The following is a 97,960-nucleotide window of genomic DNA, read 5'->3' as shown; positions in this document are numbered from 1 at the left end:
TGAATCAGTTTGCCATTATGTTCGGCGATCGATTTACCCAAGCAAGGGGATAAAAGTTGTTCAACCGCCTTGCCCACAAAAATACGGATACTCCCGCCCAGCCTCTTTTCTTGGTGATCCCGAGGAAAAAACGCTAAAACTGTATGTTGATCGGATTAATGCCGATGGCGGAGTTCTTGGGCGTAAATTGCAGCTCTTTGTCTATGACGACGGCAGTGATTCCAGCAAAGCTAATAGTTTCGTCAAGCGCCTCATTCTTCAAGATAACGTCGATTTAATTGTGGGAGGCTCCACTACGGGTTCGACCATGGCAATGCTTCCGCTGGTCGAGGCTCATAAGATCCCGTTTCTCTCTATGGGTGCGGCAAGCGTTATTGTCGAGCCGGTTCGCCCTTATACGTTCAAGCTTCCTCACTCTGATCGTATGGCAGCCCAGAAAGTGCTCGATGATATGAAGGCAAGGGGTTTTACCAAGTTCGCGTTATTGTCCGATACAGGCGGCTTCGGCAAAAGCGGGCATAACGAGACGGTTAAGTTAGCGAAGAAAATGGGCATGACCATAGTAAGCGACCAGAACTATGGTGAAAAAGACACTGACATTACTCCGCAGCTGCAAAAAATTAAATCTTCGGATGCTCAAGCGGTGTTCGTCTTTGGCACAGGTCAGGCGCCGGCCATTGCGGCAAAGAACTATCAGCAATTAGCCTTGCAGATCCCTTTGTATATGTCCCACGGCCAAGCATCCATGGATTTCGTCAAGCTTGCAGGGAAGGCTGCGGAAGGCGTCCGCATGCCGACCCCCGCTTTGTTGGTCGCAGATCAACTCCCTGATACCGATCCGCAAAAACGCATTGGTATGGACTACAAACGTGTCTACGAAGAGCACTACAAAACAGATGTGTCGACATTCGGCGGCTATGCTTATGACGGTTTGATGATGAGCATTGCAGCGATCAAGAAAGCAGGCTCGACCAACAAAGCCAAGGTTCGCTCCGCCCTGGAGAATCTGAAAAATTTCTATGGTGTAAACGGTATCTACAACATGACCCCGACCGACCATATGGGGCTGGATCAACAAGCTTTTCGTATGGCGGTTATCAAGGATGGAAAATTCGTGGAAATCAAGTAACGGGTTCGGTGTTTAGCCACCTGATCGCAGCTGGCTCGAGTGCAACGAGCCAGCCAGCGGCACCAAGGAAATAAATTGCTATTGAATCTCGACGATTACCGCCGCGCGGCTAGAAGGCAACTGCCCCGCGTTATTTTCGATTTTATTGACGGGGGCGCGGACGCGGAGGATTGTGTTCGTCGAAACATAGAGGACTTGGGCAAGGTAACGCTTTTGCCCCGTCAACTGCGTGATGTTTCTTCTGTGGATACCTCGGTGTCGTTATTCGGGCACAGTTGGAAATCCCCCGTGGCCTTGGCGCCAACGGGGTTTAACGGGTTGTTACGCCCAGGCGCCGATATAGTGCTGGCCCGCGCCGCGGATCAGATGGGCACGCCTTTTATTTTGTCGACAGCTTCCAACGTGCCTCTTGAGCAGATTGCCAGGCAGGCCAATGGTATTCGCTGGTTGCAGCTTTATATCATGGGAGGCCGGCGGATCGCCGAGCAACTAATCCGCAGAGCCCGGAATCTTGATTACTCCGCATTGGTATTGACGGTCGATGTCGCTGTCGGAGGCCATCGCGAGCGTGATGTCCGCAATGGCATGACGATGCCTTTCAAGCCTTCTTTGCGCACCATGCTGGATTTTGGTTTGCACCCTTCGTGGGCATTGCGCTTTATGGGGAAGGGGCCCCCTAAATTTGCCAATTTAGAAGACCCCGATCAAGGCTCGCACTCTGCGGAGCTGGCCGTTGCATTGGGAAATCGCCAAATGGATCGATCCATGGCTTGGGACAATCTTGCCTGGCTGCGTGAGCATTGGGATGGGCCGTTGTTGCTAAAAGGCATCCTTCATCCAGACGATGCTCGTCGTGCAGTGGGCGAAGGAGTCGATGGATTGATCGTATCCAATCATGGCGGGCGGCAATTAGATGTGGTGCCGTCTACGATCCAGGCGCTGCCTGGCGTTCTGGATGCAGTCGCCAAAGCCATTCCCGTTTTGGTGGATGGCGGCTTTCGCCGAGGAGGCGATATCGCGAAAGCGTTGGCGATGGGAGCCAAGGCCGTCTTGGTGGGACGCCCAGCTTTATGGGGACTGGCGGTGGCGGGTGAGGCGGGCGTTCGCAATGTACTCGAGACGTTCAACGAGGAACTCTCGCGAACGATGGCACTGCTTGGCGCAACACAGGTTGAGGAACTCAGTGCCAATTATTTAAATAACATTCAAAAATAAAGTTTTTAAAAGAGACCAGCGTATGTCTGATTTACTCCAATTTATTTTTTCTGGCTTAACAACGGGATCTATCTATGCACTGTCCGCGTTGGGCTTTGCCATTATTTATAACGCTAGTCGCGTAATCAATTTCGCTCAAGGCGACTTTCTGATGCTGGGGGGCATGTTCACTGTTGTGTGCACGTCGCTTGGCCTGCCACTATTTCTGGCTATTCCGCTATCGGTATTGGCGACGGTGGCGACTGGTGCCTTATTGGAGCGTCTTGCTATTGAGCCAGCTCGTAATAGCAGCGTTGTATCGCTCATCATTATTACGATTGGCGCCTCAATTTTCATTCAAGGAGTTGTTCAAGTTTTTTTCGGGAAAAATCAGCATTCCGTGCCGTCTTTTAGCGGGGATGCGGCTATTCCCATTGGCGGTGCGATGCTATTGCCTCAAAGTTTATGGGTCATCGGCGTGGCTGCGGCCATGGTGATTCTGGTGGGTTTGTTCTTTCGATTCACCCTTGTTGGCAAAGCGATGCTGGCCATGTCGACAAATCGTATGGCGGCTCAGCTTGTCGGCATCAATACCCGCTTGATGCTTTTAATCTCGTTCGGCATGGCGGCACTGCTGGGCGCTGTTGCCGGCATCGTAGCCGCGCCGATCACCACGGTAATTTATGACCTGGGCCAAATGTTGGGTCTTAAAGGCTTTGTGGCCGCTACGCTGGGCGGCATGGGAAGCGGAATCGGGGCCGTTGTAGGTGGGTTGTTGGTTGGATTGCTTGAAGCCTTTGTTGCAGGATACATATCGTCTGCATATAAGGACGCAGTTCCCTTTGTTCTCATCATTGTTATTTTGCTTGTTCGGCCAGGTGGAATTTTTGGAGCTAAATCGGTGGATCGTGTATGAAAGCCTTTACTAATCCTTCTGTATTAATTGCCATTCTGATATTGGCATTGCTGCCGGTTACGTTCTCCAACGGCTATATTGCCGATGTTGCCATTCGCATCGGCTTGGCCGGCATTGTGGCCATAGGGCTGAATTTACTTATGGGTTTTGCCGGCCAGGTTAGTATCGGCCATGCCGCATTCGTTGCGCTGGGCGCCTATGCGAGCGGAGTGGCGACAAGTCATTATGGTTGGCCGCCGCTTGTCGCGCTTGTCGCCGGTGCTGTTGGGGTTGCCGTTTTAGCGTATATCGTCGCCAAGCCGATTCTTCGTTTGCGCGACCACACTCTTACCATGGCTACTTTGGGGCTGGGCATCATTGTCAACATGGTGCTTATCAATGAGGTGGCATGGACAGGCGGCCCCGACGGCATGGCGGTTGGGCCGTTGCAAATTGGCGATTGGGTGCTGGGCGGAGAAATGGCTTGGTATAGCGTGGTTGCCTGCCTGTTAATCATTGCCATCGTTATTTCCTTGAACCTGTTCTCGTCGCCGGCTGGTCGCGCTTTGCGTGCCCTGCATGGCTCGGAGGTCGCTGCGGCGGTTATGGGGGTGAACGTAGCTTCTTTCAAAGTTCGAGTGTTTGTATTGTCTGCTGTTTTTGCCAGCATCGCTGGAAGTCTTACTGCTCATTACAACAGTTTTATTACTCCAGGTCTGGCTGGCTTCATGCCTTCAATTGAGCTTGCAACCATGGTTGTCATCGGCGGGATGGCGTCGACATTTGGGGTTGTGCTTGGCGCGTGCCTGGTTGTGGGTTTGCCGCAAGTATTCGGGGGGTTTGAAGGGTATGAAATGCTGTTTTTTGGTTTAGCCCTGATGTTGACAGTGATTTTCCTGCCTAAAGGGATAGTTCCCACGCTAGCACAGCATTTTGAAAAGAGGAAAAACTAGGGATGTTGGAGATCAAGAATCTATCCAGATCGTTTGGTGGCGTGAAGGCTGTCGACGATGTGACGTTCGATATAGCGTCTGGAACAATCCATTCCGTTATCGGTCCGAATGGCGCAGGGAAAACAACGTTGTTCAATCTAATTACTGGCGTTTACATTCCCTCTTCTGGACGAATTTTATTCAATGGACGAGACGTCACGGGAATGAGGCCGGATCAACTGGCTGGTCTTGGCATGTGTCGTACATTCCAGAATTTGCAGATCTGCATGAATATGTCGGCTTGTGAAAATGTGATGCTGGGTGCGCACCTTAGGTTGAATCACGGTATTTTGGCTGGAATGGCTAATTTGCGGACTTTGGCCAGAAGTGATGCGAAGTGTCGCGAAGAGGCCTATGGCTTTATGGAGTTTGCCGGCGTTGGGCAATATAAGGATGCTCATGCAACGCAAATGTCTTTTGGCGCACTGAAACGGCTCGAAATAGCACGAGCCTTGGCTTTAAAGCCCAAAATATTGCTTTTGGACGAACCCGCCGCGGGGCTCAATCATACGGAAACAGGCGAAATTAGCGAATTGATAAAAAAAATCGCTGGTTCAGGTCTTACCGTGGTGTTGGTCGAACACGATATGAAAATGGTCATGAACATATCGGATCGTATAACGGTGCTTAATTATGGAACTAAGCTAGCCAGTGGCACGGTAGTTGAAGTGCGCCAGAATCCAGCCGTTATTTCCGCCTATTTGGGCACTGCGGCAGCGTGAGAAAACTATGACGAACTCATATATGAAAGATGCTGATAGCCAGCCAAAGCCTGTGCTCGATGTAAGCAATCTTACTGTTGCCTATGATCGGATCCAGGTACTGCATGGTGTGGACATTCATGTGGGAGCTGGGCAACTGGTATCACTGGTGGGGGCCAACGGGGCAGGTAAGACCACGCTGCTTAAGGCTATTTCAGGGCTGATAGCTCCTACTGGCGGAACGGTTTCATTATTTGGCGTGGCGATTACCTCAAAAATGCCTGACTGGCGGGTTGGGGAAGGGATCAGTCAAGTGCCCGAGGGCCGACAGGTTTTTGCGCCGCTTAGTGTTGAAGATAACTTACGGTTGGGCGCCTATAGAAGACGGGACGATAAGCGAGGTGCTGATCTCGAACGCATGTATGAGCTTTTTCCGATTTTAAAGGAAAAGCGCCGTTTAGCAGCGGGAACCTTGTCCGGCGGGCAACAGCAAATGCTTGCTATTGCCCGCGCTTTAATGGCCCGGCCCAAGGTGTTGCTGCTTGATGAGCCATCAATGGGTTTGGCACCGTTGCTGGTTCAAGAAATTTTTGGCGTTATTACTGCTTTGAAGAACGAGGGAATACCCATTTTGTTGGTCGAGCAAAATGCCCAGGCGGCGCTCTCGATTGCTGACTATGCGTATGTATTGGAGACCGGCAAGATAACCGTCGAAGGGTCGGGTGCTCAGCTTATATTGGACGATAAGGTCCAGCAAGCCTATTTAGGGATGTGAGTACTTTAATAACAGGCCCATTACTTTTTGCTATACAGGGATTTTCTTATGTCTGACTTGCGTATCACCACCATTCGTGCGCGTGCCGTAAACGTTCCTCTAACTTATCCGGTACGCACTGCTGTCGGGGTAGTGGACACTTCGCCATTGGTTTTATTCGATATGGAGACCAATCAGGGAGTAACCGGTAGAGCTTATGTGTTTACCTATACTCCGCTGGGCCTTAAACCCGTCCGAGAGTTGCTCAATGCTTTACAACCAGTCTTGGCTGGCCAAGAGGTGGCTCCTTATTGCCTGGAGCAGTTATTGCAAGCGCGTTTCCGCCTATTGGGTAATACTGGAGTTGCAAAAATTGCCAGTGCTGCCATTGACATGGCCGCGTGGGATGCTTTGGCACAATCGCGGGGAGCCCCTTTGGTGAATTTGCTGGGCGGTACGCGAAAACCCATTCCGGCCTACGACAGCCATAGCATGGATGGCCCAAAAATAGGCCCTCAACGCGCAGAGAAAGCAATTAAAGAAGGTTTGCGTGCGATCAAAATAAAAATTGGGCATGCCACGGTTCGTGAGGACATTGCCAGCGTTGCGTTAATCCGCAAGGTAATCGGAGACGACATCGAACTTATGGTCGACCTTAATCAAAGCTTATCGGTACCAGAGGCTATTCGACGTGGTAGGGCGCTTGAGGAGTTTAGGCTTGCCTGGCTCGAGGAGCCGACTTTACAAGAAAATTATGCGGGCTTTTCCCAGATTCGCCAAGCGTTGACTACGCCAATCCAACTTGGAGAGAACTGGTTCAGCGTTGATGAAATGCATAAAGCAATTGTGGCTGGGGCTGCCGACTTGGTTATGCCTGATGCCATGAAAATTGGGGGGGTTAGTGGATGGCTGCGGGCTAGTGCTTTGGCTGCGACATACCAAATTCCAATGTCAGCTCATATTTTTGAAGAATTCAGCGCTCATTTGATGGCGGTAACGCCCACCGCCCATTGGTTGGAAAAAATGGGTCTGGCGGATCCGATTTTGCGCGAGCCGCTGACCTATGTGGATGGTATGGCGATTATTCCCGAGCGCCCTGGAGTAGGTATTACATGGAACGAAGAGGCTGTGCAGAAATACTTGATTTGAAGGCGGGTATATTACACTGATCGGATTCCTGCCAGCTATCTGTATGTAGGCGCTTGTTTCTTGCAGTTCGTTTCATCAATTGTGTTTAACTGCAAGCGCCACGTCGGTGTACTAACCTCAATGACGGAAGTTTCTTATGCATGACCATAGCCATACTGGTGCAGAACACGGGCATGATCATGGTGGCCATCATCACCATGGCCCGAGCGGCCACAATCATGCCGCTGGTATTACCGACGAGCGGCGCGTAGTCTGAGCATTCGGCATTATTTTTGTCTTCATGCTGGTGGAGGTGGCGGCGCCTCGCCGCCGCCAGGCTATTGTCGGCACCTGGATATGTTTCCGGTGCTCGAGGCCCTGTACGTGGCCAAGCAGCGTCTGATGCGGTTCCTGCTGCTCAAGACGCTGAAGGCCAAGCGGGCCAAACAGCTGTTGCCCAAATTCCTGGCCTTGATTCGTCAGTTTGAACAAAGTCCGGCCAAGGTGCTGGCCGCGACGTTAACATCGTGGCTGGAGCCCATCGTACGTATGTGGCGCTTTACCAAATCCAATGGGATCACCGAAGGATTCCACACGAAGATGGAGATGCTCTCACGCCGAGCGTATGGGTTCAGGAATTTTGAGAATTACCGCATGCGGGTCTTGGCCCTGTGCGGTTGGAGTGGTGTGATTAACCGTGTGTAATGAGTACCCATCCCCTATTACTTGGTATTTGGTGCGTCCAGCCGGAATCGAACCGGCACGATCAATGATCGAGAGATTTTAAGCCAGAGCATGGCATCCGCACCGTGCTAACGCTGGACTTGGATGAGGCTTGCTGTAGCAGGTTTTCCGCCAGACCAATGCCTTCGATCATATCCCGGTGCGCGATGCAAACCGCCCCGGTTCCCCTCCGCCTGGCTCCTAGCCGGCCCCTGGAATCGGGGCCTTTCAGGAGCACCTCATGGCAAAGATCAAACTCACCAAGTCCGTCGTTGACACGGCGCAGGCGCAAACCTGCGACGTGGAACTCCGGGATACGCTCGTTCCGGGCTTCTTGTGCAAGATAACACCAACGGGCCGCAAGGTCTTTATGGTTCAGTACCGCACGAACTCCGGCGTGCGGCGCAAGCCCGCCCTCGGCCAGTTCGGCGAGCTGACGGTCGAACAGGCCCGATCGCTGGCACAAGACTGGCTGGCCGAAGTCCGGCGCGGCGGCGACCCCGGACTCGACAAGGCCGAGGCCCGCAAGGCGCCGACGGTCAAGGAGCTGTGCGGCCGGTTCATGGACGACCACTCCAGGCCGCACAACAAGCCCAGCACGCAGGCCGGCTACCAGTACCAGATCGACAGCTTCGTCATCCCGGCCTTCGGCAGCAAGAAGGTTCACGAGGTCACACGCCACGACATCACCGCGCTGATGAAGCGCATGGAGAAGTCTCCGACGCAGGCCAATCGCGTGCTGTCGCTTGTCCGCAAGATGTTCAACCTGGCCGAGCTGTGGGGCTACCGGCCCGACGGCTCGAATCCCTGCCGCCACGTGCCCAAGTACCCGGAGAAAGGCTCGACCCGCCTCATCACCGACGAACAGATGGTCAAGCTGTTCGCCTATCTGGACAAGGCCGAGGCCGAGGAACTGGAGCATCCGATCCACCTGCTGGCTGTCCGGCTGCAATTCGAGTTCGCGGCCCGCATGTCGGAAATCCTGCTGTTGCAGTGGGATTGGCTCGACTTGCCCAATGGCCGGGTTGTCTGGCCGGACAGCAAGACGGGCGATATGTCGAAGCCGTTGAGCGAGGAAGCCCGTCGGCTGCTGACGAACGCACCTCGCTATGGCAAATCGCCCTACATCTGTCCAGCCATCAACGATCACGACAAACCACTCGGCCCCCATTCCTACTACCAGGCATGGCGCCGCATCCTTGATCGCGCCGGCGTACCGAAGGTCGGCACCCACGGCATCCGCCACCGCTCAGCGACCGACATTGCCAACTCCGGCATCCCGGTCAAGGTCGGCATGGCGCTGACAGCGCACAAGACCGTGGCGATGTTCATGCGCTACGTCCACACCGAGGACGACCCGGTACGTAAGGCGGCCGAATTGGTGGCCAGCCGGCGCAAGTCGGTCATCGGCATGCGCCAGGAGCCGAAAGAGGTGACCACATGACCAGTGGCCAGCGGTCAGCCCTGTCGGCCCAGATTGTCGTATCGCTGTCACGACAATCTGCCCAGCGACCCTCCCCGCCCGGGCATCGCGCGGGGGTCTGGAAAAGTGTACCCGTTTCGGGTATAGTTTGGAGGTCAAGATGAAGCGCGTTCTCAAGCGAAAGGACTTTGCGCGGTGGCAGGCAAGCGAGAAGCTGCCTGATGCCGCCTTGTGCAAAGCGGTTCAGGAGATGGAAAGCGGTCTGATTGAAGCGGACTTGGGCGGCTTCCTCTATAAGAAGCGGGTTGCACGCCCCGGCAGCGGCAAGAGCGGTGGTTACCGCACGCTGCTGTCGGCCCGCATCGGTAGCCGCTACGTGTTCCTGCATGGGTTCCCCAAGAGCGACAAGGCGAACATCACGCAAGACGAGAAGAAGGCGCTGCAGTTCGCCGGTAAGGTGTTTCTGGAACTGTCCGCGGAGGCTTTGTCGAAGGCGTTGCGGTCGGGCGCGTTATTGGAGGTGCATTGTGAGCAAGATCATTGAATCCCTGCGTGGCGACTTGGCTGCGCTCCACGAAGCGGGAGCGATCAGCAAGGTGACGATGCGCGAGTTCGACGCGATCTGTCCGCCGCCGGTGCGGCAACTCAGTGCTGCCGACATCAAACGTCTGCGCGAAGCCTTGAAGTTCAGCCAGCCGGTGTTTGCTCTTCATTTGCACACGTCGGCCTCGACCGTGCGCAAGTGGGAGCAAGGCGAAACCCATCCCACCGGGCCGACCCTCAAGCTGCTCAACGTCATCGCCGACAAGGGACTACAGGCAATTCTTTAAGCGAGCAAGCTGGCCAGTAGCCCCTACTGCACCAGCCACAAACCCGGTTACGATCTTCAAAACATGCAAAACCATGGAGGTGACAGATGGCAGACAAAAGGAATGTATTCATCAGCCATGTCCATAAGGACGATCATGGGCTCCAGAAGCTCAAGGATTTGTTGGCTCCGAAAGGTCTGGAGGTCCGGGATTCCTCGATCCATACAGGAAAGTTCAACAATGCCACTGATGAGCACTACATAAAGACGCAGATCCTTGCGCCTGCCATCAATTGGGCTGGGGTGTTCATTTGCTATGTCTCTCCCCAAACCAAGAACAGCGATTGGGTGAACTGGGAAATCGAATATGCGGCCAAACAGGGCAAGCGCATTGTTGGTGTTTGGGAGCATGGTGAGAAGGAATGCGACCTACCAGATGCGCTGAAAGAACATGCGGACGCCTTGGTTGGGTGGAACGGTGATTCAATCATTGACGCGATCAACGGGAAGGACTCGTGGGAAAAGCCTGACGGCGGTGCCTGCGACCCGGTTCCACTCAAGCGGCATCCCTGCTGATGACACGTATTCACTCCTATGTAGTGCGGTACGACAGTGGTTTTGCACCCAACCCCTTCTATAGCTACTGCACGCTCGCGACTTGCAAACCCAGTATCCGCAGAAGCGCTGACATCGGCGATTGGGTGGTCGGTAGTGGAAGCAATGATCGAAGTGTCCGACGCGGTGGGCATCTCGTGTATGCGATGCGGGTCACCGAAGCAATGACATTTGACGAGTATGGCCGAGACCCGCGGTTTGAATCCAAGAAGCCGTACCGCAATGGCAGCCGGAAGCAAAGTTGCGGGGACAACATCTACTTCAGGGCTGCGGCTGGGGTTGCTTGGCAGCAGCGAGACTCATTTCACTCCCGCCCCGATGGCTCGCTCAACCCTGACCATGTGGCCCGTGATACAGGCGTCAACAGGGTTTTGATCAGCAACGATTTCGTATATTTCGGGGGTGAGGGCCCTGCGTTTCCTGATGAATTGCAAGATCAGCAAGGTCGCCCTCTATGCAAAACGGGAATAGGCCTCACAGCCTTTGACGATGCGCAATTGGTTGGAAATCTTGAGCAATGGATTCGCAACTTGGCAGTGAGCGGCTACCAAGGCGCCCCATTCGAATGGCTGACTCTTCGCAGGTGACCGATGAAAAAGGAAGGCTCCCTCTTGCTCTCGGATTACGCTGCGGGAATTGCAGCCACAGACGTACTCAATCCGAACGACTTCAATCCGGTTCTCCAAGGGCTATATGGAGAAGTTGGCGGAATAATGGCCACGGCCAAAAAGCACGTTCGAGATAAATCAGCATACCCTGGCTACAAGAGAGCGGCGGAAGAAGAATTCGGCGACACTCTTTGGTACTTGGCTGCAATCTGCAGGCGCCTGAATATCCCTCTTGAGGATATCTTCGGGGAAGCCGCCAACCACGGAAATTTTAAGAATGTTGGCGCTGCAAGTGATATCGCTGAAGGTGCATTGGCCTATATCGCAGTGCCTATTGCGGCGACTGCATCGTTAGATGCCACCCTGGCACGTTTGGGGCAGTCAGCAGCAGCCCTAATGGGAAGCACCCCTGCGCGCACTGATTTGGTCGCGTTCGCGCGGGCTTACCTGGATGCAATCCATGCGGCCGAACTAGCATTTTCGGAAGTGGCTCGCGCCAACCTTCGGAAAGCGCGCGGCGCGTTCTTGGAACCACAAGCAGATGATCTGGTTGACCTTGATTTCGACAGTAAATTTGGAATCGAGGAACAGCTACCCAGAGAATTCAGAATCCGAGTCAATCAACGAGGCAGTGGTAAGAGTTATCTCCAATGGAATGGCGTATTCATTGGAGATCCCTTAACCGACAACATTGCCGACCGCGATGGTTACCGGTTCCATGACGTCTTCCATTTTGCGAATGCGGCGATCCTGCACTGGTCACCCGTGATGCGGGCATTGATCAAACACAAACGAAAGAGCAATCCGAAATTCGATGAAGAGCAGGACAGCGGTCGAGCCATCGTCGTTGAAGAAGGGGTTTCAGCTTGGATTTTCTCAAGAGCCAAAGAATTGAATTTCTTCGAGAACCAGGAAAAGGTCTCACTCGGAATTCTCAAGACCATCGGCGAGTTCGTGAGTGGTTACGAGGTAGAGAAGTGCCCACTGAAGCTCTGGGAAAAGGCCATCTTGGAAGGGTATGCGGTCTTCCGACAGCTTAAGGAAAATCAAGGCGGCTGGATCATTGGAAACCGAGAACAACGCACCATCAAATACATGCCACTTGAGTCTGAAAAATGAACATCCACCCATTCGTTGAGGCAGTTGCTTCGCTGCAATTCGAAGACTGCTTCAATCCGTATTCGGATCGATGTGAAGTCCATGATCGGCGCGATGCGCCGCGTCGCCGTGCTGCAGCACTTTCCGCCATGTTGCGTCGTGCAACAGAGGAGCCTGTAGATGCGATCTGGATCGGGAGAGACCTCGGATATCGCGGAGGGCGCCGCACTGGGCTAGCCCTGACTGACGACGTTCACATGAGCCAGCACGCCAAGCGCTGGAATCTCGATCTGATCGCTGAGCGGCCGACGATAGGAAGTGCTGTAGCTGAACGAACCGCGGCGGTCATATGGGGCATGCTAGAACACATTGATGCTCGCATCTTCCTCTGGAATGTCTTTCCCCTTCATCCGCATGAATCTGGAGATCCATTCACCAACCGCCAGCACAACGCGCACGAAAGACGCGCCGGCGAAGAACTGCTCCAACAACTCATTGTCTTGCTGAAGCCTTCTCGCATCGTTGCCATCGGCAATGATGCCACCGCTGCGGCCCATCGCATCACGGATTCTATACCGGTAATTTGCGTGAGGCACCCTAGCTACGGAGGACAGACACAGTTCCAGACGCAAATCTCGGAACTCTATGGGCAACCAATGAGTACCGGATCGTTGTTTTGACGAGATGTTCTGACTTCTAGCGAGCGGCGATCGCTGCTTCGATCCAACTCGACAGGCTGTCGCTGATGGAGGTATAGACCGCGCTACTGGTGCCTCCCGGCGGATCGTAGACGCGGACGACGGAGGATAGCTTTCTACCGTCGTTCAAGGTAAATGAGTCGAACGGATTGGCCCCTGCCACTGATGGTTGCTGGTTGTGGTCCAAGAGCTTGTGGACACGTATCCCCAGGAGTCCCTTTCCGCTGTTCCATGACTGCTCAATCTCATATCGAATCCAGGGGCGATTTGCCGTTTCCGCACCAACCAAAACAATTGTGCATGTCCGCCCTTGCAATTGATCGTCAATCCAGCGCTTGATCGCGGTATCACCGCCTCGCTTCACTTCTTCCCATTTATTATCGCTTGCTGACGGGTTGCCCTCTACAACCCCAATATTGCGTATCTTGGATGCGCGCCAACTGTCGCGTTGATAATGAAAGCTGTAGAAAACTTTCCGTGGCATGAATAATCCTCGGTTGATTTTTTAGAGCACGGGATCGGGAAACGAACTGACTCTACTTGCCAGCCAAGGGCACCGCCAGATGCTCATGGAAGAGCTGAGCAAAGTCCACATCGACAAGCGCTTCCCCGGTGAAATAGCTATGGTCCTTGGCGAGATTCAGCGCCGCTCCGCCTGGCGAGGACACCGGGAGCACCTTGGCTGCAGGATGGAAGCGCCTGAAAAGCTCATGTTCAGCTTCTACCCCATCCATTCCACCAATAAACACAGCAGCGCTTAAGTCCTCACGCGAGAGCATCTGTTCGCGCATGACAAGCAAGCTTGCCGCCCTGTCATTAGGGACTGCATCGGTGAAGACTACATTTTGGAAATGCTTGTTCTCTTCAGGGAAGATTTCTGCAAAGAACGTGCTCTGATACAAGACAACAGACTGCGAGTAGTCGACCCCCAAGTCTTCACTTATGCTCCAAATCATCGGGGTAATCGCAGGATGCCCACCCCACACGATCTTGTGCTGGCGAATGACTGCTATGACCAGTTCTCTCACCGCACATTGGATAAGAAATGGATCGGCGGTTTCGTGGTAAGTGCCACGCCCTACAAGTGGCACGCTGGCCGAGAGGAAGATTGCACTCATGGCTACGCCTCCCAGTCCGCGAATTGCCAACCCGCCTCGCTGGCTTTAACCCACCTAGCGGAGTGAATGTGCTGTCCTAACCAGTCCAGATGGCCCAGCCACCTGGGATGCAGACCTACGTGATCGTAGACCACGGCAACGGATTGTTCCGGTGAGTTCGTAGACGCATCGTGCAGCGTAGTTGACGTGGGAACACCGACCGTTGGATAAACAACTACATTCCGCCCATCGGGCAGTTGGACATATACAGCTCTATTGGCGCCCACTCCGACGACTTGGCCGCCGATTGTTTGAATGGCATTGCGCAGATTGCTTACGAGGTTGACAGAGCGAACCGCGTGACTCTGGCTGCGAACTTCCTCCAGTTGAAGACAAATGCGATCCACCGCACCGTCTGCGATGCGTCCGGTCGTCGGATCGACTTCTTCAGGTAACAGTTCCGCCCGACTGGCCGTTGCCGTGCGCGCAGAAGGCGTTGTGTCAGGCCAACCGACCCGCAAGACGCTGATGCCTTTGGCCAAAGCGCGTCCGAACTCAGCACTCGTCCAACGGCTTTCAAAATATCCTGGCGTGTCGAGCATCAGCAGGACATCCGAGTCACAAAGCCGGTGCCATAGCATTGTCTGGAAATCTTCTGCAGGTGGAATACCATGTGTATCGAGAAATACATCAAATAGCCGAGCAGACAGCGCATCGAATAGCTGCAAGGCTGCTTCCCTAGCCTCGCCCCGACGATAGCTTACGAACACCCGGCGCTGTCGAGGAAGGAGCCCAGCACACTCCAGCAAAGCAGACGCGACACGTTGCGGCCCACCTGCGGCGTATGCTAAGCAGTTGAGCGGCTGCAGCAATGCGGGGATTTCTGCACTGACTCGATTGACGTCAGAGGCGACCGGGAGCAATGGGATGCCTCGCGCCAGCAGTCTTGCCACATTGGCAAGAGGAGGCTCATGACCTCCGAAAAATGCCGCAGCAGACGATCGCTGTTGGTCTGGATTGAATTCATCGGGACAAACCTCCCATCCAATCTCATGCCCCAACCGCAAATTGAACATGCCGACAGCCTTTCCGATGACTTCTTCAAGTTCGGAAATTTGAACTGCAGTTGGTGTTCCAAGCAGGGCAAGTTGATATAGGGCTGGCATGCCGTTCCTTGCAATGGCAGTGTTCTAACCAAGCGAGACCCAATACGGGAATCTGTTGTTTCTAAAGATACCCGATTTTGGGGCGTCCCCGAATGGGCCGCGCTGTCGTACTTCGCATCGAGCCACCGTTGGCGTCTCGCCCCTACGGGCGTCCATCGCTGACGCCTCCGGCCTGGACAGGCCTGCGCGCTCCGCTTGCCAGAGTTCATGCGTCGCATGGAGACGGTCTTGCTGTCCCTACACCGTACCACGGCGTTCTCGCCGTCAAGGGCCTCGCGCCTTCGGCGCTTGCGGCCGTGGCCGTCTTCGACCCTGTGACAGCTTGCGCTGCGCCGTGCTGGGCCCGGTTGCCCCGCGATCCTCGATCACAAGAAGCCGTTAAGCCTCCACTCCTACTATCAGGCGTGGCGGCGCATCCTTGACCGTGCCGGTGTGCCGAAGGTCGGCACCCACGGCATCCGCCACCGCTCGGCGACGGACATTGCCAATTCGGGCGTGCCGCTCAAGGTCGGCATGGCGCTGACAGCGCACAAGACCGTGGCTATGTTCATGCGCTACGTCCACACCGAGGACAATCCTGTGCGCCAGGCGGCCGAGCTGGTGGCGACCCCCGGCGCCAGACCATCACGAAGGCGCGGCAGCGCCAGCCCCAGGAGGCCACGACATGAGCGCCCGGATGCCCAAAGCAGTAAAAGGTGCCGCCCCTGCCTGCCGGCTACGCCGGCATCCACGACGGCATGACGGCCAGCTATTGAGAGATTGGCCGCCGCATCGTGGAGGCCGAGCAACAGGGCAAGCGTCGCGCGGGATATGGCGAACAGTTGATTGCCCGGCTGTCCGCCGACCTGACCGTGCGCTTCGGTCGCGGGTTCAGCCCGGACAATCTGGAGAACATGCGGCGGTTCTTCGCCGCATACCCCCGGCCTGTGATTTCCGAGGCACTGTCTCGGAAATCGGGGAACGGGCTGCCCGCCGAGAAATCCGAGACAGTGTCCTCGGAAATTCGCCCTTCTGCACTACAGATGGATCGACCGCCTAAGCAACGCCGCGCTGGCAGGACACAAGTTCGCAGCCTGCCGCGTCGCCGGTACTGAAGCCGGTGCGCTTGTACGCTCCATCGGCTTGAAGCCCGCGCGCTCGAAGAACGGCGCGGCCGTCGTGGTCAGCAACCAGGCTTCGCGCCCCCCTTCGTCGAAGGCGCGGCGCAGCAGCAGCGCGAGCATGCCGCCGCCGATGCCGCGATGGCGCGCTTGCGGCAGTACCACCAAGGAGCGCACCAGCACGTTCTGGCCCATGCGCTCGAAGCCACCAAAGCCCACGCGCTCCCCTGACACCGTGACATAGGCGAAGAATCGGCGTCCCGGCTCGGTCAAGTCATCCGTGGGAAGCCCGGCCCCCTGCAGCGCCAGGGCAAGGTCGGGATCGCCGCCGGCGATTGGCGCGTCTATGAGGAGCAGCGTGCCGTCCTCTTTGCGGATCTCGCCTGCCTGCCGCTGCGGCAACAGCTCGACCACAATGTCCGAAGGACGGCACAGCCGCACACCCAGCGCAGACACCACGATGGGCCGATTGATGAGGATCGGGTGCGCCAGCATCTGGTCGATCAACTGGTCGTCGCTCCAATGCATGGCGTCCAGGCCCAATTCCTTGTAGGGCGTGCCCTTGACGCGCAGCACATCCCGCACGCGCATGCCCATCCGCGCGATCAGTGCCTTCAGGATTTCCCGGTCAGGCGGCGCTTTCAGGTACTCGATGATCGTGGGCTCGATGCCGCTTGCACGGATCAGTGCCAGCGTGTTGCGCGACGTGCCGCAATCCGGGTTGTGATAGATCGTGACGATACTCATGCCGGATGTCTCGCTGCGTTGCGCGGGGCCTGTTCGTACCAGCCACGAGATCGGTTGACCAGGCGCACGACCAGCAGCATCACCGGCACCTCGATCAGCACGCCGACCACGGTGGCCAGCGCAGCGCCGGAGTGGAAGCCGAACAGGCTGATGGCCGCTGCCACGGCCAACTCGAAGAAGTTGCTCGCGCCGATCAGCGCCGAGGGGCCGGCAATGCTGTGCTTCTCGCCCACCTTGCGGTTGAGCCAGTAGGCCAGGCCGGAATTGAAGAACACCTGGATAAGGATCGGCACCGCCAGCATGGCGATCACCAGCGGCTGCTGCAGGATGGCTTGGCCCTGGAAGGCGAACAGCAGCACCAGCGTCAGCAGCAGCGCCGCGATCGACAGTGGACCGATGCGCGCCAGCGCGCGGTCGAACGCCGCCTGGCCCTGACGCAGCAGCGCTCGGCGCCACACCTGCGCGATGATGACCGGGATGACGATGTAGAGCACCACCGAGGTCAGCAGCGTGTCCCAGGGCACGATGATGGCCGACAACCCGAGCAGCAGCCCGACGAGGGGCGCAAAGGCGAAGACCATGATGGTGTCGTTCAGCGCCACCTGCGACAGAGTGAACATCGGATCGCCGCCGGTCAGCCGGCTCCAGACGAACACCATCGCCGTGCAAGGTGCGGCGGCCAGCAGGATCAGGCCGGCGACGTAGCTGTCGAGCTGGTCGGCCGGAAGCCAGTCGGCGAAGACCTGGCGGATGAACAGCCAGGCCAGCAGCGCCATCGAGAACGGCTTGACGGCCCAGTTGACGAACAGCGTCACGCCGATGCCGCGCCAGTGCTGGCGCACCTGGCCGAGTGCGCCGAAGTCCACCTTGAGCAACATCGGGATCACCATGATCCAGATCAGCAGGCCGACCGGCAGATTGACCTGGGCCACTTCCATGCGGCCGACGGCCTGGAACGCGCCGGGCGCGAGCTGGCCCAGGGCGATGCCCGCGACGATGCACAGCAGCACCCACACGGTCAGGTAGCGCTCGAAGACGCTCATGGCGGGCGCCGCCGGCGCGCGGCCGGCGGTATCGGCTCCTGCGGTCATCGTGCTGGCCTCACTGGCGGCCAATGTCGCGCAGCTCGCGCTGCAAGGACATGGCATCGAGACTTTTCAGGGGCAGCGACAGGAACAGCTCGATGCGCCGGCGCAGCGTGATCGCGGCGTCCGTGAACGCTTTGCGCTGCTGTTCCTCCGTGCCTTCGACGGCCGCTGGGTCGGGCACGCCCCAATGGGCCGATACCGGCTCGCCCGGCCACAGCGGGCACGCCTCACCGGCGGCGTTGTCGCAGACGGTGAAGATGAAATCGAACACCGGCGCATCCGGCGCCACGAACTCGTCCCAGCTCTTGCTGCGGTAGCCGGTCGCCGGCAGATGCAGGCGCTCCAGCGTGGCGAGCGCCAGCGGATGGACTTCGCCCTTGGGATGGCTGCCCGCCGACCAGGCGTGAAACCGGCCCTTGCCCAGCTCGTTGAGGATGCCTTCGGCGAGGATCGAACGCGCCGAATTGCCCGTGCAGATGAACAGCGCGTTGTAGGTGGCTTCAGTCGTCATGCGTGCCTCGCGTCAGCAGCAAGATGCAGCGGGCTTCGCGGCGCGGCCATCGCTTGGCGCGCAGCACGCCGCAGCGGCGCCGCTTGCGGGCTGGGATGCTTCGTTGAAGACGGGGATGTTGCCCAGCGTGTGGAAATGCTCCCAGGCCACACCTTGCGGGTCGGTGATCCAGTGCTTCTCGCTGCGCGCGTAGCAGCAGGTCGTGGTGCCTTCGTCGAGCAGTGCCATGTCGGCGGCCTGCGCGCGGGCCTTCAGGCCAGCCAGTTCCTCGGCATCGTCGGTCTGGATGCCCAGGTGGTCGATGCCCGGCTTGCCGCCGCGCGTGGAGATGGCGAAGTTGACCGGCGGGTCTTCGAGCATCCACTTCGCGTAGTCGCTCTCGGTGCGCGCGGGCTGCGCGGCGAACAGTTGGGAATAGAAGCCGATGCTGCGGTTCAGGTCATCGACGTTCAGGTGGACGTGGAAGCGTTTCATGGGAAGTCCTTTCAGCAGGTGGTGCAGATGGCGGAAGACGGGCTGACCTCGCACACGCCGCCCTGGCAGCAGTGCTCGGTCAGGTAGCCGATCAGGCCGTTCATGCGGCTGTACTCGGCGCGGTAGATCAGGTTGCGGCCCTGCTGCTCGATCGTGACGAGGCCGGCGTGCGCCAGCTCCTTCAGATGGAAGGACAGGGTGTTGCGGGCCACGTCGAGCTGGTCGGCCAGGATGCTGGGCGTCAAACCCTCGGGGCCGGCGACGACCAGGGCGCGGAACACGCGCAGACGCTGGGCATGGGCCAAGGCACTCAGGGCGGAAACAGCTTGGGTCTCGTTCATTATTCGATAATACAACATTTATTGAATCATTGTGCAAGTCATCAGTAGGCAGAACTGCATGGCGTCCCGGCGTCCCGGCGTCCCGGCGTCCCGGCGTCCCGGCGTACCGGCGTACCGGCGTACCGCCGTCGGGCTCGCGGGCTGCGCCCCGCGCTTCGTGCCGAATCGCGGCCATCCGGCTTGATCCCTGACGCCTCCGGCCCTTGAGGGCCTGCGCGCTCCGCTTGCCCCAAAAGCCGACTGTGTGCAGTGGGCGGGGTGTGGGCGGTCTTGCTGTTCCCTTCACCGTATCACGGCGTTCTCGCCGTCAAGGGCGGCGCGCGCTTGTGCGCGCTTGCGTCCTGGCGGCCGTCTGCGACCCCTGACTGCTTGCGCTGCGCCGTGCTGGCCACGGTTCCGGGCAATTCCGCCCGAGCAACCGGAGCACGATCATGTCGCAACTGTCCTTTTCCTCGTTCGATGCCTCGCTGATGGTGCGTGACGCACAGGGCCGCTACCTGCTGGCGACGGCAGACCAGATTTTGGAGGCCGCGCGCCACGCCATCGAGCAGAAGATGCAGCGTGGTGCCTCGTTCAGTTCGCCGGCGGCAGTCAAGGAGTACCTGCGCGCCAAGCTGGCTGGCTTCGAGCACGAAGTGTTCGCGGTGCTGTTCCTCGATACGCAGCATCGCCTGATCGAGTACGCGGAGATGTTCCGCGGCACCATCGACAGCGCATCGGTGTATCCGCGCGAGCTGGTCAAGGAGGCGCTCCGGCTCAACGCGGCGGCGGTCATCGTTTCGCACAACCACCCGAGCGGCAATCCAGAGCCGAGTGGCGCTGACAAGGCACTGACCCAGCGGCTCAAGGAGGCGCTGGCGCTGGTGGATGTCCGCACGCTGGATCACATCATCGTGGCGGGCGACAGCACTACGTCCTTCGCCGAACGCGGCCTGATCTGACCAAGGGGGCTTCGGCCCCCTTTTTGCTGTGCCCGGTGGGCAACTCCGGCCCTCGCGGGCCTGCGCGTGCTACGTACTTTGCCGAAAGCCGGTGTGCTTGGGGGGTGCGAGGGAGGCGGTCTTGCTGTTCCTTCATCGTGCCACGGCGTTCTCGCCGTCAAGGGCAGCGCGCCGTTGGCGCTTGCGTCCTGGCGGCCGTCGTTGACCCCTGACTGCTTGCGCTGCGCCGTGCCCCGGAAGGGTCGGGCAATTCCGCCCGGCAACCTTTCAGGAGTTCACCATGAACAACGCACTCATCACCGACGAGCAGCACATCATGCTGCTGGCCAACGGCCGCGAATCCTTGGAGAACCCGGACTTCGATCCGGCGCCCGTGGTCAAGCTGTTCACGCCAGATGCCGGCGCGACCTGGCTGCTGACCGAGATTGATCCCGATGACCACGACCACGCCTTCGGTCTTTGCGACCTGGGCCTGGGAATGCCGGAAATCGGCTGGGTCAGTTTGGGCGAGCTGGCGACGGTGCGCGGCGGGCTGGGCCTGCTGATCGAGCGCGATTTGTCCTTCCGCGCCGAGAAGCGGTTGAGCGCCTACGCGCGCGATGCGCGGCTGGCGGGAAGGGTCATCGTGTGACCTCGCAAGCGCGTCGCCCTTCGGGGTGACGCGCTTTCTTTTCTTTTTGCGGCGCCTGCATCAGCAGCAAATATCAGACTTCACTTCAACGCCGTCAGCCGACAACGCAGCGGTTCGTGGCTATGCGCCGCCGCCAAATATCTCATCAAATGTTGAGTGATTGAAAAACTCATCCGTAGCCGGCACCGAGTAATTCGGCACACTCGAAACATACCCGCAGAAAGTTCCGAACGTGGGATCTCGTCCCAACGCACCCGGCGATGTGACATTCGACTTGTAAATCACGGCCGCGCTCGGGTCTATGAATCCAGTGACGACAAAGCAATTCGCTACAAGCTCGGAACAAAAATAGCGGCCTTTCTCGATAGGTGCGGGTGTGTACGTTCCATTGAAGAACGCATGGAGCTGTTCAGTGAGTGAAAGCTGGTGAACGTCGCTTCTCTTCTTGAAAGTCACCACGTCGCGCAGGTTGTATTTCGCCCCGGACGCCACGATGGAATCTACAAAAGCGTTCATGGCTTGAACGCGCTCTGGCGGTCGCCACGCATCGGGTTGGCGGAACACTGCGACATGATCGTAGCGTTTGATTAGGTCTTCAATCTGAACCTTGCCTACGCCGCCTGAGACCGTTGCTTCTGCCGCGACACAAGGTCCGATACAAATTGCGGCGTGCGTGTATTCGCTGTCCGTAACGCGAGTGATGCCCTTCCCAACCGGGTCGATTTTTGCATCTTTATAGCAAAGCAGAACGTCGCCTGCGCGAATCTCGTTGGCGTGCATCATCTTCATTTTCTTCTCGTCATTGAGTTCAAGTCACACATATCAAGCGTAGAGAATAAACGAGCAATTTGTGCGTCTCCGCTTCGCGGACCGCGCTGCTCCAGGTTCGCTGTTCGCTCATCCCTTACGGGACTGGCATTCGCCAGCCTTCCACATCCCTGACGCCTCCGGCCCGGCTTCCAGCTTCGGGCCTGCGCGCTTCGCTTGCCGTGCGGTCTGCATATCGAGGCGGCCGTTGCCATGTCCAGCCGTCTTCCCTGACTCCATCACCTTGTCCGCGACTGTAGCCCGCGGCCGGGTGCCGTCAAGGCGCGCAGGGCCGTGTCCTCGGCTGCGCCTGCGGGCCGCACCAACCCTGCGCTTGCCTCCTTGACGGCCCCCGTCCGCGCGCTCCTGACCGTCGCGGGCGATGAACTCAGGAAAGACGGTGGCAACAGGGCCAACCGGGTTCCTCGTGCCGACCGCACCGAACAGCCGAAAGGCTGGGCTCCGAATCTAGGAATCCGGTGTGCGGTGTGAACAGCAAACCCTTCTTTGTCAGGAGAAAGACCATGCAACTCGCATCCCGTTTCGCTTCCCGTTCGCCGGTGCTGCGTTCCGACTATCCCTTGTCGGATGACCAAATCCGCGCCGTGGCCCCGTCCATCTTCGCGGACGCCCCGCACGAAAGCCGCTCCGAGCGGTACAGCTACATCCCCACCGCGACCGTGCTGCAAGAACTGCGCGGGGAAGGCTTCGAGCCTTTCATGGTGACGCAGACCCGCGTGCGCCACGACGACCGCCGCGACTACACCAAGCACATGATCCGGCTGCGCCACGCCAGCCAGATCAACGGCCGCGAGGCCAACGAAATCATTCTCCTGAACTCCCATGACGGTACCAGCAGCTATCAGATGCTGGCCGGGATGTTCCGCTTCGTGTGCAGCAATGGCCTTGTCTGCGGCGACACCGTGGCCGACGTACGCGTGCCCCACAAGGGCGACGTAGCCGGGCACGTCATCGAAGGCGCTTACGAAGTCCTGCATGGCTTCGACCGTGCGCAGGAATCCCGCGATGCCATGCGCGCCATCACGCTGGACGCCGGGGAATCGGAAGTGTTCGCCCGCGCTGCGCTGGCGTTGAAGTACGACGAGGACAGGCCCGCGCCCATCACGGAATCGCAAATCCTGATGCCGCGCCGCCATGACGACGACCGCCGCGACCTGTGGAGCGTGTTCAACCGCACGCAGGAGAACTTGACCAAAGGCGGCCTGTCCGCCCGCGCCGCGAATGGTCGCCGCCAGACCACCCGGCCCGTGCAGGGCATCGACCAAAGCGTGCGCCTGAATCGCGCCCTGTGGCTGCTGGCCGATGGCCTGCGCCAGTTGAAAGCCTGAATCCCCACGCGGCAGGGGCAGGCAGCAGCCTTTGCCGCTTCTCTCGCTGCTGCATCCCAACCGCTAGGAGAAATCACCATGAACGCCGTACTCAAAACCGAAACCGTCGCCATCGAAGCCGCCGCACCGCTGGAAGTGGCCGACCCGACCAAGAACCTGATTTTGGTTCCGCTGTCGCAACTGTTGCCGCGCCGCTCCAAGCGCAACGTCCGCACGACCCCGCGCCAGTCCATCCCCGAACTGGCCGCGAGCATTGCCCGCATCGGCCTGCTGCAAAACCTGATCGTCATCCTTGCCGCCGATGGCGAGGCTTACGAGGTGGTGGCAGGCGACCGCCGCCTGACCGCCTTGAGGCTGCTGGCGAAGAAGAAGCGCATCCCCGCCGACTACGAGGTGCCGTGCCTGCTGGTGGCCAATGCGTCCGCCCGCACCGTCAGCCTCGCGGAGAACGTGCAGCGCGAGGCCATGCACCCCGCCGACCAGTTCGCGGCTTTCGCCGCGCTGGTCAAGGAAGGACGCCCCATCGAGGACATTGCCGCCGACTTCGGCGTGTCCCCGCTGGTGGTGCAGCGGCGCTTGAAGCTGGCGAACGTCTCGCCGCGCCTCATGGCCGATTACCGGGCCGGAGGCGTCACGCTGGAACAGTTGATGGCCTTGACCATCACCGACGACCACGCCGCGCAGGAAGCCGCGTTCTATGGTGCGCCGGAATGGCAGCGCAGCCCGTCCAAGCTGCGCGAGCGCCTGACCGAGCGCGAAATCGACGCCGCGCACGCGCTGGTGCGCTTCGTCGGGCTGGACGCCTACCGGCAGGCAGGCGGCGGCATCCGCCGCGACCTGTTCGCGGAAGGCGATGCCGGAACCTACCTCACCGATACCGCAGTGCTGGAAACGCTGGTGCGCGGCAAGCTGGATGCGCTGGCCGAGGACGTGCGCGCCGAGGGCTGGGCATGGGTGGAGGCCGTGCCGCATCTGGCCTACGAGGAACGGCAGGCTTTCCAGAACGCCCCGCGCCATCGCCGCGAGCCGACCACCCGCGAGGCCCGCCGCATTGCCTCGCTGCAAACCCGCCTCGACAAGATCGACGCCGAACTGGAAGAAGCCTGCCAAGGTGAAAGCAGCGAGGACGAGGCCAAGGCCGAGAAACTGGAACAGCGGCGCGATCAGGTGATCGGGGAACTGCAAGACGCGGAGGACGCCTTGCAAGGCTATGCGCCCGAGGTGCGCGAGGTGGCCGGTGCCATCGTCACCATCGACCGCAACGGCGAGGCCGTCATTCATCGCGGCCTGCTGCGCGAAGCCGAGGCGAAGGCGCTGCGCACGCTGGAAAAGCTGCGGCGCGGTTTCGGCAGTACCGAAGGCGAAGCCGCCAACGACGAGCACGAGGACGCCGACGACGCGCCCAAGGCCGCGAGCCTGTCCGACCGGCTGGCGCAGCGGTTGAGCGCCCACCGCACGGCGGCGCTGCAAATCGAAGTCGCCCGGCATCCGCAGGTCGCGCTGGCCGCGCTGGTGCATGGCATGGTGCAGAAGGTCTTGCAGCCCGACGCCTACGGCGATGGACTGCCACTCGGCGTGCGCCTCACGGCGCAAGACAGGCTGGAAGGCATGGCCCCGGACTGGCCGGAATCGCCTGCCGCCGTGGCGCTGCGCGAACTGCAACAGGTAGCCGGTGAAGCCTTGCCGGAGGACAGCGCCGAACTGTTCGCCGCGCTGCTGGCGAAGTCGCAAGACGAACTGGTGCGGCTGCTGGCCGTGTGCGTGGCTTCCACGGTGGACGTGGTGACGCCCCGTGCCACGCCGCACCAGCCCGGCAAGGAACTGGCGCAGGCCGTGGGCCTCGACATGGCCGCATGGTGGAAGCCGACCGCAGAAGGCTACTTCAAGCACGTTTCCAAGGCCGTGATTCTGGATGCCGTGGGCGCGTTTGCACCGGAATCCGTCACCCGGCTGGCGAAGCTCAAGAAGGCCGACATTGCCAGCGAGGCCGAGCGGCTGGCCGATGGCACCGGCTGGATGCCCGCCATATTCAAGGCCGAAGGCCCGCAGGAGGCCGCGCAGGAAGAAGGCCCGGAGCAGGACGCCCCGGAGGATACCGAGGCAATGGCGGATGAACCCGCCGAGGCACTGGCCGCTTGACCCGCGCCGAAGGCAAGCGCCCCGGCCTCGACCGGGGCGCTTCGCTTTGTGTGGTGGCGCATCGAGACGAAGGAATAACCGCGATCAGCACCGCGCCCAGGCCGTTCCGCCCTAGGCGCGGTGGACGCGAAATCCGGGTGCGACAGTGGCCGCGCCCGGTGTTCAAGGCCAATAGCCGAATTAAAACGCCGCCGCCTTCGCGCTGGCTCAGGCGGCGGCGTTGAAGGCATCGCTGTAGTGCGCGATGCCTTCCGGCACTGTCCCATGCAGGGCCAGCGCCATGAAATAGCCGGGCGGCACGCCCGGCAGTTGCAAGCCCGCATGGGCCTGGAAGCCAAAGCGCGTGTAGTACGTTGGATCTCCCAGCAGCACGCAGCCTGCGGCCTGCATAGCCCGCAGTTCAGACAGCGCCTGTTCCATCAGGCGCGAACCGATGCCTTGCCCCTGCCTTGGCGGCAGGACGGAGATCGGCCCCAACCCATACCAGCCCTCGGTCTTTCGCCTGTGCTCATGGGTGATCGTTACTGGCGACAGCGCGACGTGACCGACGACGCGCCCATGTTCTTCGGCCACGATGGAAAGCGTCAGTTCGTTGGCGGCACGCAAGGCGCGCACGATGAATTGCTCGGTGTGGCTGGTGTGTGGTGCATCAGCGAACGCGGCGATGGTCACGGCCTCGATGGCGGCAATGTCGTCCGGGGTTTCGTGTCGGAGCTGGAGGGTCATGGGCTTGTCTTCGATTGCTTCCTGAAAATATAGAACAGCCTGGGCGTGTCGGCGCACTGCGCCGCCGGGCTTTCGGGCTGCGCCCCGTGCCGCCTTTGCCGTCACGGCCATTCGGCTTCAATCCCTCACGCCTTCGCGCCTGCGGCGCTGCGCGCTTCGCTTGCCTCCAGGGGAAAGTCCCGCGGGCTATCCCCGCCGCGCGATGCTTGGCGCCCCTCGATGACGCCGAACCGGCTGCGCCGGATCGGCCCGGCCAGCGCCCCGCCGCGATGGGCGAGGCGCTGGCGAACACGCTGGCGCTCGCTGCGGCAGGTTGTGCAGGTGCGAGCCGTCCTCAACGCTGGCGGTTCCTGCCCATCACGTCACGAAGGACGGTTCACGGACAACCCGCCCGGCATCGCTATGGAGCTTCCACGCCACGCCTCAAGAGCGGCGCCGCAAGGTGCGGCGGGGGCGTTCTCGCCTGTCGTCGGGTGGTTGACCTGGCCCGCGTCAGTGGGCGAGCCGGAGAAGCCTTCGTGCGGGGATGCCGAGCCGGCCCCATCTCCTTTCGGAGCGGTCCGGCCCAAGGCGTCCTTGTCTCGTTGTGAATCCTGGCGGTGGCGCGGCTGCGCCTCGGGCTTCATGGCTGCAACCGTCCGGCGAAAACAATTTCCCCTGCGCTGCGCGCATTCCTCGCGGGCCAAGTTCTTTTCGCCTCCCGGCTCTCCACTGCGTTGCGACCGCAAGCGGTGCAGCCAGCCCGTCCCCCGCCGGCCGGATCACAACAAGGACGCGATGGGCGCGAACCTTGTTCAACCGAAAGGAGAAAACATCATGGCCAACATCGGCACCTTCACCACCGACAAAGACGGCTTCACCGGCACGCTTCGCACCCTGACGCTCAACGTCAAGGTCAAGCTGGTTCCCAACGACAAGGGCAGCAGCGAGAACGCCCCCGATTTCCGCCTCCAGGCCGCCAGCCACGACATCGGCGCGGCGTGGAAGAAGACCAGCGAGGCTGGGCGCGAGTACCTGTCCGTGACCCTCGATGACCCTTCGTTCCCGGCAGCGGTCTATGCCCGCCTGATCGAAGGTGAGGACGGCACGCACGACCTGATCTGGTCGCGCAGCAAGCCCCAGGCGGCGTGACCGCCGCAGCGCCCCGCCCATCGCGGCGGGGCGATGTGCTGCTAATAGCAGCACATCACCGCATCACGCGCGCGGCTCCGCCGCGTCGCGTTCGCTCAACACCGCCTCCAGCTCTTGGCGCACCTGCGCCAGCAGCTCGTCGGCCTTGCGCGGGCTGTCGCCCGCGTAGGCCAGCGTCAGCAGCGTGAGCGGATGGATCTCCATCACCTCGCACAGCTCGGCCAGCTTGTTCAAGGTGGGGCTTTTCAGGTCGCGTTCGAGGGTACTCATATAGGTGCGGCTGGACACGTCAGAGAAGGCTTCCTGGCTCAAGCCACGCGCCTTTCTGACTGTCTTCAACGCCTTCGCCAATGAGTTCCCAGCCGCCACCTATGGTTTCCTCTCAAAAACCAAGATGACATCCCATTGCGCCCTATAGGGCTACAATCTATAGTGTTCATTTGGTGTTCTCCGTTTTTGTGCCTCTACGGAAATCCGTATCGGCGGATTCCGGCAAAGCCATAGAACCGCATCCGTGCTTGCGCACGAAGGCGCAAATCCGGTTTCGTGGTTCTGCGCTTCGACGTGAAACCGCATTCGTGCATCATTGGATTTGTGGGATTGCCGACCATGCCCCAGCCATTCGCCACCGCCCCGGAGCGCGCGCAATTGCTCGCCAACGGCGAGGCCCGCGCCGCTGGCCGGGCCATCGACCCGGTGCCCGTGGTGCGGCTGTTCACCCCGGACGCGCACGTGACCTGGCTGCTGGCCGCACTCGATCCGGCCGATGGCGACACGGCCTGGGGCCTCATCGACCTGGGGATCGGGATGCCGGCACAGGGCACCGTCAAGCTGTCCGAGCTGGCCGGCATCGTTGGGCCGCGCCAGCAGCCCGTGATGCGCGACCTCTATTTCCGTCCCACGCGCACGCTGTCGGAGTACACCCGCGCGGCCGAGCGTGACGGAGCCATCCCGGACTGAACACAGCCCACTGTGACTTTTTCAGTCTGATGTCATGCCGGGCAGGTCTCAATCGGCATTCTTGCAGCGTAGCCCCACCAGTCTGATCCAAATAGACATGATGGCTGGCGCGGGCTGCGGCAGGCTGGCCTGTGCAGCACTCCAACTCGGGGCGCTGCCGCCGCAGCATTGAGACGAATACCGCAACGCATCGGAGCCAATCGGTCTTGACAACCCGATCCATCTTTTTGACCCATAACCTTTTGACGATGGCGATGTAGCGCGTAGTTCTTCCGTGGCGGCGAGTCCTGTTCGCAGGAGGAGGCGTCATGGTCGATCACAGCGCCGAGCCTTGGTATCCGACTGCCGCGTATCTGTACGTGCTGCATCTGGACGGCCTTGCGCTTGCCTGGGAATACCTGCGCCGGCATCCCGACTACCGGCTCGACTGGCTGCGCCGTCATCGTCGGCCACAAGCAGCCCAGCAGGCGGCGCATCACTGGGGCTTGCGCCTGCTGGAAGACCCGGCACTGGATGCGCGTGACGCGCATCCGGCCTGGCTGCCTGGTCATGCCGCCGTGGTGCAGCTCTACCCCGATGCCGATCCGCCGCTGGACGCGGCGACGTTCGCGTTCTGGCGTATCCCCGGCCACAAGCAACTGCTGCATGACGGCAAAGGGCTGGCGCTAATCGCGCGCAGCCCAGGCCACTGCCTGCGCTGCGCGCTCGCGGCCGGCCTGGAGGACGGCATGGCTGTCGCCTATGCCTATCGCGGCGGCGCTGCCGCGCCTGCACGCGGACAGGTGCCCGGCGCCGCTCTGGCCGATGCCAAACCCAGGCCAACACCTACCGCGCTGCTGGAACTGCACAGCTTGCAGGCGCTCGACGCGACCCTGGCGGGCGCGTCCTTGCGTGAAGTCGCGGAAGGACTGTTCGGCGTGGATGCCGCAGCCGATTGGTACAGCGATGGCGGGCTGCGCTCCAAGGTGCGCCGCCTGGTGCGTCGCGGCGATGCGCTGATGCGCGGCGGCTACCGCCACCTAGCACAGCTTCCGCCGCTTGAGAAGGGTCGTTTTGAAGACCAAGAAAAACGACCCTGAGCAGGAGAGCTTCGTTTTCTGAGACTGCCTCCATCCCGGTTGCGCTGGTGCAGCCGGCGTTTTCAACCGATGGAGGTTCACACCATGCGTCCCGCTCCCTTGCGGCCTGCCGCCACTGTCTCGACCGCTGCTGCGCAGCCCCAACGCTATCTCACCAACGACGAAGCCGCCGAGTACCTCCGCCTGTCGCCGCGCACGCTGGAAAAGCAGCGCGTGATCGGCGGCGGCCCGCGCTTTCGCAAGTTCGGCCGTCGCGTCATGTACGCCGTGGCCGACCTCGATGCCTGGGCTGCCGACCGCAGTTTCGAGACGACTTCCGATCCCGAATACGCCGAGCACCACTCGGCCGACAGTCGTGCGCGCTGATCGGCGGCGCGCGGCAGGCCATCGCCATGTCCAGCACTGCGCTGCCGCCCCGGCAGCGGCCGTTGCAGGAGCGCGAACAGCTCGACCTGTTCCGCGCCTTGCCCGGCGACATGGCGCCGCGCGACAGCCAGGACTTGATGGCCTATCCGTTCTTCTCGCTCGGCAAGTCCAAGCGGGTCAGGCCCATCGACTTCCGTGCGGGCAACGTGACGATCCGCGTGGAGGGAACAGCCGAGCACGGCATCGCCACGATTTGGGATGCGGACGTGCTGATATGGGCGGCCTCGCAGATCGTGGAAGCGAAGGACGCGGGCCTGCGGCCGTCGCGGCTGATGCGCGCCACGCCTTACGAGATCCTGCGCTACATCGGGCGCGGCAAGTCGCTGCGCGACTACCAGCGCCTCAAGGCCGCGCTCGACCGGCTGCAATCGACTACGGTGGCCACGTCCATCCGCGAGACGACCGGGCGGCGCCTGCACCGTTTCTCGTGGATCAACGAATGGAAGGAACTGGCCGATGCTCGCGGCACGCCGCTGGGCATCGAGCTGATCCTGCCGGACTGGTTCTATGCGGGCGTGCTCGACGCCGCCTTGGTGCTGACCATCGACCCGGCGTACTTCCGGCTGACCGGCGGCATCGAGCGGTGGCTGTACCGCCTGGTGCGCAAGCACGGCGGCAAGCAAGCATACGGCTGGCAGTTCGACTTTCGCTACCTGCACCAGAAATCCGGCAGCACTGCGAAGCCCTACGACTTCGCCTGCGACCTGCGCGCGCTGGTCGCGCGGCAGTCGCTGCCCGGCTACGTCCTGGGCATCGAGCGGATGCCGGACAGCGGCATGGAGCTGCTGACGTTCCGACCCGTGCCGCATACGGCACGGGGATAACTCCGGGAAAACTTGTGAATGGTGTCGTGCTATCAGGCGTGCGGGGTATCGTGCTATCAGGCGTGGGACTATCGTGCTATCAGGCGTGCCGATCGGCCGCAAACCCGCGCCAGCATTGGGTTTCGCGCCCCTCTAACTTCCCTAACTTAAATTCTCTAACTTTTAGTAGGGAAACGCCGCTGCGGTGGATAACCACCACGCGGCCACAAACGGCAGGCAATACCAGCCGGCAGCCGACAGGTTTTGCAGACCGATCAAAGCAAGGCTTTCCAGCATGGAGGGCCTCGTCATGATCGTCGCTCTGCTCAACCAGAAAGGCGGCGTGGGCAAGACCACGCTCGCCACGCACATCGCCGGCGAGCTTGCGATGCGCGGCCAGCACGTCGTCCTGCTGGACGCCGACCCGCAGGGTTCATCGCTGGACTGGACGCAACGCAGAAGCCAGCAGGGTTTGCCAAGGTTGTTCAGCGCCGTGGGCCTGGCACGCGAAACGCTGCATCAGGAAGCACCAGAGCTCGCCAGGCGGGCCGATCACGTCGTCATCGACGGCCCGCCACGCATCGCGGCACTGGCGCGCTCCGCGCTACTGGCGGCCGAGCGCGTGCTGATCCCCGTGCAACCCAGCCCCTACGACCTGTGGGCCAGCGCCGAGATGGTGGCGCTGATCCGCGAAGCGCAGGTGTTTCGGCCTGCGCTGCGTGCGGCCTTCATCATCAATCGGCGCATCAGTACCACCGTCATCGGGCGCGAAGCGCGCCAGGCTCTGGCCGACCAACCGCTTCCTGCGCTGCGCTCTGAAGTGCATCAACGCATCGTGTTCGCCGACAGCGTGGCCGCTGGCCGGCTTGCACGCGAGACGGCGCCGGACAGCGCCGCCGCGCGGGAAATCACCGCCCTGGTGGACGAACTGCTGCGGTGGCCGATATGACAGCGAAGCCGCCGATACGCGCAAAGCGCGTCGGCATCGGCGCGCGTCCGCCCGCGAATCCGCACGCCGAGGCGTGGATTCGCCAAGGCGACGCCGATGCGCTGGGCAAGGGCGACCTCTACACCGCCCGCCTGACCCTCGACATCACGCCCGCGCTGCGCGCGCGCATCAAGGTGTCGGCCTTCACGCAGGGCGTGACCGTGGCCGATCTGCTGCGCGGCCTGCTGGAGCGTGAGTTTCCAGAGCATCGCAGGGAGAACGCACCATGACCGCATCCGCTTCGCCTGCCGCTGGCGCGGCCACGGCTGCGCTCGAAGCACCTTCCGGCCAGCCTGCCAGCGCGCCGCTGACGCGCGTGGCACTGGCCTACATCGAACCGCGCTTCAAGCTCTACCTGCGCTTCGGTGAACCTGCGCGCACGCACCAGCTCGACCGCTGGCGGCGCTGCGCGGTGTTCCAGCCGGGCGCTATGTTCTGCCGCATCCGCTGGCAGGCCAACGACTACGGCACGATTCGCTGGCAGCTCATGGTGATGCAGGCTTGCACGCCGCTCGATGCGGCGCAGCGCATTTCCGGCGTGCAGCCGGGCGCGCGCCTGCTGCTGCACGCCGAGGGCGAGAATCAGGTGCGCGCCGTGCTGGAGCGCATCGACGCCATCGAGGCGCTGGGCATCGCGCCTATCGGTGCCTCGCCCGTGTACTGGCGCACGCTCGCCAACCGGCTCGCTGCGCGCTTGCCGCTGCCCGAATACACCGCCGAGCGGCACGCCGCATGGCTCATCGGGAGGGCGCTGCCATGACCGCCGTTTCGACTGCCGGCACCGCGCCGCGTCCTCGCTCGCCCCGCGCACGTTTGCGCGCTCGCATCGTGCTGGCGGGCCTGTCCGCTTGCGGCCTCGCTGCGCTGGCCTGGGCGTCCTTCGTGCATCCGCTGCCGCGCCTGATCTACAACCCGTCCGACAGCGTGGCGGTCGGCTGGTATCGCGTCGATCCGCTGGGCCACGGCACCGGCTCGCTGCCACGTCCTTTGTCTGTGGACAGCATCGTCCTGACCACGCTGCCGCCAGATGCCGCTGCGCTGGCCGCGCAGCGCGGCTACCTGCCGGCGCGCGTGCCCCTGCTCAAGCGCGTGGGCGCCGTCGCGCCGCAGGAGGTGTGTATCACTGACCGCGTTGTCCGCATCGACGGCGTGCCTTCGGCCGCCGTGCTGCCTGCTGACCGCTGGGGTCGGTCGCTGCCATCCTGGCAGCAATGCCGCCGCCTCGAACCTGGCGAACTGTTCCTCTTGAGTGTGACCAACCCGGCGTCGTTCGACAGCCGGTATTTCGGGCCGGTCAGCGCATCCGCCGTGATCGGCGTCGCGCATCCGGTCTGGCTGGAATCCCGCCCATGAAGGCCGTCGATTCGCTGCACGTCGCCGTGCATCTCATCGTGCCATCGGGCGTGTCGTTCTGCTGTTCGTCGCCGTGTCGTCGCGCGTGCAGTGCGGGTGCCAATCCTACGCATTGGGCACCGCACTTCGCGTTGCCTTCGGCGCAGCCGTCCAACGTGCAGGCGTCTTGCCTCGAACGCGCCCGGCCTGCGGCCGTGTCCGCGTTCGCCGGCGCGCTGGCTGCTCGCGCAGCAGCGCCGCCGGGCCGCCGCTGCCCGGAGCGCCAGCGAGGGGCAAAGGCGGAAGGCAAGACAAAAGGACGCGGCACCGGGCCGCGTCAAAAGCCAGTCTGCACATGGGGGTTGCGCGGCACGCAGCGGCTTCGCCGCCGTGCCGCTTGTGGCGCGAAGCCGGCGCCGATGCGGGCATGTCTGCGTGCTTCGCACGACCGGACACGCCGGAGCTTGCAGGGAACGCAGCCATGACCGACCGCCGCGACGACGATTTCCGCATCCGCCCCAGCGCCCCGAAGAATCGGGGCCAGGGCTTCGTCTCCAAGGTGCTCAAGCAGGCAGGCAAGGCCAGCAGCGGCAAGTCCGCTGTGCGCCGTCCTGGCACTGCCAGCGGCACCGGGAGGGGCACCGGCCAGCGGCCCGGCTCGCGCCTGGGGCGCGGCCACACGGCGGCGCGCTTCGCCGGGGCGAAGCTGACGCCCATGTCTCGGCGTGTGACCATCAAGACGCTGTTGGTCAACCAGCGCCAGGCCAGCCCGCAGTCGCTTGCCAAGCACCTGCGCTACATCGAGCGCGACGGTGTGGGCCGCGATGGCGAGCCGGGCCAAGCCTACGGGCCGCAGACCGATGCCGCCGACCTCGACGCCTTCAAGGAACGCTGCGCCGACGACCGGCACCATTTCCGCTTCATCCTCGCCCCCGAGGACGGCGCGGAACTGGAAGACCTGCGCACCTACACGCGCCACCTCATGGGCCGCATGAAGGCCGACCTGGGCACCGGCCTCGATTGGGTGGCGGTCAACCACTGGAACACCGACAACCCGCACACGCACATCGTCGTGCGCGGACGTGACGACACGGGCAAAGACCTCATCATCGCGGGCGACTACATCGCCGACGGCCTCCGCCACCGGGCCGCCGAACTGGCGACCGAATGGCTGGGGCCGCGCACCGAGCTGGAGATCCAGCAGACCTTGCAGCGCGAGGTGGAGCAAGAGCGGTGGACGAGCCTGGATCGCACCTTGAAGCGCGAGGCCGGCGACGATGGCCTGGTGCATGTCGAACGGCTCAACGAACCCCGCTTGCAGCGCCAACGCCTGCTGCTGATCGGCCGCCTGCAACGCTTGCAGCGCATGGGCCTGGCCGACGAGACGCAGCCGGGCACCTGGGCCGTTCATGCCGATGCAGAGAAGACCCTGCGCGCCCTGGGCGAGCGTGGCGACATCATCCGCACGATGCAGCGGGCAATGAGTGGGCAGCCGCGAGAACTGGTGGTGTTCGAGCCGGGCGACGATGGCCGAACTATCCTCGGGCGCGTGGCCGCGAAGGGGCTGGCCGACGAGCTGCGCGACCGGGGCTATCTGGTCATCGACGGGGTGGACGGCAAGGCGCACTACGTCGCGCTCAATGCCCGCGACGAGCTGGCGAACTACCCGACCGGGGCCGTGGTGGAGGTGAAGGGATCGGCCGACGTGCGCGCGGCCGACAGGAACATCGCCGCGCTGGCGAGCAATGGCCTGTACCGTACCGACCATCACTTGGCCGTGGCACAGGGCCAGGCCGTGCCGGGCCGCGACCCGCAGGAGGTTGTGGCGGCCCACGTTCGCCGGCTTGAAGCCCTGCGCCGGGCCGGCATCGTGGAGCGCGTGACCGAGGGGCTATGGAAGGTGCCGGGCGATCTGCCCGAGCAAGGCCGCCAGTACGACGCGCAGCGCCTGGGCGGCGTGGCCGTGGAACTGAAATCGCACCTGCCCATCGAGCGGCAGGCCCGCGTGATCGGGTCCACCTGGCTCGACCAGCAGTTGATCGGCGGCGGCTCGGGCCTGGGCGATCTGGGCTTTGGTGGCGACGCCAAGCAGGCCATGCAACAGCGCGCCGACTTTCTGGTCGAGCAGGGGCTGGCCGAGCGGCGCGGGCAGCGCGTGATCCTGGCGCGCAACCTGCTGGGCACGCTGCGCAACCGGGAGTTGGCACAGGTCGCCAAGGACATTACGGCCGAAACGGGCCTGGAGCATCGCCCCGTGGCCGACGGACAGCGCGTGGCTGGCATCTACCGGCGCTCCGTCATGCTTGCCAGCGGGCGCTATGCGATGCTCGATGACGGCATGGGGTTCAGCCTGGTGCCCTGGAAGCCGGTGATCGAGCAGCGGTTAGGGCAGCAGATTGCAGCGACAGTGCGCAGCGGCAGGGCGACTTGGGAAGTTGGTCGGCAACGCGGGCAATCAATCGGCTAACCACTTGCTACCGATCACAGTATTCAGTTCAAGCCGTTTGTCGTTCCTTGGCGATGAATCTCAGTCCAACCCCAGGTTCAGTCACGATATAACGGGGTGCGGAAGCATCGTCTCCAAGTTTGTGACGCAACTTGCCGACAAGAATGCGTAAGTAGTGAGCATCTTCGTCGTGCGTCGGTCCCCACAGTTCCCTTAAAATTTGCGTTTGCGTGATCAACCGTCCTGGTTGGAGAGCCAATAGAGACAGTAGAGAAAACTCCTTACGACTTAAAGTGACGATCTGGCCATGAACCGTCACTTCCCGGTTTACCAGATCTATGCTGACAGTCCCATCGTCATAGACTGGACCTTCCTCCAGACCAGATCCTACGGTTCGCAGGAATGCGCGAATACGCGCCATGAGTTCCTCGACACCGAATGGTTTGGTCACGTAATCGTTAGCGCCCGCATCTAACAAGGCTACCTTTTCCTCCTCGCCGGACCGCACCGTCAACACTATGACAGGCACGCGTGACCACTGCCGAAGCTCTTTGAGAACTTCCTTTCCGTCCTTGTCCGGCAGCCCCAGATCAAGAACGACGAGATCCGCCCCCTTACTGGCTAGCAGCGTTAGTCCCTCGCGTCCCGTTCCTGCCAACAGGGTGGCATAGCCCTGCGAACGCAAACTGATGTCGATGAACTTGCGAATCTGCGGTTCATCATCGATTACAAGAATCCTGGCAGCCGGCGCGCTCGCAGTCGATTCATTAGGTCGTCCCATCATCTTCTTTCGCCTCTTGCTTGGCATATTCGCCCCACGGCAAGGTCAGACGGATCGTGGTTCCCTTGCCTTCCCGTCCGGGCAGTGCCTGGACGCTGCCCATATGGGCGCCCACGATGCCTTGGACTATCGTCAATCCCAGACCAGTCCCTTGCTTGCCCCGGTCGCCACGCTCCACGCTGTAGAACATATCGAAGATGCGTCGTCGTTCGTCTTCTGGAATGCCGGGACCACGGTCCGAGACGTCTACTTGCAATTGACCATCTTCATTGCGCTGGACCTTCACGTGGATGGGAACTTCCAGAGGGGAGAACTTTGCCGCGTTTTCCATCACGTTGAACAAAGCCTGCTCGATTAGGGCGGGATGGACATGAATCGGCGGCAGCCCCGAGGGAATGTCGAGCTCCAGGCGGATATTCGGCTCGTACCGTTGCAGACGCCTTGACGCCGACCCCACTAATTCGTCTATACCGATCCAGTCGCGCGTCAACGTCAGGCCCTGCTGCCCAAGTCGCGTCATGTCGAGCAGGTTCTGAATGTAGCGATCCAGGCGTTCGCCCTCAATATGAATGGTTTCCAGCAAACTCTGCTGATCCTCCGTTCCCATGTTCTTGCCGTACCGCGCCAGACTGTCGGCCGCCCCTATCATCGATGACAAGGGCGAGCGCAGATCGTGCGACACGGATGACAACAACGCGGACCGCAGACGCTCCGTTTCTCCCGTGACCCGCGCCTCCTCCAATTGTGATACCAACCGCGTGCGTAGCGCCGCCTGACCAATGTCTTCCACCATGCTTTCTGCGAGGCGGCGCTGCTCAAACGATAGACGACCCATATCCGACCGGAACCTTAGTCCGGCCACGCCTAGCGCGTCTTTGTCCGAACGCACTGGGAGGAACAGCCAACTGGAACTACTCAAGGTGTCTGTGTAACGCCCGCTCATTTGTCCGTGTTGTTGCGTCCAGTCCGCCGCCATCAAATCTTTATCGGTAAGCGGGGTTGTGGCTGCGGTAGGCCCCGATTCCCCGTTGATGCGTATCCATGCTTCGGCATGAAGGGTCGATCTTAGTATCGAGGCGCCTGACGCAATAACCTGTCCAAGATCGGCTGCCTTGGCAAGTTGGCGTCCCAATTTCTGCATTGCTGTAGCGTGAGTGTTGGCGGCTCGCAGTGCCACTACTTGTCTGCGTAGTTGCGAAGCCAAGCGCCCCGCGATCAGTGCTGCTGCGAGAAACAGCATTACGGTTGCGACGCCCCGAGGGGCGCTGATCAGAAAGGTAAGCTTTGGCTCGATAAAGAAGAAATCATAGGCCAAGAAGCAGAGAACTGCAGTGATAACTGCTGACGCCATGCGAGTGCGTGACGCGACCAGCACAACGGCGACGAGAAAGATCAGCGACAGATCCTGTAATCCTAGAACTCGTTCAGCCAAGGCTGCTGAACCTATGGCGGCAGCGCTGGCCAGAAGAATCAGCGAGACTTCCCGTTTCGTAATTCGGCTGCTGGCCGTGTCCGTCCAATATATCGTCTGCTGCCGCGCCTGCGGTGTGCTGACAATCGTCAGTTCGTAGCGAGCGCCGCGCTGAAGCAGTTGCTGCGTCAATGTACGGTTGAACATTCGGGCGAAAGGACGCTCGCGTGTGCGACCGATCACAATGGATCTTGCGCCGCGCGCTTCCGCAGCGTCCAGCAATGCCTGCGTGACGTCGGTGTTGTTCATCACCTCCGTCTCCCCGCCAAGATTGCGCGCTAGCGCAAAAGCCTTGTCGATCTCCATCAAACGTTGCTGCTCAGCACGCGCGTTCCTTCTGAGCCATGAGATCGGCTGGGCGATGCTGCCTACTTGCTGTGTCGCGTCGGCAGACCTTCCTGTGTCTACGGTGACCACTGACCATGGCGAGCCACGTCGCTCGGCCATTCTGGAACCCGCTCTCACGAGATATTCGGATTGTCCCCGGCCATCAATGGCGATCAGCACATGGTGTTGGATGGGACTGCCTGCCAGCCCGCGTGCGGCACGCTTTTCGCGAAGGTCGACATCGACGTGCTCCGCCACCGTTTGCATTGCAAGCTCACGCAAGGCGGTGAGATTGGACGGTGAGAAGAACGCCTGTAGCGCTCTCGCAGCCTGTTCGGGAATATAGACTTTCCCATCGTTCAGACGTTCTATCAGTTCGCGCGCAGGCAAATCGACCAGACGAATGTCACGCAAACGCTCAAAAATAGTGTCAGGAACAGTCTCGCTTACTCGAATACCTGTAATCTGGTGCACAACGTCGTTCACACTCTCCAGATGCTGGATATTGACCGTCGTGTAAACGTCGATACCGGCGTTGAGCAATTCCTCCACATCCTGCCAGCGCCGCTCATGACGGCTTCCAGGGGCATTGCGATGGGCCAGCTCATCTACTAAGGCAATTGCCGGCTTGCGTGCTAGCAAGCCATCCAGGTCCATTTCCTCCAGTTGCCGCCCTCGATACTCAATTGTTTTGCGAGGCAGCAGTGGGAGCCCCTCGACCAGAGCCCGGGTCTCGCCACGGCCATGGGTTTCGACGATACCAATAACGACATCCACCCCTTGGCGGTGCAGTTCTCGCGCACGTGCCAGCATGGCGTAGGTCTTGCCAACGCCAGGCGCAGCACCCAGAAATACCGTCAACCGCCCGGCAGATTCTCGCTTGAGTTCACCCAGTATGGCGTCGGATTTTATGGGTTGGGTCGCTCCCATAAGGCGGTCCTCGTAACTCGGTAACGTCCTAGAGTTTTGGGCAACGTTTTTAGCGTTGCCCAATTATTCCATAGGATTAAATTTCAGAAGAATGGGGTCAGTAGAATGTCTATCAGCTTGATTCCAATGAACGGCGCGATGAGGCCACCGACCCCGTAGATCAGTAGATTGCGCCTGAGCAGGTGGGATGCAGGTTCGGACCGATATTTCACGCCACGTAGGGCAAGCGGTATCAAGGCGACGATGATCAGCGCATTGAAGATCACCGCGGATAGAATCGCCGAGCTGGGACTGTGCAAGCCCATCACGTTCAATGCTCCCAATGCCGGATAAGTGGCGACGAACGCGGCCGGAATGATCGCGAAGTACTTCGCCAGGTCATTCGCTACACTGAACGTGGTCAATGCCCCTCGCGTCATGATCATCTGCTTGCCCACCTCGACGACACGCAGAAGCTTGGTGGGATTGCTGTCCAGATCCACCATGTTGCCCGCTTCTTTCGCGGCTTGAGTGCCGCTGTTCATGGCCACTGCCACGTCAGCCTGTGCAAGGGCGGGTGCGTCGTTGGTGCCGTCTCCCGTCATCGCCACCAAGCGGCCTTCGGCCTGGTATTTGCGGATCAGGCTGAGCTTGTCTTCAGGCGTCGCTTCTGCAAGAAAGTCGTCCACTCCAGCATCAGCGGCAATCGAGGCAGCGGTAAGCCTGTTGTCACCCGTGATCATGACCGTCTTGATGCCCATGGAACGCAGCTGGGCGAAGCGCTCCTTGATTCCATGCTTGATGATGTCCTTGAGTTCAACCACACCGATGACGCGGGGGCCGTCAGCCACAACCAGGGGGGTGCTGCCGCGCCGAGAAATTTCCTCGACTGTCAGATTGACGGCCTCAGGGAACGTCCCACCGGCATGCTCCACATAGGCACGAATCGCCGATGCAGCCCCTTTGCGCAGTTGCCGATTATCGATGTCGATGCCACTCATGCGTGTCATCGCACTGAATGCAATGGGCTGCGCACCATCCAGTGTCCGAGGCTTGACATTGAAGCTGCGCTTGGCCAGCGTCACGATGGAACGGCCTTCCGGCGTTTCGTCGGCCAGCGAAGCCAGGTAGGCAGCGTCGGCAACAGCCTGCTCCGAGAGGCCTGGAGCGGGTACAAACCTGACGGCTTCACGGTTGCCTAGGGTGATTGTGCCAGTCTTGTCGAGCAGGAGCACGTCAACGTCACCAGCAGCTTCGATCGCACGGCCGGAGGTCGCCAGAACATTGGCGTTCATCATCCGGCTCATGCCGGCGATGCCGACCGCCGATAGCAGCGCGCCGATGGTGGTCGGGATCAGGCACACGAGCAAGGCAATGAGGACCGTGATGCTCACCGGCTGCCCTGCGCCATTGACCTGTACGCCGAACATGGAGAACGGCAACAGGGTCACGCACACCAGCAGGAAGATCAGCGTCAGGGCGACCAACAGGATGTTCAGCGCAAGCTCGTTAGGTGTCTTGCCTCGCTTGGCACCCTCAACCATGGCGATCATGCGGTCAAGGAACGCCTCACCAGGCTTCGCTGTGACGCGCATGATGATCCAGTCTGAGAGCACGCGGGTTCCGCCGGTAACTGAGCTGAGATCGCCCCCAGCCTCGCGGATCACCGGGGCCGACTCCCCTGTGATGGCTGACTCATCGACGGAGGCAACCCCAACCAGTACCTCACCGTCCGCTGGGATGGTTTCTCCGGCGTTGACGTGGACGTAAGCACCCACGGCCAATTCGTCGCTGGGGACGGGCCAGCTCGTACCGTCTAGCTTAGGTTCCTTGAGCACACGGGCAACCACTCGCCGCCGAGAGGCGCGCAGCGCTTGAGCATGCGCTTTGCCGCGGCCCTCGGCCAATGCCTCGGCTGCGTTGGCGAAGAGCACGGTGAACCAGAGCCAGGCAGCCACTGCAAAGATGAAGCCCGCCGGGGCGTCGCCATCTCCTCGCACAGCCTGAATCCCCAGAACCGTTGCCACGATGCTGCCGATATACACGACAAACATCACTGGGTTCTTCATCTGCACCCTTGGAGACAGCTTACGGAACGCTTCACCAATAATCGAGGACCATGGCAGGGCGCCGGGCTGAGGGTTTGGCGGCTTACCAGATGGGCCGGTGCTATTAGTAGACGTGATGACTTTTGTTTGGGACATAAAAACTCCCAGCTTTATTGAGTGACTGGCCGGGCCTTGAAGGCCTCGTCCAGTGCAAGGTTGAGTTCCAGCACATTGACGCGGGGTTCGCCAAGAACGCCGAGCTGACGTTGCGCTGTGTTCTGTTCCAGCACCGACAGCACATCCTTCTCAGGCACATTGCGCGCCTTTGCCACCCGGGGCACTTGCAGCCGGGCGTTCGCTAACGAAATGTGCGGGTCAAGGCCGGAGGCAGATGCGGTCACCGCATCGACCGGTACCTTCGCGTCAGCTGCCAGACCGTTTTCCTCCCGGTAGGCTTTGGTGCGCTCTGCCACGGCGTCGAGCAGTTTCTTGCTCAGCGCCCCCTGGTTGCTCGCGCCGCTGTTGGCAGCGTTGTACGGCTGGTCGATCGAATTGGCTGGATCGTTCGGGTCAGTGCCGGAGGTGGCACTGGGGCGGCCATGGAAATACTGAGGCTGCGTGAAAAGCTGGCCAATGACACGCGAGCCGACGGCCTGTCCGTTGCGAGTAATCAAACTGCCTTGCGCCTGATCGCTAAAGAGCAGTTGGGCCACACCAGTAGTGGCCAGTGGATACACCAGTCCGGTCACGATCATGAAGAGCACGGCAGAAACAAGCACCGGGCGGGTGACACCGCTGAATGCCGATGTCACAGCCGGGCTGACTTGTGTTTGAATTTCAGTCATAGCTACTCCTTAGAAGGTCTGGCCCGTGAGCAACAGTAAGTGCTCCACGATGGGACCCAGAGCGAGAGCGGGCAGGAAAGTCAGTCCGCCGACGATGAGGACGATGAAAACCAGCAGCCCCGTGAACAGGGGCGTGGCTGTCGAGAGCGTTCCTGCGCTGGCCGGAATGCTGTTCTTGGCTGCCATTACTCCAGCGACCGCGAGCATGGGCAGCAGCGTGAAGTAGCGGCCCACGAGCATGGCCAGGCCGATGGTCGTATTGAAGAAAGGCGTATTGGCATTCAGGCCCGCAAACGCAGAGCCGTTGTTCGCCGTGCCTGACGTATACGCATACAGGACTTCACTGAAGCCGTGTGGCCCGAGGTTGGCCAAGCTTTCCATGGTGGCCGGGACCAGGCATGCGATGGCCGTGAATCCGAGGATGCTCAACGGATGGGCGAGCACGGCGATCATCACGTACTTCATCTCCCGTGCCTCGACTTTCTTGCCAAGAAACTCAGGAGTGCGGCCGATCATCATGCCCACAAGGAACACCGTGAGGATGGCGTAAGTGACCAGATTGATCAGACCCACGCCATCACCACCGAATACGTTGTTGAGCATCATCTGCGCCAACGGAACGAAACCGCCCATCGGGGTGTAGGAGTCGTGCATCGAGTCCACCGAGCCGGTGGTTGCGGCTGTGGTTACTGCTGCAAACATGCTGCTTTGAGCCACGCCAAAGCGCAGTTCCTTGCCTTCCATGTTGCCGCCACCCTGCAGAGCGCTTTGCGTCTGATCCACGCCCAGGGGCGTCAACATCGGATTGCCGCTATGCTCCGCGTTGTAGATCAACGCAAGAAAGCCTACGAACATCACAACGAAGGCGCCAAAGAAGGCCCAGCCTTGCCTGCGGCGCATGATCATCGAGCCGAACGTGTAAGTCAGCGCAGATGGGATCAGCAGCATGCTGAGCATGTGCAGCGTGTTGGTCAGCGGCGTCGGATTCTCGAACGGATGTGCGGCATTCATGCCGAAAAAGCCACCGCCGTTGGTGCCGATGTGCTTGATCGTCTCGAAGCTCGCGACCGGCCCCATGATGATCTGCTGCTTGGCTCCTTCGAGCGTGGCGACAACTGCGTCGGCACTCAGCGTTTGCGGCATGCCTTGCCAGACATAAACCAGTGCCATCACGAAGCACAGTGGCAGCAGGAGCCGATAGAGCACACGAGTGAAATCCACCCAGTAGTTACCGATGTCGCCGGTGGACCTGCGGCTCAGGCCCCGGATGAACCCCCCTGCGGCAGCCACGCCCGTTGTTGCGCTAACGGACATCAAGAAGGTGATGACCGCCATTTGTGAGAAGTTGGACAGGCTGCTTTCGCCTGAATAGGCTTGCCAGTTGGTGTTGGTGATGAAAGAAGCCGCAGTATTGAATGCCAGATCAGGCGTTTGAGACGCCCTCTCCAGCGCATCGCCAGGCAAATACTGCTGCACGCGCAGCAGAACGTAGCCAAGGAGCATCATGGTGGCGTTGCTCAGGACGAGCACCATCCCGTAGCGTTTCCATGACATCTTCTCCGACGGGTCAACGCCAAGAACTCGATAGGTACCACGCTCCAGAAAACTATGCGCAGGACTTGTGAAAAGACGTGCCATCCATTTCCCGAGCACCACGACCAGGCCGGTCATGATCACAAGGATGATGGCGAATTGGACAATGTCGACAGTCATCTTGGACTCCGATCAAATTTTTTCGAGGCCAACGATGAACCCCGCCGTGATTACGAAAAATCCGCAAGCCAATGCCAAAAACAAGAAATCACCCATAAATGCACCTCGATTGATTTGAATAATTTTGTGATCAGAATTTTTCAGGCCTAATCAGTGCGTAAAGCAAATATGCAAATAATCCGAACGATATCAATCCGATAATCAAATTCATGATCCACCTTTATTGAGAATTGCCAGGCTGCTGGCAAGTTAATGATTTCTAGAAAGAGGCTTGCAGAGCGAACTCAACACGAGAGCCCGCCATACTGGGAAACATTCTTTTTGCGGCGGAGTCCGTCCCGTGCAGCGTCAGCCTTGCCTCGAATGGGGCTTGAAATCCCCACACCACGCCCAGGGAGCCGTGGGTGTAGCTATCCGCGTAGGCGCTGTCCAGGAAGTAGCGCGCTAGCGTGCCCTCGAAACGCCATTTTTCATTGACGGGGTATCGCACGCCGATGAGCGCATAGGTACCAGTTGTCTTGCTGGCCATCGCGTTCGTGGAGCGCCCCACCGACAGCCAGTAGTTGTCGCGCCAAGTAAGCGCCGCGTTGACTTCGTTCCAGTTGGGGGAGCCTTGTGTACCGGGGTATTGATAGCGCAGGTAATACGCATCAAGCGCCCAGTCTTCTGCCAGCTTGCCGCTCCAGCCCAGAGCGATATCGAATTCGCTACTGGCATTGTTATCTGGCTTGAACTTGACGTTGGAACCCCAGGCCGAAGCATAGAAGCCGGAGTCGTGGGCGTACTTGACTCCTGCTTGAACCGCTGGCTTCTCACGTGTCTGTGAAGAGCCGCGCCACACGTAGTCCGACGTCAATGCAACATTGCCGGAGACTTGCGCTTGAACGCTGGTTGCCGCCCCAAGCAGCAGCACGCTGATCGCAGCAACGACCTTTCTAATCGCCTGAATTTTTTCGAAATGCATGATTTTTCTCGCGAACGAATAGCGAAATGCCCATGCAACCAAGTATTCACTGAAGGCGCGTAAATTTTCCATTCATGAACAATCTCCACGCATAAATTCTACGTAAATTATGAGGATCTTCGCTGTCGCACACGAGTTTAGTGAAGTCGGTCAAGCGCCTCGACGTTCGCGTACGCGCGCGGCGGCTGTGATCGTAAATTTATGTTGAATTTACGACGAGCGGAGTCTGCTTGAGGTATGGTTTTCAGGCCTCCGGCGTAAGAGTATTCAATCAAATACAAGACGCTATCCTCATTGACACTGTTGTGGTTGGATTCGTCTCCTTTTTGCGCACTGCAAAAATGAGCTGCATGGCTTGCAAGTCGACTTAAAGAATCGCTACCGAGCTGAAATTTTCAAATATGCGCCAATCTTCTTAAAGCTGCATATATGGGTGATTGATTTGACCGAAAATGAAACGTCAGCGAGATAGAAAGAATGGAGTTACGCCACCTTCGATACTTTCTCGCAGTTGCAGAGGAGCTTCGCTTTGTTCGTGCTGCCGAGCGACTGCACATCGAGCAATCACCGTTGTCGCGCGCAATCAAGGAGCTTGAGGAGGAGTTGGGTGTCCTGCTATTTGCGCGCACCACGCGCAGCACGCAATTGACCCGTTCTGGCAAGTTGTTCTTGGAGCATGTGCGCCGTGTATTCACCGCCTTGGAGCAAGCACGGGATAGCGTGCGAGCGGCAGCTAACGGCTTTCACGGACAATTGCGCGTAGCATTATCGGACGGCATTACACCGTCGCGCTTGCCGGCATTGCTGGCGCAATGCCGGCAGGAAGAACCCGAAGTGGAACTCAGATTCTTCGAGATTCCACTGTCGCAGCAGATCAAGGGACTGCATGACGACTCGTACGACGTGGGATTTGCGCAGTCCGACGAGGTAGGCGATGGCATCTTCGCTCTACCTGTCTGGAGCGATCCGCTCATGGTTGCGGTGCCAGCTCGGCATCCACTGCTGGCCCACAAGCGGATTCCTCTGGACGAACTGCTGCGCTATCCGCTTGTCCTGTGTGACCCACAAATCTGTGAAGGCCATGCCAAGCATGTCGAGCGAGTATTGCGCCGTACCGAAATGGAGCCGCTGATCGCGGAACGAGTGGCATCCGCCGACCTGATGATGGCGCTGGTGGCGGCAGGCTTTGCGCTTGGGCTGGCAGGTGCGGCGCGCATTGCTGCCAGCCGTGAACCTGGCGTAGTGGCCCGGCCTCTGGCGTCGCGCGTACCGCCGCTGACCACTTATTTGCTGTATCCCGAAAGTGAGCCGCTGGAAGTGCTAGAACGATTTATTGGGCGCGTACAGGCGATCGAATCCCTGGAATCTCCCAGGCCTATGCGAGGCCGCTGTTCTGACATATCGGAGGAACCCGCATCATGAGGAAGATACTTCCGCTTTTACTGGCTGCCGCGTTGACTGCTTGCGGCCCGTCTGAGATGCCTCAGAAGGCCGACACCTCGGAAGCGAATATCCCGACGGTGGAAGAACTGGCGGCCAATCCCGAGCGGCTCAAAGAGCTGCGCCAGCAATGCAAGACCGACCGACCGAAGCTGGGCGACTTGCTGTGCAACCGGGTGACCGAGGCCACGCGCAAGCGATTCTATGGCGACGGCGAAACGCCGTACACACCACCGAAGGAACCTCCTAAGTTCTGATCGTTGGCGGTTCGCCGAATCGCCTTAATTTTTTTTGCTCGATACGCCGCAATGCGCCTGCGCTTGCGGCGTTTTTCGTTGGCTCGCCGTCGCACTCATTCTGTCTTTTTGCTCGACTTTTCTGCCGAAAACGGTCTTTGACCGGCACTGACCCGGCACCGATCCTGACGCCTGCGGCACGCCTTTGTGTCGCTCTTTCCATGAGGAATCAGCTCAGGAGAAATCGGAGGCCAGGCCATGCAAGGGACGAACGTGCTGTTCGGTCAGATCGCCGTCGTATTCGGCATCGTGATCGCCGGCGTGTGGGGCGCCACACAATGGACAGCAGCCGCCCTTGGCTATCAAGTACGCCTTGGCTCGCCCTGGTTCGACTTCCTTGGCACGTCGATCTACCACCCCTGGAAGCTGTTTGAGTGGTGGTTCTTCTTCGGGGCCTATGCACCGGAAGTATTCGACACCGGCGGCGCCATCGCCGGCGCCAGCGGCATGGTCGCCGTGGGCGTTGCCATCGCCATGTCGGTCTGGCGCTCGCGCCAAGCTCGCCTCGTCACCACCTACGGCTCTGCGCGCTGGGCCAACGCGCAGGACATTCACAAGGCGGGCCTCACGCAACCGGCCGGCGTGTTCCTCGGCCAGCACGACCGCCAGTACCTGCGGCATGAAGGCCCGGAACACGTCCTGACCTTCGCGCCTACGCGCTCGGGCAAGGGCGTCGGCCTTGTGGTGCCGACGCTGCTTTCCTGGCCCGCATCCGCCGTCATCCACGACATCAAAGGCGAGAACTGGCAGATCACCGCAGGCTGGCGCTCACGTTTCTCGCATTGCCTGCTGTTCAACCCGACCGATGCAAAGTCGGCGGCCTACAACCCGCTGCTGGAGGTGCGGCGAGGCGCGCATGAGGTGCGCGACGTGCAGAACATCGCCGACATTCTGGTCGATCCCGAAGGCGCGCTGGAGAAGCGCAACCATTGGGAAAAGACTTCGCACGCGCTGCTGGTCGGGGCCATCCTGCATGTGCTCTACGCAGGCGAAGACAAGACGCTGCGCGGCGTCGCCAACTTTCTGTCCGACCCGGCCCGCCCGTTCGAGCTGACCTTACACCGGATGATGACCACGCCGCACCTCGGCGATGGGCCGCATCCGGTCGTCGCATCGGCGGCGCGTGAAGTCCTCAACAAGAGCGACAACGAACGCTCGGGCGTTCTGTCCACGGCCATGTCGTTCCTCGGCCTGTACCGCGACCCGACCGTGGCCGAAGTCACCTCGCGCTGCGACTGGCGCATCGCTGACCTGATCGCGGCCGAGCATCCGGTATCGCTGTATCTGGTGGTGCCGCCTTCGGACATATCGCGGACGAAACCGCTCATTCGCCTGATTCTCAACCAGATCGGGCGGCGCCTCACCGAATCGCTCGATGGCTCCGATGGGATCGAGCGCCGCCACAAGCTGCTGCTGATGCTCGATGAGTTCCCTGCGCTGGGGCGCCTGGACTTCTTCGAGACGGCGCTGGCCTTCATGGCGGGCTACGGCATCCGCAGCTTCCTCATCGCGCAGTCGCTCAACCAGATCGACAAGGCGTATGGGCAAAACCACTCCATCCTCGACAACTGCCATGTGCGCGTGACGTTCGCCACGAACGACGAGCGCACCGCCAAACGGATCTCCGAGACGCTGGGCACGGCCACCGAGCTGCGCGCCCAGCGCAACTACGCGGGCCATCGGCTCGCGCCGTGGCTGGGGCACCTGATGGTGTCGCGCCAGGAAACCGCGCGCCCGCTGCTGACGCCGGGCGAAGTCATGCAGCTTCCGCCTGAGGAGGCCGTGGTGATGGTGTCCAGCGTGGCGCCGATCAAGGCGAAGAAGCTGCGCTACTACGCGGACGCTAATTTCAAGCGTCGCGTGCTGCCACCGCCCGCGCTGGCGGATGGGCAGTACGCCGACGCGCCGCCATCGCGGCCCGACGACTGGAGCGGGCTGGCGATTCCTGCCGTGCCCGCCACACCGGCCACGGCATCCGCCGATGGCCTGGAGAACTTGGGAGCAGCCGACGACGGCGGCCCGCGCCGTCAGCCCGAACTCTCCGAAACCGTCGCCTACGACCCCGAGCTGGCCGCGCCTGTGGCCGACCTCGGCCTGCTGGACGACGACGACCTGCCGCTTCCCCTTCCTCGCCAGCTTGATCCGGCCATGCAGCGCACGGCCCGGCTGGCTTCCCTCGACCCCAACGACGGCATCGAGCTATGACCCAGCACCGTTTGAATCTCTTCATTCAGCCCGAGCACGCCAAGCGGCTGGACGAACTGGCCGCCAAGAAAGGCGTGTCCAAGTCGTCCATTGTCGCAGCGGCGCTCGCATCGTGGCTGTCGCCCGATGCAGCCGACCAGCGCGAGGCGGCCATCGCCAAACGCCTTGATCGCCTGTCGCGCCAGGCGGAGCGCATGGAACGTGACCAGAACATCGCCATCGAGACGCTGGCACTGTTCATTCGCTACTACCTCACGGTCAGCACGCCAGTCCCCGAAGCGCACCAAGAGGCCGCTCGCGCCCAGGGGAAGGCGCGCTTCGAGCAGTTCGTTGAACAGTTGGGCCGCCACCTGCTGCGCGGGCGCAGCCTGGTGCGCGACGTGGTGGAGGAGCTGCATCCCGACCCGATGCGGATGGAGGACGCGGCGGCAGCCGCGCAAGCGCGGGAGCGTGCGTCATGAGCGCCGCTCCGCAGTCCATGAGCGCCACGTCGCTCGACCGCCGCATCCAGATGTTGCGCACGGCGATGGGGCCGCTGATCGCCACCGCGCTCGAAGACCCGGACGTGGTGGAGGTGATGCTGAATCCCGATCGCACCCTTTGGGTGGATCGGCTGTCCAGCGGGCGCGCACCGATGGGCGTGGAGCTGTCCGAAGCGGACGGCGAGCGAATCATCCGCCTCGTGGCCGCCCACGTCGGCGCGGAGGTGCATCGCGGCCAACCACTGCTGTCGGCCGAGTTGCCCGAAACGGGCGAACGCTTCGAGGGCATCTTGCCGCCCGCCTCACCGGGGCCGGCCTTCGCGTTGCGCAAGCGCGCCATCGGCGTGATCCCGCTGGAGCGATACGTCATCGACGGCATGATGACCAGCGCCCAGGCGGGCTTTCTCGTTCGCGCGGTGCGCGAGCGGCAGAACGTCTTGATCGCCGGCGCCACCAGCAGCGGCAAGACCACGCTCGCCAATGCCTTGCTCGCGGAGATCGCCGCCACCGGCGACCGCGTGCTGGTGCTCGAAGACACGGTGGAGCTGCAATGCGCGGCTCGCGACCACGTACCGCTGCGCACGCGCGCAGGCGTGGTGTCCATGACGGAGCTGGTGCGTTCGTCCATGCGCCTGCGCCCGGATCGTGTCGTCGTCGGCGAGGTGCGCGGCGCCGAGGCACTGGATCTCATCAAGGTGTGGGGCACGGGCCACCCCGGCGGCATCGCCACGATCCATGCCGGCTCCGCGCTCGGCGCGCTGCTGCGCCTGGAGCAACTGATTCTCGAAGTGGCGGTGAACCCGCCGCGTGCGCTGATCGCCGAGGCGGTCAACGTGGTGATCCACATCGCCGGGCGCGGGCGCAAGCGCCGCATCGAGAGCATTGCCCGCGTCGTCGGCTTCGACGGCGTGGGCTACCAACTGGCGGATGCCCTGGAAACGCCGTTCCCCGAGCTGCTGCCGATCCCCGATGCCGCACCTGCTGCGGCGACATCCCTGTCCCCTGACTCTCTTGGAGAACTGCCATGACACACGCCCATGCTTTCCGTGTTTCCGTAAATCCGCCTTCCCACCTGGCCGAGCTGTCCGGCTTCGCGCGGTTGCGCAGTCTGGCCCGCCCTGCGGCGCAAGGGCTGCTGCTGGCCGCGCTGCTGCTGTTCCTGGCCGGAACCGCGCAGGCCGCCGGTTCCTCGATGCCGTGGGAAGGCCCGCTGCAATCCATCCTTGAATCCATCCAGGGGCCGGTGGCGCGCATCGTCGCGGTCATCATCATCATCGCCACCGGCCTCGCGCTCGCCTTCGGCGACACGTCGGGCGGATTCCGCAAGCTGATCCAGATCGTGTTCGGTCTGACTATCGCATTCGCGGCTTCGAGCTTCTTCCTGTCGTTCTTCAGCTTCTCCGGCGGGGCCGTCGTATGAGTGCCCCGGATACCTTCGCAGCCGGCTTCGAGGTGCCGCTGCATCGCTCGCTGACCGAGCCGATCCTACTGGGCGGCGCACCACGAACGGTCGCCATTGCGAACGGCACGCTGGCCGCCGCTGTCGGGCTGGGCCTGCAACTGTGGATTCCGGGTGTGGTGCTCTGGATCGTCGGCCATTCGCTGGCGGTGTGGGGAGCGCGCGTCGATCCGCAGTTCATGGCCGTGTTCGCCCGGCACATCAAGCACCGCCCGCTGCTGGACGTGTGAGGGGACGCCGCCATGCTGAACCTTGCCGAATACCGCCAGCGCCCGGCCTTGCTCGCCGACTGGCTGCCGTGGGCCGGATTGGTTGCGCCGGGCGTCGTCTTGAACAAGGACGGCAGTTTCCAGCGCACGGCCCGGTTTCGTGGGCCCGACCTCGACAGCGCGACGCAAGGCGAGCTGATCGCCACGTCGGCGCGATTGAACAACGCATTGCGCCGCATGGGTTCGGGCTGGGCGCTGTTCATCGAAGCCGAGCGCCGGCTTGCCGCCGACTATCCGCACTCGGAGTTCCCAGAAGCCTTGTCATGGCTGGTGGACGAGGAACGCCGCGCCACCTTTGAGGACTCGGGCAACCACTTCGAGAGCGGCTATCACCTGACGCTGGTGTACCTACCGCCCGAGGAGTCGCGCGCCCGAGCGGCGGGGATGCTGTACGAGAACCGGCCCACCGAAGGCGTGGATTGGCGCGGCCGGCTCGATGCCTTCGTGGCGGAGACCGATCGCGTCTTCGACCTGCTCGATGGCGTGATGCCGGAAATCGCCTGGCTCGATGACAGCCAGACGCTGACCTACCTGCACGCCACCATCTCGACGCGGCGCTATTCGCTGGCGGTGCCCGAAGTGCCGTTCCATATCGACGCGCTGCTGACCGACTGCGCGCTGGTCGGTGGACTGGCACCCATGCTGGGCGATCAGCACCTGCGCGTGGTGTCGGTGCGGGGCTTCCCGACTTCCACTTGGCCGGGGATTCTCGATGACCTCAACCGCCTCGGCTTTGCCTATCGCTGGAGTACGCGCTTCCTGTGCCTGGACAAAGCCGAGGCGGAAAAAGAACTTGCCCGCCTGCGCCGCCAGTGGTTTGCAAAAAGGAAGAACGTCATCGCGCTGCTGCGCGAAACCATCTTCCAGCAGGAGACGCCGCTGGTGGACACGGATGCCAGCAACAAGGCCGCCGATGCGGATGCCGCATTGCAGGAGCTGGGCAGCGATCAGGTTTCTTTCGGCTACCTCACCGCCACGGTGACGGTGCTCGATGCCGACCCGGCCGCAGCCGACGAGAAGCTGCGCATGGTGGAGCGCGTCATCCAGGGCCGGGGCTTCGTGACCATCCCCGAAACTCTCAATTCGGTGGAGGCATGGCTGTCCTCGCTCCCCGGCAATGCTTACGCCAGTGTGCGCCAGCCCATCGTCTCGACTCTGAACCTGGCGCACATGATGCCAGTGTCGGCAGTATGGGCCGGGCCTGAACGCAATGCCCACCTCGACGGCCCGCCGTTGATCGTCACGCGCACCGAAGGCGCCACGCCGTTCCGGCTGGTGACGCACATCGGCGACGTAGGCCACACGCTGGTGGCCGGCCCGACCGGCATGGGCAAGTCGGTCTTGCTCGCCACGCTGGCGATGCAGTTCCGCCGCTATCGCGGCTCGCGCATCTTCGCGCTCGATATGGGCCGCTCGATGCGCGCCACCATTCTCGGCCTGGGCGGCGAGCATTACGACCTTGGCACGGATGGCGAAATCGCCTTCCAACCCTTGGCCCGCATCGACCGCGAGAGCTACCGCACCTGGGCGGCCGAATGGATCGAGGGCCGCTTGCTGCACGAAGGCGTCGCAGTCGGCCCCGACGAGAAGGCCGCTATTTGGTCGGCGCTGGGAAGCCTCGCAGGCGCGCCGGTGGAGCAGCGCACGATGACGGGGCTTTCCGTGCTGCTGCAATCGAACGCGCTGCGCCAAGCGCTCGCGCCCTATGTGCTAGGCGGCGCGCACGGCAAGCTGCTGGACGCCGACCATGACCGATTGGGCATGGCCGACGTGCAGTGCTTCGAGATGGAGGAGCTGATGCACAGCAAGGCCGCCGTCATGGCCGTGCTGCATTACCTCTTTGCGCGCTTCGACGAACGCTTTGATGGCGCTCCCACGCTGCTGATCCTCGATGAAGCGTGGCTGTTCCTCGATGACCCAGTGTTTGCCGCGCGCATCCGCCAGTGGCTCAAGACGCTGCGCAAGAAGAACGTCAGCGTCATCTTCGCCACGCAGTCGCTGGCCGACATCAAGGATTCGAGCATCGCGCCCGCGATCATCGAAAGCTGCGCTAGCCGCATCTTCCTGCCAAACCCTCAGGCTACCGAGCCGCAGATTCGCACGATCTACCAGGGCTTCGGCCTCAACAACCGGCAGATCGAAATTGTCGCCACCGCGCAGCCCAAACGCGACTACTACTACCAGTCCCGCCTCGGCAATCGCGTGTTCGACCTCGACCTGGGGCCGGCGACGCTGGCGTTTGCGGGCGCTTCTACGCCGCAAGACCAGCGCGACATAGACCGCGTGCTGCTGGACGCCGGCGTGCCCGGCTTCGCGGGCGCCTGGCTGCGCCATCGCGGCCTCGATTGGGCGGCCGACCTGCTGCCCACGTTCCCCGGCCTCGCGCCGGGTTCCCTCGCTGACCAACCCCTGGAGAACCTGCCATGAAAAAAAAGCGTTTTGTCGCCGCCGCCATCGCGGCCATGCTTTGCACCGCCACCGCCCATGCGCAATGGGTCGTGGTCGATCCCACGAACCTCGTGCAGAACACGCTGACCGCGATCCGCACGCTGGAGCAGATTAACAACCAGATCCAGCAGCTTCAGAACGAAGCGCAGATGCTGATGAACCAGGCGCGCAACCTCGCCAGCCTGCCGTCCAGCGTGGTGAACCAGTTGCGCGCCAACCTGGCGACGACCGAGCGGCTGATCGCCCAGGCCCGAGGCTTGGCCTATGACGTGACGAATCTGGATCGGGAGTTCGCGCGCCTGTATCCCGAGCAGTACGCCGCCACCGTCAGCGGCGACCAGATGTACCGCGACGCGCAGGAGCGTTGGCGGAACACGCTCAACGGCTTGCAGACCACGATGCAGATGCAGGCGCAGGTGTCGCAGAACCTGGGCGAAGACGAAAGCGTGCTGGCCGATCTTGTGGGCAAGAGCCAGTCGGCCGAAGGCGCGCTGCAGGCGATGCAGGCCATGAACCAGTTGCTGGCCTTGCAGGCCAAGCAGTCGATCCAGTCGCAGCGGCTTCAGATCACGCAAGACCGGGCCACTTCGCTGGAGCTGGCGCGGCAGGCGGCGGCCACGGAGCGCGCCCGCGAAGTGCGGCGGCGTTTCCTGGGCGAAGGCACGCCGTACACGCCGCAGCGCGTGGATTTCTACGGTAACTGACGGGAGGCCGCCATGCGATGCGTCCTCGCCCTGTCGGTTTCGCTGCTTATGGCACTGGTGGCCGCGTGCAGCGACCAGCCGGCCGACAACCTTGCCGATGCCCTGGCCACCGATCCCATACGGCTCAAGGCATTGCGCGCGCAATGCGCGGCCGACCGCCAGACCACGGGCGAGGACGCTTGCCGCGCCGCCGCCGAAGCCTTCCGACGGCGCTTCTTCTCCGGTCAGACCGGGCCGGATGAATACCAGACGCTGGCCGACCTGCCGCCGATCCCGCCGAGCTTCGATGAACCGGGCGATGGCACGGCGCCGGCATCGCCGGCCGAACCGGAGGGCACGCCATGAATGACGTGACCATCATCGACCAGTTCCTCAATATCTTCTCCGCCTACATCGACTCGGGTTTCGGGCTGTTGCAGGGCGAAGTGGCCTTCCTCACCGCCACGCTGATCGTCATCGACATGACGATCGCCGGACTGTATTGGGCGATGAGCCACGCCACCGGCCAGGGCGAGGACGTGATCGCCAAGCTGCTGCGCAAGGTGCTCTACGTCGGTGCCTTCGCCTACATCATCGGCAACTTCAACTGGCTGGCCGGCATCGTGTTCCGATCCTTCGCCGGGCTGGGCCTGACGGCCACCGGCTCGGCGATCACCATGGAAAACTTCTTGCAGCCGGGCCGGCTCGCCAAGACCGGCATCGACGCCGGGGCGCCGATTCTGGAGCAAGTCGGCGAGATGGCCGGCTTCCCCGAGGTGTTCGTGAACCTCGATGCCATCACGGTGATGTTCCTCGCGTGGCTGGTCGTGGTGCTGTGCTTTTTCGTGCTGGCGATCCAGCTTTTCATCACCCTGATTGAGTTCAAGCTGACCACGCTCGCCGGGTTCGTGCTGGTGCCGTTCGCGTTGTGGAACAAGACCTCGTTCCTGGCAGAGAAGGTGCTGGGCAATGTCGTTTCCGCCGGCATCAAGGTGCTGGTGCTGGCCGTGATCGTGGGCATTGGCTCGGGCCTGTTCGCTCAGTTCCAAGTCCATCCCGCCGAGCCGTCCATCGACCACGCACTGGTCATCATGCTGGCCTCGCTCACCTTGCTGGCGCTAGGGATCTTCGGCCCTGGCATCGCCACGGGCCTCGTCTCCGGTGCGCCCCAGCTCGGCGCGGGCGCGATGGCCGGCGCTGCGGTGGGTGCTGCCGGAGCCGCTGTTGCTGTCGGTGCCGCCGCGACGGGCGTAGGCGGCGCGGTCATGGCCGGGGCGCGCATGGCGCCTGCCGCGGCCAAGCTCGCCGGCAGTGGTGCGCGTGCTGCCACCTCGACGGCCAGCAGCGCACGCTCGGCGTTCCAGGCCGGTTCCGCCGCCGCAGGCGGTGGCGCGAAAGGCGCGATGGCCGGCTTGGGAAATGTCGCCAAGACCGGCGCGCAGTCTGCCGGACGGGGTGCAGCGTCCCGCGCATCCGCCTTCGGCCAGAAGATGACCAGCTCCTTCCGTGCCGGGTGGAACGGCCCGACTGACGACGGTGCGGGTGCGGCATCCGGTGGAGCCGGAGCATCCAGCCAGGCCTCCACAGGCGAAGCCGCAGCGGGCGGCGCCAACGCGCAGAAGCAAGAACAGCCCGCTTGGGCCAAGCGGCTGCACCGCCGCCAGCAACTCACTCATGCCGCGACCACCACCGCCCACGCGCTGCGCGGTGGCGATGGCGGCGGCTCCGGCCAGGGGCCGAGCCTGCGCGATTCCAATTCATAAGGAGAACTGACCATGCGATTTAAACGACCGCAGGTGCGCTACGCCGACACGCCGCAGCCTGCCACTCCGTACCAAGCTGCCGGCCAGGTGTGGGACGAGCGCATTGGCTCGTCCCGCGTGCAGGCGAAAAACTGGCGCCTCATGGCCTTCGGCTGCCTCGCGCTTGCGCTGCTGATGGCGGGCGGCCTGGTCTGGCGCTCGGCGCAGTCCATCGTCACGCCCTATGTGGTGGAGGTGGACAACGCGGGCCAGGTGCGCGCCGTGGGCGAAGCCGCTACGCCGTACCGGCCCAGCGATGCGCAGACGGCGCACCACATCGCGCGTTTCGTCACGCTGGTTCGGTCGCTGTCCATCGACCCGATCGTGGTGCGGCAGAACTGGCTGGACGCCTACGACCACACCACCGACAAGGGCGCGGCCGTGCTCAACGACTACGCGCGCGTGAACGATCCGTTCGCGCGCATCGGCAAAGAGTCGGTAACGGTGCAGATCACCAGCGTCGTGCGCGCCAGCGACACGTCGTTCAACGTGCGCTGGACGGAACGCCGCTACGTCAATGGCGCCGCGGCTGGGCTGGAGCGGTGGACGGCCGTGGTGTCCATCGTGCTCCAGCCGCCGCGCACCGAAGAACGCCTGCGCAAGAACCCCCTGGGCATCTACGTCAATGGCCTGTCGTGGAGCCGCGAACTGGATTCTTCCGAAGGAGCCAAGCCATGAATGCACTTTTCCGTAGATCCGCTTTGCCGGTGATCCTGCTTGCATCAACCATCTTGTTCACAGGCTGCGCCACGCAGGGCAAGCCGCCGCCGGTGATTTCGCTCGATGAGCCGGTGCAGGCGCAGCCACTGCCCGAACCGCCTCAGCCAGTGGAAGTTGTGACTGTGCCCGAGGTGTTGCCGATGCCGGCGCAGTTGAAGCCAGTGCCCGAGGGCGAGGAAGCCAAGCCTGCGCCGGAACCGGCCGACGAGAAGGTGCGCGTCTCGCGTGCCAACGCCGAGGCACGCATCGCGCCCACGCGCGAGGGCTATGTCAACGCGATTCAGGTGTGGCCCTTCACCGATGGCGCGCTGTATCAGGTCTATGCGGCCGTGGGCCGAGTGACCGTGATTGCACTCCAGCCGGGCGAGGAACTGGTGACGGTGGCCGCTGGCGATACCGTGCGCTGGATCGTGGGCGACACGTCCAGCGGCAACGGCGCCGACCTGCGCGTGAACGTGCTGGTCAAGCCGATCCGCTCGGGTCTCAAGACGAATCTGGTCATCACCACCAGCCGCCGGACGTACCTGCTGGAGCTGACCTCGACCGAGAAGACGTGGATGGCGTCGGTGTCCTGGGAGTACCCGCGCGACCGGATGCTGGCCTTGCAGCGCCAGGCGCAGGCGGCCAGCGCCGCCGCGCCTGTCGGTACCGGGCTATCGCTGGAAAACCTGCGCTTCCGCTACGCGATCAGCGGCAGCAGTCCGCCGTGGAAACCACTGCGCGCCTTCGATGACGGCGAGAAGGTCTATATCCAGTTCCCGCCGGGCATCGCACAAGGCGAGCTGCCGCCGCTGTTCGTCATCGGTGCGCAAGGCGACGGGCAACTGGTCAATTACCGTTTCCGTTCACCGTACTACATCGTCGATCGTCTTTTCGGCGCCGCCGAGTTGCGCTTGGGTGGCGACAAGGGCGACATGGTGCGGATCGAGCGCACGGATGGCACGCGGAGGAACTGACATGGGCCAGGACGACACCCCCGACCTTGCCACGCCGCAGGCGGGCAAGATGGCGCCCGAGGCGGTGGCGCTGCGCGCCCAGCCGCGTCCGGTCACGCGCCTGAACCGGCGCACGCTGGCCATCCTCGTCGGCGGCCTGTCGGTCGCCGTGCTCGGGGCCACGATCTGGTCGCTACAGCCGCAGCGGCGCGGGGCCAACGAGCAGACCGAGCTTTACAACGTCGATCGCGTGTCCAAGTCCGAAGGGCTGGATGGCCTGCCGGCCGACTACTCGAAGCTGACGCCGAAGGTGCCCGAGCTGGGGCCGCCGCTACCGGGCGACCTCGGACCGGCCATCGTGGCCTCGCAGCAGCCGGCCGTGGCCGCCTACTCGGCGCCCGGCCACGACCCGAATGACGCCTTGCGCAAGGAGGCGGAAGCCGCTGCGGCTTCGTCGGTGTTCTTCCGCTCGGGCGGCCAAGCCGCCGCCATGGTGGCGCAGGCGGCGCCGGGTGCAGCAAGCACGCTCGCGGCCTTCGACCCGCTCGCTGCCGGGCCCGCTTCGACATCGGCCCAGCCCGCCGACCCGACCGCCGTGCAGAACCGGCAAGATCAGAAAGAGGCATTCCTGAAAGCCGGTTCTACGGAAACCCGCAATTCCGGCAACCTGGCGTTGCCGGCGTCGCCGTATCAGGTGATGGCGGGAACGGTGATCGCCGGTGCGCTGGTGACGGGTATCAAGTCGGACTTGCCGGGCGACGTGATCGCCACGGTGACGGAGCCGGTCTATGACTCGGCCACGGGCAAGTTCCTGCTGATCCCGCAAGGATCGCGCATCCTCGGGCGCTACAACAGCCAGGTCAGCTACGGGCAGAGTCGCGTGCAGGTGGTGTGGAACCGGGTCATCCTGCCCGACACGTCCTCGCTGGCGCTCGACAACCTTGTCGGCACCGACCCGGCCGGCTACGCCGGCCTGGAGGACGACGTGGACTGGCATTGGAATCGCATCATCGCGGGCGCGGTGCTGACGACGCTGCTGGGCGTCGGCGCTGAGTTGGCTGCGCCGGAGAACCGGCAGGACGGCAACCGCATCGTCATTGCCGGACGCGACAGCGCACAGGACAGCATCAATCAGGTCGGCCAGGAGATGACCCGGCGCAACATGAACATCCAGCCGACGCTGACGACGCGGCCGGGCCTGCCGGTTCGCATCATCGTCAACCGGGATCTGGTGCTGCGGCCGTACCAGCCGCTGTTCTTCAATCGGGGAGTTTCGCAATGAGCGCGACCAAGAAGCTGCGGCTCGGGCCGCTGCCCAAGACCGAGAGCGTCAAGCTGACCTTTGCCTGCCCGGCCAGCCTGAAAGCCGACCTCGACCGCTACGCCGCGTTGCACGCGCAGGCGTATGGCGAGGCGGTCGATGCCATGACGCTGATCCCGCACATGCTGGAAGCCTTCATGGCCGGGGATCGTGGCTTCAAGCGCACACAGCCCAAGAACGGAAAAGCCGCCCCTGCGTGAGCAGGGGCGGCTCTGGATTGGTGCCCGAGGCCGGAATCGAACCGGCATGACCGTGAGGTCGAGGGATTTTCTTACCACTTCGGCTTTCGCCGCCGTCCTGCTCACACAGGGCGTTCGTGGTCTGGAGCACGCCTTCACCATAGCCTTACAGCCGTAGGTGCCCGCCGTCTGCTCTCTACACCTTCCCAAGCGCATAGCTTGGGCTTGGCTCGGCGTTGGCTCGGATGCCGAAGCATCCAGGGCTTTCGCCGAATTTGACGGGCTTCACTTCGGGCGTTTCCCCCCGAAGGCTCAAATTGTTCAAGTCCCTTGTGTCTACCGATTTCACCACTCGGGCGTAGCGCGGTGCGCTGGAAACACCTACCTCTATCTACTGGCGCCTAGTTGGCTCCTGATCGCCAAGCCAAGCTATGAAGCTACATCTTGGATGCTCGCAAACCGTTGTCACTATTGACCTTCTGGCCCGGTAGTTCAAGCAGAAAGGACTTGACAGAACAGATTTTAAGTCTCTTGCGTCTACCTATTCCGCCATGGACGCGAACCCGAAATTATTACATGAACGGCAAATCTTTGCTTGCTGCGAAAGAAAAGACGCAGGCCTGTTTATTGCACTTCCAGCCATGCCTGGAACATCAGAATGCACCAAAGGCTGGTCGAGCAATCGCATTTTCCGCTCAGGTGCTGTGCCCAGGCCTGGCGGATGGGCGCAGGGTTGAAATAGCCTTCGCGCCGCAGCCGCTGTTCATCGAGCAGGCTTTCGGCCCAGTCGCGCAAGGGTCCTCGCAGCCAGGCGCCCAAGGGAACTGAAAACCCCTTTTTGGGGCGTTCGATAAGCTCGGGCGGAACGTGCCGGTACAGCACCTGGCGCAGCAGCCATTTGCCTTTGCCGTCGCGAATCTTCATATCCAGCGGCAGGCGCCACGCCAGCTCGATGACGCGGTGATCCAGCAGCGGCACGCGCGTTTCCAGGCTGTTGGCCATGGCGGCTCGATCCACCTTTGCCAGAATGTCGCCCGGCAAATAGGTCTGCGCATCCATGGCCATGAGCCACTGTTCGAACGGCATTGAAGGAAATTCAGGCCAGTCTTGCGACGTGTTGAGGCGCGAGGGAGTTTCGCTGGCGCCGTATACGACATTTTCGGGATGGCGCCAGTGGCTGACCATTCCTCGGTAAAAGGCTTCGCGGCTGCCAGTGCATAGCAGATCGGCGAATTTGCGGACTTTTTCGCCGTTGGCGTTGCGCCGCAGGCGGGCCGGCATGAACGGCCGCAGGCCGCCCAGAATGCCGTCCAGCATGGCCGGCGGCGTATGCTTGAGCACGGCGCTTGCGCCACGGCGCACGGCTAGCGGCAAGTGGTTGATCTTGCGCCATGTGCGGGGGGCAACGCGATACGTGTTGTAGCCCCCGAACAGTTCGTCGCCGGCGTCTCCGCTGAGCGCAACAGTGACGTGTTGCTTGGCCAGGCGGCTGACCAAAAAGGTGGGGATCTGCGAGCTGTCGGCAAAAGGCTCGTCGTAGATGCGGGGTAATTCCGGGATAACGGCCAGCGCCTCTTCGGGCGTGACCAGCATGTCGCTGTGCTGGGTGCCCAAGTGCTGGGCCACCGCGCGCGCATAAGGCGCTTCGTCGTAGCGTTCGTCGCTAAAGCCCATGGTAAAGGTACGTACGGCCTGCTTGCTTTGCGCCTGCATCAAGGCCACGATCATGCTGCTGTCGACGCCGCCGCTAAGGAAGGCGCCCAGCGGGACGTCGGACATCATCTGCCCGCCGATGCTGCGCATCAATTGCTGTTCCAGTGTATCGGCGGCTTCGGTGTCGCTGCCTTCGAAGGGCTGTTCCAGGCCGGCTCGTATAGCGTGGTTCATGCTCCAGTACGACTGGCTGCGCGCTGCTTGCGCCGTGGCCTGGTTGTGCAGGGCCAGTTCGATGTAATGGCCCGGCGGCAGCTTTTGTATGCCTTCGTATATGCAATGGGGCGCCGCAATATAGCCGTGGCGCAAATAAAGCGCGAGTACGTTGCGGTCGACCTTGGCTGTGAAAGCGGGGTGCGCTTTCAGGCTTTTCAGCTCGGACCCGAACAGCAGCACATCGCCTTGCCAGCCCCAGTAAAGCGGCTTTTCGCCAACGCGGTCGCGAGCGAGCGAAAGCGTCTGGCGGTGACGGTCCCATAATGCAATGGCAAACATGCCCACCGTGGCCTTGAGTGTGCGTTCAAACCCCCAGGCGCTGATGCAGGCCAGCAGGGTTTCCGTGTCGGAATGGCCGCGCCAGGCCGGAGCCTGATCTTGCAGCCGCTCGCGCAGCTCCAGGTGGTTGTAGATTTCGCCATTGAAGATAATGGTGTAGCGCGTGTCGGCCGACTGCATGGGCTGGCTTCCCGCCGCCGAGAGGTCCAGGATGGACAGGCGCCGATGCCCCAATGCCACGCCGGTGTGCTCGTCCGTCCATATGCCCGATTCGTCCGGACCCCGATGGGTAATTGCGTTGATCATCCCCGGCAGCGGGTTGAAGCGGCCAGGTGCATTGTGCCTGTCGACGAATCCAGCAATCCCGCACATATATGTTTGCAACCTTCAGTAAGCAAGTTATCGCAAATTGTATGCGCGCGGCGTGGCTGTGTGGAGATAAAGCGGGTGGTTTGTGTGGAATTGCGACGGATTGGCGTAGCCAAGCATGGCGCGAAGCCGGGCAGGGGGCGGGAGAAGAGTCTTGGCCGTGTCTGATGAGTGCCGGCCCACGTTAGTGGGAAGAACTCAAACCATTGGGCGTATTGGTGTATTGGCGGAAGCGGTGAGATTCGAACTCACGGACGGGTTACCCCGTCGCTGGTTTTCAAGACCAGTCCATTCAACCGCTCTGGCACGCTTCCTGAGTTTTCGGGGAAACGATCTCCCGGAAAAGGTCGAAAGTGTAGCCCATGTGTACCCGCTTGTCACTTTGCACTGGCTTGTTTTGATGGCGGTTGGCGTCGCGTTATCAGGTTGCTCCCGTGTTGGGGCTTATGCGGCATGGCGTAATTCAAGCCCGCCGGGCGGGGGTGAAAAGGATTTTCAGGGCAGGGTGGGTAATAATAAGGGACTCATCGGCAGGAATCTCCCTCCACGGAGGCCTTCGGATTCGGTGCGCTCTCTTTTACGGAGCGCCGTGGCCGAAGCGATTTAATGAGAGAATTCATAACTAATTACGGACAGGAGTCGTGCATGAAAGCGGTAGAAATTTCCAAGCCTGGCGGGCCTGAAGTACTGAAACTGGTCGAGCGCCCCATGCCCGAGCCGAAGGCCGGCGAAGTCGTGATCAAGGTTTCGGCCGCGGGCGTCAATCGGCCCGACGTTTTCCAGCGTGCCGGAAGCTATCCGCCGCCGCCGGGGGCTTCGGACTTGCCGGGCCTGGAAGTGGCGGGTGAAATCGTTGGCGGCGATGCGGCGGCGGGCGGCTTCGCCGTGGGCGACAAGGTATGCGCGCTGACGGCGGGCGGAGGCTACGCCGAATACTGCATTGCGCCGGCGCAGCACTGTTTGCCTATTCCCAAGGGCCTTAGCGAAATAGAGGCCGCGGGCTTGCCCGAAACCTACTTTACCGTCTGGAGCAATGTATTCGAGCGCGGCCGTTTATCCGCGGGCGAAGCCTTGCTGGTTCATGGCGGTGCAAGCGGCATCGGCACTACAGCGGTACAGTTGGCTACCGCCATGGGTAATGCGGTCTACGCCACGGTAGGCAGCGACGAGCGCGCACGCGCGGTCGAGGAGCTGGGAGCACTGAAGGGCATCAACTATCGCAGCAAGGACTACGTGGAAGAAATCAAGGTGCTTACCGGCGGTAAGGGCGTGAATGTCGTTCTGGACATGGTGGCGGGCGACTACATCAATCGCGACATCCAGTGCCTGGCCGACGAAGGCCGTATCGTCATTATTGCTTTGCTTGGCGGCCCTAAAGGCATGGTCGATTTCAGCCAGCTCATGCGTCGCCGGCTGACGGTAACCGGCTCGACTTTGCGGCCGCGTTCGGTCGAGTTCAAGGGCCAGATCGCGCGGGCCTTGAAGCAAAATGTCTGGCCGCTGCTTGAAGCCGGAAAGATCAAGCCTATCGTGCATGCCACGTTTCCCCTGGCGCAGGCCTGCGATGCGCACGCCATGATGGAAGCGGGCGAGCAGATCGGGAAAATCGTTCTGACACTATAGTTGGTGTTTCGCTTTGGGCTGCTTCGGCAAACGTTTCATGCATAAAGCCGAGGCGGCCCGCTAGCCTTTCATTAGGAGCTTTTGGCCGGAACACGCTACAATGCCCGGTTGCCCCGATTTTTAATTTTGGGTTGGGTAAATAGTTAAGGCTAAAGGTTAGATGGGTACTTCTGAATCGCGCAAGCGTCTTGTCATTGGCAACTGGAAAATGCACGGCACTCTGGCCGGCAACGCGTCATTGTTGGCCGACCTGCGCTCAGGCGCCGGCGAAGCCGGCGCGTGCGAACTTGCGGTCTGTGCGCCGTTTCCCTATCTTGCACAGGTCCAGAGCCTTTTGCAAGGCAGCGCGGTCTCCTGGGGCGCCCAGGACCTTAGCGTGCACGAGCAAGGTGCTTATACGGGCGAAGTTGCCGGCGCCATGCTGAACGATTTTTCATGCCGGTGGGTATTGGTCGGCCACTCCGAGCGCCGCGCGCTGCATGGCGAAACCGACCAGTTGGTGGCGGATAAAGCCGCCGCTGCGCTGGCCGCGGGGCTAACGCCCGTAGTCTGTGTGGGCGAGACGCTGGCCGAACAGGAAGCAGGGCGGACGGCCGCGGTTATCGCCCGCCAATTGGCTCCTGTGCTGGCTTTGGGCGCGCAGGCTGTTGCCCGTATGGTTCTTGCTTACGAGCCCGTATGGGCCATCGGCACCGGCCGTACCGCAACGCCCGAGCAGGCCCAGCAGGTACATGCCTCCATACGTGCAATGCTGGCTGCGCTGGGCACGTCCCAGGTGCGGGTGTTGTACGGCGGCAGTGTCAAGGCGTCCAACGCCGCCAGTCTGTTTGCCATGGCTGATATCGACGGCGCCCTGGTAGGCGGGGCGTCTTTAGTGGCCCAAGAGTTTTTACGTATAGCGGCCGCATAGGCTTCGGAGCTTTCAAATGCATTTGTTGACATCTGTTCTTCTGGCGATCCAGGTTATTTCGTCGCTGAGTATCATTGTGCTTGTCCTGCTTCAGCAGGGCAAAGGCGCCGACATGGGTTCCTCGTTTGGCAGCGGTTCGGCGGGCAGCCTGTTCGGCGCCAGCGGCGCGGCCAACTTCCTGTCGCGTACGACCAAGTGGGCGGCCGTCATCTTTTTTGCGTCGACCATAGGCCTGGCATATACCTCGCATCACACCACCAATTCCATCCTGGATGGCGGCATTATGCAAGGATTCCAGTCGCAGCCAGAGGCTCCTGCCAAGGTCGCGCCGCAGGGGTCGGCCGTACCGACAGTTCCAGGAACGCCGGCTCCGGCAGCGCCTGCCGCCAATGGCGCCGCAGCCAACTCCGCCGGATCGGTGCCTTCGGTGGGCCAGCAGCCGGCCGACAAGGCCAGCGTGCCGGCAGCTCCGGCCGCTGAAAGCAAAGCCAGCGTTCCCTCGGCTCCAGCCAAGACAGACGGCGCCAAGCCGGCCGACAAGCCCGCAGAAAAATAAGCAGCATGGACCAACGCACGGGATAAAATCCCGTTGCGGATTCATGCTAGAATATCGCTCTTTGCAAGGGACCGGCCTTTTTAACAAGGCCAAAGCGTTCCGGCAAAAAAGTTTTGTTGCATGGTATTAGCCGACGTGGTGGAATTGGTAGACACGCTATCTTGAGGGGGTAGTGGCGAGAGCTGTGCGAGTTCGAGTCTCGCCGTCGGCACCATAAAAACAAGCTTAAATAAAGCAGCATCTGCTTTACATTACAAACCCGCGCATCTGCTGATCGCGGGTTTTTTTATGCGCGCTTGCCGCCGTTGCTTTATGTTGGCTCCGCAGGCTGCACCAGTTGGCGTTTAAGTACTTTTCCGGCAGGGCTGATTGGTAATGCATCGCGAAATTCCACGATACGCGGGATCTTGTGGCGGGCCAGGCCTTGTTCGCAATGGGCGATGATTTCCGCCGGATCGACGCGGCTTCCCGGTTTAAGCACCAGAACTGCTTTTATTATTTCGCCCAGGATGGCGTCGGGGCTGCCCACGACCGCGGCTTGGGCGACGGCTTCATGCTTCAGGATTTGGCCCTCGACCTCTGCGCTGGCTATCTTGTGCCCGCCCGAGATCACTTGGTCGCGTTCGCGGCCGACCACATAGAAAAAACCTTGCGGATCGCTATAGGCCAGGTCGCCGGTATTGAACCATCCGTCCGTGAATGCTGCCGCGTTTCGCTCCGGGTCTTGGTAATAGCCGCTCATCAGACGCGCGGAACGCACGAATAGCTTGCCTGTATTGCCGGGAGGCACGTGCTGGCCTTCGTCGTCGAGGATCTTGACTTCAGCTCCGTCTATGAGGCGGCCGGACGAGCCTTGTGGCGGCAGCGCTTCTGCGGCGAAGCTGAATGAGAAAATCGGGGTGCATTCGGACAGCGCGTAATATTCCAGCAGGGGCAGGTTCAGGCGGCGATGGAAGTCCTCTTTGATGCTGGTGGCGATTGGGGCGCCCGACGACGCCATGAATCTGACGTGCTTCAAGTTGTATTGTTTATTGGTTTGCCTGACGTGTTCGAGCATCATGGCAAACATGGCGGGTACCCCGACCATATAGCTTGCCTTGAACTTTTCTATCCCTTCAAGCACATGCACCGGATTGAATTTTTTGAACAGCAACACCGTTGCGCCTGCGGTCAGGGCAACAAACGACGCTGTAAACAATCCGAAGGTATACGACAGTGGCAGGGCGCAAACTGAAATATCGCCGGGCCGGATTTGCCATTCGTGAATCAAGGCCAGGGCGGATGAGACTTCCATCCGGTCTGTAGCCACCACGCCCTTGGGCAAGGCCGTAGTGCCCGAAGTGTGGATGACGACCGCCACGCTGTCGGGGCCGCGAACCGCTTGCGATTCTTGCCGTGGCGTATCGTTCGAGGCCGGCACAGCGCTGCCTGGCAGCAGCGCGTCTATTTCGCTGTATGGCGTCTTCAGCCCGTTCTGCAGCAATGTTTCGGCCAGGGCCTGCCGGCACTCGCTGTCGCACACCACCAGGGCCGGCGCAGATTTGGCAACGATATGGGCGATTTCGTTGTGGCTCAGGTCGGCATTGATCGGGAACAATGTGCCGCCGGCCCGCAACACGCCAAGGTACGTCGAATAGTAGTCCGGGCAATTGCGGGCGATCATGCCGACGCGGCTGCCGGCGGCGACTCCTTGCGTCCGGAGGGCCGCGGCTATCGCAATGGAGCGGTCCACGAGCTGGCGGTAGGTGAGGCTCTGGCCTTCAAACAGCACAGCGGCTTGGTCGGGTCGCTCGTGCGCATGGCGGTCGATAAGGCTTAGCGCGTTGAGGCGTTCAGCGTCGGCAGGGTGCGGGTGATCTATCATGCTGTTCCTCTGGCGTTACAGGCCGATCGCTTCGGCATCGCCCTTGAGCATGCGTTTTGCAATTGTCAGCTTCTGGATTTCGTTGGTGCCTTCCGTCAGGATATAGTAGGGCGCCTCGCGATAATAGCGTTCGGCGGGAAAGCCTTTGACAAAGCCGGACCCGCCATGGATGCGGACGCAGTCCAGCGTTACCTTGGCGCAGGTTTCGCCCGCAAAAAGCTTGGCCATGCCCGACACCATGTCGGATCGCTGCCCGCTTGATTTGGTATTGGCGGCCACCTGGACCAATGATTGTGCGGCCATGGTCTGGGTTGCCATGTCGGCGAGCAGCATCTGGATTGCTTGATGATGAACGATTTCCGTGCCGAAGGCGACGCGTTGTTCGGCATACTCGCGCGCCGCCTTCAAGGCCGAGCGCGACAAGCCGACAGCGGTCGCCGCCATGGCGATCCGGCCTGTTTCCAGGGCGTCGAGCATTTGCTTCAGTCCTTGCCCTTCGACTTCGCCGACCAAGTTGCCGGCTTTCAGTTCGACGTCCTGGAATATCAGTTCGGCGACATCGATATGCCGGTGTCCCATGGTTTGCGCGTTGGCGCCTACAGTAAAGCCCGGCTGGCCCTTCTCGACTATGAAGATGCTGAGACCGTCTTTTCCAGGCGCTGTTCGTGCCAGTACCAGAACCACGTCGGCGCGCGCTCCATTGGTAATGAAAATTTTGGTGCCGTTCAGCATATAGCCGCCGTTGCCGGTTGGCGTGGCTTTTGTCCGGATTGAATGCAGGTCGGAGCCGGCGCTGGGTTCGGTCAGTGCGATGGCCACACGTAGTTCTCCGGTTGCCATGCGGGGAAGATAGCTTTGTTTTTGCGCTTCAGTTCCGTGCTGGGCCAAGATGGACGAGGCTGAACAATGGCTGTTGATGAAGCAGTTCAGCGTTGTCCAGCCGAACGCAAGCTCTTCCATGATTTTCGCGTAGGTTGGAACAGAGAGCTCAAGGCCGCCGTATTCCTGCGGTACGGCAATGCTGAACAGGCCAAGTTCCTTCAGCTTGGAAACGATTTGCTCGGGATAGCTGTCGCTGGCTTCGAGGTCTTGGGCCTGCCCAATGATTTCTTGTCGGACGAACCGCTGGACGCCTGCTACCACTTCGGCGTCCCATGTGTTGGAGGTTGGCATTTTGCTTGCTCGCTTAAGGTCGATAGTATTGTTGTGTGCTTGACGCTTGGCCTATTGCACCGATGGACTATGCTCGGCGCATGGGGACTGATCCCCGAGGGCCGTGTTTTCCGGGCAGCGGTCCATGTATTCTTTGATGCGTGCGGAAATCTGTGCGGGTATCGGGATTGAGCGCAAGGCAGCGGCGTCCACGAAAACAAGCGTGAACGTACCGATGAATGAAAGAATGCCGTTGCTGCATTCGCCCAGCACGCGAAAAGACAAAGAAGAGCGCCCGTGCTTTTGAACCAGAACCGTTACGGCAAGCTCGTCGCCTGGCCGCAAAGCCGATTTGAAGTCGATGCTGGCATGCACGAACGGACAACTGATGTTGTGTTCCATGTTCAGGCTGTACAGGCTTACGGTGACGACTTCAACGTACCACGCGTCGATGGCGTCGAGCGCATATTCAAAGAACCTTGCGGTGTATACGATGGCGGCCGCGTCCGTTTCGCCAAAACGTATTGTTCTTCTGTGGATAAAGGGCGCAACGCTTGGTTCCGTAATGTTGTCTGGCATCGGGTCTTCCTGTTCAAACTGTTTTGTCGCTATACGGACGTCTTGGCCGTGCGAGGCGATAAATGCCGCCTATGCCGGACGTCTGTCATTGGCTGGCACTTGAATGGTGCAAATTGTACCTTATCTAACATGAATTAGAGAAAGTATTTTTTGCTGTGGTGAAACCGGCCTTGAATCCGTACTTTGTCATTATTGGGCAGCGGCGGCAGGCTGTCCGCCTTCGATCGGCTTTGAGCAGCGGCTTAAATAGTGGGTTAAGCTGCGATCGAGCCGCCGTCTGAACGGCCAGGCGGTTTAGCTTTCACGATGCGGTTCGCCGCCCGCCGCGCGCTGGAATCCGTAGCCGAACACAATGCGTATGAGCTGGCGTCCGATCTCTTCGGCAGACAGCCTTCCGGGGGCTTGGTACCACACCCACGTCCAGTTCAGGGCACCCAGCAAAGTAAGGCGCAGCAGCGTCTTGTCCGCCTTTTCATGTAAAGGCAGGGTCTCGATCAGGTCGCGAAACCGGTTTTCATAGGAGGCGCGGTCGGCGTCGACCTTTTGCTGTAATTTGGCCGGGAAGCGGACGCCTGGATCAACGCGCACTACAGTTGCCAATTCGCTGGGATTCAATTGAAACTTCAAGGCCGTGGCGCATGCTTCTTCAAGCCGTATCCAGGGATCCTCGTGCAAGGCCATGGTCGCGTCCAGCGCAGTGTTGATGCTGGTGATGCCTAGGTGGTGCACCGTGGCGAACAGATCTTCCTTGGAGGGGAAGTGGTAATAGAGCGAGGCCGGCTGGATGCCTACCGCCGCGCATACTTCGCGTAAAGAGGTTTCGGCATAGCCATTCTTTGCAAAAATCCTTGCTGCTGCCAGCAGGATCTCGTCACGCCGCAGCTCGGTAACGCTTTCATCCTGGCCCTTGGCTTTGGCTGCGAGCCGACGGTTGCGGCGCTCCCGCTCAAGCAGGCTGCGTTCGGCGTCATTCAGGCTGCCGCTGCGGCTGTCGCCCTTGGACTTGGCCATCAGGCGCAGGTAGCTTGTTTCCAGGCCGCTGCGCTTCCAGATATTGCGCACAGTCGAGGCCGAGATGTCGATACCCCGTGCCTGCAAGGCTTGGGCCACAGAAAACTGGCCAAGATTCGGCTGTTCCCGGGCATACCGAAGCACTAGCTCTTCGATTTCCAGTTTTGAAGGATTGCCATTAGAAACGCTCATTTTTTATTGAGTATGACGAGCTAAGGCGCGGATTTCACCAAGCCGGTGAGGCGGCTCGGGCATCGTTGACCGGTTTTTAGTTGACGGTTGGGCCGGGTGCAGTCCCCGGTTTGAGGCATTTTATACTGCATACCTCATGCCGCCTGCATCCGGCAAACAATCCTTATGGGGTAATGGCTTTCCCCCGGGGCTTAAGACGCTGCCAGCCCATGCCGCCGGCATGCCCGCGCGGCTTGCGGAAACTTGGGCTGCGTTGATATTGGAGCCTTAGCCCAGCCACTGCATGACGGCCAGGTTGATGCCGTAGCCGCCGACGATCAGAAACGCGAACAGCGTGGCGGCCAGCATGAGGGGCTTGAAGCCGGCCTGGCGGATGGCGCCCGCGTGAGTACGCAAGCCCAATGCGGCCATGGCCATGGCCAGCAGGGCAGTGTCGATGTCGACAATGACCTGGACGAGATCGGCGGGCAGCAAGTGCAGCGAATTGATGCCGCTGACCGCAATGAAGAACACGGCAAACCATGGAATGACGATGGGCGCCTTCTTCGAAGCCTCGGCGCCGTCGCCCGGCTGTCTGCGCAGCACCACGCCCGACAAAATAAGCAGGAAGGGCGCCAGCATCATGACACGCAGCATTTTTTCAATGACGGCGGTGCCGGCCGCGGCATCGCTCACAGCCTTGCCCGCCGCCACCACCTGCGCAACCTCATGGATGGTCGAGCCTGCGAATACGCCGTAAGCGTGTTCGCTAAGCGGCAGCAGTGAATATAGAAGCGGATAAAGAAACATGGACAGGGTGCCGAACACGACGACGGTGGCTACCGCTATCGACACCTTGTGAGCCTGGCCGCGCACGACGGGCTCGGCCGCCATCACTGCGGCCGCGCCGCAGATCGCGCTGCCGGCGCCTATCAGCATGGAAGTTTGCTTGTCCAGTTTGAACAAACGGGTGCCAAGCTGCACCGCCAGCGTGAATGTAAGCCCAACCATGAGCGCCGCGATAAGTACGCCCGCCCAGCCAATATCGCCAATTTGCTGGAAAGTGATGCGGAACCCGTAAAGAATGATACCGGCGCGCAAGAGCTTGTTTTTGGAAAAATCGACGCCGGCAGCCGTGTGGCCGGCAATGCTGGGAAAGAAAGTATTGCCGGCGACAATGCCCAGAACAATGGCCAAGGTAAGCGCGCTGATGCCCAACTGCTGCACCGGCTCCAGCTTGGCAAGCAGCAGGCTGGCTGCGGCCAGGGTGCCAGTCAGAAGCAACCCCAGCCACCAGGCGGATTGGCGCAGGGGTGCGGCGGGACGGGCGGGCAAAGTAGCGGTTTGATTCATGCTTGATGTGCTGTCGGCAAATGTTGGGGATACGGCCACGGCGTCGAATCCGTGATATTTGCATAAGCATATGGCGCGCAGTAATATAATACAAACGCATATATTTCACATTTCCATGAGTTTTAGTTCTGCTTGCTTTAAGTTGCCGGCGACGCGAATATCTGATGAATCTGCACCTGACCAGAATCTTTTTCCATGTGGCGCAGCACCGCAGCTTCTCGCGCGGGGCCGAGTCCCTATCCATTAGCCAGTCCGCTGCTTCCAAGGGGGTCCGAGAGCTGGAGCAGCAACTGGATGTGCCGCTGATAGAAAGAGGGGCAGGGGTGGGTAAACGCTCACGCGGGTTGCAGCTTACCGAGGGCGGGCAGGCGCTGTTCGAGCACGCCCGCGGTATTTTCGCGCTGGAGCGGGCGGCGGCCGACGACTTGCGCGCCAGGGCGGAACTGCGGCGCGGCGAACTGACCCTGGGGGCCAGCACGACCGTGGCAGCCTACTGGCTGCCGCTGTATGTCGCCCGATTCGCACGCGAACATCCCGCAATTCAGTTACATGTCGCGGTGGGCAATACGCATACGATAGTCCAGGGCCTGGCCGATTGCCGCATGGACCTGGCCTTGGTTGAAGGCGGGGTGGACGACCCGGACATTACCGCCCGGTATTGGCGCGACGAACAACTGGTCGTCATAGCCCCTGAACATTATCCTTTGGCCAACCGGCGTCCATTGAAGTCTTCGATGCTCAACGACGAAATCTGGCTGGTCCGGGAGCCCGGTTCGGGCACGCGCGAAGTAACGCAGCAGCTATTGAAGCAGAACGGCCTTGAGCCGGCCCATCAAATAGAAATCGGCAGCAACGAAGGCATAGCGCGCGCCGTGGCCGGCGGGCTGGGGGTGGCCATGCTGCCTTGGGTGGTCGTGCAAGACTTGGTTGCGCTGGGCCGGGTGCAGACGCTGGAGCTGGCCGGAGCTGCTACCCTTCGGCGGCCATTGTTCCGGCTCGAGCGGACAGAGCGCCCGCTCTCGCCGGCGGCCCAGGCCTTTTCGGCGCTGCTCGACAAAGTGGGCGAAACGCCGGCAGGGCAATGATATTGAATTGGAAATAGTTTTGAAAAGCAAGGAGTTATGCCGCGCGCTCGCACGGCCAAGCCGCCGCTTAGGCAAACAGGAATTCAACCCCGCACGAAACAAGCCGCGTATTGAAATGGCAAGCGTCGGTGCGCTATCCCGTGGAGGGCGATTCCTTTTTAAGTAGGCCTACTTAACGATAACCCGCCCATTCAAAGGTTGTACCGGACGGTTGGTGGCCTGGCCCATTCGTTGCTCGAAGGCGCGGATTTGCGTTGGTGAGGCGTGCACCGGGCTTTGCAGCACCAGCCAGCGTACGCCTTCGGAACAGGGGGGTGTGGTTAGCGAACCGCTATAGCGATAGTAAGACAGCGAGGCCGGCAGCAGGCTGGACGGCAGGGATTTTACCGGCAAGGGGGCGGCCGGCCCCGGGCTGGCGGGCATTTGCGACCAGATGCGGGCCAGGCTGGCATTGGGGCTGCCCGCCTGGAACATAACCGCCACGACAGCCAGCTTGCCTTGCGCGTCCGCGTTCACGAAATGCGCTTCCAGCGGGTAGCGTTTGCCATTGATTTCGTTTTCAGCGGGAGCATGGAAATGCACCTGCACCAGGTCGAACTGGTGGCCGTCCAGAGTTAGGGTATTGCCTTTGTCGAAGTCGATTTGTATGGTGTGGCCGTTATTGACTATGGTTTTGCCCGGTGCATCCTGGTAATGCAGCGTAAGCGGAGTGCTGGCCGTTTTCAAGGCGCCCTGGATATTGATGGGCGATTGATTCTGCCCGCGCTCGCAGACAGAGTAGTCCTGGCTAAGCGTACCCCAGTGCTTGGGGCCGTTGACTCCTTGATAAGACCACTGTGCTGCATGGGCCGCGGCAAGACATAGCGTTGCAGCAACGGCTGCAGCGGCAGTGGGCAATAGTTTTTTCACAGTAAGTTCCTTGCGGTATAAAAAGGGGACGTGAAAATCGCAGGCTAGGTGTTGTACCCCCGGGATATACATTTATATACATTTTTTCGAACTTAAGCGAGCCTCTGGGATACGGCCATAGTGAATATGAGTTTTTCTCATATTAAAAGGCGGTCTAAGGCCTCCCGCCGGCCAAATTTATCCCATGAAAACAAAGGGTTTATCTGGATTCAAAGTTTTGTTTCAATTAGGTTTCATGTCTTTTTCTGCTTGCCCGGGTTTTGAAAAACTCCAACTGAAACAATCAGCTATATAGGCTTCCTAGAATAATTATAGATAGGTAATAAGCTAAGAAACTTGCTGGATTTCGGCTGTTTCGCGAATCGGGTTAACCCTCTGGTATTTGGCTGTAAAAGCCCTTTCTGTTGTTTCATGCCAACAGAAAAGAAGGAAATAAGGGTTTTTATGGGGGTTCCGATAGCCAGTGCGGCGGAATTTTGATGCAATAGCTACAACTTCCCACCGCGGAGTTAAATAGGCGCCGAAGCAAATTCTGACTGCGTCGCCAAATTACTCAAATCTACGGAGATTTCCTACATGAAAAAGACTCTGCTCGTTGCTGCACTAGTTGCTGGCTTCGCCGGCGCTGCTCAGGCAGAAACCTCGGTCACCCTGTACGGCTTGCTCGACAGCGGTATCGGTTATCAGCAGTTCAAAGGCACAAACGCTGCCGGCAATTCCTACAAGGGCACCAACACCGGTATTCTGAACGGTGCACAGTCGAGCAACCGCTGGGGCCTGAAGGGCGCAGAAGATCTGGGCCAAGGCTTGAAGGCAGTTTTCGTTTTGGAAAGCGGCTTCAACATCAATGACGGTACTTCGGGCCAAAGCAACCGTTTGTTCGGTCGCCAAGCCACTGTCGGTCTGGCTTCGGATGCATGGGGTCAACTGGACTTCGGCCGTCAGACCAACATCGCCTCCAAGTATTTCTCGGGCGTAGCTACTCCGTTTGGTAACGACTTCAGCCAGGCTCAAACCGGTGCTGCATTCAGCTCCGCCGCCAGCCTGCGTTACGACAACATGGTCATGTACCAAACCCCGAATTTCTCGGGCTTCCAGTTCGGCGTCGGCTACTCGTTCAACGCTAATGGTCCTCAGCAATTCAAGGTCAGCGGCGACAACGAACCCAACACTCGTGCCTGGACCACCGGTCTGCGTTACGGCAACGGCCCCATCGCTGCTGCTTTGACATACGACCAGTTCAAATCGCCTGAAGGCGCTGGTGCCAATGATGGCGTTTCGGTCAAGTCCTGGAACCTCGGTGCCAGCTATGACTTCGAAATCGTCAAGGTCCACGCTGGTTTCGGCCAGACCCGCAACGGTTGGTTCGGTGACGTTTCGTCGCTCAAGATTGTCGACGACACCGGCGCTCAGTTGGGCAACAACGCTCTTCAAGCCAACGACGGCCTGAAAGTCAACTCCTACGCCTTGGGCCTGAGCGCTCCTGTTGGCGCCAACGGCAAGGTATTGGCTGGCTGGACCATGGCTGATCCTCGCAGCAACGGCGTGCGTAACGGCACCACCGAGTTGTCCAAGCAGCAAACATACAGCCTGGCTTACACCTACGCTTTGTCCAAGCGCACCAACGTGTACGCTTTGGGTTCGTATGCCAAGCACGTTGCCTTCCGCGACGACCTGAAGTCGACTTTCGTCGGCGCCGGCGTTCGTCACCAGTTCTAATCGGACTGCATGGCTTGCCCATGCGCCTTGTGGCCCGGCTTGCCGGGCCGCTGATTGGAAAACGGGCTTGTCCCGAAAAAAACCACCTCTCGAGGTGGTTTTTTTATGGGCGCCGGATATGCAGGCTTGGCGTAAGGCGGCAGGCAGTGTTTTTTTACACGAGACACACTCGTTTACGTTGTGTCTGCAAAACGCCACGCTGCGTTGTGTTTCTCTTTGATTACAAGGCTGATGGGTTTAGCATGACTTTCATAAGCCGTACACATTCAAAGAGTGTTTAGCGGCGGCATCAGTCCAGAATGGGAGTGCATGGACATGACGCACCGGGAACAAAGGCGCTTGCCGTCTTGGCCCCTCTACTCAATTACGGAGAATTGCCAAATGAAAAAGACACTGCTCGCAGCAGCACTTACCATCGGTTTCGTGGGCGCTGCTCAAGCTGAAACCTCGGTAACGCTATATGGCATCGTGGATGCCGGTATTTCCTATCAACAAGTCAAAGGTACCAATCCCGCCACTGGGCTGGACTACAAGGGCACCCGCACCGGCTTCCTAAGTGGTGGCCAATCGGAAGAAAGCCGCTGGGGTCTTCGGGGTACGGAAGACATAGGCGAAGGCCTGCAAGCGGTCTTCGTGCTGGAAAATGGGTTTGATCTTGGCACCGGCACAACCAACCACGACAATAAGCTGTTCGGCCGTCAAGCCACAATCGGCTTGCGCTCTGACGCCTGGGGTCAATTGGACTTTGGCCGTCAAACCAATATCGCAAGCAAATATTTTGCCGATGTAGCCAGCCCGTTCGGCACCGAGTTCAGCCAAGCGCGTGTTGGTACAACTTTCGGCGCAGCCGACCGCGTGCGTTACGACAACATGGTCATGTACCAAACGCCTAATTTTTCGGGCTTCCAGTTTGGTGTGGGCTATTCGTTCAACAATAACGGCAATCAGCAGTTCAAGCAAAGCGGCGGCGATCAGCCCAATTCGCGTGCCTGGACCACTGGCTTGCGCTACGTCAACGGCCCCATCGGTGCTGCTTTGACTTACGACCAAATCAAGTCGGCGGAAACCTTCGGCCCAGCCTCGGTTGATAACGGCGTTTCCATCAAGTCGTGGAACCTCGGTGCCAGCTACGACTTCAATGTCGCCAAACTGCATCTTGGTTTCGGCCAAACGCGCAATGGTTGGCTGCAGTCGGTCCAGTATGCCGATCTGCCTGCTTTTGAAACCGCCAACACCGGCTACTACGCCAACGACGGCATGAAGGTCAATTCGTACACCGTTGGCCTAAGTGCTCCTATCGGCGGCAACAGCGCCATCATGGCTTCGTGGGGCATGGCCGATCCGCGCGACGGCGGGGTTCATGGCGCCAGCGCCACCAGCAAACAACAGGTTTATAGCCTGGGCTACACCTATGCCTTGTCCAAGCGCACCAATGTCTATGCCATTGGTTCGTATGCCAAGCATGTTGCATTCCAGGACGACCTGAAGTCGACTTTTGTCGGCGCCGGCATCCGTCATCAGTTCTAATTTTTGAACCCGCTGGGGCTCTGTTAAAAACAGTAGCCCAAATAAAAAACCACTCTGCGGAGTGGTTTTTTAATGCTCTTTGCACCGTTGCGGCGCTTATTGCGCCGCTTTGCTTTGAATATGTTTCAGCCGGCTCAAAGTTCAGCGGGAAGACAAGTTCAAAATGCTACAATCTCGAGGTTTACTTATCGTGATTGGACGCTTGGCATGAATTTGCAACAGTATTTTCCCGTACTGCTCTTTATTGTTATCGCCACCCTGATCGGTTTTGTCTTGTTGGCGGCGGGCCGCGTGTTGGGGCCATACCGCCCGGACGACCAGAAACTGTCGCCCTACGAGTGCGGCTTCGAGGCATTCGATGACTCACGCATGAATTTCGACGTGCGCTACTATCTCATCGCCATTTTGTTCATTTTGTTCGACCTGGAAATCGCATTTCTATTTCCTTGGGCCATCGCCAGCGGCGACATAGGGCTGGTCGGTTTCTGGACAGTAATGGTATTTCTGGCAGTGCTGACCGTAGGCTTTATCTACGAATGGAAAAAGGGCGCGCTCGACTGGGAGTGACGCACGGTTTTGTGCAGCCGCGCGGGTGCCGCAAGCGGGCGCCGCAACAGGATGCCCCGCGATGGTGCCAGGCGCATCGCTAAATCAAGTTATTAGGCAAAATCATGGCTATTGACGGCATATTGAAAGAAGGTTTTATCACTACCAGCGCGGACAAGTTCCTGAACTGGGCCAAGACGGGGTCGATGTGGCCCATGTCGTTCGGCCTGGCCTGTTGTGCGGTGGAAATGATGCATGCGGGCGCGGCCCGTTACGACCTGGACCAGTTCGGCATTATTTTTCGTCCCAGCCCGCGTCAATCCGACCTCATGATTGTTGCCGGCACGCTGTGCAACAAGATGGCGCCGGCGCTGCGCAAGGTATACGACCAAATGCCCGAGCCGCGCTGGGTGGTTTCCATGGGTTCTTGCGCCAACGGCGGCGGTTACTATCATTATTCATACTCGGTGGTGCGCGGCTGCGACCGCATCGTGCCGGTCGACGTCTACGTGCCGGGGTGCCCGCCCACGGCCGAAGCGCTGGTTTACGGGCTGCTGCAAATGCAGAACAAGATCCGGCTGACCAATACCATTGCCCGCTAGGCCCCGAGCCTACCCATTCACGTTCCAATAGCTCGCATATGACACGGCTTGAAACGCTAAAAACCAATTTGATCGCCCAGTTCGGCGAGACGCTCAACCTTACCGAGAGCCTGGGCGAACTGACGCTTGAAGTGCCGGCCGAGCAGTGGGCCGATGTGTGCCTTACGCTGCGCGACCAGCCGTCGCTGGCGTTTGTCTCGTGCATCGATCTGTGCGGCGTCGACTACTCCGGCTGGGGCGCCCCCACTTATCCGGGCGCCAGCGCACAGTTTCCGCAGCGTTTTGCCGTGGTGGTGCACCTGCTTTCACTGGTCCATAACTGCCGCTTGCGCGTGCGCACCTTCGTACCCAACGACGAATTCCCGGTGCTGGTTTCGCTGGTCCATGTCTGGCCCAGCGTGAACTGGTTCGAGCGCGAGGCCTTCGACCTGTACGGCATTGTATTTGAAGGGCATCCCGACCTGCGCCGCATTCTGACGGACTACGGTTTTATCGGCCATCCATTCCGCAAGGATTTTCCTATCTACGGAACCGTGGAAATGCGCTACGACACAGAGCAAAAGCGTGTGGTTTACCAGCCGGTAACCATAGAGCCGCGCGAGATCACACCGCGTATCGTGCGTGAAGAAGGCTACGGAATAGAGCGTTAAAACATGGCTGAAATTAAAAACTACACTCTGAACTTTGGTCCCCAGCATCCTGCGGCCCACGGTGTATTGCGTCTGGTCCTGGAGCTGGATGGTGAAGTCATCCAGCGCGCCGACCCGCATATCGGGCTGTTGCACCGGGCGACCGAAAAGCTGGCTGAAACCCGCACCTACCTGCAAACCTTGCCCTATATGGACAGGCTTGATTACGTGTCGATGCTGTGCAACGAGCACGCCTACGTGCAGACAGTCGAAAAGCTGCTGGGCATTGAAGTGCCATTGCGCGCACAATACATCCGCGTGATGTTCGACGAGATTACCCGCATCCTGAACCACTTGATGTCCATCGGTTCACATGCGCTGGACGTTGGCGCCATGGCCATCTTCCTGTATGCCTTTCGCGAACGCGAAGACCTGATGGACTGCTACGAAGCGGTTTCAGGCGCGCGTATGCACGCGGCTTACTACCGGCCGGGAGGCGTCTATCGCGATCTGCCCGACACCATGCCTCAGTATGGGCAGTCCAGCAAATATCGCGGCGCCAAGGAAGTTGCCGCCATGAACGAAGCCCGCTCCGGTTCGTTGCTTGATTTTATTGAAGACTTCACCAACCGCTTTCCCGCCTGTGTCGACGAGTACGAGGTCTTGCTGACCGATAACCGGATCTGGAAGCAGCGCCTGGTCGGTATTGGCGTGGTCGACCCCGAGCGCGCCAAGGCTTTGGGCTTTACCGGCCCCATGTTGCGCGGTTCTGGCGTGGAATGGGATCTGCGCAAGATGCAGCCTTATGCCGCATACGATCGTGTGGACTTCGACATTCCCGTAGGCACGAATGGCGATTGCTATGACCGCTACCTGGTGCGCATTGCCGAAATGCGCGAAAGCAACCGCATTATTCGACAATGCGTTGAATGGCTGCGCAACAACCCCGGCCCTGTCATCGTGGACAACTTCAAGGTGGCCCCGCCTTCGCGCGAGCGCATGAAAACCGGCATGGAAGATCTCATCCATCATTTCAAGCTGTTCACCGAAGGCATGCACGTGCCCAAGGGCGAAGCCTATGCCGCCGTCGAACATCCCAAGGGCGAGTTCGGCACCTACATTATTTCCGACGGGGCCAACAAGCCCTATCGTCTCAAGATCCGCGCCCCGGGTTTTGTGCATTTGCAGGCCTTGGACGAGATGACGCGCGGGCACATGATCGCCGACGCCGTCACAGTCATTGGGACTTTAGATATTGTGTTTGGCGAAATCGATCGCTGATCGGTCTGTTGCCAAGTAAATACCGGATTCAAACTATGCTGCTTTCTGAACAAGCTTATCAAAAGATCGACAAGGAGTTGGCCAAATTCCCGGGCGATTGGAAGCAATCCGCCATCATGGCGGCACTGGCCGTTGCCCAGGACGAAATGGGCTGGGTCTCGAACGATGTCATTGAAGACGTGGCCGGCTATTTGCAGTTGCCGCCCATTGCCGTTCAGGAAGTCGCCTCGTTCTACAACATGTACAACACGAAGCCGGCAGGGCGATTCAAGCTTACGATCTGCACCAATCTACCCTGTGCCTTGCGCGACGGCGTCAAGACCGCCGACTACCTGAAGGAAAAGCTGGGTGTCGGTTTCAACGAGATTACGCCCGATGGCCTGTTCTCGTTGCAAGAAGGTGAATGCATGGGCGCTTGCGGCGATGCGCCGGTGCTGTTGGTCAACAACAAGCATATGTGCGTTCGCATGCAGCCACAGCAACTGGACGAAATGATCAGCGAACTTCAACAACGCGGAGAATCGGCATGAACGCTCCGGACACCTTTTTGCAGCGTTTTTCCCAGGGGCTGGCAGCAGTGCCGGACGGCGATGCGTCGCGCAGCATGATCTTTCACGACCGCCATATCAAGCCGCAAATCGTTGCCGGCCTGGACGGCAGCAACTGGCGCCTGGACGATTACGTCAAACGCGGCGGCTATGAGGCCCTGCGAAAAATCCTGACCACCGGCATGAAGCCCGAGGACGTCATCGCCGAAGTCAAGGCCTCGGGTCTGCGCGGCCGCGGCGGCGCAGGTTTCCCCACCGGGCTTAAATGGAGCTTCATGCCGCGCGCCTTGCCCGGCCAGAAGTATCTGGTGTGCAATTCCGACGAAGGCGAGCCCGGCACATTCAAGGACCGCGATATCCTGCGCTTCAATCCCCATATCGTGATTGAAGGCATGGCCATTGCCGCCTTCTCGATGGGCGTCAGCGTCGGCTACAACTATATTCACGGTGAAATCTTCGACGTCTACGAACGCTTTGAAGAAGCCCTGGAAGAAGCGCGCGCCGCCGGTTTTCTGGGCGAAAAAATCCTGGGCTCGAACTTTGATTTCCAGCTGCATGCCTTTCATGGCTACGGCGCTTATATTTGCGGCGAAGAAACCGCCTTGCTCGAGTCGCTGGAAGGCAAGAAAGGCCAGCCGCGGTTCAAGCCGCCATTTCCGGCCAGCTTCGGCCTTTATGGCAAGCCCACGACCATCAACAACACCGAAACCTTTGCCGCCGTGCCCTGGATCTTCCGGCATAGCGCGCAAGAATACCTGGAAACGGGGCTGCCCAATAACGGCGGCACCAAGCTGTTTTCCATTTCCGGCGACGTCGAGCGCCCCGGCAACTACGAGATTCCGCTAGGTACGCCGTTTTCGACCTTGCTTGAGCTGGCCGGCGGCGTCAGCGGCGGGCGCAAGCTCAAGGCGGTGATTCCCGGCGGCTCCAGCGCCCCGGTGCTGCCGGCCGACATCATGATGCAAACCACCATGGACTACGACGGCATCGCCAAGGCCGGCTCCATGCTGGGGTCGGGCGCTGTCATCGTCATGGACGAAACCCGCTGCATGGTCAAGTCGCTGCTGCGCCTTTCGTATTTTTATTTTGAAGAAAGCTGCGGTCAATGCACGCCGTGCCGCGAAGGCACGGGTTGGCTGTACCGCATGGTCAATCGTATTGAAAACGGCCAGGGGCGTCCTGAAGATCTCGACGTCCTCGACTCGGTTGCGTCCAATATCATGGGGCGCACTATTTGTGCGCTGGGCGATGCCGCCGCCATGCCGGTACGCAGCTTCATCAAGCATTTTCGCGACGAGTTCGCACACCACATCGAGCATAAAAGCTGTGTGGTGCCCAAATATCTGTAGGCTCAGGACACGCAATGGTTGAACTTACCATCGATGGCAAAAAGGTAGAAGTCCCCGAAGGCAGCATGGTCATGCAGGCCGCCAACAAGCTTGGACTTTACGTACCGCATTTTTGCTACCACAAGAAACTTTCCATCGCCGCCAATTGCCGCATGTGCTTGGTCGAGGTCGAAAAAGCGCCCAAGGCCATGCCGGCCTGCGCCACCCCTGTTACCAGCGGGATGATCGTGCATACCGCTTCGGCCAAGGCTGTAGCCGCGCAAAAAAGCGTCATGGAGTTTTTGCTGATCAATCATCCGCTTGACTGCCCGGTTTGCGACCAGGGCGGCGAGTGCCAGCTGCAAGATCTGGCGGTAGGCTACGGCGCATCTGCGTCGCGCTACCAGGAAGAAAAACGGGTCGTGTTCCACAAAGAAATGGGCCCCTTGGTTGCCGCCGAGGAAATGCAGCGCTGCATACATTGCACCCGCTGTGTGCGTTTCGGCCAGGAAGTGGGCGGCCTGATGGAGCTGGGCATGCTCAACCGGGGCGAGCACGCGGAAATCACTTCGTTTGTGGGCCGTGCGGTCGAGTCCGAATTGTCGGGCAACATGATCGATATTTGCCCCGTCGGCGCGCTGACCTCCAAGCCTTTCCGCTATACGGCGCGTACCTGGGAACTGGCGCGTCGCCGTTCGGTCAGTCCGCACGACAGCGTGGGCGCCAACCTGGTGGTACAGGTCAAGGGCGAACGCGTGATGCGCGTCGTGCCATTCGAGAACGAAGAAATCAACGAGTGCTGGATCAGCGACCGGGACCGCTTTGCCTATACCGGTCTTTACACTGAAGATCGCCTGGCGCACCCCATGATCCGCACCGCCGACGGACGCTGGCGCGAGGCTTCCTGGAGCGATGCGCTGCAAGCCGTTGTAAAAGGCCTGAACGATGTGCGCGAACAGCACGGGGCAGGGCAGATCGGCGCCCTGGGTACTGAAGGCTCGACGCTTGAAGAACTTACGTTGCTGGCGCGCCTGACGCGCAGCCTGGGTTCGGAAAATGTCGATTTTCGCTTGCGCCAGACCGACGCGGAACTGGATCGCGCCATTCCCGGCGTGCCTTGGCTGGGCATGCCTATCGCCCAGTTGGGCGAACTCGACCGCGTATTGGTCGTGGGTTCGTTCCTGCGCAAAGACCATCCTTTGTTTGCCCAGCGCTTGCGCCAGGCAGCCAAGCGCGGTACGCAAATTTCGTTTATCGACGGCGCCGCGGACGACCCTCTGTTTCCTGTGCATGCACGCCTGACGGTGACGCCCGGCGCCTTGCCCAATGCCTTGGCCGAAGTACTGGTTGCGCTGGCACGGGCCGGCGAACAGAAAGTACCCGACGCCTTTGGCGGCGTGGAACCCGGCGCCGAGGCGGTACGCATTGCCGCCAGCCTGGCATCGGGCCAGAAAACAGCCATCCTGCTGGGTAATCTGGTGATCGCCTCGCCGCAGGCGTCGCTTATTTGCGCCAATGCGCAAGCGCTGGCCCAGGCGGCCAATGCCAAGCTGGGCTTCCTGACCGCCGGCGGCAACACGGTGGGCGGTTATGTCGCCGGCGCAGTGCCCGTGGCCGACGGCCTGAACGCCAAGCAAATGTTCGAGCAGAACCTGAAGGCCTACGTGGTGCTGCACGCCGAACCCCGTCTTGATGCCGACAACGGTGTGCAGGCGGTGCAGGCATTGAAGTCAGCCGATTTCACTGTGGCGTTGACTTCCTATCGCTCGGCGGTCGAAGAATGGGCTCACGTCATGCTGCCGGTGGCGCCGTTTACGGAAACCTCGGGTACGTTCATCAATGCCGAAGGGCGTGCGCAAAGCTTCAAGGGTTGCGCTGCGCCATTCGTCGATACGCGTCCGGCCTGGAAGGTCTTGCGGGTCATGGGCAACTTGTTCGAGCTGCCCGGCTTCGACGATGAAACCTCCGAGTCCATACGCGACAGCGTGCTGGTGGGCGGAGTCGAACCGCATTTGTCCAACGAAATCAACGGGGCTATTGGCCTTGCGGCCGCGCCGGCTGCGGTCGAACGCCTGGCCGATATTCCGATCTACCGCAGCGATGCCATGCTGCGCCGCGCCGAGCCTTTGCAGCAGACCGCCGCATCGCAGGCGCCGCAAGCGCGCATGTGCGCGGCCACCCTGACCAGCCTGGGGCTGGAGTCCGGGCAGCCGGTGCGGGTTCGCTCGCAACAAGGGGAGATCACTCTGGATGCGCTGCTGGATGATGCCGTAGCGCCGGGTGCTGTGCGTATTGCCGCAGCCTTTGCAGAAACAGCGGCTTTGGGCAGCTCGTTCGGGCAACTTTCGGTGGAGGGCGTCTAACATGGAATGGGTAAATACACTTGACGCTTTCGGCACAGGCCTTATCGGGGCAACGCCCTGGTATGTGGTCTGGACGATAGTCAAAATCCTGTTGATTGCCGTTCCGATCATCTTGTGCGTGGCATACCTGACCTACTGGGAGCGCAAGCTCATAGGCGCCATGCACGTGCGCCTGGGGCCCACCCGCGTAGGCTACCGCGGCTTGCTGCAACCGTTTGCGGACGTGTTCAAGCTGCTCAGCAAAGAATTGATCCTGCCGGCCAAGTCCAACAAAGTGCTGTTTCTTATAGCGCCCGTGGTTACCTTGATGCCGTCCCTGGCGGCATGGGCAGTCATTCCGTTCAGCCCCGAGCTTGTCCTTTCCAATATCAACGCAGGCCTGCTCTACATCATTGCAGTTACTTCGTTGGGCGTCTATGGCGTGATTGTTGCGGGCTGGGCCTCCAACTCTAAATACGCGCTGCTGGGCGCCATGCGCGCCGCGGCCCAGATGGTGTCGTACGAGCTGGCCATTGGTTTCGTCATGATTACCGTGCTGCTGGTGTCGGGCTCGCTGAACATGAGCGAAATCGTATTGGGCCAGGACAAGGGCTGGTTCGCCCAGCATGGCGTCAACTTCATGTCCTGGAATTGGCTGCCGCTATTGCCGCTGTTCATCATCTATGTGATTTCGTGTGTGGCGGAAACCAATCGCCATCCCTTCGATGTGGTCGAGGGCGAGTCCGAGATCGTGGCCGGGCCCATGGTGGAATACTCGGGTACGGGCTTTGCCCTGTTCTTCCTGGGCGAGTACGCCAACATGATTCTGCTGTCGGCGGTCGCTTCCATCATGTTCCTGGGCGGCTGGCTGCCTATCATCGACGTAGCGCCGTTTACCTGGGTGCCGGGATGGATATGGCTGGGCATCAAGACGTTTTGCGTGGTTTCGATGTTTATTTGGTTCCGGGCGACATTCCCCCGGTATCGCTACGACCAGATCATGCGCCTGGGCTGGAAAGTATTCATTCCTTTCACCGGCGTGTGGCTGGTGCTTGTGGCCATATGGATGCAAACGCCATGGAATATCTGGCATTAATGCGGGCAGAGGCAAAAGATGGAAGCAATTAAAGATTTTTTTGGCAGCTTCATGCTGTTTGAGATGTTCCAGGGCTTGCGCCTGACTGGCAAGTATTTCTTCAAGCGCAAGATCACACTGCGTTATCCGCAAGAGAAAACGCCGTCGTCGCCGCGTTTTCGCGGCCTGCATGCCTTGCGCCGTTATCCCAATGGCGAAGAGCGCTGCATTGCCTGCAAGCTGTGCGAAGCGGTCTGTCCGGCGCTGGCCATCACGATCGAATCCGAAGAGCGGGACGACGGTTCGCGCCGTACCACGCGCTACGACATCGATCTGGCCAAGTGCATTTTTTGCGGTTTCTGCGAAGAAAGCTGCCCCGTGGACTCTATTGTGGAAACGCATATTCTTGAATACCACGGTGAGAAACGCGGCGACCTTTACTACACCAAAGACATGTTGTTGGCCATTGGCGACCGGTACGAGCCCGAAATTGCGAGCCGCCGCGCCCAAGACGCCCCTTACCGTTGATCCCAGGACTTGAATTTATGACTTTTGCTACTGTCCTGTTTTATCTTCTTGCCATTGTCATGGTGGTGGCGGCGTTCCGCGTCATTTCCGCGGCCAATCCCGTAACCGCGGTGCTGCACCTTATCCTGACCGTCTTTACCGCGTCCATGCTGTGGGTTCTGGCGGGGGCCGAGTTCCTCGGCCTGCTGCTGGTCATCGTGTATGTGGGCGCCGTCATGGTGCTGTTCCTGTTTGTGGTCATGATGCTCGATACCCGCCTGGTATCGCTGCGCGGCGGCCTGAAGGTCTATTTGCCGCTGGGTCTGGGCATAGGCTTGATCATGGTCCTGGAAATGGCATTCGTCATTGCCAAGCTGTGGTCGGGCGCGGGCGAGCAGGCGCCGGTTGCCGCCGACTACAACAACACCCACGCGCTGGGTGTCATGATGTACACGCAATATCCATTCGCCATTGAAGTGGCCGCCGTCATTTTGCTGGTGGGCATGGTTTCGGCCATCGCGCTGACGTCGCGCCGCCGCCGCGACGTCAAGCACAACAACCCGGGCGACCAGGTGCGCGTGCGTTCCAAAGACCGCCTGCGTCTGGTGAGCATTCCTTCGCAAACCGAAGCCAAGTCCCAGAACAACGGAGAGTCGAAATGATGACCATTACATTAGCGCACTACCTTGTATTGGGCGCCATTTTGTTCGCCATCGGCGTTTTCGGGTTTTTTCTTAATCGCCGTAATCTGCTTATTTTGCTGATGTCGATCGAGCTTATCCTGCTTGCCGCCAACTTCAACTTCATGGCGTTTTCAACCTGGTTCGGCGACGCCGCAGGGCAGGTGTTTGTCTTTTTCGTTCTTACTGTGGCTGCCGCCGAAGCGGCTATCGGCCTGGCGATTCTGGTGCTGTTGTTCCGCAACCTGAATACGATCAACGTCGAAGAGCTGGATCACCTTAAAGGTTGATGGGATTACCAATAATATGAGTTCAACCAGTCTTTATCTTGTCATCGCCCTGGCGCCGCTGGTCGGCGCCTTAATAGTCGGGCTTTTCGGCACCGGTTTTCTAGGGCGCCAGGTCGGACGCCGCAGCGCTCACATCATTACCATTTTAGGCGTGCTGATTTCGTTCATCGGTTCAGTCGTTGTGCTGTTCCAGGTGCTGGATGGCCAAACCTTCGACGGCACTGTCTACGCATGGAACGTTATCGGCACGGTCAAGCTTGAAGTCGGCTTCCTGATCGATTCGCTGACAGTGCTGATGATGGTGGTGGTTACCTTCGTTTCGCTGATGGTGCATATCTACACCATAGGCTATATGGCCGACGACCCCGGTTACCAGCGCTTCTTCTCGTATATTTCCCTGTTCACATTTTCCATGCTGATGCTGGTCATGTCGAACAATATGCTGCAGCTGTTCTTCGGCTGGGAAGCGGTGGGCCTGGTTTCTTATCTGCTTATCGGCTTCTGGTACACGCGGCCCACCGCCATCTTCGCCAACCTGAAGGCGTTCATGGTCAATCGTGTCGGCGACTTTGGTTTCATCCTGGGCATAGGTCTGTTGTTCTCCGCGACCAACACCATGAACTACGGCGAGATCTTCCAGCAAACCGACAAGCTTGCCGGCATGGGTTTCCCGGGTACCGACTGGTTGCTGGTAACAGTGGCCTGCATTTCGCTGTTCGTGGGCGCCATGGGCAAATCGGCCCAGGTGCCGCTGCATAGCTGGCTGCCCGACTCCATGGAGGGCCCCACGCCTATTTCGGCCCTGATCCACGCGGCAACCATGGTTACCGCCGGCATCTTCATGGTGGCGCGTTTTTCGCCCGTGTTCGAACTGTCGTCCACGGCTCTGTCATTCGTGATCGTCATCGGCGCCATCGGTGCGCTGTTCCTGGGCATCCTGGGCGTCATTCAAAACGACATCAAGCGCGTGGTCGCCTATTCCACGCTGTCCCAACTGGGCTACATGACCGTTGCGCTAGGCGCTTCGGCCTACTCGGTAGCTATCTTCCACTTGATGACCCACGCGTTTTTCAAGGCCCTGCTGTTCCTCGGAGCGGGTTCGGTCATTATCGGCATGCATCATGACCAGGACATCCGCAACATGGGCGGCCTGCGCAAATACATGCCGATCACCTGGATCACTTTCTTGATCGGTACCCTGGCCCTGGTGGGCACGCCGTTCTTTGCCGGGTTCTACTCCAAAGAGCACATTATTGAAGCGGCCGGCGCGGCCAATGTGTGGGGGGCCGGTTTTGCCTACTACGCTACGCTGATAGGCGTGTTCGTGACGTCGCTGTATTCGTTCCGCCTGTATTTCCTGGTTTTCCATGGCAAAGAGCGCTTCAATACCGATGCCGCCGTCCATGGCGCGGCCGAACACGAACATGAAGAGCATCATGGCCATCATAGCCAGCCTCACGAGACTTCGTGGGTTGTGACGGTGCCGCTGATCCTGCTGGCGATTCCGTCGGTGGTTGCTGGGGCCATGTTCATCGATCCGCTGCTGTTCGGCGGCTACTTCAAGGGTGTCATCCTTTCCTTGCCTTCGCATCCGGCCATGGCCGAACTGGCGGCGCACTGGCACGATTGGGTGGCGTTCGGCCTGCATGGCTTCGTTACCTTGCCTTTCTGGCTGGTCGTGGCCGGCTTGGTCGTGGCCTGGTATTGCTATATCGTCAACCCGGCCGTGCCGGCGGCCTTGGCGCGCCAGTTCTCCTGGCTGTATCGCATTCTTGAAAACAAGTACTACGCAGACTGGTTCAACGAACAAGTCTTGACGCGCGGCGCGCGCTGCCTGGGCCATGGCCTGTGGCAGGGCGGCGACCGCGGCATTATCGACGGCATTGTGGTGAACGGCAGTGCCCGTGTCGTAGGCTGGGTGGCCGTGATTAGCCGCTATCTCCAGTCGGGCTACATCTACCACTACGCCTTTGCAATGATTATCGGCATCATGGCGTTCCTAACCTTTTTTGTGCTGACCGTTTACTGATGAGCGATATGGCGTCTTCTACTCTTCCTTGGCTAACGCTTTCCATTTTTGTTCCCATCGTGGCGGGCCTTATCGTTCTGGCGGTAGGGCGCGATGACCGCCCGGGGCTGACGCGCTGGCTGTCCCTTATTGGATCGGTGCTGGGCTTTTTGGTGACCTTGCCGCTGTATACCGGTTTCCGCTATGACACGGCCGATATGCAGTTCGTCGAAAACACCCCATGGATCGAAAGCATTGCGGTCAATTACCATCTGGGCATCGACGGCATCTCCATGTGGTTCGTGCTGTTGACCGCCTTCATTACCATTATCGTGGTGCTGGCCGGCTGGGAGGTCATTACCAAGCGGGTGGCGCAGTACATGGCCTCCTTCCTGATTCTTTCGGGACTGATGGTAGGCGTTTTCGCGGCGCTGGACGGCATGCTGTTCTATGTGTTCTTCGAAGCCACGCTTATCCCCATGTACCTGATCATCGGGGGCTGGGGCGGACCCAACCGCGTATATGCCGCGTTCAAGTTCTTCTTGTACACGCTGGCCGGTTCGCTGCTGACGCTGATCGCCTTCATCTACCTGTGGCACGCTTCGGGCGGTTCGTTCGACATCCTTACCTGGCACCAGCTCAAGTTGGGCTTTACCCCGCAGATTTTCGTGTTCATTGCGTTGCTGGCGGCCTTCGCGGTCAAGGTGCCGATGTGGCCGGTGCACACGTGGTTGCCCGATGCCCACGTCGAAGCGCCCACCGGCGGCTCGGTCGTGCTGGCGGCCATTATGCTCAAGCTGGGGGCGTATGGTTTCTTGCGGTTTTCGCTGCCCATCGCGCCGGATGCCTCGCATAGCCTGGCCGGCCTGATGATTGCCTTGTCGCTTGTCGCCGTCATTTACATTGGCCTGGTTGCCATTGTTCAGGACGACATGAAAAAGCTGGTGGCGTATTCGTCTGTTGCGCACATGGGCTTTGTTACCCTGGGTTTCTTTGTCTTCAACACGGCGGGGCTGGAAGGCGCCATCGTGCAGATGATTTCGCACGGCTTTGTGTCGGGCGCGATGTTCCTGTGCATTGGGGTGCTGTACGACCGGATGCATACGCGCCGCATCGACGCCTATGGCGGCGTGGTCAATGTCATGCCTCGTTTCGTGACGTTCTTTTTACTTTTTTCCCTGGCCAATTGCGGCCTGCCCGCCACCAGCGGCTTTGTGGGCGAGTTCACGGTCATCATGGGCGCGGTCGAGTACAACTTCTGGATCGGCTTGCTGACCGCGTCGGCACTGATCTGGGGCGCCGGCTATTCGCTGTGGATGTTCAAGCGCGTGGCACTGGGCGACATCGTCAACGATGAAGTGCGCTCCATGGTCGACCTGAACAAGCGCGAGTTTTTTATCATGGCTATGTTGGGAATTATGGTTCTTTACATGGGGATTTATCCCAAACCCTTTACCGATGTCGTGCACGTTTCGGTGCAGGCCTTGTTGCAACACGTCTCCATCTCGAAACTGTAAGCCCGGATCATTATGCAAAATCATTTTCAATTCGCCCTGGCCTTACCCGAGATCCTGTTGCTGGTCCTGACCGTCGCAATCCTGATATTCGACGCATTCAGCAAATCCAAGGACAGGCACTTGACGTTTGTGTTTACGCTGGAGGCCCTGGTTGCGGTGGCTGCTGTCAGCGCGGTTCAGTGGAGCGACGGCGTTGCCGGCACTACGTTCTACGGCATGTTCGTGGTCGACCCGCTGGCGCATTTCTTGAAAATTGCCTCTTATATTGCGGTTGCCCTTACGCTGGTTTATGGGCGCCAATATGCCGAAGAGCGCGAGATGCTGCTGCATGGGGGCGAGCTTTATACGCTGGCCCTGCTGGCGCTGCTGGGCCAGATGGTCATGATCTCGGCGGGCAATATGCTGATGGTGTATCTGGGCGTAGAGCTGATGTCTTTCGCTTTGTACGCACTGATCGCACTGCGCCGTGAAAACGTCAAGGCCACCGAGTCGGCCATGAAGTATTTTGTGCTGGGCTGCCTGGCTTCGGGCGTCTTGTTGTACGGGATCTCGATGATTTACGGCGCCACCGGCCAGCTCGACCTGGCCGCTGTCGCCGACATCATTGCCAGCGGCAAAGTTGAAACGCTGCCCCTGGTCTTTGGCGTGGTGTTCATCGTGGCGGGGCTGGCATTCAAAATGGGCGCAGTGCCGTTCCATATGTGGCTGCCCGATGTCTACGACGGAGCTCCCACCGCGGTTACTTTGATCGTCGCGGCCGCGCCCAAGCTGGCGGCGTTTGCGCTGACTTTGCGCCTGCTTATCGAAAGCCTGCACGGTCTGGCCCTGGACTGGCAGCCCATGCTGCTGATCATGGCCGTGCTGTCGCTGGCCATCGGCAACTTCACCGCTATTGCGCAGACCAACTTCAAGCGCATGTTGGCGTACTCCACCATTTCGCACATGGGTTTCGTGTTTTTGGGCCTGCTTTCCGGCGTGGTCGAAAACAATCCTGCGGCGACCGGGCAAGCATACGGCGCGGCCTTGTTCTACATGATTATTTATGTATTGACGACGCTGGCTACTTTCGGCCTGATCCTGCTGCTTAGCCGCAAGGGTTTCGAGTGCGAGGAAATTTCCGATCTTAAAGGCCTGAATCGCCGCAATCCGGTGCTTGCCGGCGTGCTGCTGCTGTCCATGTTCTCGTTGACGGGCATTCCTCCTTTGGCAGGGTTTTACGCCAAGCTTGCGGTGTTGCAGGCTTTGGTGGGCGCCGGCCATATTGCCTTGGCGGTGGCCGCGGTCATGTTTTCGCTGGTTGGCGCTTTCTATTACCTGCGCATCGTCAAGATGGCTTATTTTGACGAGCCTGAAGGCGCGGCGGTCCCGCTGGCCAATGGGGTGCTGCCTCATGGCCTGATGTCGATCAACGGCCTGGCCCTTATTGTGCTGGGCGTCATGCCCGGCGGGCTGATGGCGCTGTGCGTGCACGCGATCGAAACATCGCTCGGTTTTTAAAGGACGTTCATGGACCAGCTTGTGGCTGTCTGGATTCTGATCGTCCTTGCGTTGATCACCGCCAATCTTCCGTTTGTTCTAGAGCGGCCTCTCTTGGCCTTGCCCTGGGCGCAGCATGGCGAGGACAGGCGTCCGGGCTGGCTGCGCTTGCTTGAGTCATTGGTCTTTTTCGTGCTGCTGGCGGGCTTGCTCTATGCGATCGTAGGCTGGGTGGGAGGCTCGCTGGTCATGGCTTCGGACGCGGCCTCGGTTGGGCTGTTCCTGTTCAAGATCGCGGTATTGGCCGTTGCCGTGGTTCTGCTGCTTAGTTACCCGGGCTGGCGCGATACGAATAAAAGCGTGCACAAGTCGTTTTTTGTGCGCCTGCTTGAAGTGCTGGCTTTGTATGCTTTGCTGGGTGCGCTGGGGTTTGCGTTTGAAATCAATATTGGCAATTTCTTTGCCAAGGATTGGGAGTTCTACGCGATTACTTTAAGCCTGTATTTGGTGCTGGGATATCCTGGTTTTGTGTACCGCTATCTGATGCGGCATGGGCGCAATCGGGGTTAGGTGCCGGGTCGGGCTAAGCACCCAAAAGCCTTAAGTACTATTGTTGCAGCGGTGCCCTAGAAATTAGGTGAGGCTTTTGAGTTCTTGATCGGCCGTTTTGGCCCAACTGGTTTTGCTCAGGTCGCTGCGGCCCCGGCTACGCCGGGGCTTCCCATTTCAACGCTTGTTTTCAGGCGCTCACATAACTCGCGCAAACGGACAGCCACTGGCTGTCCGTAAACGTCGCGCTCAAACAGATGTTCGCTTGCCTCCTGAAAACAAGCATCAAAATGGCTTGCTCCAACTTCACAAAACCAGCTGGGCCAAAACGGCCTTATATGTGTGACTGTTGACGTGCGTGGTTGTTGATGTGTGTTCTAGATGAAAGTGGCTGGCTGTGTTTAAACGCCGATGTCTTCATTCCAGAGCTCTGGCCTGGCGGCCATGAAGCTTTTCATCAGTTCTATGCAAATCTCGTCTTGCAATACTTCCACCTGTACTCCGCGCGAGCGCAGCAAGGCTTCTTCGCCCATGAAGCTTTGGTTTTCGCCGATGATTATTTTTGGGATGCCGTACAAAAGTATGGCGCCGCTGCACATGGAGCAGGGCGACAAGGTGGTGTACAGCACTGACTCCCGGTAGACGTTGGCCGGCTGGCGGCCCGCGTTTTCAAAGGCGTCCATTTCGCCGTGCAAAATGGCGCTGCCTTTTTGCACGCGCCGGTTGTGTCCCGCGCCGATAATGCGCTGCTTATGTACGATGACCGACCCGATAGGAATGCCGCCTTCTTGCAATCCCAATCGGGCTTGTTCGATGGCAGCTTGCATGAACGTATCCATATATCTTCCTTTTGAGAGTGATCGGAGTCTTGCTCTTCGGCGTTTGGGTTATTCCATTCTCATATCAAGCGTTCGCGTTTTCGTCGCTATTTGCTTTGCAAGAGTATTGCTTGCGCTTCATCTTGGAAATGGAATTAATACTTGACTACACCGGGAATGTCAAACCAGTTCAGGACGGCGTCCAGTCCGCTGACGTTCAGCGCGAAGTTGGCTTGCGCGCGCACTACCGGCTTGGCGCGATAGGCAACTGAATAATCGGCCAGCGCCAGCATTTTCAGATCGTTGGCGCCATCGCCCAGAGCGATGATTTGATGCGCCTGCGCGCCGGTCTCGCGGGCCAGGTCCTGTAGCCGCTGGGCCTTGCCTTGGGCGTCGACGATATCGCCCAGCACTTTGCCGGTGAGCACGCCGTTGGCGGTTTCCAGCAGATTGGCGTGGGCCTGATCCAGGCCGAGGCGCTGCTTGAGCTTTTCGGTAAAGAAAGTGAACCCGCCCGAGACCAGCAAAACCTTCAGCCCGGCTTTTTTTGCAGCCTGAATTAGCGTCTCTGCGCCGGCGTTAAGGCGCAGCCGTTCTTCATAGACTTGCTCGAGCGCTGTTGCGGGGACGCCTTCCAGCAAAGCCACGCGGCGGCGCAGGCTTTCGGCGAAGTCGGTGATCTCGCCGCGCATGGCGGCCTCGGTAATGGCCGAGACCTGCGCTTTGCGCCCCGCCATGTCGGCGATTTCGTCGATGCATTCGATATTGATAAGCGTGGAGTCCATGTCCATCGCCAGGATTTTGCATTCGTGCAAGGGCCGTACTTCATCCAGAAACGCATAGTCCACATGCAGGTTGTCGCACAGCTGCTTGAGTTCTTGTGATTCGCCCGGGTCGATATCCAGCAGCCGCACGGCGGTGGTACTTAGATTTTGTACCCCGCGTGCGCGGGCTACGGCGGCGATGTTTTCGATGCGTTCGGTGTTCAGGTTTGGCGCTTGCAGTATCAGGTGGGTCATGTTGTAGCTTATATAAGGTTTGCTGGCATTCAGGCCAGGGCTTTCAGCACGTCGCGCACCGCGTCTATGCGGGCGCCGACAATGCCGGCGGGGGGCGCGTTCGGCGCTGTGGGCTTGGCCGTACCGGCCGGCTTGAAGTCGATTTTGATTTTGTCCTGGCCGGCCAGCTTGACGTTGCGCCGGGTCTGGATAAGTTGAATGATACGCAATGGGTCGATGTTTGGCTTGGCGTTGAACTGGATCATGGCCTGGGTTTCGCTTGCGTCGATTTTCGTCACGCCCAACGGTTCGGCATGCAGACGCAGGCGATGGGTGGACAGCAGGGTCTGGGCCGCCTCGGGCAGCTTGCCGTAGCGGTCGATCAGTTCTTCCTGTATGGCGATCAGGCTGTCCTCGCTATTGGCGTGCGAGAGTTTTTTGTAAAAGCCCAGGCGGGCATGCACGTCGGGGCAATAGTCGGCCGGCAGCAGGGCGGAGGCATGCAGATTGACTTCGCACAGAGCGGCAAAGGGAGATTCCAGGTCGGGCTCTTCGCCGGCCTTGAGCGCGCGCACGGCGGTATTGAGCATTTCCGAATACATGGAAAAGCCTATCTCGTGAATATTGCCCGACTGCGATTCGCCCAGCACTTCGCCGGTGCCGCGGATTTCAAGGTCGTGCATGGCCAGGTAAAAGCCGGCGCCCAGCTCTTCCATGGCCTGGATGGCCTCGAGCCGCTTTTTGGCATTATTGGTAATGGCGTCTTCGCCGGGGGTGAGCAGGTAGGCGTAGGCCTGGTGGTGCGAACGCCCGACCCGCCCGCGCAACTGGTGCAACTGCGCCAGCCCCAACCGGTCGGCACGGTGGATGACGATGGTGTTGGCTGTTGGCACGTCGATGCCGGTTTCGATAATGGTGGTGCACAGCAGAACATTGAAGCGTTGCTGGTAAAAGCCTTTCATGACTTCTTCCAGTTCGCGTTCGGGCATCTGGCCGTGCGCGACGGCAATGCGCGCCTCGGGCACCAGCTCTTCCAGGCGCGCCCGCCGGTTGTGTATGGTCTCGACTTCGTTGTGCAGAAAATAAACCTGGCCGCCGCGCTTGAGTTCACGCAACAGCGCTTCGCGTATGGTGCTGCCGTCTTCGCGCCGCACGAAGGTCTTGATGGCCAGCCGCCGTTGCGGCGCCGTGGCAATGACTGAAAAGTCGCGTATGCCTTCCAGCGACATACCCAGGGTGCGCGGAATAGGCGTGGCTGTCAGGGTCAAGACGTCCACTTCGGCGCGCAGGGACTTCAGGGCTTCTTTCTGGCGCACCCCGAAGCGGTGCTCTTCGTCGATGATGACCAGGCCCAGGCGTTTGAACTTGACGTCCTTGGACAGGATTTTGTGGGTGCCGATGACAATGTCCACGCGCCCATCGTTAAGGCCTTCGATGGCGGCGGCAACTTCTTTGGTCGAGCGAAAGCGCGACAGCTCTTCGACTTTGACGGGCCAGTCGGCAAAGCGGTCGGCAAACGTATGGGCGTGCTGCTCGGCCAACAGGGTGGTGGGGCACAGTATGGCAACCTGCTTGTTGTTGGCAATGGCCAGGAAGGCCGCGCGCAGAGCGACTTCGGTCTTGCCGAAGCCGACATCGCCGCACACCAGCCGGTCCATGGGGCGGCCTGACGTCATGTCGCCGATCACGGCTTCGATCGCCGCGGCCTGGTCGGGAGTTTCCTCGAAACCGAAGCCTTCCACAAAGGCCTGGTAATCGTTCAATGGCAGCTTGAATGAATACCCTTCGCGCGCTGCGCGCAAAGCGTACAGGGCCAGCAGTTCGGCCGCGGCGTCGCGTACTTGCTTGGCCGCCTTGCGCCGGGCTTTGTCCCATTGCCCCGAGCCCAATTGGTGCAAGGGCGCTTGTTCGGGATCGGCGCCGCTATAGCGCGCAATCACATGAAGCTGGGCAACCGGTACGTAAAGAGTGCTGCCGTTGGCGTACTCCAGGTGCAGGAACTCCATGGTGCCGTCGCCCAGGTCCATGTCGATCAGGCCGCGATAGCGGCCAATGCCGTGCTGGGTGTGTACGATGGGGTCGCCTTCGCGCAGTTCGGACAGATCGCGCACCATGGCTTCGACGTCGCTGCTGCCTTCCTGGGCGCGGCGCCGATGGCGCGCGGTAGCGCCCTGGCTGGGGTAAAGGTCGTTTTCGGTCAGGAGTGTGAGCGGGCCCTCAACCAGGCTGAAGCCTGTGCCCAGCGGCGCTGTTGTCAGCCCGAAACGGCTTTCCGATTGCAGGAATTCATGCAGCGAGTCGAACTGCGTGTCCGGCGCAATATCGAACTCATGCAGCATCAGCAGCAGCGTTTCACGCCGGCCGGCCGAGTCGGCGCACAGGACAATGCGGCCCGCGGTCTTGTTCAGCAGCGCTCGCAGTTTGCCGACCGGGTCTTCCGCACGGCGGGCCACCGCAACGTCGGGGGCCTTGGCGAAGTCGGGGTGCGAGCCTTCGGCGGTCAGCGCCAGTCGTCCGAATTTCTTTAAATTCAGGTAAAGATCTTCGGCGTCCAGAAAGAGCTCTTTCGGATCCAGCACGGGCCGTTCGCGGTCGCTTTTGAGAAACTGGTAGCGGCTTTGCGTATCTTGCGCAAAACGCCTCATGGTGTCTTCGATGTCGCCCAGCGTCACCGTAAGCGTGTGTTCGCCCAGATAGTCGAACAGTGTGGCTGTCTGCTCGAAAAACAGAGGCAGGTAGTATTCGACGCCGGCAAAGGCTATGCCGTTGCCCATGTCCTTGTATGGCAGCGCACGCGAGGGGTCGCCCTCGAAGACTTCGCGAAAACGCGCGCGGAAATGGTTGCGGGCGGCTTCGTCCATGGGGAACTCGCGGCCCGGCAACAGATGGACTTCTTTGACGGGGTACAGGCTGCGTTGCGTGTCGATGTCGAAACTGCGGATGGACTCGATTTCGTTGTCGAACAAGTCCAGCCGATAGGGCAGCACCGATCCCATGGGAAAGAGGTCGATCAGGCCGCCGCGTATGCAGAATTCGCCGGGCGCGGTGACTTGGGTAACGTGGCTGTAGTTGGCCAGGGTAAGCTGCTGCCTGAGCGCTTCTTCGTTCAGCTGATCGCCCTGCTTGAAGGCAAAGGTATAGGCGGCCAGGAACGAGGGCGGCGCCAGGCGGTATAAGGCCGTGGTAATGGGCACGGCCAGGATGTCGACAGTGCCCTGCATGAGTGCATGCAGGGTGTGCAGCCGCTCTGAAATAAGATCCTGGTGCGGCGAGAAGCTGTCGTAAGGAAGCGTTTCCCAGTCGGGCAGCTGCCTGACCCTCAGCTCGGGCGCGAACAACAGGATTTCTTCAGCCAGGCGCTGGGCATTCAATGGATCGGCGCAAAACACCACCATGGTCTGTTGCGAGGCGCGCGCCAGGTCGGCCAGCAGCCATGCATCGCCTGAACCCGGCGGGCAGGGCACGGCATGGCGAAGCCCGGGTTTAAGGGCTCGAATCAAGGAGGATGTCGAGGCAAGGGAGGGGGGGAGTGCAGTTTTTGAGGCCATTTAGCTTGTCATTATAAAATCTCTTTCACATGACTAAGAAAATCATTGCAATCGTTCCCGCCGCCGGCATCGGCCAGCGCGCTCAAACCGGTTTCTCGGGCCCGGAAAACGCCGTTCTTCCGAAGCAGTATCGCCTTATCCGCGGCGAGCCCATGTTGCGCCTGGCGGTTCAGGCTTTGTTGGCCGACAGCCGAGTCGATCAGGTGCGGGTGGCCGTGGCGCCCGAGGATGCCTGGGCGGCGCAGGCGCTGGCTGGCCTGCCGCGCACCGTGTGGCGGCCCTGCGGAGGCCCCAGCCGCGCCCAGACCGTGACAGCGGCCTTGCAGGATGCCGCGCTACGGGTTGACGATTGGGTACTGGTGCATGATGCCGCACGTCCCGGCCTGCCGGCCAAGGCGCTGGCCAGGTTGATCGACGCCTGCCTTGCCGGCGGGCAGGGCGGCTTGCTGGCGCAGCGCGTGGCCGACACGGTCAAGCGGGGAAGCCGGCGGGACAATGCGGCTGGCGGCGATGTGGTCCAGGCCACCGTGGTGCGCGATGCCTTGTGGCTGGCTCAGACGCCGCAAATGTTTCCCGCGGGCTTGCTGCTGCAGGCCTTGCTGGCCGCCGATGCTGCCCGGGCGCCGATTACCGATGAAGCTTCCGCTATGGAATTGGCCGGGTATCAGCCTATGCTGATAGAAGGGGCGGCGCAGAATTTCAAGGTAACATGGCCGGACGATTTCGACCTGATGGAAAAATGGCTATGAGCATTCCGTTTCGCATAGGGCAGGGCTTCGATGTACACGCATTGGTAGCGGGGCGGCCTTTGGTCATAGGAGGGGTCTGCATTCCCCACACCCATGGCCTGCTGGGCCATTCGGATGCGGATGTGCTGCTGCACGCCTTGACCGACGCCTTGCTTGGCGCGGCGGGGCTGGGCGACATCGGACGGCATTTTCCCGATACGGATCCAGCGTTCAAAGGCGCCGATAGCCGTGCATTACTGCGTACGGCTTATGAAAGGGTAGTGGCGGCGGGGTGGATTGCCGGCAATATCGATGCCACCATCCACGCCCAGGCGCCGAAAATTGGGCCTTATGCCAAGGCCATGGTGGCCAATATCGCTTCCGACCTGGGGCTGGACGAGCAGCAAGTGAATATCAAAGCCAAAACCAACGAAGGCCTGGGGCACCTGGGCCGCAAAGAGGGCATTGCCGCAACCGCGGTGGTGTTGCTGGCCAAGGCCGCTGCTTGAGCCCATGCCGGCCCTTGTGGGCTTAAAGGGTGGTGCCGCCGACTTCGCGGTTGCAGGCGCACAGGCCGTCGGTTTGCAGGCCGTCCAGCACCCGCAGCGTTTCGCCGGGGTTGCGCCCCACGTTGGCGCTGTTGACCGCGACGTGCTGGATGACGTTGTCGGGGTCGACTACAAACGTGGCGCGCAACGGAATGCCTTCACTGCGATCGCGGATGCCCAGTTGGTCTATCAATGAACCGCTGGTGTCCGCAAATTGGTAGTGGGCCAGCTTTTCCAGTTCGGGCTGCGCGCGGCGCCAGGCTAGCTTGACGTATTCGTTATCGGCCGAGCCGCCCATCAGTATTGTGTCGCGCTCTTCGAATTGGTCGGCCAGTTCATTGAAGCCCACGATTTCGGTAGGGCACACGAAGGTGAAGTCCTTGGGGTAAAAGTAGATGACCTTCCATTTTCCGGGGAAGGAGCTCTCGGTGATGTCTTCAAAAGCGGAAACGCCGTGTTCCTCGTGCTGGGTGAAACCGGGTTTGACGCCGATGACTTTGAAGGGTTCGAGAGTATCTCCGACTGTTTTCATATTGACTCCTGACTTTCGCATGGCATAGC

95 protein-coding genes, 2 tRNA genes and 4 pseudogenes are annotated in these 97,960 nt (G+C 60.5%); 71 read left to right on the top strand and 30 right to left on the bottom strand.

Going from position 1 to position 97,960, the window contains the following annotated elements; all coding sequences use genetic code 11:
- The 15 genes from DFR37_RS03650 to DFR37_RS03580 all read left to right on the top strand — a co-directional run.
- Positions 1–1,129: ABC transporter substrate-binding protein (locus tag DFR37_RS03650; RefSeq protein ID WP_113931894.1), on the top strand; the 1,129-nt coding region annotated here is incomplete at its 5' end.
- 81 nt (positions 1,130–1,210) lie between these two features.
- A complete protein-coding gene (locus DFR37_RS03645) occupies positions 1,211–2,344 on the top strand; it encodes an alpha-hydroxy acid oxidase (protein WP_242341665.1) in 1,134 nt (377 codons plus the stop codon).
- 22 nt (positions 2,345–2,366) lie between these two features.
- Positions 2,367–3,239, top strand: coding sequence for a branched-chain amino acid ABC transporter permease (locus DFR37_RS03640; protein WP_113931829.1), 873 nt, complete (start codon positions 2,367–2,369; stop codon positions 3,237–3,239).
- The gene (locus tag DFR37_RS03635) at positions 3,236–4,171 is read left to right on the top strand and encodes a branched-chain amino acid ABC transporter permease (protein ID WP_113931828.1); all 936 of its coding nucleotides are present in this window, start codon (positions 3,236–3,238) and stop codon (positions 4,169–4,171) included. Before DFR37_RS03640 ends, DFR37_RS03635 begins: the two co-directional genes overlap by 4 nt.
- 2 nt (positions 4,172–4,173) lie before the next feature.
- Entirely contained in the window at positions 4,174–4,932 is a 759-nt protein-coding gene (locus DFR37_RS03630) for an ABC transporter ATP-binding protein (protein WP_113931827.1), read from the top strand.
- Between the two features lie 52 nt (positions 4,933–4,984).
- On the top strand, positions 4,985–5,686 hold the full coding sequence (locus DFR37_RS03625) for an ABC transporter ATP-binding protein (RefSeq protein ID WP_379881331.1): 702 nt from the start codon (positions 4,985–4,987) through the stop codon (positions 5,684–5,686).
- A gap of 48 nt (positions 5,687–5,734) precedes the next feature.
- The gene (locus DFR37_RS03620) at positions 5,735–6,814 is read left to right on the top strand and encodes an enolase C-terminal domain-like protein (RefSeq protein WP_113931825.1); all 1,080 of its coding nucleotides are present in this window, start codon (positions 5,735–5,737) and stop codon (positions 6,812–6,814) included.
- Between the two features lie 336 nt (positions 6,815–7,150).
- The gene (locus DFR37_RS03615) at positions 7,151–7,498 is read left to right on the top strand and encodes a transposase (RefSeq protein ID WP_113931824.1); all 348 of its coding nucleotides are present in this window, start codon (positions 7,151–7,153) and stop codon (positions 7,496–7,498) included.
- A 259-nt stretch (positions 7,499–7,757) separates the two neighbouring features.
- Complete coding sequence (locus tag DFR37_RS03610) at positions 7,758–8,960, top strand: tyrosine-type recombinase/integrase (protein WP_073665944.1); 1,203 nt, start codon at positions 7,758–7,760, stop codon at positions 8,958–8,960.
- 139 nt (positions 8,961–9,099) lie between these two features.
- Complete coding sequence (locus tag DFR37_RS03605) at positions 9,100–9,483, top strand: type II toxin-antitoxin system RelE/ParE family toxin (protein WP_043567059.1); 384 nt, start codon at positions 9,100–9,102, stop codon at positions 9,481–9,483.
- On the top strand, positions 9,467–9,769 hold the full coding sequence (locus DFR37_RS03600) for a helix-turn-helix domain-containing protein (protein ID WP_043567027.1): 303 nt from the start codon (positions 9,467–9,469) through the stop codon (positions 9,767–9,769). Before DFR37_RS03605 ends, DFR37_RS03600 begins: the two co-directional genes overlap by 17 nt.
- An 86-nt stretch (positions 9,770–9,855) precedes the next feature.
- Complete coding sequence (locus tag DFR37_RS03595) at positions 9,856–10,323, top strand: TIR domain-containing protein (protein ID WP_043567025.1); 468 nt, start codon at positions 9,856–9,858, stop codon at positions 10,321–10,323.
- The gene (locus tag DFR37_RS03590) at positions 10,323–10,949 is read left to right on the top strand and encodes an Nmad2 family putative nucleotide modification protein (protein ID WP_015912899.1); all 627 of its coding nucleotides are present in this window, start codon (positions 10,323–10,325) and stop codon (positions 10,947–10,949) included. Before DFR37_RS03595 ends, DFR37_RS03590 begins: the two co-directional genes overlap by 1 nt.
- Positions 10,950–10,952: 3 nt before the next feature.
- Entirely contained in the window at positions 10,953–12,089 is a 1,137-nt protein-coding gene (locus tag DFR37_RS03585) for a nucleoside triphosphate pyrophosphohydrolase family protein (RefSeq protein ID WP_113931823.1), read from the top strand.
- On the top strand, positions 12,086–12,748 hold the full coding sequence (locus tag DFR37_RS03580) for a uracil-DNA glycosylase (protein ID WP_113931822.1): 663 nt from the start codon (positions 12,086–12,088) through the stop codon (positions 12,746–12,748). Before DFR37_RS03585 ends, DFR37_RS03580 begins: the two co-directional genes overlap by 4 nt.
- Positions 12,749–12,764: 16 nt before the next feature.
- Here DFR37_RS03580 and DFR37_RS03575 read toward each other — a convergent pair whose 3' ends face one another.
- Genes DFR37_RS03575 through thcB4 form a run of 3 tightly spaced genes read right to left on the bottom strand, consistent with a single transcriptional unit; the run spans position 12,765 to position 15,029 of the window.
- Positions 12,765–13,250 (bottom strand): TIR domain-containing protein, encoded by a 486-nt coding sequence (locus DFR37_RS03575; RefSeq protein WP_113931821.1) that lies wholly within the window; start codon positions 13,248–13,250, stop codon positions 12,765–12,767.
- Positions 13,251–13,302: 52 nt separating this feature from the next.
- Positions 13,303–13,884, bottom strand: coding sequence for a Thoeris type III anti-phage system protein ThcA (thcA, locus tag DFR37_RS03570; protein WP_113931820.1), 582 nt, complete (start codon positions 13,882–13,884; stop codon positions 13,303–13,305).
- A 2-nt stretch (positions 13,885–13,886) separates the two neighbouring features.
- The gene (thcB4, locus tag DFR37_RS03565; protein ID WP_015912904.1) at positions 13,887–15,029 is read right to left on the bottom strand and encodes a Thoeris type III anti-phage system protein ThcB4; all 1,143 of its coding nucleotides are present in this window, start codon (positions 15,027–15,029) and stop codon (positions 13,887–13,889) included.
- A 348-nt stretch (positions 15,030–15,377) separates the two neighbouring features.
- On the opposite strand from thcB4, the pseudogene DFR37_RS03560 reads away from it, so the two are divergent.
- A pseudogene (locus tag DFR37_RS03560) lies at positions 15,378–15,697 on the top strand (tyrosine-type recombinase/integrase); the annotation flags it as partial.
- 90 nt (positions 15,698–15,787) lie between these two features.
- Positions 15,788–16,033: pseudogene (locus DFR37_RS03555) on the top strand (DUF1016 N-terminal domain-containing protein); the annotation flags it as partial.
- A 12-nt stretch (positions 16,034–16,045) separates the two neighbouring features.
- On the opposite strand, the gene arsN2 reads toward DFR37_RS03555, so the two are convergent.
- Genes arsN2 through DFR37_RS03530 form a run of 5 tightly spaced genes read right to left on the bottom strand, consistent with a single transcriptional unit; the run spans position 16,046 to position 19,290 of the window.
- On the bottom strand, positions 16,046–16,876 hold the full coding sequence (arsN2, locus tag DFR37_RS03550; protein ID WP_113931819.1) for an arsenic resistance N-acetyltransferase ArsN2: 831 nt from the start codon (positions 16,874–16,876) through the stop codon (positions 16,046–16,048).
- Positions 16,873–17,967, bottom strand: a complete 1,095-nt coding sequence (gene arsB, locus DFR37_RS03545; protein WP_043567054.1) for an ACR3 family arsenite efflux transporter — start codon at positions 17,965–17,967, stop codon at positions 16,873–16,875. The genes arsN2 and arsB overlap by 4 nt, the downstream gene beginning before the upstream one ends.
- A gap of 10 nt (positions 17,968–17,977) precedes the next feature.
- On the bottom strand, positions 17,978–18,475 hold the full coding sequence (locus DFR37_RS03540) for an arsenate reductase ArsC (RefSeq protein ID WP_043567008.1): 498 nt from the start codon (positions 18,473–18,475) through the stop codon (positions 17,978–17,980).
- A gap of 12 nt (positions 18,476–18,487) precedes the next feature.
- On the bottom strand, positions 18,488–18,949 hold the full coding sequence (locus tag DFR37_RS03535; RefSeq protein WP_043567004.1) for an ArsI/CadI family heavy metal resistance metalloenzyme: 462 nt from the start codon (positions 18,947–18,949) through the stop codon (positions 18,488–18,490).
- An 11-nt stretch (positions 18,950–18,960) separates the two neighbouring features.
- The gene (locus DFR37_RS03530; protein WP_043567001.1) at positions 18,961–19,290 is read right to left on the bottom strand and encodes an ArsR/SmtB family transcription factor; all 330 of its coding nucleotides are present in this window, start codon (positions 19,288–19,290) and stop codon (positions 18,961–18,963) included.
- A gap of 431 nt (positions 19,291–19,721) precedes the next feature.
- Here DFR37_RS03530 and radC point away from each other — a divergent pair, with 431 nt between their 5' ends.
- Entirely contained in the window at positions 19,722–20,231 is a 510-nt protein-coding gene (gene radC / locus DFR37_RS03525; RefSeq protein WP_113931818.1) for a RadC family protein, read from the top strand.
- A 280-nt stretch (positions 20,232–20,511) separates the two neighbouring features.
- Complete coding sequence (locus DFR37_RS03520) at positions 20,512–20,862, top strand: DUF2958 domain-containing protein (protein ID WP_113931817.1); 351 nt, start codon at positions 20,512–20,514, stop codon at positions 20,860–20,862.
- Between the two features lie 120 nt (positions 20,863–20,982).
- On the opposite strand, the gene DFR37_RS03515 is transcribed toward DFR37_RS03520, so the two are convergent.
- Positions 20,983–21,651, bottom strand: a complete 669-nt coding sequence (locus DFR37_RS03515; protein WP_113931816.1) for a C40 family peptidase — start codon at positions 21,649–21,651, stop codon at positions 20,983–20,985.
- Positions 21,652–22,193: 542 nt separating this feature from the next.
- Between DFR37_RS03515 and DFR37_RS03510 the strand changes: the two genes are divergently transcribed.
- Positions 22,194–23,018, top strand: coding sequence for a DUF932 domain-containing protein (locus DFR37_RS03510; protein ID WP_113931815.1), 825 nt, complete (start codon positions 22,194–22,196; stop codon positions 23,016–23,018).
- Between the two features lie 78 nt (positions 23,019–23,096).
- On the top strand, positions 23,097–25,157 hold the full coding sequence (locus DFR37_RS03505; RefSeq protein WP_043566991.1) for a ParB/RepB/Spo0J family partition protein: 2,061 nt from the start codon (positions 23,097–23,099) through the stop codon (positions 25,155–25,157).
- Between the two features lie 207 nt (positions 25,158–25,364).
- Here the strand turns inward: DFR37_RS03505 and DFR37_RS03500 are convergent, their stop codons facing one another.
- Complete coding sequence (locus DFR37_RS03500) at positions 25,365–25,883, bottom strand: GNAT family N-acetyltransferase (RefSeq protein WP_043567052.1); 519 nt, start codon at positions 25,881–25,883, stop codon at positions 25,365–25,367.
- An 816-nt stretch (positions 25,884–26,699) separates the two neighbouring features.
- On the opposite strand from DFR37_RS03500, the gene DFR37_RS03495 reads away from it, so the two are divergent.
- Complete coding sequence (locus tag DFR37_RS03495) at positions 26,700–27,014, top strand: DUF736 domain-containing protein (protein ID WP_021249531.1); 315 nt, start codon at positions 26,700–26,702, stop codon at positions 27,012–27,014.
- Between the two features lie 63 nt (positions 27,015–27,077).
- Here DFR37_RS03495 and DFR37_RS03490 read toward each other — a convergent pair whose 3' ends face one another.
- Complete coding sequence (locus DFR37_RS03490) at positions 27,078–27,383, bottom strand: helix-turn-helix domain-containing protein (protein ID WP_023127565.1); 306 nt, start codon at positions 27,381–27,383, stop codon at positions 27,078–27,080.
- Positions 27,384–27,623: 240 nt separating this feature from the next.
- Here DFR37_RS03490 and DFR37_RS03485 point away from each other — a divergent pair, with 240 nt between their 5' ends.
- The 9 genes from DFR37_RS03485 (at position 27,624) to DFR37_RS03435 (ending at position 35,069) form a co-directional block, all read left to right on the top strand.
- The gene (locus DFR37_RS03485) at positions 27,624–27,974 is read left to right on the top strand and encodes a DUF2958 domain-containing protein (protein WP_031346926.1); all 351 of its coding nucleotides are present in this window, start codon (positions 27,624–27,626) and stop codon (positions 27,972–27,974) included.
- Positions 27,975–28,282: 308 nt separating this feature from the next.
- On the top strand, positions 28,283–29,053 hold the full coding sequence (locus DFR37_RS03480) for a DUF2285 domain-containing protein (protein WP_043566981.1): 771 nt from the start codon (positions 28,283–28,285) through the stop codon (positions 29,051–29,053).
- Between the two features lie 84 nt (positions 29,054–29,137).
- A complete protein-coding gene (locus tag DFR37_RS03475; protein ID WP_003107109.1) occupies positions 29,138–29,419 on the top strand; it encodes a helix-turn-helix transcriptional regulator in 282 nt (93 codons plus the stop codon).
- 26 nt (positions 29,420–29,445) lie between these two features.
- Positions 29,446–30,303, top strand: coding sequence for a replication initiator protein A (locus tag DFR37_RS03470; RefSeq protein ID WP_043566978.1), 858 nt, complete (start codon positions 29,446–29,448; stop codon positions 30,301–30,303).
- Between the two features lie 289 nt (positions 30,304–30,592).
- Positions 30,593–31,231 (top strand): ParA family partition ATPase, encoded by a 639-nt coding sequence (gene parA, locus DFR37_RS03460; protein ID WP_043567046.1) that lies wholly within the window; start codon positions 30,593–30,595, stop codon positions 31,229–31,231.
- Entirely contained in the window at positions 31,228–31,500 is a 273-nt protein-coding gene (locus DFR37_RS03455; RefSeq protein ID WP_113931814.1) for a chromosome partitioning protein ParB, read from the top strand. The genes parA and DFR37_RS03455 overlap by 4 nt, the downstream gene beginning before the upstream one ends.
- Positions 31,497–32,030: a DUF2840 domain-containing protein gene (locus DFR37_RS03450; protein WP_113931813.1), complete on the top strand. Its 534-nt coding sequence runs from the start codon at positions 31,497–31,499 to the stop codon at positions 32,028–32,030. The genes DFR37_RS03455 and DFR37_RS03450 overlap by 4 nt, the downstream gene beginning before the upstream one ends.
- Complete coding sequence (locus DFR37_RS03445) at positions 32,027–32,623, top strand: S26 family signal peptidase (protein ID WP_113931812.1); 597 nt, start codon at positions 32,027–32,029, stop codon at positions 32,621–32,623. The genes DFR37_RS03450 and DFR37_RS03445 overlap by 4 nt, the downstream gene beginning before the upstream one ends.
- 460 nt (positions 32,624–33,083) lie before the next feature.
- On the top strand, positions 33,084–35,069 hold the full coding sequence (locus tag DFR37_RS03435) for a relaxase/mobilization nuclease domain-containing protein (protein ID WP_113931811.1): 1,986 nt from the start codon (positions 33,084–33,086) through the stop codon (positions 35,067–35,069).
- 28 nt (positions 35,070–35,097) lie between these two features.
- Here the strand turns inward: DFR37_RS03435 and DFR37_RS03430 are convergent, their stop codons facing one another.
- From DFR37_RS03430 to DFR37_RS03400, 7 genes are all read right to left on the bottom strand, one after another.
- A complete protein-coding gene (locus DFR37_RS03430; RefSeq protein WP_113931810.1) occupies positions 35,098–35,832 on the bottom strand; it encodes a response regulator in 735 nt (244 codons plus the stop codon).
- Entirely contained in the window at positions 35,816–38,557 is a 2,742-nt protein-coding gene (locus DFR37_RS03425) for a sensor histidine kinase (protein WP_113931893.1), read from the bottom strand. Before DFR37_RS03425 ends, DFR37_RS03430 begins: the two co-directional genes overlap by 17 nt.
- 83 nt (positions 38,558–38,640) lie before the next feature.
- Entirely contained in the window at positions 38,641–40,740 is a 2,100-nt protein-coding gene (gene kdpB / locus DFR37_RS03420; RefSeq protein WP_113931809.1) for a potassium-transporting ATPase subunit KdpB, read from the bottom strand.
- A gap of 14 nt (positions 40,741–40,754) precedes the next feature.
- The gene (gene kdpC, locus DFR37_RS03415) at positions 40,755–41,429 is read right to left on the bottom strand and encodes a K(+)-transporting ATPase subunit C (protein ID WP_113931808.1); all 675 of its coding nucleotides are present in this window, start codon (positions 41,427–41,429) and stop codon (positions 40,755–40,757) included.
- A gap of 9 nt (positions 41,430–41,438) precedes the next feature.
- On the bottom strand, positions 41,439–43,142 hold the full coding sequence (gene kdpA / locus DFR37_RS03410; protein WP_113931807.1) for a potassium-transporting ATPase subunit KdpA: 1,704 nt from the start codon (positions 43,140–43,142) through the stop codon (positions 41,439–41,441).
- A gap of 130 nt (positions 43,143–43,272) precedes the next feature.
- Complete coding sequence (gene kdpF, locus DFR37_RS03405) at positions 43,273–43,353, bottom strand: K(+)-transporting ATPase subunit F (protein ID WP_113931806.1); 81 nt, start codon at positions 43,351–43,353, stop codon at positions 43,273–43,275.
- 48 nt (positions 43,354–43,401) lie between these two features.
- Positions 43,402–44,178 carry a TorF family putative porin gene (locus tag DFR37_RS03400; RefSeq protein WP_242341666.1) on the bottom strand — a complete coding sequence of 259 codons (777 nt, stop codon included), beginning with the start codon at positions 44,176–44,178 and terminating at the stop codon, positions 43,402–43,404.
- Positions 44,179–44,583: 405 nt separating this feature from the next.
- Here DFR37_RS03400 and DFR37_RS03395 point away from each other — a divergent pair, with 405 nt between their 5' ends.
- From DFR37_RS03395 to DFR37_RS03325, 15 genes are all read left to right on the top strand, one after another.
- Complete coding sequence (locus tag DFR37_RS03395; RefSeq protein ID WP_113931805.1) at positions 44,584–45,528, top strand: LysR family transcriptional regulator; 945 nt, start codon at positions 44,584–44,586, stop codon at positions 45,526–45,528.
- Positions 45,525–45,803 (top strand): EexN family lipoprotein, encoded by a 279-nt coding sequence (locus DFR37_RS03390; RefSeq protein WP_113931804.1) that lies wholly within the window; start codon positions 45,525–45,527, stop codon positions 45,801–45,803. The genes DFR37_RS03395 and DFR37_RS03390 overlap by 4 nt, the downstream gene beginning before the upstream one ends.
- A 237-nt stretch (positions 45,804–46,040) precedes the next feature.
- Complete coding sequence (locus tag DFR37_RS03385; protein WP_113931803.1) at positions 46,041–48,047, top strand: conjugal transfer protein TraG; 2,007 nt, start codon at positions 46,041–46,043, stop codon at positions 48,045–48,047.
- Entirely contained in the window at positions 48,044–48,508 is a 465-nt protein-coding gene (locus DFR37_RS03380; protein WP_092700971.1) for a ribbon-helix-helix protein, CopG family, read from the top strand. Before DFR37_RS03385 ends, DFR37_RS03380 begins: the two co-directional genes overlap by 4 nt.
- On the top strand, positions 48,505–49,557 hold the full coding sequence (gene trbB / locus DFR37_RS03375) for a P-type conjugative transfer ATPase TrbB (protein WP_113931802.1): 1,053 nt from the start codon (positions 48,505–48,507) through the stop codon (positions 49,555–49,557). The genes DFR37_RS03380 and trbB overlap by 4 nt, the downstream gene beginning before the upstream one ends.
- Positions 49,554–49,949, top strand: coding sequence for a TrbC/VirB2 family type IV secretion system protein (locus DFR37_RS03370; RefSeq protein ID WP_035481269.1), 396 nt, complete (start codon positions 49,554–49,556; stop codon positions 49,947–49,949). The genes trbB and DFR37_RS03370 overlap by 4 nt, the downstream gene beginning before the upstream one ends.
- Positions 49,946–50,218 carry a VirB3 family type IV secretion system protein gene (locus DFR37_RS03365; RefSeq protein WP_033453500.1) on the top strand — a complete coding sequence of 91 codons (273 nt, stop codon included), beginning with the start codon at positions 49,946–49,948 and terminating at the stop codon, positions 50,216–50,218. The genes DFR37_RS03370 and DFR37_RS03365 overlap by 4 nt, the downstream gene beginning before the upstream one ends.
- Positions 50,219–50,230: 12 nt before the next feature.
- On the top strand, positions 50,231–52,684 hold the full coding sequence (gene trbE / locus DFR37_RS03360; RefSeq protein ID WP_113931801.1) for a conjugal transfer protein TrbE: 2,454 nt from the start codon (positions 50,231–50,233) through the stop codon (positions 52,682–52,684).
- The gene (gene trbJ / locus DFR37_RS03355) at positions 52,681–53,409 is read left to right on the top strand and encodes a P-type conjugative transfer protein TrbJ (RefSeq protein ID WP_113931800.1); all 729 of its coding nucleotides are present in this window, start codon (positions 52,681–52,683) and stop codon (positions 53,407–53,409) included. The genes trbE and trbJ overlap by 4 nt, the downstream gene beginning before the upstream one ends.
- Positions 53,410–53,421: 12 nt before the next feature.
- On the top strand, positions 53,422–53,754 hold the full coding sequence (locus DFR37_RS03350) for a hypothetical protein (protein ID WP_113931799.1): 333 nt from the start codon (positions 53,422–53,424) through the stop codon (positions 53,752–53,754).
- Complete coding sequence (trbL, locus tag DFR37_RS03345; RefSeq protein ID WP_113931798.1) at positions 53,751–55,151, top strand: P-type conjugative transfer protein TrbL; 1,401 nt, start codon at positions 53,751–53,753, stop codon at positions 55,149–55,151. Before DFR37_RS03350 ends, trbL begins: the two co-directional genes overlap by 4 nt.
- A gap of 12 nt (positions 55,152–55,163) precedes the next feature.
- Complete coding sequence (trbF, locus tag DFR37_RS03340; RefSeq protein WP_073665901.1) at positions 55,164–55,868, top strand: conjugal transfer protein TrbF; 705 nt, start codon at positions 55,164–55,166, stop codon at positions 55,866–55,868.
- Complete coding sequence (trbG, locus tag DFR37_RS03335) at positions 55,865–56,866, top strand: P-type conjugative transfer protein TrbG (protein WP_113931797.1); 1,002 nt, start codon at positions 55,865–55,867, stop codon at positions 56,864–56,866. Before trbF ends, trbG begins: the two co-directional genes overlap by 4 nt.
- Before the next feature lies 1 nt (position 56,867).
- Positions 56,868–58,127 (top strand): TraB/TrbI/VirB10 family type IV secretion system protein, encoded by a 1,260-nt coding sequence (locus tag DFR37_RS03330; protein ID WP_113931796.1) that lies wholly within the window; start codon positions 56,868–56,870, stop codon positions 58,125–58,127.
- Positions 58,124–58,366, top strand: a complete 243-nt coding sequence (locus DFR37_RS03325) for a DUF2274 domain-containing protein (RefSeq protein WP_073665898.1) — start codon at positions 58,124–58,126, stop codon at positions 58,364–58,366. Before DFR37_RS03330 ends, DFR37_RS03325 begins: the two co-directional genes overlap by 4 nt.
- A gap of 603 nt (positions 58,367–58,969) precedes the next feature.
- On the opposite strand, the gene asnB is transcribed toward DFR37_RS03325, so the two are convergent.
- Positions 58,970–60,925: an asparagine synthase (glutamine-hydrolyzing) gene (asnB, locus tag DFR37_RS03320; protein WP_113931795.1), complete on the bottom strand. Its 1,956-nt coding sequence runs from the start codon at positions 60,923–60,925 to the stop codon at positions 58,970–58,972.
- A gap of 221 nt (positions 60,926–61,146) precedes the next feature.
- Positions 61,147–61,236 (bottom strand) — tRNA-Ser (locus DFR37_RS03315).
- Positions 61,237–61,567: 331 nt separating this feature from the next.
- Between DFR37_RS03315 and DFR37_RS03310 the strand changes: the two genes are divergently transcribed.
- From DFR37_RS03310 to DFR37_RS03295, 4 genes are all read left to right on the top strand, one after another.
- On the top strand, positions 61,568–62,545 hold the full coding sequence (locus DFR37_RS03310) for an NAD(P)H-quinone oxidoreductase (RefSeq protein ID WP_113931794.1): 978 nt from the start codon (positions 61,568–61,570) through the stop codon (positions 62,543–62,545).
- Between the two features lie 160 nt (positions 62,546–62,705).
- Positions 62,706–63,455 carry a triose-phosphate isomerase gene (gene tpiA / locus DFR37_RS03305; protein WP_113931793.1) on the top strand — a complete coding sequence of 250 codons (750 nt, stop codon included), beginning with the start codon at positions 62,706–62,708 and terminating at the stop codon, positions 63,453–63,455.
- A gap of 16 nt (positions 63,456–63,471) precedes the next feature.
- On the top strand, positions 63,472–64,011 hold the full coding sequence (gene secG, locus DFR37_RS03300; protein ID WP_113931792.1) for a preprotein translocase subunit SecG: 540 nt from the start codon (positions 63,472–63,474) through the stop codon (positions 64,009–64,011).
- A 129-nt stretch (positions 64,012–64,140) separates the two neighbouring features.
- A tRNA-Leu gene (locus DFR37_RS03295) sits at positions 64,141–64,225 on the top strand.
- Positions 64,226–64,321: 96 nt separating this feature from the next.
- Here the strand turns inward: DFR37_RS03295 and DFR37_RS03290 are convergent.
- The 5 genes from DFR37_RS03290 to DFR37_RS03270 form a co-directional block, all read right to left on the bottom strand.
- Positions 64,322–65,875 carry a class I adenylate-forming enzyme family protein gene (locus DFR37_RS03290; RefSeq protein WP_113931791.1) on the bottom strand — a complete coding sequence of 518 codons (1,554 nt, stop codon included), beginning with the start codon at positions 65,873–65,875 and terminating at the stop codon, positions 64,322–64,324.
- 15 nt (positions 65,876–65,890) lie between these two features.
- Positions 65,891–67,048, bottom strand: a complete 1,158-nt coding sequence (locus DFR37_RS03285) for an acyl-CoA dehydrogenase family protein (protein WP_113931790.1) — start codon at positions 67,046–67,048, stop codon at positions 65,891–65,893.
- 51 nt (positions 67,049–67,099) lie between these two features.
- On the bottom strand, positions 67,100–67,606 hold the full coding sequence (locus tag DFR37_RS03280) for an acyl-CoA thioesterase (RefSeq protein WP_113931789.1): 507 nt from the start codon (positions 67,604–67,606) through the stop codon (positions 67,100–67,102).
- A gap of 294 nt (positions 67,607–67,900) precedes the next feature.
- Positions 67,901–68,809 (bottom strand): TetR/AcrR family transcriptional regulator, encoded by a 909-nt coding sequence (locus DFR37_RS03275; RefSeq protein WP_113931788.1) that lies wholly within the window; start codon positions 68,807–68,809, stop codon positions 67,901–67,903.
- A gap of 267 nt (positions 68,810–69,076) precedes the next feature.
- On the bottom strand, positions 69,077–70,141 hold the full coding sequence (locus DFR37_RS03270) for a YeiH family protein (protein WP_113931787.1): 1,065 nt from the start codon (positions 70,139–70,141) through the stop codon (positions 69,077–69,079).
- Between the two features lie 164 nt (positions 70,142–70,305).
- Here DFR37_RS03270 and DFR37_RS03265 point away from each other — a divergent pair, with 164 nt between their 5' ends.
- Complete coding sequence (locus DFR37_RS03265; RefSeq protein ID WP_113931786.1) at positions 70,306–71,226, top strand: LysR family transcriptional regulator; 921 nt, start codon at positions 70,306–70,308, stop codon at positions 71,224–71,226.
- A 168-nt stretch (positions 71,227–71,394) separates the two neighbouring features.
- On the opposite strand, the gene DFR37_RS03260 is transcribed toward DFR37_RS03265, so the two are convergent.
- The gene (locus DFR37_RS03260; protein ID WP_211317198.1) at positions 71,395–72,135 is read right to left on the bottom strand and encodes a carbonic anhydrase; all 741 of its coding nucleotides are present in this window, start codon (positions 72,133–72,135) and stop codon (positions 71,395–71,397) included.
- A 576-nt stretch (positions 72,136–72,711) separates the two neighbouring features.
- Between DFR37_RS03260 and DFR37_RS03255 the strand changes: the two genes are divergently transcribed.
- The 18 genes and pseudogenes from DFR37_RS03255 to DFR37_RS23515 form a co-directional block, all read left to right on the top strand.
- Positions 72,712–73,854 carry a porin gene (locus tag DFR37_RS03255; RefSeq protein ID WP_113931784.1) on the top strand — a complete coding sequence of 381 codons (1,143 nt, stop codon included), beginning with the start codon at positions 72,712–72,714 and terminating at the stop codon, positions 73,852–73,854.
- Between the two features lie 381 nt (positions 73,855–74,235).
- Positions 74,236–75,381, top strand: coding sequence for a porin (locus DFR37_RS03250; protein ID WP_113931783.1), 1,146 nt, complete (start codon positions 74,236–74,238; stop codon positions 75,379–75,381).
- 207 nt (positions 75,382–75,588) lie between these two features.
- Positions 75,589–75,948 (top strand): NADH-quinone oxidoreductase subunit A, encoded by a 360-nt coding sequence (locus DFR37_RS03245; RefSeq protein WP_113931782.1) that lies wholly within the window; start codon positions 75,589–75,591, stop codon positions 75,946–75,948.
- A gap of 104 nt (positions 75,949–76,052) precedes the next feature.
- The gene (locus DFR37_RS03240; RefSeq protein ID WP_113931781.1) at positions 76,053–76,529 is read left to right on the top strand and encodes a NuoB/complex I 20 kDa subunit family protein; all 477 of its coding nucleotides are present in this window, start codon (positions 76,053–76,055) and stop codon (positions 76,527–76,529) included.
- Between the two features lie 38 nt (positions 76,530–76,567).
- Entirely contained in the window at positions 76,568–77,179 is a 612-nt protein-coding gene (locus DFR37_RS03235; protein ID WP_113931780.1) for an NADH-quinone oxidoreductase subunit C, read from the top strand.
- Positions 77,180–77,182: 3 nt separating this feature from the next.
- Positions 77,183–78,439, top strand: coding sequence for an NADH-quinone oxidoreductase subunit D (locus DFR37_RS03230; protein ID WP_113931779.1), 1,257 nt, complete (start codon positions 77,183–77,185; stop codon positions 78,437–78,439).
- Positions 78,440–78,474: 35 nt separating this feature from the next.
- A complete protein-coding gene (gene nuoE, locus DFR37_RS03225) occupies positions 78,475–78,969 on the top strand; it encodes an NADH-quinone oxidoreductase subunit NuoE (RefSeq protein WP_113931778.1) in 495 nt (164 codons plus the stop codon).
- Complete coding sequence (gene nuoF / locus DFR37_RS03220; RefSeq protein ID WP_113931777.1) at positions 78,966–80,336, top strand: NADH-quinone oxidoreductase subunit NuoF; 1,371 nt, start codon at positions 78,966–78,968, stop codon at positions 80,334–80,336. The genes nuoE and nuoF overlap by 4 nt, the downstream gene beginning before the upstream one ends.
- Before the next feature lie 14 nt (positions 80,337–80,350).
- Positions 80,351–82,678, top strand: a complete 2,328-nt coding sequence (gene nuoG, locus DFR37_RS03215) for an NADH-quinone oxidoreductase subunit NuoG (RefSeq protein WP_113931776.1) — start codon at positions 80,351–80,353, stop codon at positions 82,676–82,678.
- 1 nt (position 82,679) lies between these two features.
- The gene (nuoH, locus tag DFR37_RS03210; RefSeq protein ID WP_113931775.1) at positions 82,680–83,753 is read left to right on the top strand and encodes an NADH-quinone oxidoreductase subunit NuoH; all 1,074 of its coding nucleotides are present in this window, start codon (positions 82,680–82,682) and stop codon (positions 83,751–83,753) included.
- 18 nt (positions 83,754–83,771) lie between these two features.
- Positions 83,772–84,260 carry an NADH-quinone oxidoreductase subunit NuoI gene (gene nuoI, locus DFR37_RS03205; RefSeq protein WP_113931774.1) on the top strand — a complete coding sequence of 163 codons (489 nt, stop codon included), beginning with the start codon at positions 83,772–83,774 and terminating at the stop codon, positions 84,258–84,260.
- Positions 84,261–84,277: 17 nt separating this feature from the next.
- Positions 84,278–84,901: an NADH-quinone oxidoreductase subunit J gene (locus DFR37_RS03200; RefSeq protein WP_113931773.1), complete on the top strand. Its 624-nt coding sequence runs from the start codon at positions 84,278–84,280 to the stop codon at positions 84,899–84,901.
- Positions 84,901–85,209: an NADH-quinone oxidoreductase subunit NuoK gene (nuoK, locus tag DFR37_RS03195; protein WP_113931891.1), complete on the top strand. Its 309-nt coding sequence runs from the start codon at positions 84,901–84,903 to the stop codon at positions 85,207–85,209. The genes DFR37_RS03200 and nuoK overlap by 1 nt, the downstream gene beginning before the upstream one ends.
- Positions 85,210–85,225: 16 nt before the next feature.
- On the top strand, positions 85,226–87,238 hold the full coding sequence (gene nuoL, locus DFR37_RS03190) for an NADH-quinone oxidoreductase subunit L (RefSeq protein ID WP_113931772.1): 2,013 nt from the start codon (positions 85,226–85,228) through the stop codon (positions 87,236–87,238).
- 8 nt (positions 87,239–87,246) lie between these two features.
- A complete protein-coding gene (locus DFR37_RS03185; protein WP_113931890.1) occupies positions 87,247–88,734 on the top strand; it encodes an NADH-quinone oxidoreductase subunit M in 1,488 nt (495 codons plus the stop codon).
- A gap of 9 nt (positions 88,735–88,743) precedes the next feature.
- Positions 88,744–90,231: an NADH-quinone oxidoreductase subunit NuoN gene (nuoN, locus tag DFR37_RS03180; protein ID WP_113931771.1), complete on the top strand. Its 1,488-nt coding sequence runs from the start codon at positions 88,744–88,746 to the stop codon at positions 90,229–90,231.
- A 9-nt stretch (positions 90,232–90,240) separates the two neighbouring features.
- Positions 90,241–90,408, top strand: a pseudogene (locus DFR37_RS23520) (DUF2818 family protein); the annotation flags it as partial.
- Positions 90,409–90,576: 168 nt separating this feature from the next.
- Positions 90,577–90,780, top strand: a pseudogene (locus DFR37_RS23515) (DUF2818 family protein); the annotation flags it as partial.
- 380 nt (positions 90,781–91,160) lie between these two features.
- Here the strand turns inward: DFR37_RS23515 and DFR37_RS03170 are convergent.
- The 3 genes from DFR37_RS03170 to mfd all read right to left on the bottom strand — a co-directional run bounded on the left by DFR37_RS03170 (position 91,161) and on the right by mfd (position 96,123).
- Complete coding sequence (locus DFR37_RS03170; protein ID WP_113931769.1) at positions 91,161–91,598, bottom strand: nucleoside deaminase; 438 nt, start codon at positions 91,596–91,598, stop codon at positions 91,161–91,163.
- 134 nt (positions 91,599–91,732) lie between these two features.
- Positions 91,733–92,596: a phosphoserine phosphatase SerB gene (gene serB, locus DFR37_RS03165; protein WP_113931768.1), complete on the bottom strand. Its 864-nt coding sequence runs from the start codon at positions 92,594–92,596 to the stop codon at positions 91,733–91,735.
- 29 nt (positions 92,597–92,625) lie between these two features.
- Positions 92,626–96,123: a transcription-repair coupling factor gene (gene mfd / locus DFR37_RS03160; protein ID WP_113931767.1), complete on the bottom strand. Its 3,498-nt coding sequence runs from the start codon at positions 96,121–96,123 to the stop codon at positions 92,626–92,628.
- 29 nt (positions 96,124–96,152) lie between these two features.
- Between mfd and ispD the strand changes: the two genes are divergently transcribed.
- Positions 96,153–96,872 (top strand): 2-C-methyl-D-erythritol 4-phosphate cytidylyltransferase, encoded by a 720-nt coding sequence (gene ispD / locus DFR37_RS03155; protein ID WP_113931766.1) that lies wholly within the window; start codon positions 96,153–96,155, stop codon positions 96,870–96,872.
- Positions 96,869–97,360: a 2-C-methyl-D-erythritol 2,4-cyclodiphosphate synthase gene (gene ispF / locus DFR37_RS03150; protein WP_113931765.1), complete on the top strand. Its 492-nt coding sequence runs from the start codon at positions 96,869–96,871 to the stop codon at positions 97,358–97,360. The genes ispD and ispF overlap by 4 nt, the downstream gene beginning before the upstream one ends.
- A 22-nt stretch (positions 97,361–97,382) precedes the next feature.
- Here the strand turns inward: ispF and DFR37_RS03145 are convergent, their stop codons facing one another.
- Positions 97,383–97,931 carry a peroxiredoxin gene (locus tag DFR37_RS03145; protein ID WP_113931764.1) on the bottom strand — a complete coding sequence of 183 codons (549 nt, stop codon included), beginning with the start codon at positions 97,929–97,931 and terminating at the stop codon, positions 97,383–97,385.
- Between the last annotated feature and the right edge of the window lie 29 nt (positions 97,932–97,960).

The sequence above is a fragment of the Eoetvoesiella caeni genome (assembly GCF_003315175.1).
Classification (GTDB): Bacteria; Pseudomonadota; Gammaproteobacteria; order Burkholderiales; family Burkholderiaceae_B; genus Eoetvoesia; species Eoetvoesia caeni.
The sequence above is the reverse complement of the archived record's forward strand: the minus strand, read 5'-3'. Positions and strand labels throughout refer to the sequence as shown.

Bases quoted from the DNA above. Each gene is read 5' to 3' on its own strand.
- DFR37_RS03640 (WP_113931829.1), top strand. From the start codon at position 2,367: ATGTCTGATTTACTCCAATTTATTTTTTCTGGCTTAACAACGGGATCT.
- DFR37_RS03635 (WP_113931828.1), top strand. From the start codon at position 3,236: ATGAAAGCCTTTACTAATCCTTCTGTATTAATTGCCATTCTGATATTG.
- DFR37_RS03630 (WP_113931827.1), top strand. From the start codon at position 4,174: ATGTTGGAGATCAAGAATCTATCCAGATCGTTTGGTGGCGTGAAGGCT.
- DFR37_RS03620 (WP_113931825.1), top strand. From the start codon at position 5,735: ATGTCTGACTTGCGTATCACCACCATTCGTGCGCGTGCCGTAAACGTT.
- DFR37_RS03615 (WP_113931824.1), top strand. From the start codon at position 7,151: ATGTTTCCGGTGCTCGAGGCCCTGTACGTGGCCAAGCAGCGTCTGATG.
- DFR37_RS03610 (WP_073665944.1), top strand. From the start codon at position 7,758: ATGGCAAAGATCAAACTCACCAAGTCCGTCGTTGACACGGCGCAGGCG.
- DFR37_RS03605 (WP_043567059.1), top strand. From the start codon at position 9,100: ATGAAGCGCGTTCTCAAGCGAAAGGACTTTGCGCGGTGGCAGGCAAGC.
- DFR37_RS03595 (WP_043567025.1), top strand. From the start codon at position 9,856: ATGGCAGACAAAAGGAATGTATTCATCAGCCATGTCCATAAGGACGAT.
- DFR37_RS03590 (WP_015912899.1), top strand. From the start codon at position 10,323: ATGACACGTATTCACTCCTATGTAGTGCGGTACGACAGTGGTTTTGCA.
- DFR37_RS03585 (WP_113931823.1), top strand. From the start codon at position 10,953: ATGAAAAAGGAAGGCTCCCTCTTGCTCTCGGATTACGCTGCGGGAATT.
- DFR37_RS03580 (WP_113931822.1), top strand. From the start codon at position 12,086: ATGAACATCCACCCATTCGTTGAGGCAGTTGCTTCGCTGCAATTCGAA.
- DFR37_RS03575 (WP_113931821.1), bottom strand. From the start codon at position 13,250: ATGCCACGGAAAGTTTTCTACAGCTTTCATTATCAACGCGACAGTTGG.
- thcA (WP_113931820.1), bottom strand. From the start codon at position 13,884: ATGAGTGCAATCTTCCTCTCGGCCAGCGTGCCACTTGTAGGGCGTGGC.
- thcB4 (WP_015912904.1), bottom strand. From the start codon at position 15,029: ATGCCAGCCCTATATCAACTTGCCCTGCTTGGAACACCAACTGCAGTT.
- arsN2 (WP_113931819.1), bottom strand. From the start codon at position 16,876: ATGAGTATCGTCACGATCTATCACAACCCGGATTGCGGCACGTCGCGC.
- arsB (WP_043567054.1), bottom strand. From the start codon at position 17,967: ATGACCGCAGGAGCCGATACCGCCGGCCGCGCGCCGGCGGCGCCCGCC.
- DFR37_RS03540 (WP_043567008.1), bottom strand. From the start codon at position 18,475: ATGACGACTGAAGCCACCTACAACGCGCTGTTCATCTGCACGGGCAAT.
- DFR37_RS03535 (WP_043567004.1), bottom strand. From the start codon at position 18,949: ATGAAACGCTTCCACGTCCACCTGAACGTCGATGACCTGAACCGCAGC.
- DFR37_RS03530 (WP_043567001.1), bottom strand. From the start codon at position 19,290: ATGAACGAGACCCAAGCTGTTTCCGCCCTGAGTGCCTTGGCCCATGCC.
- radC (WP_113931818.1), top strand. From the start codon at position 19,722: ATGTCGCAACTGTCCTTTTCCTCGTTCGATGCCTCGCTGATGGTGCGT.
- DFR37_RS03520 (WP_113931817.1), top strand. From the start codon at position 20,512: ATGAACAACGCACTCATCACCGACGAGCAGCACATCATGCTGCTGGCC.
- DFR37_RS03515 (WP_113931816.1), bottom strand. From the start codon at position 21,651: ATGAAGATGATGCACGCCAACGAGATTCGCGCAGGCGACGTTCTGCTT.
- DFR37_RS03510 (WP_113931815.1), top strand. From the start codon at position 22,194: ATGCAACTCGCATCCCGTTTCGCTTCCCGTTCGCCGGTGCTGCGTTCC.
- DFR37_RS03505 (WP_043566991.1), top strand. From the start codon at position 23,097: ATGAACGCCGTACTCAAAACCGAAACCGTCGCCATCGAAGCCGCCGCA.
- DFR37_RS03500 (WP_043567052.1), bottom strand. From the start codon at position 25,883: ATGACCCTCCAGCTCCGACACGAAACCCCGGACGACATTGCCGCCATC.
- DFR37_RS03495 (WP_021249531.1), top strand. From the start codon at position 26,700: ATGGCCAACATCGGCACCTTCACCACCGACAAAGACGGCTTCACCGGC.
- DFR37_RS03485 (WP_031346926.1), top strand. From the start codon at position 27,624: ATGCCCCAGCCATTCGCCACCGCCCCGGAGCGCGCGCAATTGCTCGCC.
- DFR37_RS03480 (WP_043566981.1), top strand. From the start codon at position 28,283: ATGGTCGATCACAGCGCCGAGCCTTGGTATCCGACTGCCGCGTATCTG.
- DFR37_RS03475 (WP_003107109.1), top strand. From the start codon at position 29,138: ATGCGTCCCGCTCCCTTGCGGCCTGCCGCCACTGTCTCGACCGCTGCT.
- DFR37_RS03470 (WP_043566978.1), top strand. From the start codon at position 29,446: ATGTCCAGCACTGCGCTGCCGCCCCGGCAGCGGCCGTTGCAGGAGCGC.
- parA (WP_043567046.1), top strand. From the start codon at position 30,593: ATGATCGTCGCTCTGCTCAACCAGAAAGGCGGCGTGGGCAAGACCACG.
- DFR37_RS03455 (WP_113931814.1), top strand. From the start codon at position 31,228: ATGACAGCGAAGCCGCCGATACGCGCAAAGCGCGTCGGCATCGGCGCG.
- DFR37_RS03450 (WP_113931813.1), top strand. From the start codon at position 31,497: ATGACCGCATCCGCTTCGCCTGCCGCTGGCGCGGCCACGGCTGCGCTC.
- DFR37_RS03445 (WP_113931812.1), top strand. From the start codon at position 32,027: ATGACCGCCGTTTCGACTGCCGGCACCGCGCCGCGTCCTCGCTCGCCC.
- DFR37_RS03435 (WP_113931811.1), top strand. From the start codon at position 33,084: ATGACCGACCGCCGCGACGACGATTTCCGCATCCGCCCCAGCGCCCCG.
- DFR37_RS03430 (WP_113931810.1), bottom strand. From the start codon at position 35,832: ATGATGGGACGACCTAATGAATCGACTGCGAGCGCGCCGGCTGCCAGG.
- DFR37_RS03425 (WP_113931893.1), bottom strand. From the start codon at position 38,557: ATGGGAGCGACCCAACCCATAAAATCCGACGCCATACTGGGTGAACTC.
- kdpB (WP_113931809.1), bottom strand. From the start codon at position 40,740: ATGTCCCAAACAAAAGTCATCACGTCTACTAATAGCACCGGCCCATCT.
- kdpC (WP_113931808.1), bottom strand. From the start codon at position 41,429: ATGACTGAAATTCAAACACAAGTCAGCCCGGCTGTGACATCGGCATTC.
- kdpA (WP_113931807.1), bottom strand. From the start codon at position 43,142: ATGACTGTCGACATTGTCCAATTCGCCATCATCCTTGTGATCATGACC.
- kdpF (WP_113931806.1), bottom strand. From the start codon at position 43,353: ATGAATTTGATTATCGGATTGATATCGTTCGGATTATTTGCATATTTG.
- DFR37_RS03400 (WP_242341666.1), bottom strand. From the start codon at position 44,178: ATGGAAAATTTACGCGCCTTCAGTGAATACTTGGTTGCATGGGCATTT.
- DFR37_RS03395 (WP_113931805.1), top strand. From the start codon at position 44,584: ATGGAGTTACGCCACCTTCGATACTTTCTCGCAGTTGCAGAGGAGCTT.
- DFR37_RS03390 (WP_113931804.1), top strand. From the start codon at position 45,525: ATGAGGAAGATACTTCCGCTTTTACTGGCTGCCGCGTTGACTGCTTGC.
- DFR37_RS03385 (WP_113931803.1), top strand. From the start codon at position 46,041: ATGCAAGGGACGAACGTGCTGTTCGGTCAGATCGCCGTCGTATTCGGC.
- DFR37_RS03380 (WP_092700971.1), top strand. From the start codon at position 48,044: ATGACCCAGCACCGTTTGAATCTCTTCATTCAGCCCGAGCACGCCAAG.
- trbB (WP_113931802.1), top strand. From the start codon at position 48,505: ATGAGCGCCGCTCCGCAGTCCATGAGCGCCACGTCGCTCGACCGCCGC.
- DFR37_RS03370 (WP_035481269.1), top strand. From the start codon at position 49,554: ATGACACACGCCCATGCTTTCCGTGTTTCCGTAAATCCGCCTTCCCAC.
- DFR37_RS03365 (WP_033453500.1), top strand. From the start codon at position 49,946: ATGAGTGCCCCGGATACCTTCGCAGCCGGCTTCGAGGTGCCGCTGCAT.
- trbE (WP_113931801.1), top strand. From the start codon at position 50,231: ATGCTGAACCTTGCCGAATACCGCCAGCGCCCGGCCTTGCTCGCCGAC.
- trbJ (WP_113931800.1), top strand. From the start codon at position 52,681: ATGAAAAAAAAGCGTTTTGTCGCCGCCGCCATCGCGGCCATGCTTTGC.
- DFR37_RS03350 (WP_113931799.1), top strand. From the start codon at position 53,422: ATGCGATGCGTCCTCGCCCTGTCGGTTTCGCTGCTTATGGCACTGGTG.
- trbL (WP_113931798.1), top strand. From the start codon at position 53,751: ATGAATGACGTGACCATCATCGACCAGTTCCTCAATATCTTCTCCGCC.
- trbF (WP_073665901.1), top strand. From the start codon at position 55,164: ATGCGATTTAAACGACCGCAGGTGCGCTACGCCGACACGCCGCAGCCT.
- trbG (WP_113931797.1), top strand. From the start codon at position 55,865: ATGAATGCACTTTTCCGTAGATCCGCTTTGCCGGTGATCCTGCTTGCA.
- DFR37_RS03330 (WP_113931796.1), top strand. From the start codon at position 56,868: ATGGGCCAGGACGACACCCCCGACCTTGCCACGCCGCAGGCGGGCAAG.
- DFR37_RS03325 (WP_073665898.1), top strand. From the start codon at position 58,124: ATGAGCGCGACCAAGAAGCTGCGGCTCGGGCCGCTGCCCAAGACCGAG.
- asnB (WP_113931795.1), bottom strand. From the start codon at position 60,925: ATGTGCGGGATTGCTGGATTCGTCGACAGGCACAATGCACCTGGCCGC.
- DFR37_RS03310 (WP_113931794.1), top strand. From the start codon at position 61,568: ATGAAAGCGGTAGAAATTTCCAAGCCTGGCGGGCCTGAAGTACTGAAA.
- tpiA (WP_113931793.1), top strand. From the start codon at position 62,706: ATGGGTACTTCTGAATCGCGCAAGCGTCTTGTCATTGGCAACTGGAAA.
- secG (WP_113931792.1), top strand. From the start codon at position 63,472: ATGCATTTGTTGACATCTGTTCTTCTGGCGATCCAGGTTATTTCGTCG.
- DFR37_RS03290 (WP_113931791.1), bottom strand. From the start codon at position 65,875: ATGATAGATCACCCGCACCCTGCCGACGCTGAACGCCTCAACGCGCTA.
- DFR37_RS03285 (WP_113931790.1), bottom strand. From the start codon at position 67,048: ATGCCAACCTCCAACACATGGGACGCCGAAGTGGTAGCAGGCGTCCAG.
- DFR37_RS03280 (WP_113931789.1), bottom strand. From the start codon at position 67,606: ATGCCAGACAACATTACGGAACCAAGCGTTGCGCCCTTTATCCACAGA.
- DFR37_RS03275 (WP_113931788.1), bottom strand. From the start codon at position 68,809: ATGAGCGTTTCTAATGGCAATCCTTCAAAACTGGAAATCGAAGAGCTA.
- DFR37_RS03270 (WP_113931787.1), bottom strand. From the start codon at position 70,141: ATGAATCAAACCGCTACTTTGCCCGCCCGTCCCGCCGCACCCCTGCGC.
- DFR37_RS03265 (WP_113931786.1), top strand. From the start codon at position 70,306: ATGAATCTGCACCTGACCAGAATCTTTTTCCATGTGGCGCAGCACCGC.
- DFR37_RS03255 (WP_113931784.1), top strand. From the start codon at position 72,712: ATGAAAAAGACTCTGCTCGTTGCTGCACTAGTTGCTGGCTTCGCCGGC.
- DFR37_RS03250 (WP_113931783.1), top strand. From the start codon at position 74,236: ATGAAAAAGACACTGCTCGCAGCAGCACTTACCATCGGTTTCGTGGGC.
- DFR37_RS03245 (WP_113931782.1), top strand. From the start codon at position 75,589: ATGAATTTGCAACAGTATTTTCCCGTACTGCTCTTTATTGTTATCGCC.
- DFR37_RS03240 (WP_113931781.1), top strand. From the start codon at position 76,053: ATGGCTATTGACGGCATATTGAAAGAAGGTTTTATCACTACCAGCGCG.
- DFR37_RS03235 (WP_113931780.1), top strand. From the start codon at position 76,568: ATGACACGGCTTGAAACGCTAAAAACCAATTTGATCGCCCAGTTCGGC.
- DFR37_RS03230 (WP_113931779.1), top strand. From the start codon at position 77,183: ATGGCTGAAATTAAAAACTACACTCTGAACTTTGGTCCCCAGCATCCT.
- nuoE (WP_113931778.1), top strand. From the start codon at position 78,475: ATGCTGCTTTCTGAACAAGCTTATCAAAAGATCGACAAGGAGTTGGCC.
- nuoF (WP_113931777.1), top strand. From the start codon at position 78,966: ATGAACGCTCCGGACACCTTTTTGCAGCGTTTTTCCCAGGGGCTGGCA.
- nuoG (WP_113931776.1), top strand. From the start codon at position 80,351: ATGGTTGAACTTACCATCGATGGCAAAAAGGTAGAAGTCCCCGAAGGC.
- nuoH (WP_113931775.1), top strand. From the start codon at position 82,680: ATGGAATGGGTAAATACACTTGACGCTTTCGGCACAGGCCTTATCGGG.
- nuoI (WP_113931774.1), top strand. From the start codon at position 83,772: ATGGAAGCAATTAAAGATTTTTTTGGCAGCTTCATGCTGTTTGAGATG.
- DFR37_RS03200 (WP_113931773.1), top strand. From the start codon at position 84,278: ATGACTTTTGCTACTGTCCTGTTTTATCTTCTTGCCATTGTCATGGTG.
- nuoK (WP_113931891.1), top strand. From the start codon at position 84,901: ATGACCATTACATTAGCGCACTACCTTGTATTGGGCGCCATTTTGTTC.
- nuoL (WP_113931772.1), top strand. From the start codon at position 85,226: ATGAGTTCAACCAGTCTTTATCTTGTCATCGCCCTGGCGCCGCTGGTC.
- DFR37_RS03185 (WP_113931890.1), top strand. From the start codon at position 87,247: ATGGCGTCTTCTACTCTTCCTTGGCTAACGCTTTCCATTTTTGTTCCC.
- DFR37_RS03170 (WP_113931769.1), bottom strand. From the start codon at position 91,598: ATGGATACGTTCATGCAAGCTGCCATCGAACAAGCCCGATTGGGATTG.
- serB (WP_113931768.1), bottom strand. From the start codon at position 92,596: ATGACCCACCTGATACTGCAAGCGCCAAACCTGAACACCGAACGCATC.
- mfd (WP_113931767.1), bottom strand. From the start codon at position 96,123: ATGGCCTCAAAAACTGCACTCCCCCCCTCCCTTGCCTCGACATCCTCC.
- ispD (WP_113931766.1), top strand. From the start codon at position 96,153: ATGACTAAGAAAATCATTGCAATCGTTCCCGCCGCCGGCATCGGCCAG.
- ispF (WP_113931765.1), top strand. From the start codon at position 96,869: ATGAGCATTCCGTTTCGCATAGGGCAGGGCTTCGATGTACACGCATTG.
- DFR37_RS03145 (WP_113931764.1), bottom strand. From the start codon at position 97,931: ATGAAAACAGTCGGAGATACTCTCGAACCCTTCAAAGTCATCGGCGTC.